This window comes from Colwellia sp. MB02u-6, from assembly GCF_014077095.1.
Classification (GTDB): domain Bacteria; phylum Pseudomonadota; class Gammaproteobacteria; order Enterobacterales; family Alteromonadaceae; genus Cognaticolwellia.
This window is the reverse complement of the sequence record NZ_JACGVG010000035.1, coordinates 346,028-461,370: the sequence shown is the minus strand read 5'-3', so window position 1 is coordinate 461,370 and position 115,343 is coordinate 346,028. Positions and strand designations below refer to the sequence as shown.

Genomic DNA, 115,343 nt, shown 5'->3' with positions numbered 1-115,343 from the left:
ATTGATCACGGCATTGGTCGCTACATGGGTTTACAAACCATTGAAAATAGTGGTATTACCACAGAGTTTTTAATGCTCAGTTATGCAAAGGAAGCCAAATTATATGTGCCCGTTGCCTCACTACATTTAATTAGTCGCTACTCAGGCGCCGATGCTGACCACGCACCGTTACATAAACTGGGTAACGATACTTGGAGTAAAGCCAAGCAAAAAGCGGCAGAAAAAGTACGTGACGTAGCCGCTGAACTGTTAGATATTTATGCCAAACGCGCCAGCAACCATGGTTATAGCTTTAAACGAAATAAAGATGATTATCGCGCTTTTGCAGACAGTTTTAGTTTTGAAGAAACCTTTGATCAAGCACAAGCCATTAATGCGGTAATTAGCGACATGTTATCGCCAAAAGCGATGGACAGATTAGTCTGTGGTGATGTCGGTTTTGGTAAAACCGAGGTTGCCATGCGCGCGGCATTTATTGCGGTGAACGACGGAAAACAAGTAGCGATATTAGTGCCAACTACCCTGCTTGCTCAACAACACCATGAAAGTTTTCGTGACCGTTTCGCCAATTGGCCTATTAACATTGAAGTTTTATCACGCTTTAAAACCGCTAAAGAACAAAACGCTATTGTCAAAGAGGTTGAGTCTGGCCAGATAGATATTTTAATTGGTACCCATAAGCTTTTACAAAACAGCATAAAATATAAAGATCTAGGGCTTTTAGTAGTTGATGAAGAGCATCGATTTGGCGTTAAACAAAAAGAAAAAATAAAACAGCTGCGGGCAAACGTAGACATTTTAACACTGACCGCAACCCCAATCCCACGAACCTTAAATATGGCCATGGGCGGGATGCGCGACTTATCAATAATAGCCACACCACCTGCAAAACGATTAGCGGTAAAAACCTTTGTAAGAGAGCGTGATGACGCCTTAATTCGCGAGTCAATCCTGCGGGAAGTATTACGTGGTGGTCAAGTCTACTTCTTACATAACAATGTCGACACCATAGATAAAACCGCTGCAGACATTCAAGTATTATTACCCGAAGCGAAAATTATTACCGCTCATGGACAAATGCGTGAGCGCGAACTTGAACGTGTGATGAACGACTTTTATCACCAACGTTATAATGTGCTGGTCTGTACCACCATTATTGAAACTGGCATCGATGTGCCCACGGCTAATACCATTATTATGGATCGAGCTGACCACCTAGGTTTAGCACAACTACACCAATTACGTGGCCGTGTCGGGCGCTCACATCATCAAGCTTATGCCTATTTATTAACCCCGCATGAAAAACGTATGACTAAAGATGCAAAAAAACGTCTTGAAGCCATCGCCTCATTAGAAGACTTAGGTGCTGGCTTTACTTTGGCGACTCACGATTTAGAAATTCGTGGCGCCGGTGAGCTATTAGGCGAAGATCAAAGTGGTTCAATGAGCCAAGTAGGTTATACCTTATACATGGAAATGCTTGATGCCGCCGTTACCGCCCTTAAAGAAGGTAAAGAATTATCGCTCGACCAAGTGACAAAAACTCAAACTGAAGTAGATTTACGCGTAGCGGCACTATTACCCGATGACTATATTTTCGATGTAAGTTTACGCTTAAGTTTGTATAAACGTATTGCCAGTTGTAAAAATAAACAAGCGCTCGACGACGTGCAAGTTGAGCTGATAGACCGTTTTGGCTTATTACCACAAGCAGCAAAAAATTTGGTGCATATCGCCAAGCTGAAACTTAAAGCACAAAAAATGGGTATTACCCGCATTGATGCAGGTCCTGCTGGCGGTTCATTTGAGTTTAACACCGAAACTAAGGTAGACCCTCTGTTTATCATCGGCTTAATTCAGCAACAACCAAAAATATATAAAATGGAAGGTGCTAATAAATTGAAATTTAAGCAAGTGACCGAAGATGCAAAATCTCGCTTTATTTTAATCGCTACCATGCTGAACGAATTGGCAAATCACGTGCGTGCTTAAACACCACAATGATCAAGACTTAAAGCCAGCCTAGTTATCTTTTATATTTAATAGATAACTGATTGATAACTGATTGACAATATAAGTATTGATCAACCTTTGCTATTATCACTGGGTAAAATAAACATTAATTGGATACTGAATGAAATTAACTCAACTATTTTTATGTTTTACCGTCTTAACATTTCCACTAACGTTAAATGCGACGACACAAGAAAATAATGACCGATGGTTTGATGTCGAAATTATTCTGTTTAGCCAATTGAGTGATAAAAGCCAGTTAAAAGAAAACTTTCAAAACAACAGTGAATTACCAAAACATCGACGTGTGGAAGATTTACTCAGCCGCTATTTAAAGCCTGACATTCGCACGTTAAAGCAACTATTACCCCAATGTGATTCACCACACTATGTCGGGGATTTAGCGAAAAAAAATGCCAAACTCCCTGCGCTTTTTAATGAAAAATCATTAGCGCAAATATCACAATTAGCGCCAGAGCTTTCGGTGTTGAACCAATCTACAGATATAGATATAGATAGCACCAATCGGCTTGACTCTAGCAACAGTGTGACACAGCTTTCAGCCGATAATGACACAGCTAATCGACATGTTTTTACCGACAATACCGGACTAAACAATGCATGGCTAAATAATACTGAGCTAAACAGTGAAATGGCTAGTGCCGATCCAGTGAATAATCCCGCTATAAGTGACGCGACTATCAATAATAGCAACACCGGCAACGCTGACATCAATGCAATAGCCTTATCAAACACCTTGTCTGATAACGAGCGGGAAAAAACTCAACGTTTAGTACTCGCGGCAGAAAAAGAATTTCAAAAACTTAAATTTAAATATCCTTCCAAGACTGAGCCAATATTATTATGCCGAATTGACCCAGCATACTTTGCCGACTATCAAGTCGAAAATCCTGACTTTGACTATCATGGTTTTGCTGTTGATAAAGTGCCATTATTGATTGATGGCCAAGAAGATATCGACAACAATAAAACACATTTGCTTAGCAAAAATTCATTACAGCTTAATGATATTATTCAAGACTTAAGGTATAGCAAAAACTTTCGCCCTATGTTGCATATGGGCTGGCGACAAGTTGCTCGGCCTGAAAAAAAATCTGTGCCCGTGAAAGTGTATGCCGGTGATAATTTTGCTATCCCTTACCAAAAACAATTAACTAAATTCAACGACCAAAAAAATCAGCAAACGACTCACTTGCTTAAAGATACTAGTAAGAAAAATCTGATGGAGTCTTTACCGGTAAAAAACCAAACTGAACAGCTACAACAAGCTAAACAAGCACGTCTCGAACAAATTATCACGCAAATAGCACAGGTAAACGAAAATACCGACGAACTATTAGCAGCACTTAACCAACAAGACTTATCGCTAAAACTTACGGATGAAATGTCCTTAGCAGCAACAGTAAATACGCCACCAATAGCGCCTATTCAACAGTGGTTTATTGAGGGTTTTTTCAATATTCATTTAAAACATTATTTATTTATTACTGCTGATTTTAATATTTTAGATAAAAGCTTAGCAGAACTGGCTACAGCAAGATTAGCTCCAAAGCTACCAACTAATGCTAATGTAAATCTAAATAGTGCAGCAAATGCGTCGACACCAATACAGGCCAAAGCTATTCGGTTTCAACAAAACCGACGCGTTATAAGTGGCGAAGTGCATTATTTTGACCACCCCTACATGGGCATGATAGTGCAAATTAGACCTTATACAAAGCCAGAGTCTGAGTCTGAGTCTGAGTCTAAAGAAAGCCTTTAGACTGATTAATGACTGCATTATATTTTTACCAACAACATTTTCGAGGATACTATGGATAAAGAAATTGAAATTCAAGCGGCGGTATTTCGTCGTTTACTCGCACATTTAGATAATCGTAAAGACGTACAAAATATCGAGTTAATGAACCTTGCCGGCTTTTGTCGTAACTGTTTTTCTAAATGGACAGTAGCTGAAGCTGAAAAATTGGGTGTTAATGTCGATATTGATACGGCACGCGAACAGGTTTATGGCATGCCTTATAATGAGTGGAAAGAAAAACATCAACTGCCGGCAACAGATGAACAGCTAGCGAAATTTAACCAGTTAAACGCAAAGAAATAATGTAAGCTCGATTTTTATAGACGATTAATACGCTCCTGTACCCTATACAAGAATGAAATCGGTCGAGCTGTATCTTGCAGTGCTTAGTTATTGTCAGTGGTATATAAAAGTATCAGCAAAATAGACGATATTAAGCTAAGTAGAAGCACTGCAGCCTGACCTTTAAGCAGATAAAAAATCACTGCTGGATACTTAGTGCTTGGTTTACGGTTCGGATTTAGGTTAAAGCCAAACCTCAAACCATAACGTTCAATGCTGTAGCTCTGAGATCATTTCGGTCACGTGATTCCAACCAACGCCTTCGTTTAATTCGTTGTTGACGCCGATCGCCGCCAGAACGGCGCTCATCTTTAGATAGCGCTTGTGAAGCTATTTTAATTTTCAGCTGCTCAGTCAGAGCATCAGGCATTTTTTTTCTCTGCTGCTGTTGTTTTTCACGGCTGTCTTTTTCCAAACGCTCTGCTTTTGTGGTCAAACTGGCCGGCAATAAACTTACAAAAACATCCATAACTCTTTTTAACTCCCTTATTAATAGTAGTTACAGTCCTGATTAATTAATCGGCAGTTAGTGCTAAAAGTTTAATCTTTTTTTAAGCAGCAATAGACCATTACTGAATTTTTTCAGCTTTAGTTTTAGTTTTAGTTTTAATTTTAATTTTAATTTTAATAGGAGTCAAGCATAGCAAGGCTAAAGAAGTCACCGCTACTCAAAAGTTATTGATAACACTTTGCTATTAGATTTTTATCAAAGTAGATGAGGAAAAGGCTATAAGAGTAAGGCGCTGATTAGCTAGTCACTAACTATTATGATTAAAACAGAAGCTATTATTGTCTTTTTTCTTAACCAACAGGGTAAGGAAAAGTTTGTGCAAATAACGAATAGCGATTATCTGCACTAACTAAAACTAAGTGTTTATAGAAAAGCACTGACTTCCTCGGTGTTTAAATAGCGCCACTCACCTAAGGGTAAATCAGCCAATTTTACTGGGCCTATTTGCTCGCGATGCAAACCAAGCACCTGATTACCAACCGCTGCAAACATGCGTTTAACTTGATGATATTTACCTTCGGTTATGGTCAATAAGACTTCTTTCTCAGTAACTTGCTCTAGCTTCGCAGGACGAGTTAAACCATCTTCACCTTGCAATTGCACGCCATGAGTAAACTTCTCTGCCGTAGTAGCCTTCAAAGGGTCACGTAGCCACACACGATAAATTTTTTCGCATTGTTTCTTAGGTGAAATAATATTATGCGACCAGTGACCATTGTCAGTAATTAGCACTAGCCCTGTAGTATCAGCATCTAGGCGGCCGGCAATGTGCATATCAAATGCTTTATCAACAGCAATTAAATGTAATAACGAGGGATAAATTTCATCAACATTAGAGCAAATGGTAGCAAGAGGTTTATGCAAAAGGATATAACGAAAACTACGCGCAGTGAGTGCTTCGTCTTCAATGCAAATATAATCATCTTCATGCACCTGTGTGGCGGAGTCTTTAATTACCACTTCATTGACCGTTACTTTGCTCATTTTGAGCAATTTTTTAGCTTCAGTGCGGGTAAGCTCAGTGCTTTTGCAAATAAATTTGTCGAGACGCATAGTCAGTAATATCGCTAAAGGTAATGAAATAAAGGCGCCGCTATTATCGCTATTTGAACATTTTTAGCAAGGCTAGCATGTAGCGGCATTACAAAAACATTCATTAGCACTAGCTTGGATTGAATTGTAGAGCATATAACAGAATAGAACGATGGCCAATAACTAACCTTGGTTAAGTTGATGTACAAAACGCCGATATATTGAGTACTCAACAATCAAACTGACTATGTTGTACCTAGCGCTATTTATATTTCAAATACAGCTAATCATTAACCATATATAAGCAATCTTTCACGGTTATTTTTTCAGGGTAGCAAGCAACAGTAAATCCACTTTTTTCATAGGTTTTAATTGCACTGCCATTATTTTGCACAACAAATAATGAAGATGAATTGGCGTTTAAATCAGCTTTTCCTCTAACACTTAATTGCTGAATTAAATGTGCGGCAATACCTTGACCACGAAAGATAGGGTTAATCACCAACCGGCAAAGATGGCACTTACCTAGTCTTAAATAATACTGCCCAAACCCTAACAACTCTGCTTGCGCAGAAAGTAAGGCAAATGACGGCAAAGACTCTAATTTCAAATCACTCTTAAAAGAATTAAAGTCAAATGGGAAACTAAAATTAGCTCCTGACCAAATACTTAGTGCTGCTTCGGTCGAAAACCACGACATCAGTTAAGTTAAGTTTTCATCCGATAGTTGAGATAAATACATATTTTCCTCATGACATACGACAGGGCAATTGCTTACCAGTAACTTAGTCTAGTCTGAATGAATTAACCATTAAGCCTTAATATAAAGCCAATATAAAATGAGCTTATATATAGATCAGCTTAAGTGTTAATAAATTTACCTGACAAGGCTAAACCGCTGCGATGATGCAAAACACTATGACATTGCGCCAAAATAGACAAGGCAATCGACTCGGGCAGCTCACCACCAATATCAAGGCCAACAGGGCCATTAACATGACGCATTAACCAAGATCTATCTTCAATATTAGCTAGTGTTTCAACATTACCTCTTCGTTCAGTCGGGCCTAATAAACCAATATATTTTGCAACATTATTTTCATGCAGCAAACTTAACCAAGCAGCGTCCAAATTCAAATTGTGTGTCATCAACACGGCGGCATCAAGTTGACGAAATTGCGCCATTTGAGAAAAGTCGTTTGGATGAATTCTAAAAATCTCTGAGGCCTGCTTAAAGCTGCTGCTGCGGGCATAGCTAGAGCGATGATCAACAACGGTTACCCGCCAGCCCATCTGCGCCGCCATTGACACTAAAGGAATAGCATCTGAGCCCCCACCAAAAACCCATAAATTAGTCGGTGCAGATATTTTGGTTATCGACCGTTGATCTTGGCCAATAGTAATATTGCTGTGCGCTGTTTCCTGTTTTATCATTTGCACTAGGGCATCATGCTTAACGTTTTCTTGCCCCTGAGCTGTTGTTGTTAATAACTGGCCAACATTATCAAATAAACTGATATTATTTAACGCCTGCGGTGTTGATTCATCAGTTAAAAATGTTTGCTGTAAATAGCTTGCCTGACCCTCTTGCATACGCTTAAAAAGCTTGGCAAATAATACTTGATGTGCAGCGGTGACATATTGTAATAATACGCCTATTTTACCTTTGCAGCCTACGCCTAGCTCTGCTGCATAGCCATCTTCTTCTAGCATGTCGTATACAACGTAATGAGCTTGCTTGCTATCAAATACTTTTTTTGCATGTAAAACAATATTGGCTTCTAAGCAGCCTCCACTGACTAACCCAAGCGATTGTCCCACGCTATTAACCAACATAATAGCACCAGGTGAGCGATAACTTGAGCCTGCTTTATTTACTATAGTGGCAATTACCCAGTCAAGTTTTTCGCAATGATTTAAGTAATGTTCAAGCAGGGAGTAATGAGAGTGATTATTAAGCAATGGTAAACCTTAAAGTTATTGGGAACTGGTCACGAGTCTTTAATTTATTATAACAAGTTAGGCAAACTTAAAAAACGTCGAATTAGTATCTGTTTACTCAGTGTATCGTTCAAAATCGTAGCTTTTAACATCGACTGACACGTAAATACATACGCCGTGCAGCTATATGTTTAGTTGAAAACATGCCATTAGAGTAATACTGGAACAGTTAACAAGCTGCTGAAAATCGGTAGTTTTCTGATCATATAGCGCTTTTTATATTAAAAAAAAGCCACTTTACAGTGGCTTTTTCATTAAAAGTAAAACTCACTAATAATTATTTAACTAATGCTTCAGTGGCTTTAGTTGCTTTAGCTGCTTTAGCGGGTTTATCTGTTTCAGCTGCTTCTGGTAGTTTATTTTTTGATAGTAGCGCTTCACGTAAACGTGTATCAATTTCTTTTGCTATTTTAGGATTATCTTTCAAGTATTTAGCTGCATTTGCTTTACCTTGACCAATTTTATCGCCTTTATAACTATACCAAGCGCCGGCTTTTTCAACCATTTCATTTTTAACGCCAAGGTCAACTAACTCACCTAAACTATTAATACCTTCACCATATAGAATTTGAAACTCAGCTTGCTTAAAAGGTGGCGCTATTTTATTTTTAACCACTTTAACACGTGTTTCGTTACCAATAATTTCGTCACCATTTTTAACGGCGCCAATACGGCGTATATCTAAACGCACAGAAGCATAAAATTTTAAGGCATTACCACCTGTTGTGGTTTCTGGAGAGCCAAACATTACACCAATTTTCATACGAATTTGGTTGATAAAAATAATCATGGTATTTGATTTTTTCAAATTACCCGTTAATTTACGCATGGCTTGCGATAACATACGAGCTTGCAAGCCCATGTGTGAATCACCCATATCGCCTTCAATCTCAGCTTTTGGTGTTAACGCAGCCACCGAGTCGACTACAATAATATCAATAGCACCTGAACGAGTTAACATGTCACAAATTTCAAGCGCTTGCTCACCCGTATCCGGTTGAGAAACCAATAGTTCGTTAATATCTACGCCCAATTTTGCCGCATAGACAGGGTCAAGTGCATGCTCAGCATCAACAAATGCACAAATTTTACCATTACGTTGTGCTTCAGCAATAACTTCAAGTGTCAGCGTTGTTTTACCACTTGACTCTGGACCATAAATCTCAACAACACGACCTAGAGGTAAGCCACCAGCACCTAAAGCAATATCTAATCCTAATGAACCGGTAGAAATTGTTTCAACGTCCATGGTGTTATTGTCACCTAACTTCATGATGGAACCTTTACCAAATTGACGTTCGATTTGGCTTAAGGCAGCTGATAATGCTTTTTCTTTGTTATCGTCCATTTACTACTCCACGAGGGGTTTAGGTGCTTAATTCGTTTTAATGAAACAAGTATACTGTATGGTCGTACAGTATCAAGGTTTTTATTAAATTATTTTTTTTACATACGAAAATAAAATAACTTATAGATATTAATCATTGATAAAAAAGAAGTTTATCCATAAAAGTAACTTTATTTATTTTTTATTTAAAAAGTTACTAATACAGTTATTAGTCGTTACAAAGTGGTTTTATGTGATTAACTTAACTGATGACTTTTCTCAAAAATAGAAAGATTTGATCGCCTGCATTATGGCAAAATCTATGCCTTTAATACCTTCATCAATTTTAGTTACGGCAGTTCAATGACAATAGTAACAAAAGACCTTTCCTATCACCCACTCATGCGTATTGATTGGGTCAGGGGTAAAGTGACATTTAAGTAAATGAGCTGCATATTTGTGCTCATCACCTAAACTTAGATAGTTATGCCGCTTCTTAGGTCTTATGGCCTTTATATTCAGTTTCTTCATCGACGTACGCGTTTTATGTACGACTATCACATGACCAAGTTTAATTAATTCTGCATGAACAAGACGTTTTTCATGGGTATTACCAGAATCAATTGAGATATGACTAATTAAGATCATGAGGTTTTTTTTCGCTACATTAGCCGTTATGAGATGGTAATAATAACAGCTTATGCTGACATCAAAGGCTTGACACAATTCATTCATTTTATATTGAGGATCTGCTTTCTTTATCTCTCTGATCAATTCAAATTTGAATTGTCGCGTATGAAGAAAGCCGCCGCTTTTTTTAATATTTTATTATCTCTTTGTGATTGTTTTAATTACTTCTCTAATAATTGGAATCGTTGTTGGTCAAGGGTGATCGCATTAGAATTTTGAGGAGTATGACCGGATAATTCAGCTAAGTATTGCCTTTTACAGCGAGCAATCGATGTGGCATGAATGCCTGTGATATCTTGTGTTTTTTGTTGAAATAGTTTTCCTCTACCATTAATTTAGCATCTTCTAGCTTTTGATTAGGACTGTCACTAATTTTTGTTTTTCTGGTCATTTGAATACCTTTAAGATTTTACTTATTTTAAGCTATAAATCCTTACAGTTTCATTAAACCATGACAAGTAACCAAAGACCTGAATGTGGAGGAGTATCAGCAAGCAATGAAGGTTTCTTTCCTGTTTCAGCATTGTATTTAAAACGCTTTGCCGCAAGTGCATTAATTGCTGTAGAATTAGTTTTAGCCATGGTTACCTCAAATAGCATTTGGTTAGGCTTTGAGGCGGTATAGGAACCTCACTAAAGTCATTTAAAATAATACCATACAAAAAATCATACTAGATCCACTTAATTCACAGATTTAGTTTGAGCTAAGCAAAAACAACAAAAGCACATAATAAAATAGCGAAGCCCATTATCTAAAGAGGCTTAAAGAAGATAAAGAGATTATGAACTAGTATGAATGCGACCTTAAAAGAAACAGACCTTTCCTCTCACACCCCTATGATGCGTCAGTACCTGACTATTAAAGCGGAATTTCCTAATATTTTAATTTTTTATCGTATGGGGGATTTTTATGAACTGTTTTTTGATGATGCTAAAAAGGCATCTGATTTGCTTGATATATCATTAACTGCACGTGGAAAAACTGGTGGTAATGCTATACCAATGGCTGGTGTGCCTTATCATGCGGTGGAAGGCTATTTAGCTAAGTTAGTCAAATTAGGTGAGTCAGTCGCTATTTGTGAACAAATTGGCGATCCGGCGACTAGCAAAGGCCCGGTAGAGCGAAAGGTGGTACGTGTGGTTACACCTGGCACAGTGAGTGATGAAGCGCTGCTTAGCGACCGACAAGACAATTTGATTGTTGCTGTTTATCAAACACTACAAGGTTTTGGCCTCGCTTATTTAGATATGACCAGTGGCCGTTTTGTGCTGGTTGAGCCTAAAACTGAAGAGCAAGTTCAAGCCGAGCTACAACGTTTATCACCAGCAGAATTGTTATATCCCGAATCATTAGTCGCCACGAGTATTATTGCTGGACGCAAAGGTTTACGTCGACGCCCTGATTGGGAGTTTGATTTAGACACCAGTAAAACCTTACTCAATAAACAATTTGGTACTCAGTCATTGTCGGGCTTCGGTGTTGAAGATAAACCACTAGGTATAGCTGCTGCCGGTTGTTTATTTCAATATGTTAAAGATAGTCAGCGGAGTGCACTACCGCATATTAGAGCTATCATTGGTGAAAGCTCATCGACTGCCGTTATTCTTGACGCCGCCACTCGCCGTAATTTGGAATTAACCCAAAACCTGCAAGGTGGTAATGAAAATACCCTAGCCGCAATTCTTGATAAAGCCGCGACCCCCATGGGTTCTAGATTACTAAAGCGTTGGCTACACTTTCCACTGCGCGAGCTAAATACGCTAAATAATCGTCAAAATGCGATTGAAGAAATATTACAGCAAGACTTACCGTTTGAACTCAACGCTAACTTAAAGCCATTTGGTGACATTGAACGTATTGTTTCCCGTATTGCTTTGCGATCAGCTCGCCCGCGCGACTTTGCACGTTTACGCAATGCCTTAATGCATTTACCTGATTTGCAAACACTTATGATTAGCTGTAGTCAACCACATTTAGCGGCATTGGTTGAACAGTGTCAGCCTATACCGGCAACACAAGCACTATTAGAAAGAGCTCTTGTGGAGAACCCACCGGTATTAATTCGAGACGGTGGCGTTATCGCCCCAGGTTATAACGACGAATTAGATGTACTGCGAGATTTAAGCGATGGTGCAACCGAGTTTTTAGCGCAACTTGAAGCGCGCGAAAAAGAACGTACCGGCATTCAATCACTCAAAGTTGGCTATAATAGGGTCCATGGTTTCTATATAGAAATGAGTCGCACCGCAGCCATTGATGTACCTGATGATTATATTCGCCGACAAACCTTAAAAAATAACGAACGCTTTATTACTAACGAATTAAAACAACATGAAGAGAAAGTGCTATCCGCGCAAAGTAAATTTCTTGCCCTTGAAAAACGCTTATATGAAGCGTTATTTGAGCAAATATTACCTGAGTTAGAAAAATTGCAGCTACTTGCGCAATCGCTATCTGAAATTGATGTGTTAAATACTTTTGCCGAACGGGCCGAAAGCTTAAATTATGTTAAGCCTATACTGCAAGAAGCCAGTGGTATTAATATTGAAGCTGGACGGCATGCTGTTGTAGAACAAATGACCGCTGAGCCCTTTATTGCTAACCCAGTAGTGCTAAACAGCAGCCGAGAAATGTTGATTATTACCGGCCCTAACATGGGCGGTAAATCTACATATATGCGCCAAACAGCGTTAATTGTACTACTGGCACATATAGGCTGTTATGTACCAGCAAGTGCCGCTCAAATAGGTATGGTAGATAGAATTTTCACCCGTATTGGCGCTTCTGATGACTTAGCCAGTGGTCGTTCAACTTTTATGGTGGAAATGACAGAAACCGCTAACATTTTGCATAATGCCACCAATAAAAGTTTAGTATTGTTAGACGAAATTGGTCGAGGCACTAGTACTTATGACGGCTTATCACTGGCTTGGGCCTGTGCTGAAATGCTAGCGATAAAAACGAAAGCTTTTACGCTTTTTGCTAGCCATTATTTTGAGTTAACCTTACTAGCTGAACAAATTGATACTTTAGCGAATGTTCATCTAGACGCTGTTGAACATGGCGACAGCATTGTCTTTATGCACACAGTGCAAGAAGGTGCTGCAAGTAAGAGTTTTGGTTTACAGGTGGCGCAACTCGCTGGCGTGCCAAAAAGTGTAATTGTGCGGGCAAAACAACGCTTAGCTGAACTGGAGAATATGCAAGCACCTTCGGTGATGAGTGCTGTTCCCCAAGCTTTTGAACAACTGTCTTTTATGGATAGCCAACATCCTATTGTTGAACAACTAAGTGCAATAGAGGTCAACGACTTGAGCCCTAAAATGGCCTTAGATCTATTATATAAATTAAAAAAATTAATTTAAAAAAGAAGGCTATTTACATTAGCATCCCTATGCAGCGAACACAGATTAAAGTGCAGGTCGACTTTATAATCTGTGCTCGCTGACAACATCAATACCGACCTAGCAGAACGGTCACTCAAACCTACAAAAAATATTTGCTGCCAATATTTGCTCGCTTATAAAGTTAATTGCTCGTTAAACGGTTAACAGACTAAAGTTCGACCTACAAAAAATCACCACTACAGATGGTAGTTTGGTCTTAAAATGAGCTCCTGATACAAATTTATAGGCAGGTACATTATCCATAAAATGTAAGCCTAAAAAAACCAGCAATCGCTGGTTTTTATTTATTCACTAAACTTGAGCCCATCGCACTATTCTTGAAATAGCGCTTCAATTGACAAGTCTTGTTGACTTAAAATATCACGCAGACGTTTTAATGCTTCAACTTGAATTTGACGCACACGTTCGCGTGTTAAGCCTATTTCGACACCTACATCTTCTAATGTAGCGGCTTCATAGCCTAGCAAGCCAAACCTTCTTGCTAGTACTTCTCGTTGTTTAGAGTTAAGTTCATTCAGCCAATCTACAATGCTATGTTTAATATCATTAGTTTGTAATTTTATTTCTGGACCTCCAGCTTTTTCATCTGGAATAACATCTAATAAAACTTTTTCACCTTCACCGCCAAATGGCGAGTCAACTGAAGCAATACGCTCGTTCAAGCGCAGCATTTTACTAACACTTTCCACAGGTACCTTAAGCTCAAAAGCAATGTCTTCAGCCGTTGGCTCATGGTCAAGCTTTTGCACTAACTCACGGGCTGTGCGTAAATAAATATTAAGTTCTTTAACCACATGAATAGGTAATCGAATAGTACGAGTTTGGTTCATAATGGCGCGTTCAATGGTTTGTCGAATCCACCAAGTCGCGTAGGTTGAAAATCTAAAACCACGTTCCGGATCAAATTTTTCAACAGCACGTATTAGGCCTAGGTTACCTTCTTCAATTAAATCTAATAAAGGTAAGCCACGATTGTTATAACGGCGAGCAATTTTTACCACTAAACGAAGATTACTTTCTATCATGCGTTTGCGAGAGCGTTCATCACCTTTTAGGGCAAGGCGAGAAAAGTAAACTTCTTCTTCGGCGGTTAATAATGGTGAAAATCCTATTTCACTTAAATATATTTGTGTTGCATCTAAATTAGACGGGCTCTCTTCAGGTACTTCTACCTCAGTACTTTTTGGCTTTTCTTTCACTGCAAGATCAGAACATTCTATTTGTTTTTTTATGCCCATGTTATATCTTCCTGTTTAGCATTAGCTAAATTTACTGACTAATTATTCACATTAACCTCGGGGTATTATTGGTAAATTTTTATTATTATTTCGGCAAATACTTCATAGGATTAACTGATTTCCCACGAAAGCGAACTTCAAAATGAAGCATGACTCTTTCAGCGTCAGTATCACCCATTTTGGCAATCACTTGACCGGCTTTTACAACTTGCTGTTCTTTGACTAGGATGTGATCGTTATGGGCATAAGCGCTGAGATAATCTTCGTTATGTTTAACGATGACTAACTTGCCGTATCCCTGTAGTGCATCACCGGCATAAACCACCTTTCCATCTGCAGTTGCTTTCACCGAATCACCGCGTCGTCCCGCAATGTCGATTCCTTTATTTCCTTGTTTTGCGGAGGAAAAATTATGAATAACTTTTCCTTTCGCAGGCCACCACCACTTTCTAATTTTTTGTGAAAACCCCGTGTGTGCCTGAACTTTTTTGCTGACTTTTTGATCAGCTACATTTTTACCATACTCCTGCTTTTTCTTCTGTGCAATAGGTTTTTTTATAACTTTTTGTTTTGATGTATTAACGCCCTTTCGTTCCTGGCCTCTTAAGTTAACATTATTGTTACCTTTTGTTAACATTAATTTTTGTTGTGGATAGATCTGGTATGGCGCTTTAATATTATTGATACTTGCTAAGGTACGAATATCAATATCTGCACGCCATGCTATTGAGTATAAGGTTTCACCTTTTTTCACTATATATTCAGTGCCACTAACGCTGCTCTTAAGTCTTTGACTAAGAGGAAGAGAGCCTTGTACGTCAACAACTGGTGCAGGTTTACTGCGGTTAGAACAGCCTACTAACGCTAATATCATTATTAGCGTTAGTAGGTTATTAGCGCTAAATGAGTTACCTTGCATCCATCTCGTCATAGCAAAAATAACGTCCTTATCGTGTAGCAATATAGGTAATAATAATAGCGCTAACAACTAGCCAACCTAAGACATCAACCCATTGTCTAATTTTTTGTTCCATCGGTGCCCCGCCCCAACGAATAACACCTGCGACCAGGAAAAATCGCATGCCGCGACCAATCGATGACGCTAATAAGAAGGGTAAAAATGCCATATTTAAAAAGCCAGCACTCACGGTAAATAACTTATAAGGGATAGGAGAAAAGCCAGCAATAAATACCACCCATACACCCCATTCACTAAACCATAACATGGCTTTATCAAAGCGCGCCTGATAACCAAACTCAGTAATTAAGGGTTGGATCCAAGGTTCAAACATCAAATAACCTAAGCCGTAACCTACCATTCCGCCGAGCACTGAAGCAACGGTAGTTATTGTGGCAAAACGCCAGGCTTTATCGCGCTGTGCCAGTACCATAGGAGCTAATAAAACGTCAGGTGGAATGGGGAAAAAAACCGACTCAGCAAAAGTCAGTATTGCTAAAATTCTAGGGGCAAACTTATGCTCAGCCCACTTAAGTGTCCATTCGTATAATGCAGAAAATATTTTCACAAATTATCCTAAAGCGCCAGGTACAAGAGGAACAAAACGAACAGCTTCAATTTGCTGCTCTTTGTATTCATCACCATGACGAGTAATTAATTTTAAAACTTGGTTTTGTTCACCAACAGGAATGATCAAGCGACCGCCATCAGCGAGCTGTGCTAATAATGCCACTGGCACCTCTTTGGGTGCAGCCGTAACTATAATGGCTTGAAACGGAGCTTTGCTGTGCCAACCTTGCCAACCGTCACCATGTTTCATTGCCACATTATGTAAATCCATCGTGCGTAATCTTCTTTTTGCTTGCCATTGCAACGACTTAATACGTTCAACAGTAAACACTTTGGCTGATAACTGCGCCAATATTGAGGTTTGATAGCCAGAGCCCGTGCCTATTTCTAGAATGCTGTCTGGCACGCCATCAGCAAGAAGCAGCTCTGACATTTTTGCCACAATATAGGGTTGTGATATGGTTTGCCCTTGGCCAATCGGTAAGGCCGTATTGTCATAGGCTTTATGCGCTAGAATTTCAGGTACAAAAATATGCCGAGGCGAACGGGCAATAGCCTGTAATACTTGTTGATTTTTGATGCCTTCAGCCAATAATTTTTGCGCCAATAATTCGCCACTTCGACTCGACTTGCCACCAATATTATTGCCTACTCTGGTATTGATATTAATTGGTCTCATAGTGAAAGTTCATTAATCCATTCGGTCATTTTTGCCAGACTTTTATAAGCAGTCATATCTATGGTTAACGGGGTAATTGATGCATAACCATTAGCTATGGCATGAAAATCAGTACCCACGCCAGCATCAAGTTCTTTTCCTAATGGGCCATACCAATAAATATCTCGTTGCCATGGGTCTTGCACCTTTTTCATAGTTTCCGCTTTATGGCGGTTACCTAAACGTGTGACTTGAATACCTTTTAATTGATCTAGCGGCACATCAGGCACATTAATATTAATAATTTGATCACTTGGCAGCGGGTGCAACTGCAAACGCTCAATAAACTTGGCGGTAACAATGGCGGCAGTTTGAAAATTTTTGGGATCTGAAGATACTAGCGATACCGCTATTGCAGGCATACCTAAATGACGCCCTTCTGTTGCTGCCGCTACCGTGCCAGAATAAATGGTATCGTCACCTAAATTAGCACCGTGATTAATACCCGCCACCACTAAATCAGGTTTTGGCTGCATTAATTGGGCTGCACCTAAATGCACGGCATCAGTAGGTGTACCATTGACAGAAATAAAGCCATTTTCTAACGATTGCGCTCGTAATGGATTCAATAGTGTTAACGAATTGCTTGCGCCACTGCAATTTCTGTCTGGCGCAACTACGGTTACATCAAATATTTTGGCTAATTCATCAAAAAGCACTTTAATGCCATCAGCATGAACACCGTCATCATTACTCAGTAATATTCTCATGTTAGCTTTTTAACTCCTTGTTGTTATCTACTGCGCTAGTCTGGGTGTTAGTTGCAGTGGCTGTGTGCCTGGCTGCACTAACATCAACCCGCTCGGTCATATCTTTATAGTCGATTAACTCACGCATAATGGTGGTGGCATAAGCACCTGATGGCAAGAAAAATGACAAGGTTACAACATCGTTCTCTACACTAATGTTAGTGTCTTTAATCGTTAAGCGAATACGTCGACGTTCTTGCTTCAATCCAAAACGCGGTAAACCTTCGCAAAATGCTAGCTGGCCATCGGCAATGCTTTGCTCAAATGCACGCGCATCGCCGGTGGTCATTAATTCGCCCGCTCCCCACATAGATGCAGTAATATCTAAGTCATGTTCAACTAATCGTGTTTGCAGACTTTCATCAATAACATCAGCGAGAAATACCGACTGTGTTCCCGCTAACATCAAGACGTCACCATTAATTAAGCTGTCGAATGTTTGTTGCTCGATACGTTGGCCAACCATTTGGTTAAAAATCAATGAGCGTGCAGCCGATAAATACATACCACGTTTTTTCTTGTCTTGAACTTTTTTACCAGAGAATAAACCTAAGGCTTTTTCAATATTACCGCCATTGATACCAAAACGTTGTTCACCAAAATAGTTTGGTACGCCAAAATTAGTCACTACCTGCCAACGTCTTATTAGCTCGTCAATTTCAGTCACGTCACGTAAGGTGATTTCAAAACGATTACCGTCTAAACCGCCAATACGTAATTTTTTGTTATGGCGTTTATAGGATAAAACTTCGACACCTTCGATGTTTACGTCACTTAAATCATAACTTTGCTTACCGGGAACATGCACACCAAACCATTGCTCAGTTACCGCAAAACGATCTTTTAAACCGGCATAGGAAACTAACGATTCTTTCACGGAAAAATATTGCGCTAATTGCTTGGCAACAAAAGCGGTATTGGCGCCAGTTTTTCGAATATGAATAAAAAGATGTTCGCCTTGACCACAAGGTTCAAAGGGTATTTTTTCAAAAACTTTAAAGTCTGATCTATGCCGACGCAACAAGCCGGTCGATTTTGGTTTACCATATAAATAGGAAAATTCAGGTAAGGGAGATTGGCTTGGCTTAGCTACTGGCTTATCGCTTTGAACGACTGACTTTAGTGCTTTTAATTCACTTTGAACAGCGGGCTTTAGTACTTTTATTTCGGCTTGCTTAATCGGCTCTGCAATTGTATTTAACTTACTGTTAGGTTCAGTTTTTATCAATAGTACAACGGCATGCACGCTAATACCTTCTTTGCGACCCACATAGCCTAACTTTTCAGTGGTGGTTGCTTTGACATTGACTTGTTCGATATCTGCTTGTAAATCTTGTGCTAAACATTCACGCATGGCTAAAAGGTGCGGTGCTATTTTTGGTGCTTGCGCACAAACAGTAATGTCGGCATTACCTAAGCCGTAGCCTTTTCCTTGCATTAAACCAACCACATGGCGCAATAAAATACGACTCGATATATTCTCGTATTGGTCATCCGTGTCAGGAAAATGGTTACCAATATCGGCTAAACATAATGCCCCTAAAATCGCATCACATAAGGCATGAATAGCCACATCACCATCAGAGTGAGCAATAAAACCAAATTCATAAGGAATAACAACACCCCCTAAAACTAATGGCCCTGCACCACCAAATTGATGAACATCAAACCCGTGACCTATTCGCATACTACCTCTGATTGTAAATTATTATTTTGTTGGTTAAGAATAAATTCAGCTAAAAACAAATCTTCTGGCTGGGTAATTTTTATATTGTCGTTGCTGCCATTGACTAAACCGCTTGCAAAACCCGATGCTTCCATCGCTGATGATTCATCGGTAATACTGATCCCTTTTGCTAAAGCCTCGGTAATAGCAGCGGTTAGTTCAAACGTTTTATACATTTGTGGCGTCAGCGCATGCCACATTTGACTACGATCCAAGGTGCTTACTACTAATTGCTCGATATTCGCTTGCTTCATGGTATCGCGAACAGGGCTTGCTAATAGGCCGCCATGATCGTTTTCAAGACAGTAGTTAATTAAGCGGGTTAAATCTTCATGGCGAACACAAGGTCTTGCGGCATCATGCACCAACACCCATTGTTCTTGACCAGCATGTAAATGTTTTAAACCGGCAAGTACCGAATCAACACGCTCTTTTCCACCAACAACACAGCTAATATTTTTATGATTAACTAAGCGGGTATTAGGAAAATATTCATCGTTTTCACCTAGGGCAATAATGACATGAGAAATTGCCTCGTGGCTGAGTAAACGCTGAACGGTATGTTCTAAAATAGTTATGTTTTCAATGGTTAAATATTGTTTTGGACAAGACGAACGCATGCGTTTTCCAACACCTGCAGCGGGCACTACAACCGTAAAATGCCCTAATAAGTTACTCATTATCTCAATCGTTCCTTCTTGTCGGCATCTTCATCATTAGGAATGACGCGGAAAAATGTCTCACCCTGTTTGATCAGACCTAATTCATGGCGAGCACGTTCCTCAATAGCTTCTGTACCAGATTTTAAATCGTCAGTATCAGCATAAAGTAATTTGTTACGTTGTTTTAGCTTGTTGTTATTGGCGAGCTGGCGAGTAACTTCTTCTTCTAGTACTAGATAATCAGGCACACTGTTTTTACCAAACCAAAGTCGGTATTGCAAAAGTACCAGAAAAAGTAGTAAAACTGCCGTGATCAGCCGCATAATGTATCTAAAGTCGATATCGAAAAGATAATATTGATACGCTATTATAAATACGTACCGTCTGCTGTAAACACCCAACAAGATTTAAAATCAATTGTCTGGCAAATTTACCCTAGGTTGTTTGAAATTGCGCCAATTAATGGTGCAAGATAATAACAATTCTCGCAATGAAGGCATAATTGGCTGCAATTTTTGACCATCTTTCCAACGATGCCCAGCGCACGCTGCGCTCATTACTTTTTTCGTTGGCTTAAGTAAATTCACTTTCTGACGAGTTACTTCGCTCTCTGACTCATTATCTGCTCTCCTCTCAGCTTCAATGTCTAACTCACTTGCTCTGTCACCCTCATTTTTTCGCCTGTTACCTGCACCGCTGACGGTTTCGTTATCTGTGAAATAAAACCAGCCATGAACGTTGGTTCGAAATCTCTGTTTTTCTAAATCAATTCGGTCGATACAATCGAGTACAATATAGCCATTTAACGCGATAGGCACCACTAAACCATGCACTAACTCTTGTCTCTTATACCAAGTAATAACAGTTTCATCATAAGCCGACAATTGGCTTATTTCAGGTGACGTAGCTACTTGCTTAGCTGACCAACTGGCATTTTGAATATCTAATGCCAGTGGTGTTTGTGCATTTAATAACGCGAATGCCGTGCGTTTAACATAATGAGGTAAGCTTTTAATTCTGCCTTGTAAACTTGCTAGCACTAAGCATTCATTGCGGGCTAAAGTAATTAACTCTCGTTCATAAAGGGCATTACACAGCTCAGCAAAGTCTGATGACTGCTGCTGTGATTGCCATAATAATGATTGAGTGACCATGAATTTAATGACTACTTTAATTAACGCTGATAATTTAAGCATACTTGATTGTTGTGTAAAGATAAAATAGCTAAAACTGATCTGCGCATTGTTTTACCTATAAAATAACTAGTAATAACAATTTATACTGGGCTATTATTTTTAACAGTGTTTTTTAACAATGTACACCGCAGTTAAAAAATATGCGCTAACATTACTTAAAATTTTAGCCCAAACGAGTATTTACCACTGGTTTGAGTATAATATAAAAAATAGTTTCCTAGCAATTTTTGGAGTAAATAATGAGCGTGATTGAAGTAAAGCATCCCCTAATTAAACACAAAATCGGCATAATGCGTGAAGCTGATATAAGTACCAAACGTTTTCGCGAACTTGCCTCGGAAGTTGGCTGTCTATTAACCTATGAAGCCACTAAGCACCTTGAAGTAGAAGCTAAAACCATCAATAGTTGGAATGGTGAAATTCAAGTAGAACAAATTAAAGGTAAAAAAGTCACCGTGGTCCCTATTCTGCGTGCGGGTTTAGGCATGATGGACGGCGTTTTAGAGCTTATTCCTAGCGCCCGAATCTCTGTTGTTGGTATGTATCGTAACGAAGAAACACTAGAGCCAGTGTTTTATTTTGAAAAATTAGCGGGGAAAATTGAAGAACGTCTGGCCCTAGTGATTGATCCCATGCTAGCTACAGGCGGTTCTATGATAGCCACAATCGACTTATTGAAAGAGCGTGGTTCAAACCATATCAAAGCCCTAGTTTTAGTAGCTGCGCCAGAAGGTATAGCCGCGTTAAAAAAAGCACACCCTGATGTTGAGCTTTATACCGCCGCTGTTGATGACTGCTTAGATAACGCAGGCTATATATTGCCGGGTTTAGGTGATGCTGGTGATAAGATTTTTGGCACTAAGTAGTTGCGATAACCCAGCGACTTAAAGCTGCTGGCTGCATCATATTAAGGGAGGTTAGCTCAACTTTTGTCGCGATAACAAACATTAAGCATAGTATTTAACACGCTGTGCGAAAAAAGCTCAAGTGTGCGCTTTGTAACCCTGTTAATTTGCTAACTATTGCATTGTGACCAGTTTATTAGCTATTTTTTTCATCGCTATCGCGGCATTATTATCCATACCTTTATTAATCAAAATAATAAGGGCGGATTTTTTCATAGTTTAGTCCTATGGCTTAAAATAAAATACACGCAAGATATAGTCCAATCGACGACTTATTCACAAGTATAATATTCAGTAAAGGCGCTATATTCGAACACTGTCAGTGGCGGCAAGGTAAGTCGTGCCATAATTAATTAGTCAGCTTAAGCTCTTATTATCACAAAAAAACCACTCGTATGAGTGGTTTTTATAATATTCAATAACGTTTAAATTAACTGCATGATATTACTACCATACGTAAGGTAAGCCAACTGATAAACGAAAGCCTAATGTCATCACACAAAAACTTATGATTATTGGCCTTTGACTTCAGACAAGCCATTAAAGATAGCTTTATCACCTAAAAACTCTTCAATGCGCAATAACTGATTGTACTTAGCAACACGGTCTGAGCGACATAAAGAACCCGTTTTGATTTGACCTGCGGCAGTGCCTACGGCTAAATCAGCAATAGTTGAATCTTCAGTCTCGCCTGAGCGATGTGAAATCACGGCGGTAAAGCCAGCGTCTTTTGCCATTCTAATCGCCGCTAAGGTTTCTGTTAATGTCCCAATTTGGTTGAATTTAATTAAGATAGAGTTACCAATACCTTGCTCAATACCACGGGCTAATATTTTAGTATTAGTAACAAATAAGTCATCACCAACAATTTGCACTTTATCGCCAAGTAAGTCGGTTTGGTATTTAAAGCCATCCCAGTCTGACTCGTCCAAGCCGTCTTCAATTGAAATGATCGGGTATTGCTCACAAAGGCTTGCTAAAAAATCAGAAAATTCGTTAGCCGTAAATTGCTTGCCTTCACCTTTTAGGTCATAAATGCCTTTTTCTGCATCATAAAACTCAGAAGCAGCACAATCCATCGCTAAAGTTACGTCTTCACCTAATTCGTAACCCGCCGCGGCAACCGCTTCTTTAATGACCGCTAATGCATCAGCATTTGAGGCTAAATCAGGGGCAAAACCACCTTCATCACCCACCGCGGTATTTAAACCTTTTGCAGACAATACTTTTTTCAAAGCATGGAAAATTTCAGCGCCCATACGTAGCGCTTCTTTAAAGCTTTTCGCGCCAACTGGCTGTACCATGAACTCTTGGATATCAACGTTATTGTCAGCATGTTCGCCACCATTGATAATGTTCATCATAGGTAAAGGTAGTGAGTATTGACCTGGCGTACCGTTAAGATCGGCAATGTGCTCAAATAATTGTACTTTCTTTTCCATTGCGGCGGCTTTTGCGTTCGCTAAAGAAACGGCAAGAATGGCATTAGCACCGAAGGTTTCTTTATTCTCTGTGCCGTCTAAATCAATCATAATTTGATCTATGTTTGCTTGCTCTAAAGCACTTTTGCCTTTCAATGCCTTAGCGATCTGATTGTTAACAGCAGCAACAGCTTTTAATACACCTTTACCTAAGTAACGTGATTTGTCGCCGTCACGTAATTCAAGTGCTTCGCGAGAGCCGGTTGATGCGCCAGAAGGAGCAGCAGCTCGACCCCAAGCACCCGACGCTAAATAAACGTCAGCTTCAACTGTTGGGTTACCACGAGAATCCATGATTTCGCGTGCGATAATTTTACTAATATTAGACATTATGTTCCCTATTCCTTACTAGCTAAGCTAGGCCGGTTATAAACGTTAAATTAAAGGTTAAAATTGCTTAAAAAAAACCGCAGCAATAAGCTACGGTTTTCATCAGTTTGGTTTAACTTGATTGCTGCTTTTGATGTTCAAAAGCGGCGGCAATAAAGCCAGCAAAAAGCGGGTGACCATCACGAGGAGTTGAATTAAACTCAGGATGAAATTGCCCAGCAATAAACCAAGGATGATTAGGATTTTCAATCACCTCAACTAATGTTTTATCCGCAGATAATCCCGAGAACACTAAACCTGCTTGGCTTAATTGTTCACGGTAGTTATTATTTACCTCAAAACGATGACGGTGTCTCTCATAAATTGTTTCACTACCATATACGTCATATGCCTTGGTACCTTTCATAATGTGACACAATTGTGAGCCTAAGCGCATAGTTCCGCCTAAGTCAGATTCAGCATTACGGTATTCAACTTTACCTTCTTCATCTAACCATTCGTTGATTAAGCCAACGACTGGGTAAGGTGTTTTGGTATTAAATTCGGTACTGTGTGCGTCAGTTAAACCAGCAACATTACGGGCATATTCAATCAATGCCACTTGCATACCTAAACAAATACCTAAATAAGGTATTTTATTTTCACGCGCATATTGTGCGGTTAAAATTTTACCTTCAACACCACGCTCTCCAAAGCCACCAGGGACTAGAATGGCGTCCAAACCTTTAAAAATCTCAACCCCTTTAGACTCAACATCTTGTGAGTCAATATATTGAATTTTAACTTTTACTTGGTTTTTAATGCCGGCATGCTTTAGCGCTTCATTAACTGATTTATATGCATCAGGTAATTCAGTATATTTACCGACCATACCAACAACGACTTCACCTGATGGGTTAGCTTCTTTGTAAAGTACTTGCTCCCAATCAGATAAATCAGCTTCGGGAACATCAAGACCAAAACGCTTAACCACTAACTCGTCAGCACCTTGCGCTTTAAGTAAGGCAGGTACTTTATAAATAGAGTCAACATCGCGCAATGAAATAACCGCTTTTGCTTCAACATTAGTAAATAGTGAAATTTTAGCGCGTTCATTAGCGGGAATCGCACGCTCACTTCGACAAACTAAAATGTCTGGAAAAATACCGATTGAACGTAATTCTTTCACAGAATGCTGGGTAGGTTTAGTCTTTATTTCACCGGCTGTAGCAATATAAGGCACTAAGGTTAAGTGCATAAACATCGCACGTTCTCGGCCTAATTCTACCCCTAACTGACGGATAGCTTCTAAGAAGGGTTGTGATTCAATGTCACCCACAGTGCCACCAATTTCAACCATCGCAATATCGTAACCTTCAGCACCTTCAATCACTCGACGTTTAATGTCGTTAGTAATATGAGGAATAACTTGAATAGTGGCACCTAAAAACTCACCTTTACGCTCGCGCGCTAGAATATCTTGATAGATACGACCAGTAGTGAAGTTATTACGCTTAGTCATTTTGGTTCGAATGAAACGTTCGTAGTGACCTAAATCTAAATCAGTTTCTGCTCCGTCTTCGGTAACAAAAACCTCACCATGCTGAATGGGGCTCATAGTACCCGGATCAACATTAATATAAGGGTCAAGCTTAAGCATGGTAACTTTTAAACCACGTGCTTCGAGAATTGCTGCTAGTGATGCTGCAGCAATACCTTTACCAAGAGACGATACAACGCCGCCAGTAACAAAAATATATCTAGTTGTCATGCGATACTCAGAGTCAGGAAAAACAGGAATTTTGCACTAAATTTATTTAATGTTTGGTTAAAAAAATAAATTTAGTAGGACGGGAAAACATTATACTGAAAAGCTGTGTACACAACAATATGATCAAGGCATCTAGTTGCACAAAATTTCATTTAAATGCTCAATATTTGTCTTAAAGCATGATTGTATATATTAAAAAACGGGGTAAACTGGTGTTTTCCTTTGCAAAAAATAAAAATTAATCATTATGACTCAACTACAAAAAGTATTAGATGCTATCGACACTATAAATAAAGCCGATACCAACACCACGATTGTTGATGGCATTAGCCAACCTAAAGAGCTTTTGTACGGTCAATACATGACAACTTGTCTTGAGAAGCATTGGCCAGATGCAAGTGAAAATTTACAGGTTGCGGTTCGTGCACAGCACGTAAAACGCTGGCATTTAAAACGTGTCAACTTCGCAATTGGCAAAAAAGGTTATTTAACCTGGCGTAAAGAATTAGGCATTTTTCATGCGGCTACCGCTAAAGCCCTAATGCTTGAGCATGGCTATAGTGAAGACGCCGCTGAAACTAGCGCGGCGATTATTCGTAAAGAAAACTTAAAATCAAACAGTGAAAGCCAAACCTTAGAAGACGTAGCCTGCTTAGTGTTTTTACAATACTACTTTGATGCCTTAGCCGCTAAACATAAAGAAGAAAAAATCATTCGTATTTTACAGCTGACTTGGCGAAAAATGTCAACGCAAGGCCAAGAAATTGCCTTAAGCTTAACCTTACCGCCCCATTTAGCCCAGTTGGTGGTTAAAGCACTGGCCTAGTGCTTTAACCTACAATATTCAATATTTACTTTCCCCCTGAGCTCTTGGTTACTTTTTCAGGACTAGATTTTTCAGGCGATTTACCTACTGGTCTATGGTTTGTTAATGGCATTTGCTGATGGCTATTAGAAATAGGTAAACGCCAAAGAAAAACAAATGGCCAAACAACCAAGGCAACCACTAACACCTTTAACCAAACCGTAGGCAAAATATAACCCGACCACAAAACAGCAACAACCATTGAACTTAAAGCTAGCATTTTTGCGCGTTTGGGAATGCAACGAGATTGCTGCCAATGATAAATCATTGGCCCAAACACTTTATTGGCTAATAGCATGTTATACAATCGCGGCGACGACTTAGCAAAACAGGCCGCGGCAACTAATAAAAAAGGTGTGGTGGGCAATAAAGGTAAAAAAGCACCAATAAAGGCTAATGCCACAAAAAATATTCCCACTATCTTTAACAACATAACGTTATAGTACCCTCAGTCTTGCGTTAAAATCGGCCGTTAACCTTCAATTAACTAGCGCACAGTATTCCAGCTAAATAAATAAGCCCCCTAAGGTTAAAAGGACCGCGTTCATTAGCATCAAAATGGCTACATGATAACGGATATTCGCTAATGTTGCCGCTTCGGTGATCATTTTACGCACGCCAGCCACTAAATAGAGTTATGGTTTCTTTAATCGTAACAAAGTCTTGTAAGGGGGGATGCTGAAATTGAATGCCAATTTTTTGCGATATTGACTCATCAATGGGCTTAGCATAATAAAAAACTAGCCATTGCTCACTTTGATAATGCCTCGCATGATTTCTATGGCCGTAGTCTTGCCAACACCCTTAGGGCCGAGCAAGCCAAAACAATGACCTTTTTGCATCGCAAAGTTTATATTGTTTACCGCAACAGCATCTTTATAACGCTTGGTTAAGTTCTCAACGCGAATAACTTATTGCCTGGCATACCTCAAATAAAACCTCGCTTGTATTTTAATGGCTCACTTAAAATAATAATACCAGCACAGAGACACCCCTCAAATGATAATAATTATCATTTGTATTTGATTGTGTTTTCAATTATTGTTTTTAACAAACCTGTTTTATCAAAAATAATAAGGATGAATAATGGGATCAAGACAAATAAATGAAGGCTGTAGAGGTAAAGTCAAAGTTGAAATTTCAGCTTTATTGTTAGCAAAATTAATTAGCTCAGGCGCGTTAACAGGCCATAACTGTAGATGCCTAAACAACAATGCCCGTAGTACCTTATGGCAGTCTTTGCTGAACTTAAGTATTCATTCAACAACTCATTTAACGACTGACTTAAAAAGCGCTGGAGAAATACAATGACCACAGAATCACCTATTGTTGATATTTACTGTTTAGAAGCCTGGATAGAAACCTGTGTTTGTGGCTGCAAGCCATCAGCGAACAAACAGTCACTGGCAAAGATATGTGTTGCGATCAATGCAATTATGCAACATGACGACTTTGATCAAATAGCTGATAATCATTGCAGCTATCATAAGATGAAAAATTATTGGCAATGGCGTTACGATCTTGCTGAATACCCAGTTGATTAACCAACTGGGTATAGCGCTGACTATTTACAACTTATGGCTAGCACTTGATGAGCCCTAATAAAGTTGATTAGGTGTTGGTTTAAGGCTTTTTTACCGGTAAAACCATACTGTTGGCAAACTTTTTCAATACTATTTTTTTGTAAAATACGCGCAAGCAAAGGTAATACTTCAGGATTAAACTGTTCAGTACAATGCCTTAATAGCCAGTGGTGTAGCGCATAAACACAGCTGCTAAATTGACGTTGGCCAGAAGTAAAGTCGTTAACACTTTGCAAAATATCACGCGTTAGTACTGATGTTTTTAACGTCGTATTGCCCTTGAGTAACTGCCAGACTAATTTGGCTGGCAGTTGGGTAAACTCATCAGTTAGCCAATAATCAAATTGTTGGTAAAACTGCTCAACAATCACTTGCTGTAAATGGCTGGCATTAGGCGTTAAGGCTTTAGTCACCAAACAAGAATGCTCACCGCTGGCTTTGTCTTTACTAAACCCTACTCGGGCAACGGCGAAGCCAGCTTGCTGCCAAAACTTGAGCAGAGTGGCGTTGCCCGCAAAACTAGCGCCAATAAAATCTATGCCTTGGCGTGTAATATGGCGTTCAATAGCACTTAAAAAGTGTCTACCTAAGCCTTGACCCTGAAATTGAGGATGTATCGCAATACGCATTACACGTTGATAACTATAATTAAAACTTTCCTTAATGCCACAATGCATCAATAATGATTGTGGTAAAAATTGATCGCGTAACCGACGCTGATTTTCACGAATTAGCTCAACCAGTGTTTCATCTGCGTGCCCTTCTCGCATAAGCATAACAACACCTAAAATATCGTTTTCATGTTTAAGTACAAACAATGATATAGCGCTATTGTTTAGCAGTAACTTTAGATCACTGGGTGATGTTTGATAGTGAGCTGTTACTAATACTGCAAAAACTTGCTGTAAGAGTGTTTCGTTTTGCAGTAATTGTATGGGGGTAACAAGCTCGGTCACTAGCTTATATTGCGAAAGTACAGCACTTTGCGCTTGCGCATTATTAGCCTCACTTTTGCTCTCAGGGATAGCATTATTTATGGGTAATAAAGTGTTAGAGTAATTGGGCAATTTAGCGTTTAGCAAACAACTAGCAAAAACGAATTGCTCGAGTGGGTCATCACTTGCCCAGCGAATAGCTTCATTAATGTGTATTTTGCGCCAATTCGGCGTCAAACGCTGTAAAACCAGACCAAACTTCAGACTAAAGCCGCGACCTGCGCCTTCATAACCATGAATAGTCGTGGCGAATATTAAGCGATGATAATGACTAAGTAATTGCTGCAAAAGATAGACTGGCAAGGCGGCAGCTTCATCAACCATGACTATACTAGCTTCAGGTTGCTCTTTTAACAGCACATCGATAGCATAAAAAATAATACTGCCATTGGCATGTTCTACACTATTTACGCCAACCTTGACATCAGACAAGTGTGTTTCAACTTGCTGAAAAAACACCTTAAGCGCTGGTTTACTTGCCGCCGTGATCATGATTTTTAGTGGCTGTTTAGCATTAGCCAACATTTGACATGCCGCAAGTGCTAAAGCTGAAGACTTACCCCGACCACGATCAGCGGTTAGTACCAAAGGCCTATCTCTATGACCCGACAATACCTTGAGCATAGCCTCAACCGCTAACACTTGTTCTTGAGTGAAACAGCCGTATGGCAGATTTTTTACTTGTTGAGTGGTACTTAATTTCCCATCATTAGCACGATTGTCTAGCGCTGTTTTATTCAAAGACAATAACGCTGGAAATTCGGGTTTATCTTGTCTAATGAAATAACAATGTTCAGCGGATAATTGCAGCATAAAACGCTGAAGAAAATAGTCTTGCGATTGCGCTTTGTTAACCTGCTCGACTTGCGACGGCTTTAATAAAAGTAAAAATACGCCACCAGCCACTAAAGTGCCCGAAAGCGCAGCAAAGGCATCAACGTCAAAATCACTTTCGATATGGCGGGCATCATTATCACCCTTACTTTCTACCGCAAATACAATAACGTCTTGCTCAGTACCTAAGTACTGAGCATAATTTTTTCGATTGACTGAAATTAACTGATTAGCGCGACTAGTATGGGCAAGTTCGCCATAAAAAAGACCTTGTTTATCGATCTTCTCATTTGACTCTTGGGCGGGTAAAAATAAAGTTAAACTTGTCTCAAGCTGTTCAGTAGTCCAGGCAGCATCACCCACTAAAACCACCAAACTACGCCAACGCTTAGCCTGAGTTTGTTGCTGTAGCTGCAAACACCAGTGAGAAAAACTTTCTTTCGACATACTATTTAACCTTAAAAAGTATCTTGGCTAACACCAAGAGATATATAGCCAATTCATTGCGAGGTGCAGCTTAGCAGAGCTGCAATCTAAGCACTAATCAAAGCTAAATAACTGCACGGTAGAGAATGTCACTTAGCATTTTTAGTACAGCATTTTTTAGAATAAAAGTAATTAGTTGAAAATCTGCCATTAGTTGCCTATGTTCAAATTGTCTATCTTTGTTAAATTTACAATAATGACAATAAATAGGATTAAATTTACCCCTTAGCTAGCATTAACAGGTTTAAGCCACTATTTATTGTAATTACAGAAAATACTGTAAAAGCCATAGGTATAAAAAATGTGCGACGACTTCACAGATGACGCTAGCCTAGACTTCAAACAGGACAGTTATGACAAAGACTTACCTAAAGGCAAGCAGGCCGGCCATAACAGCGAAGTCAGAAAACGTATTGAAGACTTATTAGCAAAAAAACGCCTCAAAGCATTACTCGATGACATAGATAATTGGGATATCTAATCCATGATGTGGAAAAAAGTTGAGTTTTACCACTCAGTTAGAAGCCCGCAGTAAATATTATCGATAATATTTTATCAGTAACGATTTGTTTATGACATAAAGCTGATATTATTAGTCTAATATCTTCGCTACTTAATGATCCTACATTATGACTTTATTTGAAAAATTGCGCTGCTTATTTACCTTTGGTCAAGGCGTTGCCTTACCATTGCCACCCATTAATGAAAATGCCGATCCTTTTTCATTATTTAAACTTTGGTTTGATGATGCCAATAAATCGGGTGTTTTATTGCCCGAGGCAATGTCTGTCAGTAGTGTAAACCAAGACGGGCAACCAAGCTGTCGTATGGTGTTATTAAAAGAGTTTAACCAAGATGGCTTTATCTTCTATACCAATTACAGCAGTAGAAAGAGCCAAGAGTTAAATAAAAATGACAAAATTGCACTGCTATTTCACTGGAATGTATTGCAACGTCAAATTCGCATTGAAGGCAATGTGGAAAAAGTCAGTGCTGAGCAGTCAGCAAAATATTTTCATAGCCGTGATCGTGGCAGCCAAATTGGCGCTTGGGCATCAAAACAAAGTAGCGAAATTCAAACTGAAACTGAACTGGCTGATAGCGTTGCTTATTACACGAAAAAATTTGCTGGTAACTCAGTACCTTTACCTGAGTTTTGGGGTGGCTGGCGCATTAAACCAAACTATATAGAGTTTTGGCAAGGCCGAGCGAGCCGTTTGCATGACAGGGTTTGTTTTAAACAACATAACAATCAATGGAAAAATTTCAAACTGCAGCCTTAAACACCATAACCTTAAACACAGTAACAATTTAATACTGCTAACGTATACCATCAAGAAAAAAAGGAGCACATGGCTCCTTTTTTAATATTGTCTCTGTTGTAAAGTTATCCGACTAAAGCTAACAATATGCCGGCAGCAACCGCTGAACCTAACACACCAGCAACGTTTGGCCCCATCGCATGCATAAGTAAGAAGTTATGCGGATTAGCCTCTAAACCGACCTTGTTAGCGACGCGAGCAGCCATTGGCACTGCCGATACACCCGCGGCACCAATGAGTGGATTAACTTTTTCTTTAGCAAATTTATTCATTAGCTTCGCCATTAACACACCCGTAGCAGTACCAATAGAAAACGCTACTGCGCCTAACGCGAGTATGCCTAAAGTTTTAGCATTTAAGAAATGCTCAGCGCTTAACTTAGAACCAACACCTAGTCCTAAGAAGATAGTGACAATATTAATTAACTCATTTTGTGCTGTCGAACTTAGGCGGTCTACCACGCCACACTCGCGCATTAAGTTACCCAAACAAAACATCCCCACTAACGGCGTTGCTGCCGGTAAAAAGAAAATTGTCATCATTAAAACGCCCAGTGGGAAAATAATCTTCTCAACTTTGGTAACATGACGTAATTGCGCCATCTCAATTTTACGTTCATCTTCTGTGGTTAATGCTCGCATAATAGGCGGTTGAATAATCGGTACTAACGCCATATATGAATAGGCTGCAACAGCAATCGCGCCCAGTAAGTCAGGGGCAAGTTTTGAAGCTAAAAATATCGCAGTTGGACCATCTGCTCCGCCAATGATAGCGATAGCTGAGGCATCTTTCATAGAGAAGTCTAGACCAACAAAGTTCAACGCTATGGCACCAAACAAAGTGGCGAATATGCCAAATTGCGCAGCAGCACCTAGTAGCAATGTTTTAGGATTGGCAATCAACGCGCCAAAATCTGTCATGGCACCAACGCCCATAAAGATCAGTAACGGGAATATGCCAGTATCAATTCCAGCGTAGTAAATGTAATGCAACAAGCCACCTACTTCAGAAAAGCCAGCAGCAGGAATATTAGTTAAAATAGCACCAAAACCCATCGGCACTAATAATAGCGGTTCAAAGTTACGCGCAATAGCAAGATAAAGTAAACCACAACCTACTAGCATCATGATCACTTGGCCTAATTCAAAGTTTGCTAGGCCTGTAGACATCCACAATAATTTTAAAGAATCCATGGGTTATCCTATACCAAGTTTAACAAGATATCACCAACGGCAACTGAGTCACCTTCTTTGGTGTGAATAGCTGATATTTCACCGGCTGTTATTACCCGGATTTCAGTTTCCATTTTCATCGCTTCCATGATGATAACCACTTCGCCTGCTTCGACTTCGTCACCTTCATTTACCAGCACTTTAAAAATATTACCCGCTAAAGGCGCTTTTAAAGGTTCACCATCGCTTGCACTTGCTTTGGGTGCTTTGCTCGCTGGCGCAATCGTATCTATTGAACCACCAGGGGCAACAACAACGTCAAAGACTTTACCGTCAACACTTACCGCGTAACTTTCAGGGCCAGCGTTAGCTGAACTGGTTGTTGGAGCTGCAGCCGTACTTTTAGCGGCTGCCTTAGTCGGTGCTGGTTCAAAAGCATCTGGGTTATGGCGATTGGTTAAAAATTTCAAACCAATTTGTGGAAATAATGCATAAGTTAGCACATCATCGATAGTATCTTCAGCTAGTGTAATATTTTTCTCTTCGGCAACTTGTTGCAATTCAACCGATAATTTATCCATTTCTGGATCAAGTAAGTCTGCTGGGCGACAAGTAATTGCGGCATTTCCATCGAGTACTCTTGCTTGTAATTCAGCATCAACTGGCGCGGCAGTCTTACCGTACTCGCCTTTTAGTACACCGGCCGTTTCTTTGGTAATTGACTTGTAGCGCTCACCGGTAAGGACATTTAATACCGCTTGAGTACCAACAATTTGTGAGGTCGGTGTCACCAAAGGAATATAACCAAGGTCTTTACGCACTTTTGGAATTTCTGTTAGCACTTCATCAAGCTTATCAGCTGCGCCTTGCTCTTTTAATTGACTTTCCATATTGGTTAGCATGCCACCAGGTACTTGTGCGACTAAGATACGCGCATCAATACCCCTCAAGCTACCTTCAAACTGGGCATATTTTTCGCGAACGTCACGAAAATAAGTGGCTACTTCTGCTAATTTAAGCATATCTAAGCCAGTATCACGTGCTGTACCTTCAACAATAGAGACAATAGTTTCTGTTGGTGAATGGCCGTAAGTCATACTCATTGATGAAATAGCCGTGTCGATCACATCAATATCTGCATCAATGGCTTTCATGTGTGTCGCAACACTCAAGCCTGTTGTGGCATGACAATGTAGTGCAATAGGTAAAGCAACAGTTTCTTTTAAACGGCTAATCAGCTCAGCGGCATCGTAGGGTTTTAAAAGGCCAGCCATATCTTTGATACACAAAGAATGTGCGCCCATATCTTCTAGCTGCTTAGCCATGGTTAGCCAGCCTTCAAGGGTATGCACAGGACTCTCAGTGTAGCTTAAAGTTCCTTGGGCATGCGCGCCAACCTTTACCGCGGCTTTAATCGATGTTTGTAAGTTACGTACATCATTCATCGCATCAAAAATCCTAAAAACATCAATGCCATTAACGTGAGCGCGCTCAACAAATTTTTCTACCACATCGTCAGCATAATGACGGTAACCTAGAATATTTTGACCACGAAACAACATTTGTTGTTTGGTTTTTGGCATCGCTTTTTTTAGCGCTCGAAGACGCTCCCAAGGATCTTCACCTAAATAACGAATACAAGAATCAAATGTTGCGCCACCCCAAGATTCAATTGACCAATAACCAATTTCATCCATTTTAGCAGCAATGGGTAACATATCTTCCAAACGTAATCGTGTGGCGAGCAATGATTGATGGCCGTCGCGTAATACGACTTCAGTTATTCCTAAGGGCTTAGTCATGGTCATTTCCTATTTCTGTGCAGAATGTTGTTGACGATATTGGGTAACAGCACAAGAGATTGCTGCGACGACTGCCGGTGATACAGCGTTGCCATCTTGTTTTTTATTGTTTTTTTTACTTGAGGCTCTACTTTCAACAATGGCATCAGGAAATTTTGTTGCCAACTTAACCAGCACAACCTTAATAAAAACAATCAGCAAACCTAAAAAGGTAAATACAAAGACCATACCGGCTAACATTAAAGTACCTGCTTCAATAAATAACTGTTGAAGATTTTCCATTTTTTTACTCTCAAGTAATTTTATATAATTAGAATAATCACTCCAATGTGTAAAAAGCAAACAAATTATTACAAATTGGTAAAAAAAAATAATGTCAAGCTAAAATAGTTCAAAAAAACAACTAAATTTAATGATATTTCGTCATTATTTTATACAAAATTGTATATCAAGTAAATTGTATACAATATCAAATCCATGAATAGCGGTTATTAGAAAAAGAAAAACAAAGATATTATACAATATACAACAGTAAAATCTGACACTAACTAACGCCCTTAGTTTGTTCAAAAAACCTACACTATTGACAAAAAAATATTATTTTATTGTCAATAAAATCTAAAAAAAGCATATACCGATTAGACTAAATAATGACTCATTTTGACAGCATTGAAATAGTAGTAAATAATATTTTAGTTTCAGATAAGTGTTGTTGAAAATAAGAATGTCGATCAAAGAGTCTTTAAACTTACCTTTGGCTAACTTAGAGGCAAACTAATCACTATAAAAATACTCAAGCAAATGAGTGTCTAAATTGCACTGACTCAAAAAACATAACCGATAGGCACGATATTTCACAAACTTTGCTTATGCAAAATTTAATATTTACTGTACTTAGCTCACTAATACCCGCTTGACTAATTAAGTGCTCTACTTTTTCATCCAGAAAATGGCTAAATACAAGGCATAAAATTTAATCAGTCGTTACTTACCTAATAAATTTTATGATGCAGCAATCTTCATTTAATCATTAAAAATAAACATGTAATTCATCAAGTTGCGATGATTCTAGTGGGGAAAAAGCTTATTGGGAAAGTTATCGCAGATAAGTGGTTGGCAAAAAATTCAGGCGAAAAAAAACCAGTCATCAGACTGGTTTTTTTAATGTGGCGGACGCGGCAGGAGTCGAACCTGCGACCGCCTGGTTCGTAGCCAGGTACTCTATCCAGCTGAGCTACGCGTCCGCAATAAACTGTTTTTTTATATCTCATGTTTAGGAGATGACCAACTTACACAATATTTATTTTTTAACTAGCGTTAATATTTGCTAATCTTTATTATTTAGCCACTTAAAGAAAAGTGGCGGACGCGGCAGGAGTCGAACCTGCGACCGCCTGGTTCGTAGCCAGGTACTCTATCCAGCTGAGCTACGCGTCCTCAATAAACTGTTTTTTTATATCTCATGTTCAGGAGATAACGAACTTTGCGCATAATAAGTATTCGTAGCCATTAACATTAGATAACCTATCCAACTGAGCTACGCACCCTCAAATCAAACCTGTTATTTATATCTCTAGCTTAAGAGATAGTGCACGTTACTCATAATGAGCACATTGCTGCTGCCCCACAAAAATAAAAACAAAATGTCGGGGCGAAAAAAAACCAGTCATCAGACTGGTTTTTTCAATGTGGCGGACGCGGCAGGAGTCGAACCTGCGACCGCCTGGTTCGTAGCCAGGTACTCTATCCAGCTGAGCTACGCGTCCGCAATAAACTGTTTTTTTATATCTCATGTTTAGGAGATGACCAATTTATATAATATTTATTTTTTAACTAGCGTTAATATTTGCTAGTCTTTATTATTTAGCCACTTAAAGAAAAGTGGCGGACGCGGCAGGAGTCGAACCTGCGACCGCCTGGTTCGTAGCCAGGTACTCTATCCAGCTGAGCTACGCGTCCTCAAATCAAACCTGTTATTTATATCTCTAGTTCAAGAGATAGCGAGCTAAACAATATTTCCTTAGGTAGACAACCTAGTAAATATTATAACTACTCGCAATGAACTATTTAACTATCGTTGTTCCTACGATTCCAATCTAAAAAATTGGCGGAGAGGGAGGGATTCGAACCCTCGATCCGGCTACAAACCGGATACTCCCTTAGCAGGGGAGCGCCTTCGGCCACTCGGCCACCTCTCCAATGGGGCGAATCATAAGGGATTATAAAAATAAGTCAAACTTTTTCCCGCATTTATTCCTATTTATTGACTGTTTGGTGACAATTCAAACAACACGGTCATTTTTCAAACGTTAACTAACGAAAAATGCGCTAAAATGGGCTACCTAATTTTATTGCTGGATCAAAAAAGCCGACTGATGTCGGCTTTAATTATGAGAAAGTAATTAGATTTCATTACCTGAGGCTTCACCCTCACCTTTTTCAGATTGTATTCTCATATATATTTCTTCACGATGAACCGACACTTCCTTTGGGGCGTTAACACCAATACGTACTTGGTTACCTTTAACACCCAACACTGTCACTGTGACATCGTCTCCGATCATCAACGTTTCACCAACTCGGCGAGTTAATATTAACATCTTAATTTCCTTTATGTTTAAAAACGAGATCCACTAAATATATATAAGCTAGTAACAAATTAAATTTAGTCTACTATTTGCAAAAGTGCACTAATGTTCACAATAAGCATCTAGAGTACTTATCAAACATTGACGATTCTATTAACCATATCGAATTTTCAATATTTAACAAAAAACTTGCAGAACAATAGCAGAATGCAATTGCAGCAATTACTGTTCATATTAACAACCTTCATGAAACAATAAACACTTTATAAGTAAGTTTTTGTAATTTATCATCAAAAAAATATTAATAACAACATGATAATCACACCCTGTTAACAAAAGACCTTAAAGGCGGATAAAAAATTCGAGCTGATTGTAAATTATTATTTATACCAAGTGCATTAAGTTAGTTCAGTGGCAAAAAATATTGCCATGGTTTTGATTGATGTTCCTGTCACAAAAGCTCCTGTGCATCGACATACTAAGATATATTAGTGCCCTTGAGCAATTTATGGCTAGGAATGGTTATACCCTCTAAATATAACGTACATGCTATTTATACGCTATTGTGAATCTATGTACTCCTGATAGATAAAAAAAGGGGCTAAAAGCCCCTTAAATTAATTTATCTACTTACCTACCTAGATATTAGCTCAACTTATCCTTTAACCAGCTTTGTGCTACTTTTAAGGCTGCTTCAATATTCTCTGGTTGGCTACCTCCGGCTTGAGCCATATCAGGACGTCCGCCACCTTTACCACCGACTTCTTGCGCGGCAATATTAACGAGTTCGCCAGATTTTACTTGGCCAACAAGATCTTTGGTGACACCAGCAATTAAGCTCACTTTATCGTCACTGGTTGTACCTAGTAAAATAATGCCTGAGCCCATTTTATTTTTCAGGTCATCAACCATGCCACGCAATGATTTAGCCTCGACGCCTGCTAAATTAGCAACGAGGGTTTTCACGCCATTAACGTCAATAGCTTGGCTGACTAAATCAGCACCGGCTTGACTGGCAAGTTTTTGCTTAAATTGTGCTACTTCTTTTTCAAGCTCTTTGTTACGTAATATCACTTGCTCAACTTTACTGGCCACATTCACTGGGTCAGTTTTAACCAAGGCAGCAATAGTACTTAACGTTTGTTCTTGTGCGGCAAAGTAGTTTAACGCGGCCTCACCTGTTAGCGCTTCTATTCGACGAACACCGGCAGCAATGCCTGATTCAGAGACAATTTTAAATAAGCCAATATCACCAGTTCGGTCAACATGCACACCGCCACAAAGTTCAGTAGAAAAGCCACCTAAGGTGACCACTCGCACTTCATCGTCGTACTTTTCGCCAAATAATGCCATCGCGCCTTTTTCTTTCGCTTGGTCAATTTGCATTAAATTGGTTTCGCGCGCTAAATTACTTCTAATTTGCTCATTCACCATACGTTCAATAGTTGTTAGCTCTTCACGGGTTAATGCGTCAAAATGAGAAAAATCAAAACGGAGTTTTTCTGCATCACATAATGAGCCTTTTTGTGTAACGTGATCGCCTAATACGGTGCGAAGACTGGCGTGTAATATATGTGTAGCTGTGTGGTTTTTAACAATAGCGGCTCGACGTTCGCTATTAATTTGCGCTTTAACACGACTGTTTAAACCAATAGTGTCACGGGCAATACCTTTGTGTGCAAAGGCATGGCCTAATTTAAAGGTATCAGAAACTTCAAATATGCCATTATCAAACTGTAATATGCCGCTATCACCAACCTGTCCACCTGACTCAGCATAAAAAGGAGTTTTATCAAGCACTACAATACCGGCTTCACCCGCACTTAATTCGGCAACTGAGGCTTCATTGTTAAAGAGTTCAACCACAGTAGAAGACATTTCATGGCGGGTATAACCTTTAAAATCAGTCCGATGTTCTGACTTAAGGGTGTCGTTGTAGTCTGTGCCAAATTGGCTAGCTTTTTGAGCGCGAGCACGTTGTTCAGCCATGGCGATGTTAAAACCGTCAAGATCAATGTTTAAGTTTCGTTCTCGGGCAATATCAGCCGTTAAATCAGCAGGAAAACCATAGGTGTCGTAGAGTTTAAAAACGTCATCGCCAGCGATAGTGTCGCCTTTAAGTGCTGATAACGTATCTTCTAACAGCGCCATGCCTCGGTCTAACGTGCGACCAAATTGCTCTTCTTCTCTGAGTAAAATTTTCTCAATAATGGCCTGTTGCTGTACAAGTTCAGGATAAGCTTCGCCCATTTGCTCAGCAAGTGAGGCGACTATTTTATGGAAGAAAAACGATTTAGCTTCTAACTTGTGGCCATGGCGAATAGCCCGGCGAATTATACGACGTAATACATAGCCACGGCCCTCATTTGACGGCATAACACCATCAGTGATTAAGAAGCTACATGAACGAATATGATCGGCAATCACACGTAGTGATTTATGTGCTAAATCATTACATTCAAGTAATGTAGCGGTATCACGAATTAAGCCTTGGAAAATATCGATTTCATAATTGCTATGCACACCTTGCATTATCGCTGAAATACGCTCTAAACCCATACCAGTATCTATTGACGGTTTAGGCAAATTACCCATGGTACCGTCGGCTTGACGGTTGTATTGCATGAAAACTAAATTCCAAATTTCGATAAAGCGATCGCCATCTTCATCTGCAGAACCTGGAGGACCACCAAAAATATCTTCTCCGTGATCATAAAAAATTTCTGAACAAGGCCCACATGGGCCGGTATCACCCATAGACCAAAAATTGTCTGACTCATAGGGTTTATCAACTGATTTATCACCAATACGAATAATTTTCTCTGCTGGCACACCAATAACTGTTAACCAATAGTCGTATGCTTCAACATCACTTTCATAAACAGTTACCAGCAATTTTTCTTTTGGTAATCCTAATACTCTGGTTAAAAATTCCCAAGAATAATTTATCGCTTCTTCTTTGAAGTAATCACCAAAGCTAAAGTTACCCATCATTTCAAAAAAAGTATGATGACGTGCGGTGTAACCAACATTTTCTAGATCATTATGCTTGCCACCAGCACGAACACAGCGCTGTGCTGACGTGGCTCGAGTATAACTGCGAATATCATCGCCAAGAAATACATCTTTAAATGGCACCATGCCAGCATTAGTGAATAATAAAGTCGCATCGTTACCAGGAATAAGCGAGCTACTCGCAATAATTTGATGTTGCTTAGATGCATAAAAATCTAAAAATGCCTGACGCAACTGGGCACTAGTTTCAATCATTTAAATTTCCTAATTTTCGAAGAATATATCTGTTTAAGCGTTTAATAGTGTCATGGTTTAATCTGTTGAGAAACCACCTTGTTGCATAAAGCGCACTCTTTTGGCTTTATCTTTTTGATCTGTTATTAGGGACGCACCAATGGGCTTATTATACGCAAGCTCTGCTTGAAGATACCAATCTATTTAATCATTACTTGGTGATTTATCTACAAATTGACCATTAACATCTTTTTTCCAAGTCACGTTTATGTGGCGCTAACTTTAGCCTTAAGCTACTTATACAGCTAAAAAAAGCACCGAAGCAACCTTTACTTAGATAAGAATCTGTAATTAACTAATTTAAAAATAGCGTTATTTCAGCAAAATTATACGTTAAAAAGTTGATTTTTTGCTGTAACTATTTCATTGAATTTTTATCTGCGCTTTTTCTGTAAGACAGCAGATCAGTGGCTGTCTTTCAAAGGAATGATTTAAGCCAATTTTTTATTGGCAAATACTTCACTGAGAATAAACAGACAAACAGACAAACAGATAAACAGATAAACAGATAAAGAATACTGCTTATACCCTAGTTAAGTCAGTAAAAAGTAAAAATCATCAATGATGACTAACCTACACAACACCAATTAAATTCACATTATATTAATAAATTTTACATCCTGTTAATAATAAAGCAAAATAAACGTGCAGCAATTTACATAATGAATGAGCCAAAATTGAGTGACATTCAGTCACAAATAAGAGCTAAGTGCTAGCGATCAATAAAAATAAGGACATGTATGAAGGGACAAATAAAAAACATGCGTTTAATAGTAATTATTTTATTTAGCTTACTATTTTTACAGGCATGTGGTGGTGCAAATGATACAACACCAACATTCAACATTAGCGCATCAGTTTCATCGGTCGCATTTACCCATGAATTTTTACAAGCACAAAACCATACCATTGCCCTTGATGTTAGCTTTGATGGTGATGGCTTATTACTCGGCTTCGCTCCTACCGCAGTGCCTGTAGCCTGGTTAAATTATCGCATTGCCAATCTAACCGCTACCTCTGCTACTATTCATATTGATGTGGTTAGCGCTGATATAATCCCAGCAAACCTTTACGCTACAACCCTAAGATTATCCAGTGGCGATACGGCAACAACAAATTTAGCCCATGCCGATATTAATATTTCATTACTAATTTGGCAGGCCCTTACCTACGATGATACTTACGGTGTTAACGCTATTGCCTCGAAAAAAATTGCACTGAGCTCAAGCGCAGATAATTTAACCTTAGCCAGTTCAGTGCCTTGGCTTAGCCTTGAAAAAAGTTTTCTTGATGGTGTAACAACCATTACCGCCACCCCTGATGTGAGTCACTTTAGTACTGCAGGGTTTTATCCCGCAACCATAGGTATAACCAGCCCGCTAGGCACAACAGAGTATCCCGTTGAATTGAGCTTAGACAACATTCATTTATTTGCTGACAGAGCAACAGTGGCCCTAGCAAAAACCGCTAATATTAGTAACAGCCAAACTACGCTTAACATTAATTCAAATAGTATTTTGCCTTGGGGCTGGCAAGCAACGACTGACGCGGCGTGGTTAACCCTAACGCCTAACGCCGACACTAATGAATTAACACTGGTTGCCGACAGCACGGCCTTAACGAATAACGCAACCACGATCGCTGAGATCACCCTGAGTGGCAATGAACAAACCACAGCGACGGCAGAAACTATTCAAGTGAGTTTTTATAAATCTGACTTACTCAGTGAAAATAACTCACTCAATATTGTCGCTAATACTGACGGTGTAGTGACTAATCCTTTACTGCCACAGTATTATGTTGCCACCAACAATGAGCTACGCAGCTATCACCTTTATACTAATGAAATATTATCCACAACCGTTATAGCGCCAGCAGATACTTTATTAGAACAGCTAATTATTCATCCTGACGCTAGCATGATGTTAGCAAAAGCGGTCGAAACTAACGTCATTGATGAAAACACCAGTGTAACCAGCATACATAGATATCAAATCAATCTCAGTGACATGAGCGTTGTTGAGTTAACCGATGTTGATATTACCAACGAACCGGTAAAATTTATTCGTCTTAATGGTCGCTATTTTGTGGCAACCACACTTTTAGAATTTGCCGACCAAAGCCTAATGCGTGTTGGCTTCGACAGCCCTAACGCCTTTTTTGCCAGAGCTTTTAACGTTGCCGAACAAAATCAAACCCTATTCGCCTTAGACGTAAGCACCAGCGATGATTTAATGTCGATAAAGCGCTTAAATGTCAACGTGAATGATTTTGGCCGCAACCCCATCACCACAGAAATAAGCCACAGTTATCGACCTGAACTATTAGGTGAAAACCAGCAAATTAACGATTTCTATGTTACCGCCGATGAGCAAAACATTTACGCGATTAGCCCAACAAGTGAATGGATAAGTTTTGATGGTACAACCTTTATCGACAATGGCCTGTTAAATACCAATGAAGCTATTACTAATTTAGCGCTTGCGCATAGTGCTAATGATCGCCCTTACTATGTTAGATTTGACTCGGAGGTTGGTTTTAAAATCGATATTTATAACGAGCAACAAACCCTTGCTAACAGTATTGAACTAGGTGAAAATCAACCAGCCAAAATGTTAATTGCCAATGGTGATAGCCGTGCCGTGTTGACATCAAGCAGTGCTGACAGCATAAATGTTATCACTTTAAGCCAAATTTCAAGCTCGGCTGAAACACTCGCCTTTAGTACAACTTTTGGCGACAGCGCCATAGCAACACAAACACTGACACTGTCAACTATTTCTGCGAATTGGCAAGCAACAGCCACTGCACCTTGGCTGATACTAACACCGCAGAGTGATGACAATGGCGAGAGAATATTAATTGATATCGATACTAGTTTAATTACCGGTTGGGGCTTAATGACCGCCAGTATCTCGATATACGACCCCGCTAGTGGCACCAAAAAAGTGATTACGGTTGATCTGGCTACTGATGCCATAAGGTTAAGTAGTAACTACCCGGCACTGGCTTTTAATAGTTTAGCCACCGAACAAACACTAGTACATACCCTTGATATTTTAACCAACAGCGAAACTAATATCGCTTGGCAAGCCACTACTGACGTTAGCTGGTTATCGTTATCAACTGACGGTACCAACAACACACTGACTATCACGGGCACACCCGCCAACATAGCCACTGACGGTGTTCATAGTGCGGTAATAACTTTATCACCAACTACCGCAGACACCGCGTTATTTGGGCGCATTAACGTCACCTTCAATAAAGGTGTCAATGATGCCAATGACCTTGATATTAGTAATATCAGCTTTAATACCTCAGGCCTGGTACTAGACCCAATGCGGCCTTATATTTATATTGCTCAAGACGATAAACTCAGTACTTATCACGTTATTTCTGGCGCGTTAATTAACACCACAAGGTCACCATTAGTCGATGTCGATTTAACCCACTTAGTCATCCATCCTGACGGCTCAATGTTGTTAGCATCAAATAGCGAAACTTATTTAGATGAAAACGAGCTTGAACAAACGCGGATTAATCATTATCAATTTGACTTAAACAGTTATCAGTTTAGCCAAATAAATAGTGACAAGATCACCATAGAATACCGCCCTGTGATGATAAAGATAATCGCTGGAATACCCCTTGTTATCACACAAACACTGGAGTACGCCGACCTAGATTTAACGCGCCAATATTGGCTTCAAGACAATGCCTATTTCGTTTCAACCATTGCCCACGCCAATAGTGCAGATATATTTATGGCCTACAAGCAAGCAAGTACCTCACTTGAACGCTTTGCGCTAAGTTATAACGCCTATGCCAATAAAACAATATCAGTGATAAATCAGCCCGCCTACATCAATGCAGCCTTTACGAACTTATCCAGCTTTGCCATGAGTCATAACGGTGAGACGATTTATAGCGCTAATAGCACCAGCGAATGGGCAAGTTTTGACGGCACTACCTACACTGACAACGGCCGACTTCAAGGCATGGCTAATGTGCAAACTTTTAACAGCACCACAGATAGCGGTAACAACAGTTACTTTTATCGTTTTGATCCAACCTTAGGTATTACTTATAGTAAATATAACCCAGCTCAAATAGAACTTTGGTCAGAGGTTATAGCGGACGCTAGCGCTGAAAGTTACTTATTGCCAGCTTACCAACGTGTGCTGATTTATGATGCAGAGACATCAACCTTAAAGTTACGCTCTCACCCTTAGTTGAAAAATAAAATAGAGTATTTGCCTTTACCGACCATATAAGTTAATAAGCCATCAACAAATAAAAAACCGCATTTATGCGGTTTTTTTATACTTTAGAAAATTGAGCTTAAAAAAACTTTTTCTTCGTTTGTTAACTCAATACAAACATTAATATCACTATCACTTTTGTCTTTTAAGTTAATTTCATCCACCAGTATTTTTATTATGGTAATGCAAGGTTCTAAAGTCATTAAATGATTAGTATTATTTCTTTCAAATAAATGATCTCTTCTGAGTAAATTTTTGATTAATAACACATTGAGTTCAAGGTTATTATTTTTTTTCTGTGGTGTTATTAAGACCAACTCATTCATAACCCTTTCTATTGCTGCATTATTCATAGGCAAAATGTTTAATAGTTGGGAACAAATAGCCTTGCATTTTTATCTGACTAAATTGGGAAAGAAAACTGGCTTGTTCTTCTGACTCCACCCCCTCGACTACCACTTGGTGGTTTTTACTTAGAAAAATGAGTAAGCTTTTTAAAAATAAAACATCTGATGCCATTAGTCCCCAAAAAAGTTCTTTTGACACTTTAATGGTACTGAAAGCAATTTTTTTAGACAGGAGAATATCAAAATTTGATTGATTTTTTCCAAAGTCATCAAGCCATAAGCTGACATTTGGACGCTTATTTATCTTATCAAGCATCACTAACTCTAAGTGACCCAATTGTTGTATGTCGTGTTCTAGTATCTCAATAGCAACATATTGTTCTTTATTATTATCCAAAATAGGAAGGCATTCATCAAAGTTTTTTATCACCTGTATCGGTGTATTTAAACTAATGGTGTAGCTCCTATATTTTGGATCACTCATTAAATTAGTTAGAATTACTTTAAATAATTTTAACTGCTCAGCCTCAGTTAAATATCGGAAAAACACATCAGCGGGAATATTATTAGCCTGACTTGTGATACTACAGAGCCACTCGGCATGGTTGCAGTGTTCTAATGTCGTCATAATTAATTCTGTACGGGGCTGAATAATCACTTTCCCCCAGACACAAGAATCGAACGTAATTAATTGAGGCTTATCCATAAGCTGAAACCCTGACATCCTCACCTTCATGAACAACTGAGCTTAATAAATAGCCAAAGCCTCTAATATTCTCGATTGTTAAGTTAGTGTGTCTAAGGTTGATTCTCATTTCAGAGATGGTCACCGCTAAGTTATTTTTAACCACTAATTGATCAGGCCAGCCATAGTCATGTAAAAATTTGACACTGAGTGGAATATCTTTAAACCTTATAAAAGCACAAAGTAATCTAAATGCTCTCTTTGAAAGCTTAGCTCTTTCACCTTTAAAACTAACTATCTGATTATTGTAATCGAATGAAAATTCAGGCGAAAAGCTTGATAAGTTCGGACATTTACATTTTGAGCAATAATCACTACATGCATTATCTGCATTATCTGCATTATAAAAATTTGTTAATTCCATTAATTCCTCTAGCGTATTTTCAAATACTAATTACTAAATTAAATCATCATTGATTTAAAGGATTTGTTCTAATTCTGTGGCTATGCTATTCGCCGCTATGCGATAACCCAGTAAATATAATAGGTTCAATTTTCAACCTATTGAAAAATAGATAAGCAGTACCTTTTATCTTTATATCTTTATATCTATATATCTATATATCTATAACTTTAATGATGCAAAGATATAGACATAAACAGTTTTATGGTGCGATTTAATTGACGCCATATTCCGCTATTATTTAAATCAAGATAAAATTCAGGCAAAAAAAATGGTCTTCATAAAGAAGACCATTGGTAAAAAAGCTCGAGTGGACAGGAAGTGTTGATTCACTTCTGGCAACTGGCTACCATTTTACAGGCCCTTTAGCTTTGCGTCCCAAGATTTCTCTGGGTTTGCGATAAAATCACATAAAACTGTGTAATACTATTGTGTCACATTTGCCGACTTGAATGTAAGTCAAAGATAATTATAAAATTTATAATTATCTTTGACTCTAAGTTGCCCATAAATTTAGTAAAAGGTATTTTTACCTCTTTTTAACTTAATTACTCAGCCGCTGGTGTATTTTTCTAACGTTAGCTTCGCCAGGCTATCAATTGGTATTACTTAAAATAATTTCAGGATGAACGCTTATTTTTCTGATCTGACACTTTTTGTCTTGATCTTTTTTCTTGCCTATTTTATCAGTTGACCAGCACTAACGGTTCGATAACGACGCTATAAACTGAGCTTGTACAATACAAATGTTTAAACTGCCTGAATATCATTAATGATTAGCTAGCGTTAACTTACCCCCCCATTACTCGGAACTGATTACTACCACCAAACAAATACGGCGGATAGATATTATTATAAATTTTATAATAATATCTATCCGCCGTATTTGTGATATCGTGCGTCACAAATATAGCAAAGCTTAATTAAAGCTTAACTATTGAACAGTACAAAAGAATTAACACAAGTCATTATCAGATAATCGCTTTCTACTAGGGTTATATAATTTCGTTGTAATATTTATAAAATGAATAAATCGCAAACCTAGGGAAACTTAGGGACGCAAAGCTAAAGGGCCTGTAAAATGGTAGCCAGTTGCCGAGAGTGAATAAACACTTTTGTTTCCTGAGCTATTTTTTTACCTATGGTCTTCTTTATGAAGGCCATTTTTTTTGCCTGAATTTTGTAAAATTCGTTAAAGATAAAAATGTAGCAGGAATTATTTGATTCATATGAAAAATTACTTACCAGGGATTATTGCACTACTACTTTGCACTTATTCCATTAGCAGCTTTAGTGCCTTTACGGTCACCCAAACAAGTTTTGGGGTAGATCTGGACCAACCGGTCACGCAAGACACTACCCTAATCAATCAAAGCAACAAGCCTGTTCGAGTTAGGGTCGACTTTGAAAAGCCGCCATGGGCTAAAGCCAAGTATTACTTGGGCGATCAATTGGTCGCTTATCCCAAAATAGTATTGATACCACCTAAAGGTCAGATCCAAGTAAGGATAGCGCCCAGAATAAAAGCAGACTTAGCTGACGGAGAATATGTTGCGCTACTGGTATTTAAAGAGCTGCCACCACGAAAAAATGCTGGTCAAGTTACCATGTTGATGAACATAGGAGTCCCCTACTATGCCAGAAAAGGTGAGCTTAACACTGGCATGGATTTTAAAAATGTACGGATGATAAAAGCTGATCAAGGTTATCAATTACAAGGCGAGCTTAAAAATGAGGGTAATTATTCTTATCCTCTTAATATTGCTGTGAAATTTTACCAAAATAAAACCTTGATCAAAGAAGAAAATTTTAAAAAAGGTTTCTATCGCGAGCACCTGGTTAAGCTCAATCAATCGATAGCGATGAAGACAGATACTGATTATGTAGAAATTGTTTTTGCCAATGACAAAATTGATTTTTCTAAAGCATTTAGCTTTGTTCTTTAACTGCGCTAAAAGTGCGTAAACTCGCTGTAATATTATTACTTTTTTCAAGCTACTTGGCCGCTGAAGAAGGGTCTTTTTATATCAATGGTGAGGCGGTTAAAAAAATATCGCTTTCGCTTGCTGTCACAAGTATTGATTTTGGCGATGTGTACCGTGATAGCGAGGTGGACAGTGTAGTGGTTGATTTTACGGTAAATGCCGAGAGTGGCTATGACTATAGCGTCAAAATAAGTAATGACGACAACAGTAATGTTTTACAAGTGTCGCGTACGGCCAACACCGGCTATACAACAAATACCATGACTTATGTAGCAACAGCAAACGGGGCTGACCAAGCCCATGAATTTTATGTAGACCTGAGTACCCGTGATATGAGCAGCGATTTGTCTGCAACAATTAGGGTATTGGTGGCCTACAACGACATCCCCGAATAGGCTGCCTTTAAGAAAAAAGGCCGTTTATTCATCATCAAAGCAACACAAGTGAGATAAAAATGAAAAAATTATTATTAGCAACATCAATACTAGCCTTCTCTTCAACAGCAATGGCTGCGAATACTTCTGATACCTTAGATGGTAAAGAAAGCGATACATTATCTGTTATTGCTCATTATGTAACACCCATTTCAGTCGCGTTAGATACAACAACAATCGACTTTGGCGATGTTTTCACTGACTCAGAGATTTCAACTGAAGCGGTTGTTGCTACAGTCGTCGGTGAAGCTGATGAAACATTTACTTACTCAGTTACAAGTGATGGTGACTTGGCTCTTTTAACTGGTGATACGACCGGTTCAACAGTAACTTTTGGCGATACAGGTACATCGAAAGCTCTTACTTTTAATGTTGGCCTAGATACTGGTAAGGTGACCGATGCTGATGTTAGTGAAGTTATTACCATTGCAGTAAATTATGATGCTATCGCAGATACAACTGTGACTAAAGCTTAATCATAAACTTAATCATTATTCAGGCAACTTAATAGTTGCCTTTTTTAACTTGGTTACCAAGCAATGAACAAGTTTTTATTTTTATTAGTGCTTATCTATACACCTTCGGTTTTTTCACTAGAGATTGTCGGCGTAAAAAATGCCCAATTGCAAGACCTCTATCTTTATAAAGGCAGCAGACTGAAGGTTTATCCTGAAGAGGGTGTACTTATCAGCGTTGAAGGCAAAGCCAATAAACAGGTGAAATTGCAGATCAAAACCAATGGGGTCGTGTATCTTACCCCAGGTGTCAGGATTGAAAACCTGCAGCCTAAACAAAAAATCATTACTTTAAATAAATATGGCGAAGGCGAATTTACAATTGGTTTTTCACTGCTGGGAGAAAAAAATATCAGCGGTAAACATAGCAAAAGAATTAAATACCAAGTTAACTATCTTGATGATGATTAAGTCTTTTAAATTCACTAAAAGCACTGAATATATTAGCCTAGCGAGACTCCAAGTAACCGTTGTTTAAATCAAAGCATTTTTTTTAATAACCTATAAGCGATCTTCCTTGCAAAAGTCACTCTACGACGCTAGCGCTTTTAATTACTACATTTTATGCCTTTTAACACCTGCGCTTTTGCAGCTTACATACCTTTTAGCGGCCTAAAAATGTTGCTTAAATTGCCTGATAGCCTAGTCATGTTTTTTTCGGCGATTCAAAAAGTGCCCACAGGCTTAATCAGTCCAGTTTTCCTCATGCTATACAGCTTGCTTTTTATTCATCCCACTTTCGCCAATACACAGGATGAGTATTTTGACGATATGATCACCCTCAAAGTTGGTCGCTACCTAAAGCAAGAGTTCTACGAGGTCAAAAGTGATTATGATGGCGGCATTTATATTGCAATCAAGGATTTTATAGCCTTTAGTGAATTGCGCGAATATAGCAAATTGTCCATTGAAGGTGAAAACATAAAACTCTTTATGGCAGCTAGTCTCTTTCCAGATAGCAAAGCAAGGTATATAACAAAAAAGCTTACTAATCTAAACACCATCATCATAGATGGCCAGATCTATTTGGACCCTCAGGGGATCAGTGAGCTGCTGCCTATTAAGGCGGTTCAGTGGCGGGCAAAAAGTTACACTTTAGTAATATCACCCGATTTTAGCCTACCCCTAGACTACCGGATTGCGGCACAAAGAAGAAAGCGAGGTATAGAAGAAGAGAAAAACAGTCAGTCTGCCACACCAGAAAAAGACTTCTTTATGCAAGAGGACAGAAAGCTCATCGATTTTGGTATGCTTAAGCTGCGCTATGACATTAATGATATAAGTAGCTACTTCAAAAATGGGGCAGAGCAAAACAAGGGAAATGTTGACCTTGAGTATAGTGCACAGCTGCTTTATGGTGATTTTAATATCAGGCATAGCCTTTATCCCAATAAAAATCTCGCTAATATTAGCCTAAAATATCCTTATATTTTACAGGATAAAACGCTCATTATTGGAGACAATTATATCCGTGGCAATAACCTGCTGGGCTACAATAGCAACATTCGTGGCTTATCCATTAGTGACAACGATTATACCGTGACGCGTTCCGGACAAAACGTCACCATTAGAGGAAGAGCAGCCACCAACGCCATGGTTGAAATTTATCAAAATGGTAAGGTCGCTGACTATCAGCGTATCGAGGGAGTCGAGTATGAATTTACCCTAGAAATGAGAAGTAAAAACGATGCCTTTACAATAAAGATATTCGACCGAAATGGTGTCTTACTAACAGAAGAAATTGTCAATATAATGCAGGGTAATGACTTTTTAAGCGCGGGAGAGTGGGACTACAACTTTTTCTATGGGCAAAATCCACAAGCAGAAAATAAGGCTTGGGATGATCGAACCTATGGGATTGCCTACGGTGTAAGCAATAACCTCAGTTATTACTTTGACTATTATAATACCCGCAATGAAGACACGCTCTATCAATATGCTAAGCATAAACTAGCATACCGTTTTTCAACTTTATTTGTCCCCTTAGTGGCTAACCTGTCTTATTATGACTCACTTGCAGACCCAAGTCAGGGCTATATTGGCGAATTGAGCAGTGAAATTTTTTCCCATAAATTATTCTATAGCTATGAGCGTTTTAGTCACCTATTGGCGCAAGATGAAAACAAAGACCGTTATCAACAAGTCGAGATTAGTGGCAATTATGGCCGAAGTGATTATTTTTTTAGGTTTTCAAATAAAACATATCAAGACCGTAGCGAAAGTATATATAACACCGGCGTAAGTTATGATGTTAACAAAGCACTGCGCATTAAAGCAGATCTGGGCAAAACGGTACAAAAACAGAGCGAGCAACAACATAACCACACAGTCAAAATAGGATTTGATTATAATGAAGGAGATTTTACCTATAATGTTGATGCTAACTATAACCAGCGCCGTGAGGCTAAATGGCAATATATCGCTAGGCTAAGGAAAAGACTAAATCAGCAGACAAACTTTGCCTATAGTGTTGAGGTAAATTATAACAAAAGTGATCATTTTACCCTCGGCATAACTTTTGAATATAAATTTAACGATTTTTTCAAGATAGACACGGGTTATGATAGTAACAGAGCTCAGCCGCACAAGGTCAGAGCGAGTTATGAAACCGTGATCAATATGAAAAAACCCTTTCTAACCAATCACGCCAAATATCCAGATAATGGTTATCTCGAAGGCAGCATTTTTGTTGATAAAAATGCCAATGGGGAAAAAGATATCGATGAAGAGCCGGTTGTGGGTGTCGGTGTTGCCATAGGTAAAAATAAAGTAAAAACCGACCACGCGGGCAGTTTTTATCTCAGCAACATATCACCCTATCGCAGTAACAAGCTGCATTATGATTATTCTGGTATTATGGTTGATCCAACACTAAGAGCGGATAGTGCTGAAGTTATCGAGCTGATCCCCGCATCTGGTAAAAAACTATCTGTCGGACTTGTCCCCTTATCCTTGGTTATGGGATCTATTTATTTACCAGAAATAGCCGCTAGCATAAGTAAAAAATTTTTTAGTTATGTTGAGATAGTTGTGGAAAAAAATGGTAATTACTATAGTAGCGTAAGCCCTGAGTATGACGGTTTTTTTGTTTTACAGGACTTAAAGCCAGGAAAATATAACCTAACAATAAATTACTTAGGCAGTGAAGAAATTACGCTTGCTAAAGATGTTCTGAGCATTAACGTGCTGCCTGGAGATACCGGAGATTTCTATGAAGGAATTGATTTTAAGGTCACAGCAATTAAAGCTAAAAAATAGACACACGCTTAGCCTAGAGCAAACAACACCAACCTAACCTAACCTAACCTAACCTAAAAAAACACTTTAAATCAATGCTTTAGTTAATTAACTATTTAATTATTACCTTTAAATAGACCTGATATAAGGCAAATATTAGCACTGGACAACCTAGTATTAAAACGTTAAATATTTACCATTATGCATAGGATAGAATCAATATTACTGCTGCATAGGAGTTAACTGAATAACGCGCTTAGCCAGCAAACGCCCGTCACAGAACTAGATAATTAACAGCCCCTTTTGCACTTGTTGGACTTGTTGGACTTACCTGCGAAGCCAATAGCTAGCAATACATAAAGCGCATAAAACCCAAAGTATAATTTTACTCTTTATGTTGAGAAATTTATCTCACGCTTAAGACTGCGTTAAGGTTTGTTATAGATACTTGCTTTAATCAAATCCTAATGGATTCATTAAAAAGGAAGTATTATGCAAAAGCTGTTTCAAGTATTACGCTCGCGCGCTGATTTTTTTCCTCATCAAACGGCTTTAGTTACCGATGTGGGTGATCATCAAGACCTCATTTCTAATCAGCAATTATGGCAAAAAATAGCGAGTGTAGCCGCGGCTTTTACCCAAGCAAAAGTGCAGTGCCTTGGGCTGTATATGGATAACTGCTCAGAGTGGATTATCTGTGATTTGGCTGCCGCTAGCTTAGGCATTACCTTGGTGCCCATTCCACTATTTTTTACGCCAGCCCAAGTTGGACATTTAGCGAAAAGTGCACAACTAGACGCCATTATAACCAAGCAAGCTTTAACACTGGCACTTAGCACTAACGAGCACTTAGGTTTTACTGCTGCGAATAACGCCGCAGCTAAGCTTTTACCACTTACTGACACCCTGCTATTGCCTCTATCGGGCGATTACCGCTTTGATGGTGAAACTCAGGCGATTAACGATATCAATGCCGTGACTAAAATTACTTATACCTCAGGCTCTACCGGAGCGCCTAAAGGGGTTTGTTTATCCAGTGCGAACATTGCGGCTGTGTGTGAAGGCATTGAAGCCTCAATGGTTCAACTGCCCGTATCAGATCATTTATGCGTTATGCCGTTAGCGACATTATTAGAGAATATTGCTGGGGTATATATGTGCCTACTTCGAGGTGGCGCGGTAATAACAGCGCCATTAGCCACGCTAGGTTTTGTCTCTAATGTTGAATTCGATATAGAAAAATTAGTCAACAAAATTGCTTTGCATCAGGTTGGCAGCGTTATTTTATTACCACAAATATTAAAATACTTAGTGCATGCAGCAAATACAGAAGTTTTAGCTCAATGCGCCAGCTTACAGTTTATCGCGCTTGGTGGAGGAAAAACATCGCCAATTATTTTGCAACAAGCCATAGCTCTTGGGCTACCTGTTTATGAAGGCTATGGTTTATCAGAGTGTTGTTCGGTGGTCAGCCTTAATTTACTCCAACAAAATAAAATAGGTAGTGTTGGTAAAGCACTACCTCATGTACAGGTCAGTATTGCTGCCGATGGCGAGATCATTATTGATGGTCAGGCAATGCTAGGGTATTTAGGTGAATTAAAGCCAGTACCTGAACAAATTCATACCGGTGATTTAGGCTATATCGATGCTGATGGTTTCATCTATGTGTCAGGTAGAAAAAAGAACACTATTGTCAGTAGTTTTGGTCGTAACATTGCTCCTGAATGGGTGGAGGCTAGCTTAACCTCGTCGTCGACTATTGCGCAAGTAGCGGTTTTTGGCGAAGCGCGTCCTACTTTGTCAGCGGTAGTGGTTGCCAGTAATAAAAATATGCTCGCGATACAAAACGCTATTGATGAGTGTAATAAAAGCTTACCCGATTATGCGAAAATTCATCATTGGTTGCTAGCTGATGTCCCTTTTAGTACTCAGTCCAATACGCTTACCAGTAACGGACGTATAAAAAGAGAAAATATTGCATTGGTCTATGAAGACAAACTTGCTGCACTTTATTCATGATTTAACCGTATTTATTATTAGGACATCAGTATGAAAAATATTATTTCGGCTACCACCAACACAGCGCTAAATGAACTTGAAGTGGTTAACCAAGCTAAACAAAAGTTAAATGATAACGGCTGGGTATTACTGCGTGGGTTTGATGCTAGCTTGCCAAAATTTAGTGAATTATTAAAACAGTTTTGTCATGAGCTAACCTTTGATCCCGCACGTGAATTTGCTGATAAATCTAGCCAAAAAGTTAATGCGGGTATAGCTGCTGTAGGTTTACATATAGAAAATGGTAATACGCCTTTCCCACCTAACTTGGTAGCTTTTTATAGTGAAAAAAGCGCTAAACAGGGTTCTCAAACGACCTTGTGCGACGGCGCTGAACTTTTTCAAAATATGTCGGCACAGTTACAACAAGCATGGCAGCAAACGGTAACTGTTTCACGACGTTTACCTTCCCACCTTTGGCGCCAGTATGTGGTTAATCAACACCCAAAAGTTAACTGTCTGGCTGAGGTGACTGAAAAACATTTAGCTGATTTTATCGCAATTAATCAACATCAAAGCGGGAAAATAAACCCTGATGATAGTTTAGATTACGCATTAGATATTCAGCCTTGTTTACCCATTAAGCGCCTTGCTAACCAAGAAGTGGGCAAAGCAGTGTTCAAAATAAAAAGCCAAACTGAGCAATTCGCCTTTGCCAACGCACTGTTAGGGCCGTCTTTTAATTATGAAAAACCCAATTATAGCTTTGCTAATGGTCAGCCAGTGAGTGAAGAGTTAATGAAAAAAACCGCTGAGCTTGCTGAAAAATATACTCAAGAAATTCAGTGGCAAGATGGCGATATAGTTCTTATTAACAATAAACGCGTATTGCATGGTCGCAGAGCTATTACTGGCAACTTAAGCGACAGAGCACTTTTTATTGGCATGGGTTACTAAGCCTTAATTTTTTACAAAACACGTTAAATAATATTTTTAGCTCATGTTATAAACCGCATGACCAGAGGCTCTGCAAATGACCAATAAATTCAGCAACACCATGACCAATAATAATATTTTACTTACTGGCGCAACCGGAGGCATTGGGCAAGCGTTTAGCCGACTATTGTTTAGCTCTGGCGCTAATTTGGTGTTAGTCGGTCGCAATCAAGCGAAACTAGCGCAATTAAAAGCCGAATTATTGGCTGCCAATCCAGAGGTCAAAAACTCAGTGGTTACCTTTGTAGTAGACATTTTACAGCCAGCACAACGTGCTCACTTAATTGCACAATTAGCTTTATTGCCATTTGAAGTTAATGTATTGATCAACAATGCTGGGGTAAGTCAATTTAAGTTATTTGAACAAGCTAGCGAAAGTGACATAAGTGATATTATTACCACTAACACTATCGCCCCCATGCAATTAACCCAAGGGTTATTACCCTTACTTAAACAGTGTAAAAAAGCACAAATAATCAATATTGGCTCTACTTATGGCAGCATAGGTTTTCCTGGCTATACGGCTTATTGTGCCAGTAAATTTGCTTTAAGAGGCTTTAGCCAAACCTTATCAAGAGAACTAGCTGATAGTAATATCCGAGTTAAATATCTTGCACCACGCGCCACTCAAACGAGTTTAAATAGTAGTGAGGTAGAGAAATTAAATGCTGAACTAAATAGCGCTGTCGATTCAGCCGAAACTGTGGCTAAAGCATTACTCACCTTGATCATGCAATCAAGTGAAGAGCGCTACATAGGTTGGCCAGAAAAGCTTTTTGTTCGCATCAACCAATTATTTCCCTCACTTGTTAGTCAATCAATTATAAAACAATTACCTATTATAAAAAAATATGCCAATAGTAGTTCAGTGTGATTTTTCTCTAACTTTAGCCTTAATGTAGTAGTCGAAGAAAGTGGGAAACCTCTACATGAAGATGAAAACACTAAATAAGAAAAATCAACTAACATTGGCAGCTGACCATGCTATGCGCTAAGTACAAGCCAGCTATTGGTCGCTCTTTAGGTCAACTGAACGCTAAAATTAAACCTTAGATTTAATGTATTTAATGATTAGCTGTATTAGAGTTAATCATTACTTTCTGTGTTTTATAGTGGCCTCTAGCCACTCGTTAATTCTAACGTCTGCTTCATGGCTTAAAGCTGCCTATTCGAACCCATCTGAGAACACTAGCGATGCCACCAAATTGAGCGTTTTGATAAAGCTATATTATTAAATATTGTAAGGTCTACTACTGACTAATCTTCTACAAAAATACTTGTTACTAAGTTGATCGCAGTTAAATTCTTGTGATTTATTTACCTTTTCCTACTAGATAAATATTGAGCAATAGATTTAACTCACTAACTCCACTGCTTAAAAAATAGTCTATAATATTTAACTATTAGCCTTGTTTGAGCCTAGGCACTAATAACACACTATTATCTGATAACAGTTAAGGACAAAATCATGGAAGGTTGGGTTGCCATTATTATTTCATTAACAAGCTTGATTATTTCTATTTTCTTTGCGGTTAAGAGCATGAAGAGTAGTGCTAAATCTAATGATCTTAGCGAAAGTCAAAAAACTGCGGCGCTGATTTCTATCCTAGCGCCCGCCTGCAAAGAGCCTGAACAATGGAAATTATTCATTGAATATCTTGCCAAGAATAATCGCTTGCCAAATTTCACGCCCGAAGATGAGTTTTTCCTGTCGAATATCCTTAATCGGCTGCAAATTAAAGCTGATATTTACGAGGGTAAGTTAAGGGTGGATGTATGACAACAACTAACATAAGCACAACCAAAGTAGTTAGTGCCTGAAAAAATCTCCTCGGGAAGTTTGTAGTCTGTGGACTAATTAACAGTAAAGGGAGTTTTAAAATGGATACCACATCTAAAGTAAAGCATGACTGTAGTGATGAGCATAAAGCTCTGAACTGTTCACTTCCAGAAGTTCAAGACCGCGATCTTAGCCATATAACCGATGGTAATCGAGCCCGACTGATATCCCTGATGTCTAATATGTGGGTAAATGGAACAGAATTAACTTACTTCTTCTTCAAAGAGCCTGCGCAGTGGCGCGGCGGTAGTACTCAGGAACAGGCTGTAAAAGAAGCTTTTGATACATGGAAAAAACTCGGCATGGGTTTAAATTTCCGAGAAGTAAACTCCGCGGATAATGCCACGATAAAAATAGGTTTCGATCAATCTGACGGATCATGGTCATATGTTGGCAGAGACTGTATTAAATATGCGGATGACCCTAGTAAGCGCACCGTTAATTTTGGCTGGGATTTAACTACCACCTATGGCAGAGATACCGCCTTACATGAACTAGGTCATGTACTCGGTTTCCCTCACGAACATCAGAACCCTCGCGCGGGGATTGTTTGGGATGAAGAAAAAGTCTATGCCAGCCTTAGCGCGCCGCCAAATAATTGGTCAAGAGAGCAAACTCACTGGAATATCATCCGTAAAATACCAGCCAATACAGTTGATGGTTCGGATTGGGATAAAAATTCCATCATGCATTATCAATTTGCCGCTGGTCTTATCAAAGAACCCACCGAATATAAAGATAAGGCTCTTATTCCAGAAAGTGGCCTTTCAGACCTTGATATAAAAACTATTCGGTTGTTATACCCACCACAAGAAAAGCAATTCCCTGAACTTCGTGCCTTTGAATCTCAACGCTTCACCATTGTTGCTGGAGAACAAGTAGATTTCATTATTAAGCCAACAATTAGCAGAAAGCATACCCTCCAGACATTTGGGCAAATGGATACCGTCATGGTGCTATTCGAAATAAGAGATGGGGTACAGGAATACATGGAAGGGGATGATGATAGCGGCTACGACTATAACGCAAAGATCAGGGTTCGCTTACATAAAGGCCGCGAGTATATCGTTCGGACACGATTATATTTTGCTGAATCTCAAGGCCATGGCTCCATCATGATTTACTAAGAGCGTACCGATTAGAAGTATCCGATATGATCCTGGACGACTTGCCGCAAAAGGTTAATGTAGTGGCTCAGTAAATATGGCAACTTATTTAGGGTTAAATGAGCAATACTTTATAAAGCGACTTGTGTGTGCCCCCACAGTGAGATGGAGCTAACCGTCATTATTGCCACCAAAAGAACCTTGGCAGCGGAACATCATCATCTTGGTTAAGGTAATCACCTAAGGATCACTCATGCCACAAAGCCGTCTTAATTCGTCAGTTAAAATCATACTGTCTAATGAGCGCTTTGATACGATAGCTAACCTTAGCTCATATTGATCTAACGGCGATTGCTCCGACAAAGCGGGCATTATCAATATTCGTTTAGATTATAAGTGTTTTAATAAACAGTCGACTAATAATATTATTTTCAGTGAGAGATCCTTATTGCAAATTAGTAATCAAAGCCTCCGGGGTCATACGTTAAGAACTTCGTGATAAAAAAGTTTCATGTTGAGCTGTTTTTATAACGCTTGTGTAAAAAGTAGGGAGAACAAGTCACCGCACCTCCTCAGTAATTACGTTCATCTCCTTTTCGGATACCTTCACCAATAAAATAATTTAAATTTAGACTGAAAAAAGGAATATTGTTACTGTCTTCTTTAGTGTTTTTGTGAACGATTATTGGGATGATTTTTAAGTCAAAGTTTTAGTCCACTTTGTGTTAAAAGTTTCGTTACACACGATAAAATTGATCTTAGCTATTAGCGTTTAAAAGTCATAGTGTTGAACCAATAGATAATGGCACTTTGCAGTCATGCCTATAAAATCACCTGAATAACCGCTTGGGTGCTGGAGTTCAAGTGGCAAAGCAGACCTATTTATTAAGATAAGTTCAGGTCTAAATGAAGTTGGCGTTGTGGTATTAGTGATCGTTAAAACCATTAGACTGATGACCGTTGTGTCAGATTAGTTGCCGGTCGATAAACAAGAACTAACGTCAGCTTTTATATTAAAACGTTCTATGCTCAAGTCGATTTTACGACTAGAAAAGGGTCTGTTGTGTGATAGCGAAGCTCGTCTAAATGCCGGTAAACGGCTATATATTTTATGAAATATATTACTGAAATATTGTTGCCAGTTTCCAACTATAGTTAACTTCGAAAAATATACTAGGGCGAGCTAATTAATCACGATGATAGATCATTGACTATTTCGTTTCCCACTTTGTTTATAAAAGCCTACTTAAGCTTAACGGCATAAATAGGCTACATTGAAAAATGTGTTTCTAGCTTTATTTGGCTTCTACACTTAATACAAACTAGCATTTCGCGATACGTCAACAGTTCATTGACTCATAAGCTGGTAAGCCATTACTTTGCAACATATTATCTCCTTGTTCCTCGCCCTGAAGGTCCATCGCAGCACTTATGTTGTACAGGCATATTTTACATGGCTGTTAGTTATTCGGGTAATGCTGGAGCAACTTATGAGACGCTGAAGCGTCGCCATGGCATTAGCGCCTCTCACTTATCTTGCATAAAAAAAAGCTTGAAAGCATTGTTTTTCAAGCGGTTAAAATCATGTTTAGCGATTAGAATTAATGTTTTGCTATACTTTCATTCACTTTGGCAAGTAAAACTAACACTTCTTGCTGTCTAAATTTATCAGCACTGGCTCGGTTAACGCGCTGTGGAGCCGCTTGTGCTAATAATAAGTGCTCTTTTGCTTTTTCATACTGGTCTTGTTCAAGATAAAATTCAGCTAAAAAATAGTTAATATCAATCCCCGTAGGATTCATTTTTACAGCGGCTTTAAGATGTTGTTCAGATTTGTCGTTATCACCAAAACTAAGTGGCCAGCCAGGTACTTTAAGGTAAAGAATACCTAAACTGGTGTGAGCAGAGCCTTGTAAGGCGGTTTCATCCAGAGATAAAGCCTTTTCAAAAGCACTTTTAGCATCATCGGCTAAAGAAAGTGCTCCCAAGCCACCTTTTGCCCCCGCAAAACTAGATTGTACAATACCATGCCAAATCCAAGCTTCGGCATGGTTAGGGAATTCAACCGTTAGTTTTTTTGATGCTTGTTGTAACTCGGTAAAATCGTTTTTTTGTGCCTTTTGAGTTTTAACATAATTAGCTTCTACCCACTGTTGCTGTAAAGTGAGTAGTGCGTCATCAAAATTAAGCTCACTGATATTATTGGCGTAAACGTTACTTACAAGACAATAAAGGAGTGTCAATAATGTGAATTTTTTCATGGTAATACCTTTTTATTAATCATATAAATTAAAAGTTTTTAACTTAGTTGCTGACATGTTTGAGCAATTTGTTTATCAAGTGACTTAAACATTGCTTGATACCTTGGCAGTCGGCCTATCAAAGCGATAACATTGGATAACGACACAGCAATAACCTTTGGATTAGTGGCATAATAACTGCCCCAATTATCAGTCGATGTTTGAATTTTATTCTGGTAAGCATCACCAAGGTGAGTGCAATGCACACCTGATTTAGCCATTAAATCAACCACCTTTTCTGTACCTGAAAACACCATGTATTTATAGTTTAAATAAAACAAAGAAACGGCTGTGATCATAAATAACGGCAGAGTGAACCCTTGATTGTTACTAAAAAGATGTCCTATTTCGACAATATCTTTTCTGTTGATATTATTTTTTACAAACACGGGTTGCTGCTCAATGGCACCAAAAAGGTATTGCTCAATAAATAAATTGTCCTGACCACTTCGGATGCCTAAAGCCGCTTTATAAGTACCATTACACAGTGCCAACAAATGAGGCATAGTCACTGAAACTTTCGCCTGATAGCTCTTGAAAAAACCTTGTTTGATAAATTGCTCAATCTCGCTTCTTTGCTTACTGCCCAATGCAGCAACTTGAATATCAAAATTAAACTTTTGCTTAACAAGTGAATTATTACTTGTTAAGTGGGCACTTGCTGAATGGGTACTTGGTGAGTATGGCTTTGGCGTAGTCTTATTTGACAACGGCTCAGGCGATGTCAAATCAACTGAATAATCTTGATATTTTTCAGTTGAAGTTATCTCGTGTACTTGATGGCTTGAAATTGTGTTTAACATTATAACTATCTCCTGAAAAGTTCATAATGTCATTCTATTACTCAAATCTTAAAGCAAGCTTAAGTAACCTAAATTTATTTTAAGAAATCATCTTATTTTTTACTTTCATGTTTGAGCAACTTCAGCACAAAAGTTAAGTTCGATAAGGCGTTAGATGCAAAGATAATGATCATTGAGTAATGGCTATGTAACCGCAACATGCCCTATATTCTGTAAATTCTAGGCATAAAAAAAGGGCTACTAAAAAGCCCTTTATAGGTAAACTATCTATAGTCGGTTGGCTGAGTTTTGTTTTGTTGGACTTAGTCTTCACACAGCCAACGATTATGACTCACCTCTTACTTTGAACTTTGACTCAGCAAACTATTACTTTAAGTCAGCAACTAAGGTTTTCAGCCACTTCTCTTCAGTAATAAATGCCCAAGACAAATGCTGATATTTTTCACCCATACCTTCGTTAAGTATTTGCTGTTCAGATTTTCCTACAGCAAGTGCCGCAGACACTTTATTAATACTAAACTCCATCATTGTCGCAAAGGCTAGCATATCGCTCTTGTCGGTTAACTTGCCATGGCCTGGAATGATCACCACATCGTCAGGTGTGTTTTTAAGCATGTACTTAACATTGGCTAAATAGCCTTTAACACTACCACCACTTTCTAAGTCGATATAAGGAAAGCCAATTTCAAAAAATAAGTCACCGGTATGTAATACGTTCGCTTTTTTAAAGTAAACATAGGTATCGCCGTCAGTATGGCCGCTCGGTAAATGTGTTAGCTGAATTTCTTCGTCAGCTAAATAAATAGTAATACCATCTTTGTAGGTTACCACCGGTAAACTTTCTACTGCATGGTCGGTTTTGCTGCTCAACCGGCTGCGAACATTTTCATGGGCAAAAATTGGCGCTTTATGTGAGAAAAACTGATTACTGCCAGTATGGTCGCCGTGATAATGCGTATTGATGATATATTTAAGTGCTTTATCCTCAATGCCTTTCATTGCAGCTTCAATTTTTTCAGCTAATGGGGCAAATTTATCATCAACTAATAGCAAACCTTGTTCTGTGGCTAACACGCCAATATTACCCCCTGGGCCTTGCAACATATAAACACCACCTGCAGCGGATTGCACAGTTATATCGGCATCGGCCATTTCTTGCGCGTGCATTGAAGCACTCAATAATGTACTCACGACTGCACTCACTAAAACGCTAAAAATTGTAGTAGGTACCACTAAAAGTTTTTTTAACATAATTTTCTGCCATTTTTAATATGATTAAGACTTGAGAATTCAAAGCATAGGTTAAATCCTATTAATAGCTTTAAACTTCTGCCATTCAATTGCCGTTAGTATTAGTTGGTATGGATTATTTTACTCTATTTGACACTACATAGATCACTTCCCCCTAGCATGATACTGTTTAAACGCAACAAAGAGTACAACAATAAATTAACAAAAAAAACACTTCTTAGTGTGCAATTTTGTATTTTGGATTGTCTGTTATTGTGATTAATTCAGAACAAAAAAGTGAGTTGCTGCATATCATTATTTTCTAAAATATCAACATCGCTCAGACCCATGTGTATACCAACTAGTCTGACTTTTTTCCCGTCCCCCCTCGCAACTGCTTCTGACAATAGTTGCAAAAAAATATCGTTATCAAAGCTAGTATGAGAAAAATCTCTTGTCGTTTGATGAAAATCAGCAAATTTAACTTTAACTCCAATTGTGCTGATATTTCTTGTTTGCAGATGTTTGTCAGATCGTCTTTTTAATTCGGGGATTAGTTTATCAATCACAATAGCTGTAAGTATTTCAATGCTATCAATGTCATCAGAAAAAGTACGCTCTACACCAACCGATTTTCTTATCCGCATGGTTTCAATATCTCTATCATCTATGCCAGCACATCGTTGGTATAGTGTATGACCGAACTTGCCAAAATTTTCAATGAGCATGGATTTATCAACTGCCTGTATATCTCGCCCATATTCCAAGTTGAAAGTTTTTAGTTTCTCAAAAGTAACTTTGCCAACACCTGATATTTTTTTTAGTGGCAGCGAATAAATGAAATCGTTGACTTGAGACGGTGTAATCACAAACTGACCATCGGGTTTATTTTCGTCACTGGCTATTTTGGCTAAGAATTTCAGTGGCGCAATTCCTGCCGATGCTGTTAGCTGAAGCTCATTAAATATAGTCTTTCGGATATCTTTAGCTATTAATGTAGCTGAACCCTCAAATAATTCACAATTCGTCACATCGAGATATGCTTCATCTAATGATAGTGGCTCAATAATGTCAGTATATCTTGCGAATATCTGCCTTAAATGGTCACTAACAGATTTATAAACATCCATTCGTCCATTAACGATGACTAAATCAGGGCATTTACGCATAGCGACACTTGTAGCCATAGCCGAATGAATACCAAACTTTCTAGCTATGTAATTACAAGTAGATAGCACACCTCTGCCAGTTGCGCTTCCACCGACAGCGACTGGTTTATCAGCGAGTAATGGATTATCTCTAATTTCGACAGAAACGAAGAATGCATCCATATCTATGTGTATTATTTTTCTCACCATCAAATAGCACTCATCAGACACTGTGTATAAAAAAGGGCTATCCACTTAGCCCAACCGACCACTACATTTTGTGTTTACTAGATTTAACCTCTTCGATCACTCATGCCACATACAAAAAATTTACTTTTAAAAATACTAACACTTCCGATTAGGTTTTTTATCGATAACCTTCTCAGTAACTGGCGCACCTTAGTGCGTTAGGGTTGATTGGCGGTTAGGCCTCACTTTTGCAACCATTTTTGTACGGCGACGCGGATATCCTGCTCCCAATTAGACCAAGAGATTTTGGAGCGGTCATTCGCCGGTGATTCCGGCCAACTTATCGCTTGGGCTTTAGTGAGCAATTCAAGCCATGCTGTTTTTGAATTAAGTTGATGACTTGGGCGCCCAAAAATGACAACTGAAAGGTCCTCAAGGATTGCGACTGGCTGAATTGGACGATGTAAACATAGCCAAGCCGCCTGACTGTCTCGATAATTCGAAGGCATAAACCAAAGTTCTAACGATTCCTTTGCGAGAGTTGTTGATATTGTCTCTCCCGAGAGAGACGTCCATACAACTTGAACCGGCTCTGGCCCAATAACTATGAGTTTTGTACCTTTCGGCCCCCTATAGTCGTCGCAGAAGTGATGGCCATACGGGACGGCATCCAATTGCCGCTCTATGACCCTCCAGCCTTGAGGAAGAGCTTTTTCGAATCCATAAATTGCTTGATCCACCGCGACACGATCTGTTTGAGCCGCTGCTATAGAGCTGACGGTCACAAGGACAATCAATAGGATGATTTGTAAGCGATATGTGACCACTGAGTAAATCCTAACGCCCGATTAAGAGGCTTTTAATTGTTGGTTATAATGTGAAGCCAAGCGGAACCTAACCAACTGTTAAAAGTCCTGCTTGAATGGCTTATATTTCGACCAAGCCACTTAATTTCATAAAGTAATTTATTAGTAGATTAGGTGGAACATGCTTTTGTTGGTTATGAATATTGAATGGCAAACATCCAATATGTCTAACAAGACGTTCGAGCCAACAGAACAACTCATTTCAAAACGCATGCTCAGGAATTGCCTACCACGACTATCTATAAGACCTGCGAGAAAAAAGATTTCAGCACATTCCATCTGTAACTTTACTAGCAGGGGCCGCAAAATGAAAGCATATAACATTAATGATTTTGCTGCCTTAATTGGTATTGATTGGTATTGATTGGTATTGATTGGGCAGATAAAAAACATGATGTCTGTGAACATTAAGTTCATACCAAAAAATACCACTACTCTATTATTAAGAGCAGCCAAGAAGCATTACACGACTGGGCAATGAGCCTTAAAAAACGCTATCTCAACCAGAAAATCGCGGTTGCCTGTGAACTTAAAAAAGGCCCCCTTATTCATGCACTCACTAAATACAATCATCTGGTCTTGTTTATAAACCGCCCCTCAGCCGTCGCTAATTTCCGTAAAGCCTTCACGCCAAGTGGTGCTAAAGATGACCCCACAGATGCATTTTTACAAGTTGAAATACTCACCCTGCATATCGATGAATTATCCATCATTGAGCCTGAATCAGCGGCTATATGCTCGCTAGCACAGCTGGTTGAATATCGCCGGATCTTGGTACAGGACAGTGGAGACTTATCGAATAAAATAACGGTTACATTACAAAACTATTACCTGCAAGCACATGAATGGTTTAAAGCAAAAGACACATATATCTTTTGCGACTTCATCTGTAAATGGCCATCTCTTGCTAAAGTTAAAAGAGTAAAAAAACAAACCCTCTTAGACTTTTTAACCGCCATAACTCACATTACATTCATGTTAATGATGCGCGTATTTCCGGTATAAAAGTGCTATGCCATTAACTGAAGATTCAGGTGTAATAGCCAAATCAAATGTTGATAGAAGTGCTCATTAAACAGTTTAAAGTGTTATTAAAAGGTATTGAGATACTAGATAAAGCTATAAAACTGGCCTATAAAGCACAACATGGCAAAGTTATTTTTGATAGTTGACCAGGAGAAGATCCCCAACTTTCACCACGCTTACTCGTTGCGTTTGTTAGCAGTAGAGATCGTTATGACGATGCGTCAGATTTACAAAAATACGCAGGAATTGCGCCGGTTATTGAAAGTAGTGGTAAAAAGACATCGACACATTGGCGATACAGTTACCCAACCTTTTTAAGACAAACCTTCGTTGAATGGGCAGGATTTTCGATACATTATTAATTTTGGGCAAAGGCTTATTATCAACAACAAAAAAGCAAAGGAAAACCATATAACAGTATTATCAGGTCGCTCGCTTTTAAGTGGATTAGGAGCGTATTTAGGTGCTGGAAAAGCCATACACCATACGATGAATCAACATACGTAGTGGTATTGAAAAGAAGAGGTTCACCGCTGTTAAAATTTGCAATAAATAGCTAAACTTTACTAGTTGTCAACCTCAGGGCATGTTGTTAGCAGTACATTATAGAGTATAACCGCAAGCAATATGAAAAAACCAACACCAGACATAAGGCGAAAAAAAACAGCATCTTTTGTATTTCCTGCTTGGTTATCTGCCCACTTTAAATTGCATCTTTCAAAGGTTTTCCAAACAGTGACGAAGCAGTAAAAGCTAGGCCAAGTGAGATAACTATAGAAAAATTAAATTAAAACCGAAGTCCTAAATTGCTATGATGCAACCAACAACTAGAGCTAATTTACTTACCAAATTCTTCGTCAGATCGTCCATGCTTACCTTTACTGCTACCCCCCAATTAACAGGCAAAAAAATGTTGGCTAAAATGTTGAGGAACAAAAATAGCCAACTGTTTTTTATCCCTGTTTAATTACTTGTTAGGCATACTTAGCTCAAGACTTTAATTTGATTTAATGAAGCAACTCTTACATGTGTTTGAAAATAATATTTTTTAGTGATTTTTCCATTTGAAAAGATGGAAATTTTCATGCGCTTTGCCTCACCTGTTACCTCAATAGTTTTGTTTATGAAGTATGAATCAGGAGATTCACCATATTTCTTCGTAAACGCATCAATTAATTTTGGATGAATCGCTACCGTAACATTTCTTCTATCTCGGTAATCTGTTTCAGTATTTAAGTAAATAATACCTCTTTGATTACCTGAAGCTTTAATTGGAAGCTGAAAAGTACCTTTGATTCCATCAGGTGCCTTATGTTCAGTTAAAGCTATCAAATTCATGATACTTGCTATATCTGTATTTGAGGTGACTTTAGATGTAGAGCTACACCCGCTTAGAACTAATATGGATATTAAAATTAAATATTTCAATTTACGACTTCCTTGTTGGTATGCCTAACAGCTTATTATGTATACGTCTCAGTACACACGCACCATAAAAAAATTTAATTAGCATTAATATCCCATACTTTTAAGGCATTAAAAACTAGTAATGCTAAATCATATGTATATCAGGGTATATTACTGAGACCTCTCAGTAATATACCCTGAATAAAAAATAAATAAAAAACATTAAATTCAGATGGTTAAATAGCTTTATTTAGTGTTTATTATAATAAATGCTCTGTTACTAAGACATCTTAATAACACACCTCGAAAAATCCTACTGACGTCCATATAAAAAGGCATTACATCGTTTACGCTAGTAGTTAATTCGTTAGAAAATATATCGCAAGGCTTTTAACTAGAATGTCAGCAATACGCACACAGCAGACGTAAGTCCACAATCATTTCATAATGTTTTTTGAATGATTTCCTAAGGTTCACTTAGGCCATACTGCGCTGACATTAACAATAGTAAATTATAGGATGATTATTTGGTCGCTTTGAGCCAATAAGGAAACTAAGACTAAAAATTTCCATCCAAATACTAATACTCAAGTTTACATATAACTACCAAAAAAAATATTCCATCTTCTGCTTTGGTAAAGGTTGTTTAAAACATTCCGTTGGACTAATACGAAGAGCTCTTGCTGTGAAATTTTGAAATTGAGGACTGTATCTGAATGTATCACCATGTTCGCGTTGCAATTTAAACTCAAGTATAAAAGTGTTGTATAATGTTGTTTCTAATTCGCCTAAAACATCTAGTCGTATACCTGCCTTCGATAGCAAAGAAAACCTTTCTGATATGCTAGTTGTTGTGATGCCTACTTTATAAAAACTTTGTTTTTTATAGCTGAACTTAATGTAATAAAGCTTAGCATTGTAGTTCTTTCTTTCTGGAAATCGTTCAAAATATTTTTGTGTATACCGACCTTGCAAACTTTCATCAACACACTTTCGACAGCCAGATGAAAAATGACTATCAGGTTTTTATAAATAAAAACTATAAATAGGACAGATTATTGCAATGTGATCTTTTGCGCTAATGTATTTCGAATGGGTTATGTTTGTCAATTAATAAGCGCTAGCTATCACTATAGAAGAGGTAAGTCCTGATATATATATTTAAAAGTATACCCTTCATTTTAAAATCACTGTTAATTTTATAAAAGATACGATAGCTTAGCGCTATTTTTTATCACCATAAAGGTTTTTATTTTGCATACGCAAACACTTTATATTTTTATTATTTTATTTACGACAGCATTTTTTGCATGCGCTAGCTCTGCCCATAGTGATGATATTAATAAGGCGACGTTATCGTTAGATAACAATAAACATTATCAGCTTGTCGTTACGGTGGACTTGCTGCATTTATTAAAAAAACATCTAGAAATCTCAGGTGATGACACTAAGGTGATTGGCTTACTCAATCAGCACTCCTTTGTTGAACAAAAAAAACTACTCGAACACCTGCAAGTTATTTTGAGCCAGCAAACTAGTCTGCATTTTACTGATATAAATACGCATAAAAATATTGAAGGGAGCATTGACGGCAACATAGAACAAAACCTAAAACACAATATCGCCCCCTTTAAAGGCTTACAATTACAGCATTTAAAGCGAATATTATCTCAACAAGCCGGCTTAACAGAATATAAAGCGCAATTAAACGTAACTGGAAATATTCCTCAAGGGGCAGATGACGTTGCAGTGCGATTTTCGCCATTATTGGGTGATATTGTACTGAAAGTGATTCGACCACAGCAACAAATAATCCGTTCTGCACCCCTAAGTAACCGTTATAAAATCAGTTTAGCCAACACCAACTCAGTGGCAAGTAACGCTATAGTGCCTACAAAAATAATACTTGCCGCTGATTATATTTATCAGGTGTTTTGTTCATATACTGCCACGGGGCTTAGATCATATTCTTTTTGTTTTAGCCCTTTTACTTTTTGCTAAACGTCGATCAACTTTACTATGGTAAATCTCTGCATTTACCCTAGCGCATACCATTACCCTTGCCTTAGGTATTTACGGTGTTATAACCTTGTCTAGCGCTATTATAGAGCCGCTCATTGCATTATCTATTGTCTAAGTAGGCGTTGAAAATATTTATCAAGCAAAAAAACATACTACTGGTCATACACGCATACCGATAATATTTACTTTCGGTTTGTTACATGGTTTAGGTTTTGCTTCGGTATTAGGCGATCTGGGATTAGCGCAGAGTCAATATACCTTGAGTTTAATCTCATTTAACATTGGCGTTGAACTAGGACAACTGACGGTTATTGCCCTCGCTTTTATGTGTTTATATCCCTTGAGGAGTAAAGTTTGGTATCAAAAAAGATTAGTGCTATCGCTTAATATTACGATTGCCATTATCGCTACCTATTGGCTAATTGAACGACTTATTTAAGCGTTTTAGTTAAGTTATTAGAATGGTTAATGATAAGAGTTAATGGCACATAGTTAATGTTGCCTCTAACATTTTTAACCGTTAACTAAGCATCACGTGCCTTGATATCGAGCTACAAAGGTCTACTAATACCAAAGAACCTTCGATGGCTAAAAACAACCATAGCTTTAGTCGTACTACCCAATCTAAACAGAAAAAGGTGAGCTAAACTCACCTTTTTTTTAAAATAATCTTATGTAAGCTGAATATTTACTAACACAGTGCGCTAAAGACTTTACTTACGCCAACAGCCTAGATATTTTTCACACTGATGTCACCAATGGTTAATGCCGCTACACGATCACGTTCTTGGCGCTTTTCACAAGGATCATCACAGTTGCATGACTTATCAATACCAACGTTCGCTAAACCACCACAACTACCGGCAAGCGTTTTGTTCTGAAATATATAACCTACTGCCATTGCCATAACAATAACAAGAAAAAAACATAAGGTGATTAAAAAAATAACCATAATGAGTGCCTACCTATTTGATAAAACTTTTACTAAGTTGATTATAAAAATAACTTTTGCATAACAAGAATAACGTCAGTAACTTAAATAAAACCCTGCAAACCTATTTAAGGTACTGCATGAATTTTACCGTGCTTTGCTCGACAAAGCCATGATCAGTTTTCTCAATAAGGTAAACCGCAAGGTCATTAGCCTCTGCAAACGCCAGCGCTTTTTCTTCACCCATCACCATCATTGCCGTAGATAAACCGTCTGCAGTCATTGATGATGGATGAATTACCGTCACAGAAACCAGTTTATGATTAATCGGCTTGCCCGTCTTTGGGTCTATGATATGCGAAAATCGTTGGCCATCAGCTTCAAAATAAATGCGGTAGTCACCTGAAGTAGCAACCGCGTTATCTTTTGGCACTATGATTTGATGAACAGCACGCTCAGTGCTTAAAGGCTTTTCAATCGCTACATGCCAAAGTTCACCGGTATGTTTAAAACCTTTAAGGCGCATCTCTCCGCCAATTTCAATGAGGTAGTTATTGATGCCATTCGCCTCGACAAACTCAGCGACTAAATCAACGCCATAACCTTTACCAATGGTTGACAAATCAACATAAAGTTCGGGAATACTTTTACTTAACATGCCGTTTTTAAATACTAACTTATCTAAACCCACTCGTGCTTTGGTTGCCGCTAATAATTCATTATTTGGTATGGTTTTAGGACGATATTCTGGCCCAAAACCCCATAAGTTCACTAATGGCCCTAACGTTACATCAAGCGCACCATTACTTAGCTTTCCTAAGCGAATAGCTTCTTTAATTACCCGAGCTAAGCCTGTCGAGACATTAACTGGCGTAAGTGACCTTGATTGATTAAATGTTGATAATTCAGAATCTGTAATATAAGTCGACATTTCCTGATTGAGTTGTTTTAACTGTTTATCAATGCCTTGCTGCATTTTAACAGCGTCGATGTTCTGACCCACCAGTTTAATATTATAGGTGGTGCCCATTGTATTGCCTTGCAACAAATATTCTTGACGCGCAAAATCATTACTCGGTGAACAGCCGCCTAGCACAACTAAAATGCTTGTTATAACCCATATCTTAGCGGCTAATTTGTGTTTGGTTAGGTTAAAACTATATGGCATCAGAATATCCTCAATAAAAGTTTATTTAGCTAAAGCAATCTGCGTCATTAATGAAAAACACCGCTTGTTTTAGCTAAATAAATTCAGTGATAAAATTAACAGATAGTAGGTATTAAAAAGGCGACCTAGGCCGCCTTTTCACTTAATGAATTCGCGAGCTTAATTAGCCACCGAAATCATCTAACATAATGTTTTCATCTTCAACACCCAGATCTTTCAACATATGAATAACTGCAGCGTTCATCATTGGAGGACCACACATGTAGTACTCACAATCTTCTGGCGCTTCATGGTCTTTCAAGTAGTTTTCATGTAATACGTTATGAATAAAACCTGTCATGCCATCCCAGTTATCTTCTGGTTGTGGATCGGATAACGCAACGTGCCAATTGAAGTTGTCATTTTCAGCTGCAAGGCCGTTATAATCATCTTCATAAAACATTTCACGCTTAGAACGAGCACCATACCAAAATGATATTTTACGTTTAGTGTGCAAACGTTTAAGTTGATCGAAGATATGAGAACGCATAGGCGCCATACCTGCACCACCGCCAATAAAGACCATTTCACTTTCGCCTTCTTTGGCAAAGAACTCACCAAATGGACCTGAAATAGTCACTTTATCGCCCGCTTTTAAGCTGAAGATATAAGATGACATTTTACCTGCTGGCAAATGTAAACGCCCAGGAGGTGGCGTAGCTATACGCACGTTCAGCATAATAATGCCTTCTTCTTCTGGATAGTTAGCCATTGAATAAGCACGTAATGTAGGCTCATCAACTTTTGATTCTACATCAAAAAAGCCAAAATGATTCCAGTCACCTTTGTATTGTTCATCGATATCAAAATCGCTGTATTTTACGTGGTGAACAGGTGCTTCAATTTGAATATAACCACCAGCGCGGAAAGGTACAGACTCACCATTTGGAATTTGTAACTTAAGTTCTTTAATAAAAGTTGCTTGGTTATCGTTAGAGATAACTTCACATTCCCATTGCTGAACACCAAAGATTTCATCTTCAAGCACAATATCCATATCTTGCTTAACAGCCACTTGACAGGCTAAACGACAACCTTCTTTTGCTTCACGCTTATTAATATGGCCTGATTCAGTGGGTAGCAGATCACCACCACCTGAATGTATTTCTACACGACACTGGCCACAAGTACCACCGCCACCACAAGCTGAAGGTATAAAAATACCTTGGTCAGCAAGTGCGCCTAAAAGCTTACCACCAGCCGGTGTTACTACCGACTTTTCTGGGTCACCATTAATGCTAATCGTAACGTCACCTGAAGAAACTAACTTAGATTTGGCAAGTAAAATCACCACAACTAAGGCTAGCACTATCACAGTAAACATCGATACGCCGAGAATAATAATTTCCATCGACTTTCCTTTAATTTTCTCTAAGGGTTTTAGCTAAGTCATTTACTCGCAAGTAAGTGTTCGCTAAAACCAACATAAACCTAAAGTGAAATACCACCGAAAGAAAGAAAGCCAAAGGCCATCAATCCTGCAGAAATAAACGTAATACCTAGACCTTTTAAGCCATCAGGTACGTCCGAGTATTTCATCTTTTCACGAATACCCGCCATTAATACTATTGCTAACATCCAACCAACACCTGAGCCAATGCCGTAAACAACACTTTCACCTAAGGTTAAGTTTTTTGCTACCATAAACGACACACCACCAAAGATGGCACAGTTAACAGTAATCAAGGGTAAGAAAACACCCAGCGCTTGGTATAGCGCAGGAAAGTATTTATCTAATACCATTTCAAGAATTTGTACTAAGGCCGCAATCACACCAATAAAGGTGATAAAAGACAAAAAGCTTAAATCTATAGAGTCTTTCGCCTCGGTAATACCCATGACGCTATCTAACGCACCTGGCGCTAAAATCGCTTGATAAATGATTTGGTTAACCGGTACCGCAATGCCTAATACAACAACCACTGCAACACCCAGACCTATCGCCGTGCTAACTTTCTTAGAAACAGCTAAGAATGTACACATACCTAGGAAGAAGGTTAATGCCATATTTTCAATAAATATAGCCTTAACAAATATACTTAAATAATGTTCCATAATGACTTAGTCCTTCTCTACTTGTTCTGGCCTGAACTGGCGAATTGCCCAGATAATTAAACCAATGATGAAGAATGAACTAAATGGTAAAACTAATAAGCCATTACCTTGGTACCAACCGTCATTTTGCACCAAAGTAAACACTTCAAAACCAAACAAGGTACCAAAACCAAATAGTTCACGGAAAAAAGCAACAACCATCAACACAGCACCGTAACCTAAACCATTACCTATACCATCTAAAAAGCTAACCCCTGGCTTTTCTTTCATCGCAAAAGCTTCAGCACGGCCCATCACAATACAGTTAGTAATGATTAGTCCGATAAATACCGACAACTCTTTTGATAGCTGATAAGAAAACGCTTTTAACACTTGGTCGACCAAGATAACCAACGATGCAATAATCACCATCTGTACTATGATACGAACACTTGATGGTATTTGATTACGAATAAGTGAAATAAATAAATTTGAAAAGCCTGTTACTAGCATTACAGCAAGCGTCATAACCAACGCATTCGCTAATGAGCTTGTAACTGCCAGTGCAGAACAAACACCCAACACTTGTAATGCGATAGGGTTATTATCAACAACAGGTCCAAATAATACTTTTTTAGTATCAGTAGCCATTAGTTCAATCCTCCAGCGCGGTAGTTAGTAATAAATGGGCCATAGCCCTCTTCGCCTAGCCAGAAATGCAATGTATTTTCAACACCATTACTGGTCAAGGTTGCACCAGAAAGAGCGTCTACGCCGTAAACATTACCAGCTTTGGCACCACCTTTAACAATTTGAATCGCTATATTGCCTTGCTCGTCAAACATTTTTTTACCTGGCCACAAAGCTTTCCACTTAGGGTTAAGCACTTCAGCACCTAAGCCCGGCGTTTCTTTTAAATCAGAATAAATAACGCTTTTCACGGTATTTAAATCAGACTCTAAACCAACAAAGCCGTACATTAGATCCCATAAACCAGAGCCAACAATAGGCAATACTATCGTTGATACCTTACCTTGCTCATCGTTAATCAAATAAACCACGGCGTTATCAGCTTGACGATTTATACCAGCGATATCATCTTCAGGCTTTGAGCTTTTGTTGACGTCACGCGCATCAGCACGCTCATCAAAGCTTTTAACATTACCTTCAATAACTTTACCTGTTGCTAAGCTAATCATTTTGGCATCAACATACTTTTCATACGTATCAACGATACTTTTAGATTCACCACCCAAAGCTTTAATATTTTCCGCTTTAAGCGCTATCGCTAATAAACCAGATGCTTCAAGAATTTTAGTTTGCTTATCAAGCAATTTATTGGCGGTTTGTAAGGGCTTTAAACCAACCGCCGCAATTGATACTAAGGCAGCACAAACTAAGCAAATTATAAATACGAAACCAACAGTTCCGCGGAAAGTTTCTTTCTTTTTAGTCTCAGACATTGCGAGCAAGCCTCCGTTTGATATTTCCTTGAGCCACAAAGTAATCAAGTAGTGGAGCAAACAAGTTAGCAAATAAAATAGCTAACATAATACCTTCTGGAAATGCAGGGTTAACCACACGTATCAGTACCACCATCAAACCAATCATTGCACCGTACCAATATTTACCTTTATTGGTGAATGCTGCAGTTACTGGGTCTGTTGCCATAAACATCATGCCAAAGGCGAAACCACCACTGACTAGGTGCCAATACCAAGGCATAGCAAACATAGCATTGCTATCACTACCAATAGCATTAAATAGCATTGACGTTAACACCATACCGGTGAACACACCCAACACAATCCGCCATGAGGCAATACCTTTATAAAGTATATAAGCACCACCAAGCAGAACCATTAACGTAGAAACCTCGCCAACAGAGCCTGGGATATAGCCTAAGAAAGCATTCCACCAATCAGTACCAATGGTGTAGTCGTTTAGGCCTTGGCTTGCTGCACTTAGCGTTGTTGCACTCGAGTAACCATCAACAGCAACCCACACAGAGCCACCAGAGATATCAGTCGGATAAGCAAAGTATAAGAACGCACGACCCGCTAATGCTGGGTTTAAGAAGTTTTTACCTGTACCACCAAATATTTCTTTGGCGATAACAATACCAAAGGTAATACCGATAGCAGCTTGCCATAACGGAATAGTTGCCGGTAATATCAACGAGAAAAGCACTGAACTAACAAAGAAACCTTCGTTAACTTCATGCTTGCGGACTGAGGCAAACAACACTTCCCAAAAACCACCAACAACAAATACTGTTACATAGATAGGTAAGAAGAACACAGCGCCGTAACACATCTTGCTGAACCAACCAGATTCTGCAGATAAACTACCACCAAACATTTCAAACAGACCGACTTGCCAATTATCAGGTAAAGCGTAACCGGCCGCTAATGCGTCAGTCGCTTGAAAACCAATATTATACATACCCCAGAACATGGCAGGGAAAACCGCTAGCCATACTGTGATCATAATACGTTTAAGATCAATGCTGTCACGAATGTGAGTTTGACCTTTGTTCACTTGGCCAGGTGTAAATAGCCCTGTTGCAACCGCTTCGTAAAGCGCATACCAAGTTTCAAATTTACCGCCTTTTTCAAATTGCGGTTCAATATCTTCAATAAACTTTTTCAAGCCCATGACTAACCTTCCTTCTCAATTATGGTTAGGCAATCACGAAGGATCACACCGTAATCTGTTTTGCCTGGGCAAACAAACGTACACAAGGCTAAATCTTCTTCATCAAGCTCTAAAGCACCAAGCTGTTGCGCTCTGTCGGTATCACCGGCACATAAATCACGCAATAACAATGTGGGTAAGATGTCTAACGGCATAACACGTTCGAAATTACCAATAGGCACCATAGCTCGAGAACTGCCATTAGTTGTAGTTGTCATGTTAAACAACTTCTTAGGAAAGAAGTGTGACATGTACGCACGCGTTACTGAGAATTTATTGGGGCCCGGGTACATATAACCAATAAAATCTTTTTCTCTACCTTCAAGGATCAGACAGATTTGCGTATGATAGCGACCTAAGTAACCTTTAACGCCTGAAGCTATTGCGCCTAATAGTAATGAGCCCGAAACGACACGTAACTCGCCATCACGCTTTTCATCAGCAATAATTTCTGCAATATTTGCACCTAATACTGTACGAACCAAGCGAGGATTCTTTGCAGCAGGGCCGGCTAGAGAAATAATACGACTACTGTCGAGCTCACCAGAAGTAAATAAGTTACCCATCGCGATTACATCTTGATAGCCCACATGCCATGCAACTTTATCAGCACTAACAGGCTTCAAAAAATGCATATGTGTGCCAACCAGACCCGCAGGATGTTTTCCAGCAAATTCATTGACAATGGCAGATGAATTAACCGCAATATCACTACCTGGGGCTTTGCTGACAAAAACTTCACCGTCAGTTAAGCGCGCAAGCACAGTTAAACCGTTAGTAAATGCTGCACTTTGCTCGGCAATAATTAGTGCTGGGTTTGCTGCCAATGGATTAGTATCCATAGCGCTAACAAATATGGCAACAGGCTTGGCATCTACCGCAGGAACTTTACTAAATGGACGTGTACGTAATGCCGTCCACAAACCTGAGTTAACTAGGTTTGCAACAACATCTTCACGCGCAATAGAGTTGAGTTCGTTAGCTGCATAACAAGTAAACGTTTCTTGCTCACTGCCACCAATTTCGATGACAACTGATTGCAATACGCGCTTTTCGCCACGATTAATTTCTTTAACAACACCTGAAGTTTGAGCTGTGAATTTAACGCCAGGATTCTTTTTATCTTCAAAAAGTGCCTGACCTTTTTTAACGCTTTCTCCAACCTTAACAAACATGGTTGGGCGCATACCCACGAACTCTTCACCTAATGTTGCAACAGTTTTGATGGACGGACCATCATGGATTACCTGCTGGGGGGCACCTACTACAGGAACATCCAGACCTTTTTTTATTGTAATCATAAACACTTGCACTACTTTTGATGGGAGTAATCAAAATCAATTTTTGAGCTATTTAACCGCACTTTCTGTTGCAAAACATCACAACAATGAGCGCAGGTAATTAACAAAACGACTGATTTCAGTGTATTTCAGCAAAGTCTTAATTTATTTTTGATAAATCAAGGTTCACTGGCTCTAGTTAAAATTTCTGGCGCGATTCTAGCACAAAACCACATTTTGATTCTATCTTAAGCAGCACAAAAAATAACAATTTAGTTGAATAATCTCTAATTCGCCTAATATTAGAACGAAATATCCTTTTTCAGTAGAAATTTACTACGATGCAGCATCAATTCCAGTTAAAAATTGACTCATTATTCTCAGTAATAAAGTTGTAAATAAACAAAATTATAAAGCATAAATAACGCCTAATCGACATAAAAAAACCGACGAATTGTCGGTTTTTTTATCATAACGATTAAGTCACTAATTTATCATGTACTTAGACTGTATGAATTTCAGTGTTAAATTTCATGTGATTTGAAACAAGTTACAACAAATTATTGATCGCCAATTCTGGATTAATATCTGCATCATAATCGACGTCAGCTAAGTCAAAACCAAATAATTTCAAAAACTCTTGATGATAACCAAGGTAATCGGTTAACTCATCAATGGTGTCGCTATCAACCGTATTCCAAATATCAGTAACACGTTTTTGTACGCTGTCTTCAAGTTCTTTGTTATTTTGACGCAAACGCCCAGCTTCATCAATAATAGGGTTTTTGCCGTATATATTTTCTCTAAACAATCCTTGAATTTGCTCAATACAACCTTCATAAGTACCATCAGCTTTCATCACTTTAAACATTGCTGAAATATATAATGGCATAATAGGAATTGCCGAACTGGCTTGTGTTACCACTGCATTAAGTGACGTAACATAAGCTTCGCCCTTGATATTAGCTGTTGTCGCTTTTATTGCTGTTGACGCGCGATCTAAATCTTCTTTTGCACGACCAATAGTGGCATGTCCGTATATCGGCCAAGTTAATTCTTTACCAATATAAGTATAAGCAACGGTTTTAAAACCATTAGCTAGTACGCCCGCATCGCCAAGTGCTTTAATCCAAAGCTCCCAATCAGCGCCACCCATAACATCGATAGTGCCTTGAATTTCTGCTTCTGTAGCCTCATCAACTGACATTGTATCAATCGTACGTTTAGAGGTATTTAAGTTTTTCGTCGTAACACTTTGACCAATAGGTTTAAGTGCTGATGAATAGACTTCACCCGTATCCGGATCTGTACGACGTGGCGATGCTAAGCTGTATACAATCAGGTCAATTTCACCTAATTCTGCTTTTATAGCCGCAATAGCTTTTGCTTTAATTTCATGAGAAAAAGCATCGCCATTGATATTTTTTGACCAGAGGCCTGCTTTGTCAGCCGCCGCTTGAAAAGCAGCCGTGTTATACCAGCCCGCTGATGCGGTTTTTCTTTCTGTTGGTGGCTTTTCAAAGAAAATACCTAATGTTTTAGCGTCATTACCAAAAGCCGCTGTGATCCGAGATGACAAGCCGTAACCTGTTGATGCACCAATAATTAATACATTCTTAGGTTTATCATCGGCTTGAGGCTGACTTTTTACATAAGCAATTTGCTCGTTAACATGCGCTGCACAGCCGGCAGGATGAGCATTAGTACAAATAAAACCACGAATTTTTGGCTTAATAACCATAACTATACCTTCTTAGTGTAACTTCAAAATCCCAATAAAATACAACACAAAGTAGTATCCTCGTACGGGGTTATTCAAAGCAACAATTTGAGTTTGAAAAATACTTAATTAAAATTAACTAAGCTTAATTTACTGTTTACAAGTAATTTGCCGACTAGTCTACTCTGGCTTGACCTCTTAAGAGGTGCGACCAGTGGTGATATTCAGTAATATTCGACAACATTTTACAATACTAGATAGTGCTGGACGATATTATTAAAAAATCAGTAATTTTGGTCATAAGTTTGCAAGGTTAATTTATTATATGCTCGCATAGACGCTAAAAATTCACTGTATGACTGCCATACGCGGGCAAAATATTTATCTGCTTTAGCCTGTTCTTTAATCTAGGCATCCTTATACTATTTTAATGCTAACATAACTTCAGCCGGCAGTTGACGTAATTACACATTATGCGCTTTAATCAGAATTTTTAATGCCGTATTGTTACAAGCATTATATTCTGCCAAAGTTGATTCATTCAGCGCATTGACTGCCACTTCAATAACACATGGAAAATCAAGAGGTAAAGCAGAAAAAGCTTATTGGTTAACTAAAAACGCTAAGCCAGTGCCTGGCTCATGCCATACCTATGAGTAATAGTAGTTTGCCAGCTATAAAATTCGACAGCTAACTCATTGTATAGCTTACGCATCAAGGATCTTTTATATCGGCGATCATGGCTCTACTAATACCGTGGAGCCATATTTTTACATAGCTATAGCCACTCAATAGAGCGATTACCTAGATGGCTAGGAACTGCCATATGACCGCTGCATAGCCTAAATCCTGTACATCGCTGCTCTTTCACATCCATGTGAACGCTGCATAACGTAAATCCTGTACATAAAAAAACCGCTAATATGACATTAACGGTGCAGAATATAATAGTAAGTTATTTATCAGGGATAGCCGGATAATTTATCCTGTTTTTTTGCTACCACCTAAGCATTTAGGTGATAAGGGTGTATTCTCAGCATAATAGTTTTTCCACTCTTTTTCAGTGTAAGTATGTAGAGCTAGTGCATGTATTTTATCTGCAAGCTCTGTCGCTAATAATGTGTTGATGGCGCGATGGCGCTTAATCAAACGTTCGCCTTCAAATTCATCTGAAACAATAATCACTTTAAAGTGCGACTCGCTACCCGGTGCAACATTATGCATATGACTTTCATTAATTACATCGAGATGAAGTGGTGAAAAAGCAGCAAGTAGTTTTTCTTCAATAATAGCTTCGATTATCATAATATTTTTCCTAAGGTTGATCAGCTAATGGATCAGTTTTAATTTTAGTCGTTACTGATAATTATGCCATCTATCTGGACGACTGACAGCGTTATTTTAAATATTACTCTTACTATTTAAGTCTTTTGAAAATTGCAAAAATAAACCTTAGAGGCATATTTTTCGAAAGGTCAGGTTGATACGTGGCGCTATTTCCTTAGTTCTTTTAGGTAGGCAGTGTTGCCAATATTGCTGTGTATTTCCTCGCATAATCAGTAAGCTACCCGGAGTAAGCACAATGTTTATTTTTTCTTTAGTAATAATATGTTTAAGTTGAAATTCACGTTCTGCACCAAAAGATAACGAGGCGATAGTTGGCATTAGACCTAATTCAGGCTCATCATCACTATGCCAGCCGACACTGTCATGTTGATTACGGTATAGATTTGCTAATACCGCATTAAATTCATGGTCACAATAGTCGCTAACTTTCGCTTTTAGTGCTCGTAAACTTTCTGTCCAAGGTTGGGCTATTAGGGTCATATTTGAATAACGATAACTAAGATTATTATCACCATACCAAGCTTGTAATCTTGGTATTTTCATCACTTTGCCAAACATTTTAATATCATCATGGCGCCAAGCTAACTTTTGTTCCAATTGGTGAAAAAACAGTTGTGCTTTATCTGGAGCATAAAAGTTTTCGATATAATCTATATCAGCGTCTGGAGATAGTATTTTCAAACCAATAGCTTCCTTATGATGTTTTAAAGATGACATTGTCTTATTTAACGCTATTATCTCGATAAAATCCGCAATTAACTAGCTCGTAGTGATAAATTTTGTCACAATATCAGTAACGCCAACTAAGTATTTATCACTATGATCAGCCCTTTTATTCTCAATGACAAAAACCTATTTCTCGATCGTTTTCCAACCGGCCAAGTCAATCGAAGCTTGCAAGCATGGGACGCCGCTGATGAATATATCATTAGTTATGTAGAGCAACAGCTATTAACTAGCTCAAAACAAAACATTCTTATTTTTAATGATAGTTTTGGTGCTATAAGCTGCAACTTAACTGAGCAGAAGTTGTATTGTGTTAGTGACTCATTTTTAAGTCATCAAGGTATTGAACTTAACCTAGAGCAAAATGGTTTATCAGAAGAAAATATTACCCTGCTGAGCAGCCTAGATGATTTACCTAGCGATATTGATATCGTGCTTTATAAAATTCCAAAAAGCAAAGGCCTACTTTGCCAACAACTGAGCAAAATAAAACAACAGCTCAGTAAAGATGTTATTTTTATCGCCTGCGATCGCGCTAAGGAAATTCACAGTTCGACACTTAAATTGTTTGAAAATTACTTAGGCACAACGACAACATCATTAGCGGTAAAAAAAGCCCGACTAGTTTTTAGTCAACTCGATAATGACAAGGCATTATCGGCGGTATTTCCAACTTCATGGCCATTAGAAAATACTGATTTTACCCTGCATAATCACGCTAACGTTTATGCTCGAGAAAAACTCGATATTGGCGCGCGTTATTTTATGGAAAACTTACCCAATGTTGCTGCAAACACTGAGGTTATCGACCTAGGTTGTGGCAATGGTGTTATTGGCTTACAGGTATTATCAAAGCAGCCTGCAGCGCAAGTGCACTTTATCGATGAGTCTTACATGGCGATCGCATCAGCAAAATTAAATATGACTGAAAACTTACCCAAAGCTATTGAACAGTGCCATTTTCAAGTCAACGATTGTTTAACCAGTGTTGAGGGCGGCAGTGTTGATCTTGTATTATGTAACCCGCCATTTCATCAACAAACCGCCACCACAGATCATATCGCGTGGCAGATGTTTAAAGACAGTCACCGAGTATTGAAAAAAGGGGGTGAATTGCGCATTATTGGCAATCGTCAACTGGGTTATCATATAAAATTACAACGTATTTTTGGCAATGAAAAATTGATTGCCAGTAACGAAAAGTTTGTCACTATTTCAGCAATAAAGCGTTAATTTTTTAGCTTTAACGCTAAAGGATATAAGATGAAACCAAGTATAATAAAGTTGCTACTTTTAAGCGCTACTACCTTGTTATTTGCCTGTAGTTCGCCAATAAAGCAGGTTATTGTCAGCCCTGAAATCAATCTAGGTAGCAGTGATGCATTTCAACAAAAGCAAGTGCAATTACGCTTTAGTGATTTGCGCCGCTCAAACCATGTCGTGCAAATTTTACGTGCCGGCGAAGCCACACAGTTGTATTCACCTCAACAGCGCATAGTGGATATTGTATCTACAGCACTTACCCCCGCATTAATAGCTAATGGTCTGCAAATAAAGCCGCTAGCCGTTAATCAAGTGGATGTTATTATCGACAATGCCTTGGTCAGTGTGCAACAACAACTGTTAAAATACAGTGCCAGTAATCAAATGAGCTTTCGTGTGGTTATCAATAATGGTAAAAACACCTTAACAAAAACATTTAAAATTACCGGTACCAGCAATGGCCCTCTAAAAGCAGACCTTGCGGTATTAGAGCGCGACTTTAACCAACAACTGACAAAGTTATTAAGGCAAATAGTGCAAAGCGAAGAGTTACAGCAGTTTATTCAATAGCACAATAACTTAATATCGAGAGAGCCATAATGAAAAATTTTTCAGTGATATTATTATTACTTTCATTCACCTGTAGTGCCAAAAATTTAGCCATTGATCCTGATAATTTATTCCCACAGGTTAAATTAGAAACCTCAATGGGCACCATTATTGTAGAGCTTGATAGAATACGCGCTCCCATTACTGTCGATAATTTTTTAACCTATGTAGTTAGAGGCGAATACAACAACACTATTTTTCATCGTATTGTGCCTGAGTTTATTGTCCAAGGCGGAGGCTATAGCCAAAACTTTGAACTTAAAAAGGTCGATAACACCATCATAAATGAGTCAGGCAATGGTTTAAAAAATGTCATAGGCACGATTGCCATGGCAAAAGAAAACCGTCCTCATACCGCTAATAGACAATTTTTTTTCAACGTTGCAGATAATAGCAGTTTAGACCCCGGCAGACATTGGGGTTATGCGGTTTTTGGTGCCATCGTGGAAGGTCAAGCAGTCGTAGATGCCATGGCCTTAGTGAAAACAGATTATAATGGCGAAATGGGCTGGGAAGATGTGCCTATTGAACCTATCATGTTAATCAAGGCTATTTTATTGCCTGCCCTCTAAAGCACTTATCTGAAGTTGATTCATTATATACTGGGCTTATTGGTTTTTATAAGCCCCCTTCTTATATAATAAAATAGATGATAAATAACATTAACTTGCTATAAAACACACTTTTCAAATAGTTTTTTGGATACTAAATCGCCTTTTAACACCCCCCATAAGTCACAATTGAACAACAGGTCAACGTTGACAATTTTAGTTTTATCTACGATAACTAAAACAGCATCAAAAAATATTACAAGGTGAGCAACCCCCTTATATACCAGAATTATATATCAGAGCTAAGCCACTTTATTAGCTACATTTCGAAAAAAGGAACATCATGATAATTGAGCAGTTTATCAATGAAAAAATCACACAAATCAGGGCCTATATTACCGCGGTTATTAATCATTCTCTGCACTACACTGAGCTTGATAAATTTGTCGAAAACACCATGGCAGAATGGACTTTACTTCAGGTCTGTGACGAAACGCCCAATAATGCTAGAGAACGTGTATTTTGGCATATAATGCATGAATTTAGTTTGCACAGTGCTAATGACCTTGAACGTGATTTATACTTTAAAAGTGAGATATCCACCTGTTTAGAGTTTTTCTCTGGAACCGGCAGTTATCCTATCGATTGCATAGGTTGGCGCCCAATACCTTAATATTATAAGCTTAAAACCAAAACCCACAGGTAATCGGTAATAACTAATTGCCTGTTTCAAGATATTACACTTCTGTTTACTAATACATTTTGATAGCCTTACAACATTATATTCTCGCATTCATTAGGCTTTGAGCAATGCAATCCCCGACCTTTAAACAAGCAATACTCAATCGCCGCATGCTAATTTGTATATTCACTGGCTTTAGCTCCGGACTGCCTTTGTTTATTCTTTATCAACTGGTCCCGGGTTGGTTACGCTCAGAGGGTGTTAGTCTTACTGAAATTGGTTTGTTTTCCTTGATCGGCATTCCCTACGTATGGAAATTCATTTGGTCTCCGTTAATGGACCGATATTCATTACCGGTACTAGGACGCCGCCGCAGTTGGATGTTACTCACCCAGGTATTATTGCTGTTCTCTATTGCAGGTTTTGGTTTTGTTGACCCCGTAATGAATATCTGGAATGTTGCCTACCTAGCAGCCGCAGTGGCCTTTTTTAGTGCTAGTCAAGATATTGTACTAGATGCCTATCGTCGAGAGTTACTGCCTGAGCATGAACTTGGCCTAGGTAACTCTATTCACGTACAAGCTTACCGGCTTTCTGGTTTAGTGCCGGGTTCGTTGGCCTTTATTCTTTCTGACCATATCAGTTGGCAAGCGGTGTTTATTATTGTCGCCGCGTTTATGCTAATAGGCGTTATCTTGAGTCTTTCAATTAAAGAGCTTAATAACACAGCCCAAGCACCAAAAACATTACAGCAAGCCGTTGTTTTACCGTTTAAAGACTTTATTAATAGAGAAGGTACAAAGTCTGCGCTACAAATTCTCGCTTTTTTGTTTTTATATAAACTCGGCGATAGTATGGCAACCGCTTTACAAACACCATTTTTTATCGACTTAGGCTTTACTAAAACTGAGATAGGTGTGGTGGCTAAAACAGCGTCATTGATTGCTATGACTATAGGTTTGGCTGTTGGTGGTATCGTAATGATTAAATTAAGTATTAATCGTGCACTTTGGTTGTTTGGTTTTGTTCAAATAATAAGTATACTAGGTTTTGCAGCCCTCGCAGAAATTGGCCACAACACCTACGCTTTAGCTGTCGCTATGGGCTTTGAGTATTTGGGTGTTGGTCTTGGCACAGCAGCCTTCACCGCTTTTATTGCCAGAGCCACTAACCCAGCATTTGCAGCAACACAATTTGCATTATTTACCGCATTAACAGCACTGCCAAGAACATTTGCCAATGCCACCACGGGTGTTATTGTTGAGCAAATAGGTTGGACTAACTTTTACTTTATATGCACGGCATTAGCAATACCCGGTATGTTAATGCTATTAAAAGTGGCACCATGGCGCGAGCCATCAAAAACAGTAACGCAGGAGATAGCGTAAACATGATTCAACTATTTTTTCTCATCCCTATACTCATGAGCGCTATTTGGTATTGGTATTTAAGCAGTAATAATTACACTATTAAACAGGGCTTAAAAGGCTTTGGTTATATCTTTGCTTTTAACGCTACTATTATCGCTTTTTTCATTTTAATGCTATTTATTACGCATTAATTCATCTAGCTGTCTTGAAAATTGAAAAAGCCACTTACTGTGGCTTTTTCAGACCTTGAGTTCAATAAAGTAAACTGGCCCGTTTTCAATTAAAACACTGAACGAAAGCCTGAACGAGAACTACTGCGACCTGAACGGCGATTTCTCATTCTACTGTGCAACTCTTTTCGTTTAGCTTCTAACCACTCATCTCGAGTAATAGTATCGTCGCTATGACGACCTTCTTCACGCTTTCGGTAGTGACAAAACTCTAAGAAAGCCTCGATGTTATCTTTAAGTTCTTCGACAACTAGCTCAATCATGATGGCATCATCTAAGAAACCTAAAACCGGAATATGATCAGGTACTAAATCCTCAGGATCACTAAAATAGGCCAAAGCACTTAATACATCAGCCCGCTCTTGGTCAGGTATTTTCCACTCCGAATCTTCAATCATCGCGACTAAGATTGCTAATTTTTTAATTCTTTCACTGACAAATAGCGGCACATCAACTTGAATGTCTTTACTCAGGCTTTTTGCATTAGCTAAGATTTCTGCTTCAGTTAAATTTTTTGCTTCTGATTTGGATTCTCGCATCACATCACGAAAATACTCTAAATCTGACTCTTTTAATTCAAAGGTAACTTCAAATGCCATTTTAATTCTCCTAATATTTGGCTTATTTTGATCGGTATCCCTTTAAATTTAACAGAACATTGTCAATACACCACTAATGCAGACAAATATAAACTATTCATTTAGATAACCCTTGTGCTATTTACAACTTAATTTTGACCACTATATTATGTCAATCTAAGTTGATAAACAAAGCGATTAAAATTATATTGCTACCCAAAAAAGCCTAATAAAAAATTAAGCATATGTTTATGTTATTAAAAATCACATTTCTTATATTGTAAATACCCTAGCTTATAAATACTAAGTGGGAATAACCATTAGCTAAACTGAACGTACTGTGCAGCCATTATTTTTACAGGGAGAGTCGTTATTGAGCAGTACAGGAATAATGACAGATATGCACTAATACCTTAAAAGACAGAACGCCTGAAGATAAAAAAGCACCCTTAGGTGCTTTTTTCATTATGCGTTCAACTCAGCTTATTCAGCTAGTATCGCCAAGTAGGCATTACTCAGCAATTGGACGCATATGCGGGAACAAAATAACGTCTTTAATAGTAGGTGAATCGGTGAATAGCATGACTAATCGATCAATACCAATGCCTTCACCGGCTGTTGGTGGTAAACCGTATTCAAGGGCTTGAATATAGTCAGCGTCAAAGTGCATGGCTTCGTCATCACCGGCATCTTTACCTGCAACTTGATTTCTAAAACGTGCGGCTTGGTCTTCAGCATCATTAAGCTCTGAGAAACCGTTGGCTAGTTCACGACCACCAACGAAAAACTCAAAACGGTCAGTGATAAATGCGTTGTCATCATTTCTACGAGCTAATGGCGAGACTTCCCACGGGTATTCTGTGATAAAGGTCGGTTGATCCAGCATATGCTCTGCAACTTCTTCAAAAATCTCACAAACATACTTACCAGCACCCCAGACTTTAGATGCTTCAGTTTCCTTAACACCCACTTGTTTTGCCATCGCTTTTAAAGCATCAAAATTAGCTTCTGGGTCACGTAAAACCGCTTCATCAAGGTCAGTACCATATTGTAAAATAGCATCAACCATAGACAAACGAGTAAATGACTGACCAAAATCATAGAACTTCTCTTCTACGACTTCACCGTCAGAGTTTTTAACAGTATTACGAATAATCGCTGAGCCCATGACGTCTTCAGCTAGGGTACGTAACATTTCTTCAGTCAGGTTCATTAGGTCATGATAATCAGCATAAGCTTGGTAGAATTCAATCATGGTAAATTCTGGATTATGACGTGATGATAAGCCTTCATTACGGAAGTTACGGTTAATTTCAAAAACTTTCTCAAAACCACCGACAACCAAGCGCTTCAAGTAAAGCTCTGGCGCAATACGCATATACATTTGAATGTCTAGGGCATTGTGGAATGTTTCAAAAGGTTTCGCCGTTGCACCACCTGGAATCGTTTGTAGCATAGGTGTTTCAACTTCCATAAAATCACGGTCAGTTAAAAACTTGCGAATACCATCAACAATTTTTGAACGAATTTTAAAGGTGTTACGCGTCTCTTCATTGATGATCAAATCAACGTAACGTTGGCGATATTTTGTTTCAACATCTGATAAGCCATGAAACTTTTCTGGTAATGGACGCAGTGACTTTGTTAACAGCTCGTATTTATCCATATTGACGTATAAGTCGCCTTTACCCGACATATGCATAGTACCGGTAACACCAATAATATCGCCAATGTCTAAAGTGCCCCAACGCTCTTTAATATCTTTTTGCACCGTTTTATGGGCATAAGCCTGAATACGGCCCGTCATATCTTGTAATACTAAAAATGGACCACGTTTTGCCATTACTCGACCAGCAATGCTGTAAAGACCGGTTTCAGCTTCAAGCGTTTCTTTATCTTTTTCACCGTGTTCAGCTTGCAAATCAGCAGCATAATGTTTTCGGTCAAACTTGTTAGGGTGGCCATTAGCCGGACAGTTTTCTCGAATTTTTGCTAATTTGCCACGACGCTCGGCAATCAATTTATTTTCGTCTTGGTGTGCTTGATCAGTCATTTTATTTCTCGTGTGTTAACGTAACATGGAATTCAAGCTAAGTTATTTAGCGCTCAAATAATGCTATTACAGGTATATTCTATTAAAAATAGTTTAAATTAATTAAGTACTTATAAGCCAGATTTCAAACTAGCTTTTAAAAATTTGTTTAAATCACCATCTAATACTGCTTGAGTATTGCGATTTTCTATGCCGGTACGTAAGTCTTTGATACGGCTGTCATCTAAAACATAAGAGCGTATTTGACTGCCCCAGCCAATATCTGACTTGCCGTCTTCTAATTCTTGTTTACCTTCATTTTGCTTTTGCATTTCCATTTCATACAATTTAGCTTTTAGCAATTTCATCGCGGTGGCGCGGTTTTTATGCTGTGAACGATCAGCCTGACAAGCTACTACTGCACCGGTTGGCTCATGGGTAATACGTATGGCAGAATCAGTTTTATTAACATGTTGACCACCCGCACCAGAGGCACGAAAGGTGTCTATGCGTAAATCTGCTGGGTTAATATCAATTTCAATATTGTCGTCTATTTCTGGGTAAATAAACGCAGAAGCAAACGAGGTATGACGACGACCACTTGAATCAAAGGGTGACTTACGTACTAAACGATGCACACCGGTTTCTGTGCGTAACCAACCAAAAGCATACTCACCTGTGTATTTAATGGTACAACCTTTAATACCAGCGACATCACCGCCAGTAACTTCGATGGCTTCTGTTTTGTAACCATTGGCTTCACCCCAGCGTAAATACATGCGCATAAGCATTTCTGCCCAATCTTGTGCTTCTGTACCACCAGATCCTGATTGAATATCTAAATAGCAATTATTGGCGTCGTGATCACCAGAAAACATTCGACGAAATTCTAGTTTTTCAAGGCTAACTTCTAAGGTTTTTGTTTCAGCTTCGGCATCATTAAAGGTTTCTTCGTCGTCGGCTTCAACGGCAAGTTCAACCAAGCCTTCAATGTCTTCACAACCTGAGTCCATTTGTAGAATGGTTTCAACCACAGCTTCTAATCCCGCACGTTCACGACCTAGTGCTTGTGCGCGCTCAGGGTTATTCCACACATCGGCAGATTCTAATTCTCGCGTAACTTCAACCAAGCGTTCTGACTTTTGGTCGTAGTCAAAGATACCCCCGAAGCAGATTGGTGCGTTCACGAATTTCTTTAATTTTATTGAGTACTGGATTAACTTCTAGCATATTTTTTAACTGTCACGCCGTAATTGATGAATAAAGGGAAAAACAAAAAAAATAGTCGCGCATTATAGCCTAATTATGCGATTAAATAAACGCTTGCTTGGGTAATGCAATGCCGTTTTTATAATATTTTTTTCAGCCCTTAAGGTGATAATGGTATTGATAACCTTCAGTCTAATTGTTCAACCATTAATTGTACTGACTGTTTACCACGAAACTCATTAATGTCCAGACGATAGGCTAACTTCACCTGCTTGGTCTGGTTGTCTGGCCAACGCTTAATATCAACATTAAAGGCGATGGCATCAAATACTTTCTGGTCTTTTTCTACCACAAGTTTTAAGTGTTTTTCGCCAACAATACGTTGCTGTACAAGCGTGAAAACGTCATCAAACAACGGTTCTGGAAAATTTTGTCCCCACGGTCCGGCCTCACGTAAGACTTGTGCAAAAGCCAGTGTCATATCATTAGTTAATAGCTCACCATCTGAGGCCAGTACACCCGTTAAAGCTTCTTTGCTTAACCACTGCTCGGCATATTGCTCAAATAGCGCTGAAAACTGTTCGAATTTATTTGCCGGTATTGATAAACCTGCCGCCATGGCATGACCACCAAACTTTATAATAATACCCGGGTGTTGGCTGTCAATATACTCGAGTAAATCACGAATATGTAAACCTGGAATAGAGCGTGCTGAGCCTTTTATTTCATTGCTATTAATATCAATACTGTCAGCGTCACTATTATTAATACCACTAGCATCGTCATCATTACCTTTGGCAAAAACAATACTCGGACGATGATACTTTTCTTTTAAGCGTCCAGCGACAATGCCGATGACGCCTTGATGCCAGTCGCCATGAAACAAACTAATACCATGGGGTAAATTGCTCTCACTGAACTGTAAACTGGCCAGTACTTGCTCGGCCTCAATTTGCATACCCTGTTCTATTTCCCGGCGCGCTTTATTTAAGTCATCCAAATCGGCGGCCATTACTCTAGCGCTTGATAAATCTTTTGCTAGTAAACAGTTAATACCAAATGCCATATCGTCTAATCGACCTGCTGCATTGATACGTGGGCCTAAAGCAAAGCCAAAATCACTGGCCACTAATTTTTGCTGATTTTTACCGGCAATTTCTATTAAGGCTTGAATACCCGGGCGCGTCGCTCCTGCTCGAATGCGCTTGAGTCCTTGTTCGACTAAAATTCGATTATTCGCATCTAGTGACACCACATCAGCAACCGTACCTAAGGCAACTAAATCAAGTAACTGTGCAATATTAGGCTCTTTAATCTTCTGCTGTTCAAACCATTGCTGTTCACGTAGATATTTTCTTAACGCCAACATAAAGTAAAATGCGACACCAACACCAGCCAACGACTTGCTGGCAAAATTACAACCCACTTGATTTGGATTAACAATGGCATCGGCAGGTGGTGTATGCGCGCCAGGTAAATGATGGTCAGTAACTACCACTTGCAACCCTAACTCCTTCGCCCTTTTAACACCAGCAATGCAGCTAATGCCATTATCAACCGTCACTAATACTTGTGCGCCTTGTGAGTTGGCGATATCAACAATTTCAGGGGTTAAGCCATAGCCGTACTTAAATCGGTTAGGGACTAAAAAATGATGATTGGTTGAACCTAGCATGTACAATGCTTCCATCATTAAAGCTGTACTTGTGGCTCCATCAGCATCAAAGTCACCAATTACCGTGATGTTTTTTTTTCCTTGCAGGGCCTGATATAACAGTTCACATGCTTCAGGTAAGCCTTTTAACGTATCAACAGCACATAAATGAGACGCGGTTAATTCAAGTTGTTCTTTGTTGGTAACACCGCGTCGTGCATATATTTGTCGAACAAGTGGATGTAATGTATCGGGTAAATGCTCATCGCTAACTTGCTCTCGACGAATGATCTCTTTATGCATGAATGCACCTTATACTTGAAACGCTAGAGACAAAAATGGCAAGTGAATGACTTGCCATTTTATCAAAAAATTAAGTGATACCCATCAAAAAAATTTATCAATTGGTTTGATATTAGCCACCTTGTTGAGAGGTTTCTAATAACGTAAATAATTTACTTGGGTCTTGATAACCTGGCACCATCATGCCATTGGCCAATATAATGGCTGGTGTTCCAGAAACGCCCACTTGACGACCAAAGTCAAATTCATCTTCGATAGGCATATCACAAATACGTGCCGCCACTGAAGAGCCACTTTTTGCTTTTGTTAACGCCGACTGAGGATCTTCATGACACCATATTGAGCGTAAATCTTTAAAACCTTGTGAATAACTGCCAGTTTGATCTTTTACGCCGGCACGTGGATACGCTAAATAACGCACTGTGATGCCTTTATCGTTGTAAGCGCTCATTTGTTCGTGCATTTTACGACAATAACCGCAGGTAATGTCAGTAAAAACGGTCACTACATGCTTTTCGTTTTTAGCCGGATAAACAATCATAGCATCAGAGAATTTAACCATACCGTTAACACGCACTTGCGCTAAACTTTCTTCAGTTAAATTACTGACATTTTCGCCTAGTCCATACATTTTACCATGCAATAAAAAGTTGCCATCGGCGCTAGCATAAAATAAGCCCTGATCGGTAAGCACTTCAACGACACCTGCCATGGGAGATGGCTTGATACTAGCAACATTAAACCCTAACGTTTGTGACAACTTTGCTTTTACCACTTGCAACTGAGTAACAGGTAACATCACGCTGTTATTTGCTAGCTCAGCATACGCTACAACATTGTGGGTCAAACTTAACAAGCCAAATGCAGCAGCTAATAAAAATTTCTTAGACATAAATCAATACCATACCTTAACTCTATGAGCGGAAAATAAGCGGAAAATTACTTTTGTAATTTTAGATAAATACAAAGACCGCTTTAAGCACCCTAAAATTACAGTGAAAAAGGCATAATTGCAATAACACTAAGCCGCCAAATAGCGAACTGATCTGATAAAATATGACTTTCAGTGGCACAGCAAAGCATCTTATTGGCGAGAAATTTGCTAAAATCCCACCACTCGCTCACCGACCACCTAACGTGGTTCGTTAAACCTCGGTAATTTATCAATGAACATCGCATTATTTTACGGCTCAACTACTTGTTATACCGAAATAGCAGCAGAAAAAATTCAAGCTGAACTTGGCCAAGATAACGTCACCTTATTTAATATCAAAGATACGCCACTGACGGAAATGGTAAACCACGACATCTTAATTTTAGGTATTTCTACTTGGGACTATGGTGAAATTCAGGAAGATTGGGAGTCACATTGGCCAGAAATCGCCAACATTGATCTTGAAGGAAAAATTGTTGCCCTTTATGGCATGGGGGATCAAATTGGTTACACTGATTGGTTTCAAGATGCCCTTGGCATGTTACATGACCAAGTGCTGGCACAAGGCGGCTATGTTATCGGTTATTGGCCTAATGAAGGTTATGACTTTGCGGAGTCAAAAGCACTAACAGAGGATGAGCAAAATTTTGTTGGTTTAGCCCTTGATGAAGACAATCAATACGATGCTAGCGAAGCACGGATTAGACAGTGGTGCCAAAAAATTAGCGATGAAATCACAGATATCCTAGTAGATTAAGTTAAATATCATAATAAATAGACAAATTTGGCAAGATCTTTAGGATAAATCGTATTTTGCCATTATAATCCTCTTCATTAATCCCCAAAGAAAATTATTACATGTTTGAGCAGTTTGACCTAGATTCCGCATTATTGGGCGGCATTGAAAATGCAGGCTATAAAAAGCCAACGTCTATCCAAGAGTTAGTACTTCCTGTGGCTATGACAGGCAAAGACGTATTAGCTTCAGCCCCAACAGGAACGGGAAAAACAGCAGCATTTATTTTACCTGCTGCTCAACACTTGCTCGACTACCCTCGCCCCCAGCAAGGTTTTCCACGTGTACTCATTTTATCGCCAACACGTGAGCTTGCCATACAAACTTATGAGCAATGTAAAAAGTTAACCGCGCTAACCAACATTAAATCTGCGGTTATTACTGGTGGTGTTAATTACGGCAGCCATAAAGAAGTACTTACAGGTAACACCGATATTTTGGTTGCTACACCTGGCCGATTAATGGAATACATTGAAAGCGAGCAATTTGATAGCCGTGAAATTGAAATCCTTATTTTAGATGAAGCTGACCGTATGCTCACTATGGGTTTTGCTGAAACTATTAATCGCATTGTTGGAGAAGCACGTTGGCGTAAACAAACCATGCTCTTTTCCGCCACACTGGAAGGCGCTGCCGTAGTACGTTTTTCTCGCGAACTGTTGAACGATCCGGTATTTTTGGAAGCGAACCCTTCTCGAAAAGAAAAAGCGAAAATTCACCAGTGGATGCACTTAGCAGATAACAAAGATCATAAATTCACCTTATTACTAAACTTATTGCAACAAGAAGAAGTAGGACGTGCCCTGGTTTTTGCCAATAAACGTGAGACCGTGCAATACCTATCAGGTAAACTTTATGCTGATAACGTGCCTTGTGTCTGGCTTGAAGGTAAAATGCAACAAGACAAACGCAACACTTCAGTCGAACGTTTGCGCAATGGTACGGTTAATGTTTTGGTTGCTACCGATATCGCTGAACGTGGCCTTGATATTGACGATATCACCCATGTTATCAATTTTGATATGCCACGCACCGCCGATATTTATTTACATCGCATCGGGCGAACAGGTCGAGCGGGCAATAAAGGCACCGCTATCTCACTAGTTGAAGCGCATGACATGCTGGTTATTGGTAAAATTGAACGTTATATTGAAGAACGTTTACCACGCCGTGTGATTGAAACGTTAAGACCGCAGTACAAAGAAGCACGAGTTGCTGTTAAAAAAACCAAAGTAAAAAGAACCGTTGCTCAAAAGAAAGCTAAAGCGAAGAAAATCGCGAAACGTGGTAAAGCTTCTAGTTAAACTAAACACGGCCAGTGCTAAGCTGTCAGTTAAAAGTTACCCAATATTAGTTAGCTAGAAATTAATAACTGTCAATTTAAACTAAAAAACCTAAACCTCACTGTTTAGGTTTTTTTGTTTGTAGCTTACTATTTAATCTGGTTTAATTTTTTAATTTAACTTTTCAATTTAATTTAATTCTCAATAAAGCGATGAGCCATACACTCCGCTAAAGTAGACAATTATTTGTCTTACGTTTAGAAGTACGTGGCTGGTATTAGGATAAATGGCCGTAACATGCTCAGGTGTTTTCTTAATAGCGGTATTGTAGTTTGGTAATAGTTTAATCAAAGCGCCATTTTTGAGATGCTCAGCAATAAGCCAATCAAGAAAAAGCACAATACCCATGCCTTTAAGCGCGGACAATATATGGTACACCCTATATTGTCATTATGGTGATTGCTGTTCAACATATAGGACCACATTAGCAAGGCTTGCGGTTATCTTTAGTTAGCTCACCATAAGTGTTTGAACTACAATTTTGACTGGTTGGGTAATGAGGCCATTACAATGTCACATAACCGAATTGAGGCTTTAGTTTGTTTAGCAATTTTACAGTATTTTATTCATTCGAGTGGTAAAGCTAAAATAAAAGAGGCCCATAGTTAATATTGTTATAGTTAAACTAGCATAACTTTTATAACTATATTCTGTAATTGCTTTAAAAGTGTTGGACTGTTGATTTATATTTTGTACTTGAAGATCATCTGGGTCATTTAGTCGTTTAAAAAACAATACCCACAGGTTAAATTTACTGTTTAAAAATATCAGATCAGATATAAATTACGTCGTATTAAACATGGTAGACGTCGTGTTATTAAACGCTCAGGAAGTTGGCACTATAATCGCTATCAATTGTATATCTTTTAAATTTATAGCGATTATAGTCAAGTAAATTAAATCCGCTTAATCTAGCTCTTTACGGGTAAATACCCAGTCATTAGCTTTACTTAGTTCACTGGAATATTGATAACCTGCCACGTCAAAGTCTTTTAGCTTTTCAAGATCTGTGATTTGGTGCTCAATAATATAACGTGCCATTAAACCTCGGGCTTTTTTGGCAAAAAAACTGATCATTTTAAATTGACCATTTTTCCAATCTTTAAATGCTGGGGTTATTATTTCGGCTTTTAATACTTTTTTATTAACCGCTTTAAAGTATTCATTTGACGCTAAATTAATTAACACATTATCGCCTTGGGCAGCAATAGCGATATTTAAATGCTCGGTGATAATATCGCCCCAAAATTGATATAAATTACTACCGCGATCATTATCTAATTTTTTACCCATTTCTAGTCGATATGCTTGCATCAAATCTAGTGGTTTTAATAGGCCATATAACCCTGATAATATCCGCATATGCTGCTGAGCGAAAGTAAAGTCATCCTCGCTAAACGATTTAGCATCTAAGCCAGTGTATACGTCGCCATTAAAAGCGAGTACAGCTTGTCGAGCATTGTCTGGCGTAAAAGGCGTTGCCCATTCACCAAAACGTGCCGCATTTAAGCCAGCTAATTTATCGCTGATAGCCATTAATGAACTAATATCCGCAGGCGTTAGTGTTTTACACTTTTTCATTAGCACTTTACTGTCTGCTAATAGTTCAGGCTGTGAATATAACTCGGTAGCAACGGGGGATTCATAATCTAAGTTCTTCGCCGGAGAAACAACAAGTAACATTATTTATCTACTCTATCTTAAAGTTTTTGTCACTATAACACAGGAAAAAACGAATATAATTATCTTCATTATCAATTGCACACTTAACCATTAGCGTACACACAGGCAATAAAATGTTTTATCTACATTATTTCACCATCACACTTGCTAAATTATGATAATTTGATACAAATAGAACCGAATAAGATAAAAATTTCACTATTTTCAATCAAAACACTTGTAAATGTTGTAATATTTCACCAAAATTTACTCAATAAAACCACCTGGTTACATTATCAACGTCAAGGGACATGTTATGACCGATCAACTTTCTCAACTTTCTCAACTAAAAGCAATGACCACGGTTGTTGCTGATACCGGCGATATTGAAGCTATTGCTAAGTTTCAACCACAAGACGCCACCACTAACCCGTCTTTACTATTAAAGGCAGCCTCTTTAGCTAATTATCAGCAATTACTTGCTAGCGCAGTAGCGTGGGCAAAAACTCAATCATCAAACACTGAACAGCAAGTCATCGACGCTGCAGATAAGTTTTCAGTACTCATTGGCTTAGAAATATTAAAGACAGTCCCAGGTAGAATTTCAACAGAAGTTGATGCGCGCTTATCTTTTGATACGGCAGCATCAATTGCTAAAGCATATAAACTTATCGCTATGTACAACGAGGCTGGCATTAGTAATGATCGTATATTGATCAAAGTAGCCTCAACATGGGAAGGTATTAAAGCTGCAGAGCAATTAGAAGCCGAAGGCATTAACTGCAATTTAACTTTGTTGTTTAACTTTGCTCAAGCACAGGCCTGTGCTGAAGCCAATATTTACTTAATTTCACCTTTTGTTGGTCGCATTTTAGATTGGTATAAAAAAGACACTGGCCGCAGTGAATACTCAGCCAGCGAAGATCCAGGCGTAGTATCAGTAACCAGTATTTATAATTATTACAAAGCTAAAGGTTACAAAACCGTAGTGATGGGTGCTAGTTTCCGAAATATTGGTGAGATACTTGAACTCGCTGGCTGTGACCGATTAACGATTAGCCCAAACCTGATGGACGAATTAGCTAATTCAACGGCGACAGTATCGCAAAAACTTTTCAGTGATCATGTAGCATTAGCCGATGAACCTGCACTTAATGAAGTACAGTTTAGATGGCAAATGAACCAAGATGCCATGGCAACAGAGAAGTTAGCAGAGGGCATTCGAAACTTTGCCATCGACCAAGTTAAACTTGAGCAACAATTACAAGCAATGCTTTAAATCTTTAAGTTATGAAACTTGTTAAACCCATACGCTTGTAATTAAAATAAAAATAATGTTTCCAAATTGTTAACAGATGTGGTAAAAAATACTGCAGTTGTAGAAATAAGGAGCATACCATGGGAAATTTTCAACAAGTATTGGGCTCTTTAGGCAAACAGCCTAAATCGAGTACAAGTAAAAATAAAAAAAGAAAGTGGCGTGAAATTGAACAACTGAAAGAAAAATTTCAACTGGAAAAAGAATTAAAAGCGTTTGATGATTCTTTGGAAAATATGTTGAAAGAGTTTTAATTAAGCTTAGTATTGCTAATATAAACAATTAAAAGCCCGGATTGTACCGGGTTTTTTATTGGATTTTTATTAGGAAAAATAACACCAATTTCACTAAATTTGTTATCCATTCTACTAATTATTAAATAAACGTCTTATATTTGGCCACTTTTTCTACGTAAATAATGGGTGACCTAACGAATAAAATGGGTAAAAATGCAAGATAAAGCTGTTGGTTTAGGTACTCTTGACGCCAATATTATTTTCTATATAAGAAACTGCCCTCCATTAGCACACTATCAAAGCCTGACTAATGTTAAAGCGTTAGTAGTGGATGAAATTGCCCATATTGCTCGTGAAACTGGTAACCATTGGCGAAAAATTTTTAATGTCTACGCTAAGTTGTTATTTGAAATATCACCAGAACAATTTACTAGCTGGCAAAACTTAAGAGACAGCGTGCTATTACAGGCAGAAAGTGATCATTGCTTACTTTTTTCAGTACCTGATTTATCAAAGGCTGACTTTTTAGGGGCTGATTTACTCAGCGCTAAGCCCATTCAAAAAATACACATAATATTAGGCAAAGGTTACGCTGAACAACTAGGGTTTTGTGATAGCTGCATATGGCTGAGTCATGATTTCGCCATTAATATCGATTTAGGCATTATTATTTGTCCTTATTTTGATTATCGGCAATTATCAAATAAAAAAATCACGCAACTTTCGACGCTAATTCAACAAGTAACCGCACACCAAGTACAATCTAAGGTGGATGGCTAGGAACAGCCACAAGTTCGTAGTATTGCCAACATAGATGTAGGTACTTAGTTTTTGTCAGGTAAAAAACTGATCACTCGTCCTGAGCATCACTGCTATTTCACATCCATGTGATCGCAGCATACCGCTCGTCGTGAACATAAAAAAGCCCTAAGACATTTAATCTTAAGGCTTTTTTTTGTGCTAAATCACAAGTGTTAACTTTCTGAGATTTCAGGCTCTATATCTGAGCTTTGTTGCTCTATAACGATATGATCAACTCGTTGTAAACCTCTAGGTAGCTTATTACCTCGACGGCCACGTTCACCTTTATAATGTTCAATGTCACTCACTTTTAACGTTAACTTGCGCTTACCAGCATGCAAGGTAATGGCACTATTGGGTGGTAACACTTCGAGCAAGGTTACATATTCATCACGTGTTTTGGCTCTTGCAGTAGGGATATTAATTATTTTATTACCCTTACCTTTGCTCAAAATAGGTAAATCTTTGATTGGAAAAACCAGCATGCGTCCTTCTGAGGTAATTGAAAGCACTAATTCTGTCTCTAAACTACTAATAACTTGTGGCGTCATTACTTTCGCCGCCACAGACAAAGTTAATAATGCTTTACCATTTTTATTACGACTGACCATATCGGCAAAGCTAGCCACAAAACCGTAACCGGCATCACTACTGAGTAAGTAACGACATTGGTCATCAGCCATCAATACTTTTTCAAAATTTTCACCACTCGTCAGATTAAAGCGTCCGGTTAGTGGCTCTCCTTGGCTACGTGCTGAGGGTAGACTATGAGCATCAGTGGCGTAAGCCCTACCTGCGGAATCAAAAAACACCACAGGACGATTACTACGCCCTTTTGCTAAGCATAAGTATTCATCACCTGACTTGTAACTTAATGCTTGTCCATCAATGTCGTGCCCTTTTGCACAACGTGCCCAACCTTTTTGCGAAACCACAACAGTCACGGGCTCACTCGGCATAAGATCTTTTTCAGATAGGGCTTTTGCCTCTTGTCGCTCAACAATAACAGAGCGGCGATCATCACCGTATGTTTCAGCTGCTTCTAGAATTTCTTTCTTCATCAAGGTGTTCATGCGAACTTTGGAACTAAGTATTTTTTCAAGGTATTCGCGTTCTATGTTCAACTCATCTTGTTCGGCACGAATCCTAATTTCTTCAAGCTTAGCCAGTTGGCGAAGTTTAATTTCTAATATCGATTCGGCTTGGCGTTCTGACAGTTCAAAGCGTGACATTAGCTCTGCTTTAGGCTTGTCAAAACCTCTTATAATTTCAATAACTTCATCAATATTAAGATATGCGATTAATAAGCCATCTAACAAATGCAAACGCGCTAATACTTTATCTAATCTATATTGCAAACGACGACGCACAGTTTCACGTCGATATTCTAACCACTCGCTTAATATGGTTCTAATATCTTTAACCGCGGGTTTGTTGTTCAAACCAATCATGTTTAAATTTACACGAAAGTTTTTTTCTAAATCTGTGGTAGCAAATAAGTGCTGCATCAGCTGTTCAATATCGACACGATTTGAACGGGGGACAATCACTAAACGGATCGGGTTCTCATGATCTGATTCATCACGTAAATCAACCACCATTGGTAGTTTTTTTGCCTGCATTTGATTAGCAATTTGTTCTAATATTTTTCCACCAGAAGCCTGATGTGGTAATGCGGTAATAACCACATCACCATGTAACTGCTCATAGACAGCACGCATTTTAATGCTACCACGACCGGTTTGATAAATTTTTTCAATATCAGCTTTAGGCGTAATGATTTCAGCATCAGTTGGATAATCTGGCCCATGAATAATATCGAGTAGATCGGCTAATTCAGCTTTCGGTTGCTCAATTAAATGGATACAGGCGTTCGCTACTTCCCTAGCATTGTGCGGGGGAATGTCTGTTGCCATACCGACAGCAATGCCGGTAATACCGTTGAGTAAAATATGTGGTAGACGTGCAGGTAAGGTTTTAGGCTCTTGCATGGTGCCATCAAAATTAGGCGACCAATCAACAGTACCTTGGCCCAATTCGGCCAGTAAAACTTCACTAAAGCGTGATAAACGAGCTTCAGTATAACGCATGGCGGCAAATGACTTTGGATCGTCAGGAGCGCCCCAATTTCCTTGTCCGTCAACTAATGGGTAACGGTATGAAAATGGCTGTGCCATTAACACCATAGCTTCGTAACAGGCAGAATCGCCATGGGGATGAAATTTACCTAGTACATCACCGACAGTACGAGCAGATTTTTTATATTTTGCTGATGCAGATAAACCAAGTTCTGACATGGCATAAACAATACGTCGTTGCACCGGTTTTAAGCCATCACCAATATGAGGTAATGCACGATCCATAATGACATACATCGAGTAATTTAAATAAGCTTCTTCAGTGAATTGTCTTAGAGGGCGTTGTTCAATACCATCTAAACTAAAGTCGAGAACATCTGACATTAAAATATTTTCCTAAAAAGCTCACTTAATGCCGAATTATTAAGCGTTACTTTTATTATGGTTGTTCTGGGGTAGCTTAGCTGATTATACTAGTGGAAAGAACACTTTTAGACGATAAATATCGTTCAACAGTGATTAATCTTAATTTTCTTTGCTTTCTTTTCTTTCTTTTCTTTCTATAGAATAGCTACAAACTTGATTGTGACCATTAGCCTTTGCTTGATACATAGCTAAATCAGCCGCATGTAAAAAACTATCAAAACTTTCTCTCACATCAGCGATGCTGGCAATACCTATACTGACAGTAACCTGAATACTATTGTTTTTATTTTTACTGATATTAGCTTGAATTTTCTCACGTATGTGCTCTGCAATCGCACGCGCTTGTGCAATTGTAGCTTCTGGTAAAATAGCGGCAAACTCTTCACCACCAATACGTGCCAGAAAGTCTCGAGAACGCATAGTTTCACCGGCTAATTCACCAACATGAGCAATAACGCTGTCGCCGGCTTCATAACCAAAGTTGTCGTTTATATTTTTTAAATTATCTATATCTAAGATTAAAATACTGAGTGTTTTATTAGCGGTTAATGCTTGGGTCATCAAACTAGCACCGTGACTGAAGAATGAACGACGATTAGGCAATCGCGTTAAACTATCAGTTTTTGCCAGTAACTTTAAGGCTTGACGGATTTTAAATTGTCGTAAAAGTAGTAAAATGAAAAGACTTCCTACGGCAATAAAAATGGCAATATTACGATGCTGTTGACTACGTTCAGATTCAGCACGAGCCAGCGCAAAATACTGTATTTGACTGTTTTGTGTCAGTAGCTCATTTTCTTCATGCTTTTTTTCAACATGGTATTTTTCATTTAAACGTTTAACACGGTATTCTTTCTGCTGTTTCAAATGGGAAAAATACTTTTTCATATACTGTTTTTTACTATCAAAGGCTTGCTTATCTTCACCTTGGCTTGCATAAATGTTTGCAAGGGTCAGGTAAACACTGGAGAATAAAGGTGAGTCGAGTTGTTTTTCAGCCAATAAAGGCTCAAGTTTAAGTGCTTTATTGAGCCAATTAATAACTTTATATTCTTGTCCTGCAACATCAACAATATTGGCACGCACAACATACAATAAATATTGCTCAGCGACATTTAATGGTAGAGAAAATTTTTCCCAAGCTAATAATTTAACTTGGGCTGCCACTTTGTCATGCACACTCAAGCTGTTAAGCGATAATATTTCGCTATTAACCGCTAAAAAAACAACGGCTCTTTGCTGTTTAGCATAGAGGCTATTAAGTTGATTAAATACCTCTTGCTGTCCAATAATTTCATCAGCATTCGCAGCCGTACTGATGAAGATCATCAACAAATATAAAGCAAGGCCTGTTAGCCACGAATATTTATTCATAGTAACTCACTGTATTACTGCCAGATTGTTTGACTTTTAACAATTCTTCGTCAGCTACTTTTAACAAAGCCGAAAAGTTAGCCACGAATATTTATTCATAGTAACTCACTGTATTACTGCCAGATTGTTTGACTTTTAACAATTCTTCGTCAGCTACTTTTAACAAAGCCGAAAAGTTGGCATAATTACCTTGCTCAAATGTCGCTACACCAATACTTACCGTTAATTGTTTGATTTGCTGAGTTTGCCATTTTGCTTGTTCAATATTTTCTTGAAGTCGCTGTGCGACTTCCAATGCTTCATCATTTCCAGTATTTGGCAATAATGCAATAAATTCTTCACCGTCAAAGCGGCCAAAAACATCACTCGATCGCATTAGATTTTGACCTTGAATAGCAATTTCTTTTAGTGCTTTGTCACCAATAACATGACCAAATTGGTCATTGATTTTTTTGAATAAATCGATATCAATCATATAAACACTAAAGGCTTGTTGTTGGTTTTGAGCAGTTATAAAGTATTCTTCACCTAACTCAAGTAATCTACCTCGGTTAACGACACCCGTTAAACTATCAGTTCGAGTGGCGTTAATTAAGTTCCTTTGCTCTTTGATAACGTAATATAAGCACCAAGCTAATAACAAAGTACAAAGTGCTAATATGCCAACGTATGCCTTACGGCTATTGACGTCAAGTGTCATTTTCTGAAGTTGTAAGTGCTGTATGCGCTGTTTTTTCTCTAAAATATTATTATGTCGTTGAGCCGTTTCACTTTCATATTGCAACATTAACTCATCGACTTCAGTCGTTTCCCGTGCCTGCTCGCCGGTTATAGACCGAGTAAAATATTGAGTTTGAATTTCATATGCTTGATTGTAATGGCCTAAAGCATAATGCAATTTAGCGCTTAAAAAGAGGATTTTTAGCTCACTAGTGTCATAAATATTGCTAGTTTTACGCTCAAGCAATATTTTAGCTCGCTCAAGGCTGACTAATGCTTCTTGATAACGCGCCATTTTTTCTAAAATATAAGCTTTATTTATAAGGTATTGAAGTTTGACTAAATGTTGTTCTACATCTTCAATATATTCACCCGCAAGGAGAATATATTGATAAGCACTTTCGGTCTCAGCATCTTTCTTGTTGAGTAACGCCCAAGCTAACTCTCTATAAACATTAGCGATAAACTGATGACTGCTATTGGGCTCAATTTCGCTTTCTAACACGCGATAAACTTTAATAGCTTGCTCAAAATTCTTTTGGTTAGTGTGGTTATTAGCCACATTATGCAAACTTTTAAGAGCATAGTTATGTTTATCTGCAGTTTTATAATATTGATACGCCTGTTGAAAATAGTCATGGGCTTGATTTTTTTCACCTAAATGACCATATAAAAGACCCAGTTCATTGTTAATTTCACCTAAAAGTGCATCATCGCCAATAGCATTTGCCAGTGCTAAGGCTTGATTAAGCGTAATTAATGACTGTTTGTAATCTTGCTGTAAATACAAGATCGCACCAGTGTTAATCAGACCGCGCGCAATTAATTTCTGATTATTCATCGAGCGTGCAACGTCTAAGCCGTTTTGATAAAGTAAAAAAGCCCCTCCCAGATCACCCAAGTTTTCGATCGCAAAACCTTTAGTGTAAGCGAGATCTGCAATAAATATGCTAGGGTTATTCATTTGTTTGGCAAGTTTTAAGCCCTGCTCTGACGATGCCTCACTTAGACTGTACAACGCTTGATCGGTATATGCTGCGGATTGAATGCGATAGTAATTTACTTGGTTGGTGATAGGTTGGGTGTTTAGCTCGGTTTTATGTCTATTTAATAGAACTAATGCAGCTTTAGGATCACTGTTATTAAGCTGTTCAGCATGTAACAAAAGCGTATTAAAATCGCTCTCAGTTAAAGGTTGTAAAGCATTTAATTTACAAGATATCGATAAAAGAACAAAGAAAATTAGGCCACTATTTTGAATAGTCAACTTTACCAAACGTCTCAACAGATCTGTGCTCCAACAATCCATGTGATAATATACAATTAATAGTATAAAACGAATTTAGATAAATCATAAGCTATTATTTATTATGCTAAAAAAAACAAGCCATATATCACTAAGGTTATTTTCAAGCTATTTTCAGTCACTTGCCATTTCCCAGTCACTTTCTGCTATTTCATTGCCATCTAGGTCATCAATAAGGTAACCATATCATTATCTTACATCAAACTCGTTGTTGTAACCTTAACTTAAGGCTATAGCACATTGGTAACCGTTATCGGGTAGCTGATTACTTAACGCAAAAAATCTACTGTGTTCGCCTATGTTGCCAACCTTAAGGATAACCCTTAGCTTACGGCAAAGGGTATTTATTAATATCGTAAATTAATCAACTCAACTTTTTTGATTAATCCGTTGGGAAATCAATCTAATTCAACCAGATCACCTTTAGATTGTAACCAAACTTTGCGATCACCGGCCCGCTTTTTAGAGAGCAACATGTCCATCAATTCCATGGTTTCACTATGATCATCAACGGTTAACTGTACTAAGCGGCGCGTATTGGGGTCCATGGTGGTTTCACGTAATTGTAACGGATTCATTTCACCTAGACCTTTGAATCGCTGTACATTAACTTTACCACGTTTTTTCTCTGCTTCAATTCGATCCAAAATACCATCTTTTTCTGCTTCATCCAAAGCGTAAAACACTTCTTTACCAACATCAACACGATATAACGGAGGCATAGCTACATAAACATGACCAGCTTGAACCAAAGGTAAAAAATGTTGTGTAAATAACGCACAAAGCAAAGTAGCGATATGTAAACCATCAGAGTCGGCATCGGCAAGAATACAAATTTTACCGTAGCGCAATCCTGATAAATCATCGCTATCAGGGTCAATACCTAAAGCCACAGAAATGTTATGCACTTCTTCCGAGGCTAAGATTTGTCCTGAGTCAACTTCCCAGGTATTTAAAATTTTACCACGTAGCGGCATGATAGCTTGAACTTCACGGTCTCTGGCTTGTTTTGCACTACCTCCAGCTGAGTCGCCCTCGACCAGAAATAGCTCTGTACGCAAAATATCTTGGCTACCACAGTCGGTTAACTTACCCGGTAAAGCCGGCCCTTGAGTGACTTTTTTCCGAATGATTTTTTTGCCAGCACGTAAACGACGTTGAGCATTAAAAATACAAAATTCAGCTAATGTTTCCGCAATACTAGTATGCTCGTTTAACCATAAACTAAACGAATCTTTTACTACGCCAGTAACAAATGCAGCACATTGGCGTGAAGAGAGTCGCTCTTTAGTTTGTCCGGCAAATTGTGGGTCTTCCATTTTCACCGACAGGATATAACAACACTTGTCCCAAATATCATCTGGCGTTAACTTAACACCACGTGGCAGTAGGCTTCTAAATTCACAAAACTCACGCATTGACTCTAATAAGCCTTGGCGCATACCATTAACATGCGTACCACCTTGCACCGTAGGAATTAAGTTAACATAGCTTTCGCCAATTGACTCACCACCTTCTGGTAACCAGGTTATCGCCCATTCCGCGGTTTCATGTTGTGAGGTGAAACTGCCAACAAAAGGCTCTTCTGGTAAGCTTGGGTAACCTTTAACTGACTCTTTTAAGTAGTCAACTAAACCGTCTTCATAACACCATTGATATTTATTATCTTCATTTTTATCATGAAATTTTATGATCAATCCGGGACAAAGTACGGCTTTAGCTTTTAATAAATGTACTAACCTACGTGCTGAAAACTTGGCAGAATCAAAATAACTGGCGTCAGGCCAAAATTTCACTCGGGTGCCTGTATTACGACGACCCACGGTGCCAGTTTCTCTTAACTCTTCGACTTTATAGCCACTTTCAAAAGCCATTTCGTAGACTTTACCATCACGCCTAACCGACACGTCTACACGGGTAGATAAGGCGTTGACAACGGAGATACCCACACCATGTAAACCACCAGAAAACTGATAGTTTTTATTAGAAAATTTACCACCGGCATGTAGCTTACAAAAAATAAGTTCTACCCCTGACACACCTTCTTCTGGATGAATATCAATCGGCATACCTCGACCGTCATCAATCACTTCTAATGATTGGTCTTTATCAAGAATGACGGTAATATTTTGTGCATGCTTAGCTAATGCTTCATCGACAGAGTTATCGATAACTTCTTGGCCTAAATGATTAGGACGAGTAGTGTCGGTATACATGCCAGGACGATGGCGCACCGGGTCAAGGCCACTTAGGACCTCAATGGAGTCGGAATTATATTGTTCGCTCATTTATAGGTTCTGATAATTAGGCTAATATTAGGGGTAAGTTGAAAAATAACGCTATGTTAGGCAAGGTATTTTCATAATCAATAAAACTATGATCTCCCCCTTGCACTATTGCCAGTTGGCATTGGCAGTATTTTTCAACAGCTTGTTGGTAATTTAACACTTCATCACCGGTTTGTACCATGACCAAGTAATTATTGTTAGAAATATTTTCCTGTTCAAGCGCTTTCAATTCAACGATATGTTGCTCTTTAACTTGATAGCACTCGTGCGTGTAAGGATTTACCTGCTCACCTAGATAAGCTTTCATTAATTCAAATGGCTTAACCGCAGGGTTAATTAGTACCGCTTTCATTTGATATTTTTCAGCTAAATAAGTGGCAAAATAACCACCTAAAGACGAGCCTATTAATAACCAAGTCGAACGAGGTTCAAGGGCAACAATAGCCTCAAGTTGTGCCATAGCGGTATCGGGTGAAGAGGCTATTTGTGGACAGTGAAAGTTTATTTCCGGGTAGTTTTTAGCAAAAAAATCCCGCGTGATCTGAGCTTTCATTGACTGAGGTGATGAGTTAAAACCATGAATGTATAACATATTAATCATAATAATTTGTTTCCTCTCATTAAGTTAAACAAAATGTACTGTACTGGTAAATTCACCATGACTAGCCAAGGTAAATAGTCGATAGCCTGGCGGTTGGCCATTTGATTTAGCTGTCACTGAATTAATGTCAAATTGAATCGATGTTGCCGGACAACTATATAAATTGACTGTGCTTTGTTCCAACACCATAGACAAGGTTAATGCTTGATGAATATGGCCACAACCTACGGCTTTTATCGAAGGGTAGTCAGTTAAAAACTGTTGAAAGTCTGCTTGGTTTATTAAGCCATGTTTATCAATAAAATAACCAACATCAACTGGATGATGATGCATTAATAACAATTGAGCTTTAGTCGGATCAATAACGCCACCCACACTATCAAACTGTGCTTTGCTGATCTCGCCAGCAGGTGTTGCACTTTTAGTTTCCAACAATAGCACTTGCCAATCATCATTTTCAATTATACTGTTTTGACAAAAAGGGGCGTGTGACAAATAACGTGATAACAACCTTGGCTCGTCATGATTACCGGCAATATAATAAACTGGGGTGATAATTTCACATGCTTCAAATGCGCTGACAAAGAGCTGATAAGACCCTAATGTGTGATCTTGTGTTAAATCACCCGTAAATATAATTGCATCAATTGAGGGCTGATTTTTGATGGCCAACAGTACATTGGTTAAGTTCTGGTAAACATTAGCCTGGTGATGCAGGCCTGTGCGATCAGCAAATAAGTGGCTATCACTAATTTGCGCTAAGGTCAGTTTTTTTAACCTTAAGCTGTTGGACATTGTTTTATCTGACATTAAGCGCTTTCACTTTACTTTCTCTAACATTAATTTAGGAATTTTTTAGGATATTGAGATTGATCTGCACTTGGCCTAATTGCAAACACAACTGTAACCATTCTTTTAAGAAATAGTTAGTTTGCTGTTTTTCATCAGGTAAATGCATGTTGTTATTAGGGTAATCATAACGTGGCTTAATTTGCTGTACATCTTGATTACTGATCACCTCAGCCATGCGAGCGTCATGATATAAGCGAATCACCATTTTCGGGCGAAATAACGCGGTTAAATTATAACCGTGAATATTGGCTTCTTGATTAATCGTCAGTAACGTTGTGTATTTGGTGACTTCGTCAACTCTTACCCGGTAACTCAAAAAATCAGAGATAAAAAAACAGCGTTGTTCGCCTACCTGTTCTTTATCAGCAAGTACGCGCAGCAATAACATGTAATTAACTTCAAACAAGGTCATTAATGTGGGTAAATGAGGGCGATACTTTTTTACAACAACTGACATTTATTTCCAGCTAGCTTTGAGCTTATCAAGATTTAGAGCTAGCCATTGTAACGCAATAATAGTCGCAGCATTAGCTATCTTTCCCTCTGCAAGTAACTTTTCAGCGTCTTGGCGCGTAACAACATGCACTAAAATATCTTCACCTTCTGTCTCTAAACCATGAACACCTGAAATATGCTCACTATCAACACCGGCACAATAAAGATGAATGCACTCGCTCATACCGCCTGAGCTTGAAAGGTAATCCATCACTTTAATCACTTTTTCAGGCTCCACATCCAAGTTAGCTTCTTCTTTTGCTTCTCGTATCGCAACGTCTAATGCCACTTCATTCTCTGAAAACATACCTGCAATAAGTTCTAATTGCCAAGGTCCTGTTTTACTGCGTAATGCCCCTGGGCGAAATTGTTCAATTAATACTATGCAATCAGTTATCGGATCATAGGGTAATAAAGCAACCGCATCACCGCGCTCAAAAACCTCTCTTGTTAATACTTTACTATAGCCGCCAGCATACATTTTATGGCGAAGTTGATACTCATCAAGCGCAAAAAAACCTTGGTATTTTCTTGATTTTTTAATCACCTCTACGTCGGTTAAATTAAAGCGTAATAAAGCATCTTTAGTTATACTCATCGTTAGTTTTCTCTTCTGCTGTGCGGCAATTTCCCGATACCCTAGCACTTAACATTTTGTTACACTAGAATACTTTCCTAAACACTTATTTTATTTAGCTAATTCTTTATTCGCGATAACATAGTTATAGTTATAGTTGTAGTTATAAAAATAATAACCAGTTCATTATTATAGGAACCTCTTCAAGATGAAAAAAACAATAACCGCATTATTTATTGGCCTTGCCTGCGCTACAAGTAGCTCTTTAGCTAGTGCCGAAGATTTACTGTCAGTATACCAACAAGCCCAAGCTAGTGACCCGGTTGTTCTTCGAGCCCACGCGCAATATTTAGCAACAGAAGAAGGTATTGAACAAGCTCGCTCAGTCTTATTGCCACAGGTGTACGGTTCAGCAAGCTATACAGAAAGCGAGAATGAGTTTATTCCTACCTCTGATACTGGACAATCTTCAGGTGTGCTCCTGACTAATAAAAGTGACACTACGAGTTATGGTATTAACTTAGATATGGAGTTATATAATCATAGTACTTGGTTAAAACTTGATAATGCCAAGAAAGTTGCGCACCAAAGTGATGTGTCATACCAGTTAGCGAAACAAGATTTAATTGTGCGCGTAACACAAGCCTACTTTCAGGTGCTGAGTTCAAAAGATGATTTGGAATTCTCAAAAGCAGAAAAAGCCGCGATTGAACGTCAGCTAGAACAAACAAAACAAAGATTTTCTGTTGGCTTAACCGCTATTACTGATGTTCATGAAGCTCAGGCTCAGTATGACAACGCCGTAACCAGCGAAATTAGAGCAGAAAACCAAGTGTTTAATGCCGAAGAAGCATTACGTGTTATTACCAATGTTTATCCCCGTGATTTGAACATTTTAAATACTAAACGCTTTAGTACTTCTCGCCCATACCCAGACAGCGCCAACGAATGGCAGCAAACTGCAGAAGCGAAAAACTTAGAACTGATTGCAGAAAGAATAAATATTGATATTGCTAAAGAAAATATCAACATCGCAAAATCAGGACATTACCCAAGGTTAAGCTTAAATGGCAGTTATGGTAGCCGCGAACAAGATAATGAAGTCAATAGTCTCAACTTTAATAACCCCGCACTAGACAGCCACTCAATTGGTGTGTCTTTATATGTGCCCATTTATTCAGGTGGCGCAATATCAAGCAGTGTTCGTCAAGCGCAAAGCAATTATGTTGCGGCAAGCCAGAATATGGAACAAACGCATCGTAACGTAGTGCGTAACACCCGTAATGCCTATAATACCGTTATTACTGCAGTATCAGCTATTAAGTCATTAGAGCAAGCCGTGGTGAGTGCACAAAGTGCATTAAAAGCGACTGAAGCAGGTTTTGAAGTAGGGACGCGTACAATTGTTGATGTCTTAAACAGTACGAGGAACTTATATAACGCCAAGCGTAATTTATCGTCAACGCGATATAATTACATTCAAAATGTATTAGCCTTAAAGCGGGCTGGCGGAACCATTACCGAGCAAGATTTAGCCGACATCAACCAAGGTTTAATCGCCGCTCAATAAAACCCTTAGCTTAAGAGTTGAAAAAAAATAAATTAATGCTGCTTTTTTATGTTCAGGACAAACAGTCATTTTTTTGTCCTGAACATAAAAACTAAGTACTTGTATCTAAGTCAGTAATGTCGTGTTCACTTGGCCGTTCTTAGCCATTTATGGCTTCAGGACATTAGTACATTTATCTATATCGATGTGAAAGAACCACGATGCAACAAGAAAATTCACCTGACTAATTTTCTTGTTTTATTGCGTTAATAATTTTAGTTGTCGAAATACCATCTTCAAAATTAAGTACTTTCACTTCGCCACCCGCCGCAATAACTTCCTTGCCCCCAGCAATATCGGCAACTTTATAATCGCCACCTTTAACTAAGGTGTTAGGTAATATATTGGCAATTAAGCGTTGCGGGGTATCTTCACTAAAGGGGACTACCCAATCAACCGCGCCTAGACCTGCTAATACCGCCATTCGGCGATCCACCGGATTAACAGGACGACCTGGGCCTTTTAGTCGCGTCACAGAAGCGTCATCATTTACCGCAACAATTAGGCGGCTACCTAGGGTGTTGGCCGTGGTCAAATAAGAAACATGACCGGCATGAAGAATGTCAAAACAACCATTGGTCATCACAATACTTTCGCCACGTGCTTGCGCTAATTCAACAGCAATTTTTAACTGTTCTTCAGACATCACACCAAAACCACTTTCTTGACCCGATGATAATTCTGCACTTAATTCAGCTTCGCTTACGGTCGAGGTACCTAGTTTACCCACAACAATGCCGGCCGCAATATTCGCTAAAGCACTGGCTTGGGTAAATTCAGCTTTGGCGGCTATCGCAAGGGCAAGTGTTGCAATAACGGTATCTCCCGCACCAGTTACGTCATAAACTTCTTTCGCTTGCGTGGGTAAATGAAATTCTTCTTGATTATGCCGTAACAAGGTCATACCTTGCTCACTTCGAGTGACTAGCATGGCTGTTAAATCTAATGCTTTAAGTAATGCTTGGCCTTTACTGACGATATCGGCCTCACTTTTACAGTGTCCAACTACCGCTTCAAATTCTGCAAGATTAGGTGTAATTAACGTAGCACCGCGATAGCGTGAAAAATCACTGCCTTTTGGGTCAACTAACACCGGAATGTTTTGTGCTTTCGCCACTTTGATCAGAGCTTGAACTTCTGACAAGGTGCCTTTGTTATAATCTGACAACAGCAAAAGATCATGCTGAGCAATTAAGGCTTGGGTTTGCTCAATTAGCGGCTGTTTATCAAGTTCAGCAAATGATTCTTCAAAATCTAAGCGTAATAATTGTTGATTACGACTTAAAATACGCAATTTGGTGATCGTTGGGTGAGCTTGCGATTGAATAAGTTGACAATTTATATTCATTGCTGACAACTGAGTTTGCAATGTCGTCGACGCTTCATCTTGGCCGGTAATACCCAGTAAAGTAACCTGGCCATTTAGTGACGCAATATTCAAAGCGACGTTGGCTGCGCCTCCTGGGCGATCTTCGTCTTGAAGTATTTTAACAATCGGCACAGGTGCCTCGGGTGAAATACGTTGTGTTGGACCAGACCAATAGCGATCTAACATGATATCACCAACGACTAAAACACGTGCTTTTTCAAAAGCGGGAATATCTACTTTCATCCTGTACCCTATAACAGATATAATAAGCGATATTGTAACACAAGCAATTCAATGAGTTGAAATCATCCTGTGAGTAAAAACAAAGTTTTACAACCAAATTTTAAAATATCTTTTCTGTTACCTAAATATTGGCCAACTTGGATTGGGGTATTTATTCTTTACACTATCTCTTGGTTACCTTATCGGTTTCAGCTTTTTCTCGGAAAAATGATTGGCCGCTTACTATACAAAATAGGCTCAAGCCGCAAAAAAGTTGCCTTACGAAATTTAGAGCTTTGTTTTCCTAAGATGTCAGATGACGAACGCCAAATTATGCTCAAACGTAATTTTGAAAATACAGGTATTGCGCTATTGGAGACTGGTATGGGTTGGTGGTGGCCAAATTGGCGGGTAAAACGTCACACAAAAATTATTGGCCTTGAGCATATTAAAGCGGCACAAAAGCAAGGTAAAGGTATACTATTACTCACCATGCATTATTTAAGTGTTGAAATAAATTGTCGTGGCATTGGTTCAGGTCATCCTATGGTGGTATTTTACCGGCCACACAACAATCAGCTAATGGAATACTTCCAATTTCGTGGTCGTGGTCGTTCAAACAAATATATGCTGGGCAAACGTGATGTAAAAGGCTTACTTCGAGCACTAAAAGAGGGCGAAGCCTGTATTTACTTGCCTGATCAAGATTATGGTCGCAGTCGCAGTGTTTTTGTGCCCTTTTTCGCGGTACCAGAAGCCGCCTCAACCACAGGTACATTAATATTTGCTCGGCAAAAAAATTGCCAAACACATGTGTTAATCCCAACTCGTAATGATGACGGTAGTGGTTACACCTTAGAGATAAAGCCTATGCTGGAGAATTTCCCTACCGGTGATGACACAGCAGATGTATTAAGAATAAATCAAGAGTTAGAAAAAGCAATCATGGTGAAACCTGAACAATATATGTGGTTGCACCGCCGCTTTAAAACTCGCCCGAATGAAGATGATCCGTCATTGTATAAATAGCTAAAATTAGCTATTGTGTCAGGAAAATATGAATTTAATTTTAAGTAATTTATGAAATTTTGGTTACGAAGTATTATTTTAGGTTTGATCCTAATTGGCTTAGCATCAGCATTATTGCTCAACAAAGAGCCCTTGTTTTCCGCTAGCCAAGAGCCAGCTGATGAAGCTGTCGCCACAACGGTTGACACTGATCAAGCAGAACAAGCTGAGTCCTTAGCACAAGAAGAAACCCTTGATGCTGAACAAAGTACCAATGCTGCTGCTGATGGGCTTTCTAACTATTATGCTAGCATACGTGGTGACATGACTGGAGATGGTCCGCAAATTCGTAATAACATTGTCTATTTACCAGAGCCAAAAGGTGATTTAGAGAAAATATTAACCGCACGAGGCTTAATCACTCGACCCTTACCAAAAAATTGGATCGGCGAAACTGATAACCATCCATTTCGTCTTGGCGAAACCTTATTTGGCAAATTATCAGAGTATGCTGGAGATAATAATCTACAAGTAATTTGGTGGCTTAATCGTGACTTTGTCGTTAAAAATGCCTTTAGAATTAATAAAGATATTGTCACTACCTCCTATAAAGTCGGCAAAGCTATTCAAGGCCACTTTGAAAGTGGCCTTGCAATTTACTTTTGTTATCAGCAACGTACCATTGTTGTAATCGAGTATGGCACGGCTTACTTGGAGAAAGAATGCCTGCTGTTACCGAACAGGCGTAACTAATATCACAAAGCTATTTTCATTGGCTACTGCAATAACTGTTCAACCAGTCTCATAACTTGACTATACTCAGCGGTAAATTCAGTAGCGGGGATCATAGCTGCGCTGTTTTGTAGGGTTGCATGGTGGCTGATGTCACGTAACTTGCAGTAATTATCCACTAATGCCTGCTGTTGTTGTTTTGTTATAACGCCTATGTTCGCTAAATACTCAAGTAGATTAATGTTGTCTGAATAATCGCTCAAATTGGGATGCTGAGCACTGTGTGCTAAAACCAAATATTGTACAAGAAATTCAATATCGACTAAACCACCTCGCCCCTGCTTAATATCGACTTCAGTTTTTGATGACTTATCCAAGTGCTGGCGCATTTTATTACGCATTTTTATCACATCTTCACGTAGCACTTTTTTATCACGAGTCCTCATTAAAATATTGCGTTTAATCTCTTTAAACCTGTCGGCTAATCTAGCGTGACCATAAATGACTCTGGTGCGGACTAACGCTTGATGCTCCCAAGTCCAAGCGTCACTGGACTGGTAATGAGCAAAGGTATCAATGTGCACCATTAAAAGACCGGCATTGCCCGAAGGCCTTAGTCGCATGTCGAGTTCATATAAAATACCGTTTGCCATACGAGTATTAAATAAGTGCATCATACGTTGAGCAAGCTTTAAGTAAAATTGTCCAGCAGAAATCGATTTTTCTCCTGAGGTCATTTCTGCTAAATCAGCATCATGGACAAACACTAAATCTAAATCAGAGCTATAACCGAGTTCAATCCCGCCTAACTTTCCATAACCAATAACAGCAAAACCTTTGTCTTGGCCATCTAATTTACTGGTTGGCACACCAAAACGCAGCGCCATTTGTTGCCATGCTAAGTTGGCTACTTCTTCGACTAG

General features: G+C 38.7%; 99 protein-coding genes, 5 tRNA genes, 3 pseudogenes and 2 riboswitches (2 of these 109 running past the window's edge). Of the genes and pseudogenes, 39 read left to right on the top strand and 68 right to left on the bottom strand.

Annotation, left to right across the window (positions count from 1 at the left end; translation table 11 throughout):
* From mfd to H4J46_RS11570, 3 genes are all read left to right on the top strand, one after another.
* Window positions 1–1,992 carry the 3' portion of a transcription-repair coupling factor gene (gene mfd, locus H4J46_RS11580; protein WP_182233631.1) on the top strand. It extends 1,518 nt beyond the left edge of the window, so only the last 1,992 of its 3,510 coding nucleotides appear in the window; its start codon lies beyond the left edge, outside the window; its stop codon occupies window positions 1,990–1,992.
* A 142-nt stretch (window positions 1,993–2,134) separates the two neighbouring features.
* On the top strand, window positions 2,135–3,796 hold the full coding sequence (locus H4J46_RS11575; RefSeq protein ID WP_182233630.1) for a CsiV family protein: 1,662 nt from the start codon (window positions 2,135–2,137) through the stop codon (window positions 3,794–3,796).
* Between the two features lie 51 nt (window positions 3,797–3,847).
* Window positions 3,848–4,138, top strand: coding sequence for a DUF1244 domain-containing protein (locus tag H4J46_RS11570; RefSeq protein ID WP_182233629.1), 291 nt, complete (start codon window positions 3,848–3,850; stop codon window positions 4,136–4,138).
* A 235-nt stretch (window positions 4,139–4,373) separates the two neighbouring features.
* Here H4J46_RS11570 and H4J46_RS11565 read toward each other — a convergent pair whose 3' ends face one another.
* The 6 genes from H4J46_RS11565 to H4J46_RS11540 form a co-directional block, all read right to left on the bottom strand.
* The gene (locus H4J46_RS11565; RefSeq protein WP_182233628.1) at window positions 4,374–4,646 is read right to left on the bottom strand and encodes a hypothetical protein; all 273 of its coding nucleotides are present in this window, start codon (window positions 4,644–4,646) and stop codon (window positions 4,374–4,376) included.
* Between the two features lie 405 nt (window positions 4,647–5,051).
* Window positions 5,052–5,741: a pseudouridine synthase gene (locus tag H4J46_RS11560; protein ID WP_182233627.1), complete on the bottom strand. Its 690-nt coding sequence runs from the start codon at window positions 5,739–5,741 to the stop codon at window positions 5,052–5,054.
* A gap of 262 nt (window positions 5,742–6,003) precedes the next feature.
* The gene (locus tag H4J46_RS11555) at window positions 6,004–6,330 is read right to left on the bottom strand and encodes a GNAT family N-acetyltransferase (RefSeq protein ID WP_259365807.1); all 327 of its coding nucleotides are present in this window, start codon (window positions 6,328–6,330) and stop codon (window positions 6,004–6,006) included.
* Window positions 6,331–6,581: 251 nt separating this feature from the next.
* On the bottom strand, window positions 6,582–7,682 hold the full coding sequence (locus H4J46_RS11550; RefSeq protein ID WP_182233626.1) for an XdhC family protein: 1,101 nt from the start codon (window positions 7,680–7,682) through the stop codon (window positions 6,582–6,584).
* A 316-nt stretch (window positions 7,683–7,998) separates the two neighbouring features.
* On the bottom strand, window positions 7,999–9,069 hold the full coding sequence (recA, locus tag H4J46_RS11545; protein WP_182233625.1) for a recombinase RecA: 1,071 nt from the start codon (window positions 9,067–9,069) through the stop codon (window positions 7,999–8,001).
* A 910-nt stretch (window positions 9,070–9,979) separates the two neighbouring features.
* Window positions 9,980–10,129, bottom strand: coding sequence for a hypothetical protein (locus H4J46_RS11540; RefSeq protein WP_182233624.1), 150 nt, complete (start codon window positions 10,127–10,129; stop codon window positions 9,980–9,982).
* A 60-nt stretch (window positions 10,130–10,189) separates the two neighbouring features.
* Here H4J46_RS11540 and H4J46_RS11535 point away from each other — a divergent pair, with 60 nt between their 5' ends.
* On the top strand, window positions 10,190–10,363 hold the full coding sequence (locus H4J46_RS11535; RefSeq protein WP_182233623.1) for a hypothetical protein: 174 nt from the start codon (window positions 10,190–10,192) through the stop codon (window positions 10,361–10,363).
* Between the two features lie 167 nt (window positions 10,364–10,530).
* Window positions 10,531–13,104 carry a DNA mismatch repair protein MutS gene (gene mutS / locus H4J46_RS11530; protein ID WP_182233622.1) on the top strand — a complete coding sequence of 858 codons (2,574 nt, stop codon included), beginning with the start codon at window positions 10,531–10,533 and terminating at the stop codon, window positions 13,102–13,104.
* Window positions 13,105–13,457: 353 nt separating this feature from the next.
* Here the strand turns inward: mutS and rpoS are convergent, their stop codons facing one another.
* From rpoS to H4J46_RS11480, 10 genes and pseudogenes are all read right to left on the bottom strand, one after another.
* Complete coding sequence (gene rpoS / locus H4J46_RS11525; protein WP_182233621.1) at window positions 13,458–14,384, bottom strand: RNA polymerase sigma factor RpoS; 927 nt, start codon at window positions 14,382–14,384, stop codon at window positions 13,458–13,460.
* 85 nt (window positions 14,385–14,469) lie between these two features.
* Window positions 14,470–15,315: a peptidoglycan DD-metalloendopeptidase family protein gene (locus H4J46_RS11520; RefSeq protein WP_259365806.1), complete on the bottom strand. Its 846-nt coding sequence runs from the start codon at window positions 15,313–15,315 to the stop codon at window positions 14,470–14,472.
* Between the two features lie 16 nt (window positions 15,316–15,331).
* On the bottom strand, window positions 15,332–15,910 hold the full coding sequence (locus H4J46_RS11515) for a YqaA family protein (RefSeq protein ID WP_182233620.1): 579 nt from the start codon (window positions 15,908–15,910) through the stop codon (window positions 15,332–15,334).
* 3 nt (window positions 15,911–15,913) lie between these two features.
* Window positions 15,914–16,591 (bottom strand): protein-L-isoaspartate(D-aspartate) O-methyltransferase, encoded by a 678-nt coding sequence (locus tag H4J46_RS11510; protein WP_182233619.1) that lies wholly within the window; start codon window positions 16,589–16,591, stop codon window positions 15,914–15,916.
* A complete protein-coding gene (surE, locus tag H4J46_RS11505; protein ID WP_182233618.1) occupies window positions 16,588–17,340 on the bottom strand; it encodes a 5'/3'-nucleotidase SurE in 753 nt (250 codons plus the stop codon). The genes H4J46_RS11510 and surE overlap by 4 nt, the downstream gene beginning before the upstream one ends.
* Before the next feature lies 1 nt (window position 17,341).
* On the bottom strand, window positions 17,342–18,607 hold the full coding sequence (gene truD / locus H4J46_RS11500) for a tRNA pseudouridine(13) synthase TruD (protein WP_220463017.1): 1,266 nt from the start codon (window positions 18,605–18,607) through the stop codon (window positions 17,342–17,344).
* Window positions 18,593–19,066: pseudogene (gene ispF, locus H4J46_RS11495) on the bottom strand (2-C-methyl-D-erythritol 2,4-cyclodiphosphate synthase); the annotation flags it as partial. The pseudogene ispF and the gene truD, both read right to left, overlap by 15 nt.
* Complete coding sequence (ispD, locus tag H4J46_RS11490) at window positions 19,057–19,785, bottom strand: 2-C-methyl-D-erythritol 4-phosphate cytidylyltransferase (RefSeq protein WP_182233617.1); 729 nt, start codon at window positions 19,783–19,785, stop codon at window positions 19,057–19,059. The pseudogene ispF and the gene ispD, both read right to left, overlap by 10 nt.
* Entirely contained in the window at window positions 19,785–20,090 is a 306-nt protein-coding gene (gene ftsB, locus H4J46_RS11485) for a cell division protein FtsB (protein WP_182233616.1), read from the bottom strand. The genes ispD and ftsB overlap by 1 nt, the downstream gene beginning before the upstream one ends.
* A gap of 90 nt (window positions 20,091–20,180) precedes the next feature.
* Window positions 20,181–20,963, bottom strand: a complete 783-nt coding sequence (locus tag H4J46_RS11480; protein ID WP_259365805.1) for a hypothetical protein — start codon at window positions 20,961–20,963, stop codon at window positions 20,181–20,183.
* 239 nt (window positions 20,964–21,202) lie between these two features.
* Here H4J46_RS11480 and upp point away from each other — a divergent pair, with 239 nt between their 5' ends.
* Window positions 21,203–21,829 (top strand): uracil phosphoribosyltransferase, encoded by a 627-nt coding sequence (gene upp / locus H4J46_RS11475; protein WP_182233615.1) that lies wholly within the window; start codon window positions 21,203–21,205, stop codon window positions 21,827–21,829.
* Between the two features lie 551 nt (window positions 21,830–22,380).
* Here the strand turns inward: upp and eno are convergent.
* Together eno and H4J46_RS11465 are read right to left on the bottom strand one after the other, a co-directional pair.
* The gene (gene eno / locus H4J46_RS11470) at window positions 22,381–23,679 is read right to left on the bottom strand and encodes a phosphopyruvate hydratase (RefSeq protein ID WP_182233614.1); all 1,299 of its coding nucleotides are present in this window, start codon (window positions 23,677–23,679) and stop codon (window positions 22,381–22,383) included.
* 112 nt (window positions 23,680–23,791) lie between these two features.
* The gene (locus tag H4J46_RS11465) at window positions 23,792–25,429 is read right to left on the bottom strand and encodes a CTP synthase (protein WP_182233613.1); all 1,638 of its coding nucleotides are present in this window, start codon (window positions 25,427–25,429) and stop codon (window positions 23,792–23,794) included.
* A gap of 247 nt (window positions 25,430–25,676) precedes the next feature.
* Between H4J46_RS11465 and H4J46_RS11460 the strand changes: the two genes are divergently transcribed.
* On the top strand, window positions 25,677–26,255 hold the full coding sequence (locus H4J46_RS11460; protein ID WP_182233612.1) for a DUF4202 domain-containing protein: 579 nt from the start codon (window positions 25,677–25,679) through the stop codon (window positions 26,253–26,255).
* Between the two features lie 25 nt (window positions 26,256–26,280).
* Here the strand turns inward: H4J46_RS11460 and H4J46_RS11455 are convergent, their stop codons facing one another.
* Entirely contained in the window at window positions 26,281–26,727 is a 447-nt protein-coding gene (locus tag H4J46_RS11455; protein WP_182233611.1) for a YbaN family protein, read from the bottom strand.
* Between the two features lie 307 nt (window positions 26,728–27,034).
* Window positions 27,035–27,148 (bottom strand): ATP-binding cassette domain-containing protein, encoded by a 114-nt coding sequence (locus H4J46_RS17690; protein ID WP_404851789.1) that lies wholly within the window; start codon window positions 27,146–27,148, stop codon window positions 27,035–27,037.
* A gap of 232 nt (window positions 27,149–27,380) precedes the next feature.
* Between H4J46_RS17690 and H4J46_RS11445 the strand changes: the two genes are divergently transcribed.
* Both H4J46_RS11445 and H4J46_RS11440 read left to right on the top strand, forming a co-directional pair.
* Entirely contained in the window at window positions 27,381–27,605 is a 225-nt protein-coding gene (locus tag H4J46_RS11445; RefSeq protein WP_182233609.1) for a hypothetical protein, read from the top strand.
* Window positions 27,602–27,838, top strand: a complete 237-nt coding sequence (locus H4J46_RS11440) for a hypothetical protein (protein WP_182233608.1) — start codon at window positions 27,602–27,604, stop codon at window positions 27,836–27,838. The genes H4J46_RS11445 and H4J46_RS11440 overlap by 4 nt, the downstream gene beginning before the upstream one ends.
* 20 nt (window positions 27,839–27,858) lie before the next feature.
* On the opposite strand, the gene H4J46_RS11435 is transcribed toward H4J46_RS11440, so the two are convergent.
* Window positions 27,859–30,153 carry a tRNA(Met) cytidine acetyltransferase TmcA gene (locus H4J46_RS11435; protein WP_182233607.1) on the bottom strand — a complete coding sequence of 765 codons (2,295 nt, stop codon included), beginning with the start codon at window positions 30,151–30,153 and terminating at the stop codon, window positions 27,859–27,861.
* Between the two features lie 340 nt (window positions 30,154–30,493).
* On the opposite strand from H4J46_RS11435, the gene H4J46_RS11430 reads away from it, so the two are divergent.
* Window positions 30,494–30,673 carry a PA3496 family putative envelope integrity protein gene (locus H4J46_RS11430; RefSeq protein WP_182233606.1) on the top strand — a complete coding sequence of 60 codons (180 nt, stop codon included), beginning with the start codon at window positions 30,494–30,496 and terminating at the stop codon, window positions 30,671–30,673.
* Window positions 30,674–30,821: 148 nt separating this feature from the next.
* Entirely contained in the window at window positions 30,822–31,475 is a 654-nt protein-coding gene (gene pdxH, locus H4J46_RS11425; RefSeq protein ID WP_182233605.1) for a pyridoxamine 5'-phosphate oxidase, read from the top strand.
* A 104-nt stretch (window positions 31,476–31,579) separates the two neighbouring features.
* On the opposite strand, the gene H4J46_RS11420 is transcribed toward pdxH, so the two are convergent.
* The 10 genes from H4J46_RS11420 to alaS form a co-directional block, all read right to left on the bottom strand.
* Entirely contained in the window at window positions 31,580–32,707 is a 1,128-nt protein-coding gene (locus tag H4J46_RS11420) for a sodium ion-translocating decarboxylase subunit beta (RefSeq protein WP_182233604.1), read from the bottom strand.
* An 8-nt stretch (window positions 32,708–32,715) separates the two neighbouring features.
* The gene (oadA, locus tag H4J46_RS11415; protein WP_182233603.1) at window positions 32,716–34,488 is read right to left on the bottom strand and encodes a sodium-extruding oxaloacetate decarboxylase subunit alpha; all 1,773 of its coding nucleotides are present in this window, start codon (window positions 34,486–34,488) and stop codon (window positions 32,716–32,718) included.
* Window positions 34,489–34,497: 9 nt separating this feature from the next.
* Complete coding sequence (locus H4J46_RS11410; protein ID WP_182233602.1) at window positions 34,498–34,770, bottom strand: OadG family transporter subunit; 273 nt, start codon at window positions 34,768–34,770, stop codon at window positions 34,498–34,500.
* 885 nt (window positions 34,771–35,655) lie between these two features.
* Window positions 35,656–35,732: transfer RNA gene (locus H4J46_RS11405), tRNA-Arg, on the bottom strand.
* Window positions 35,733–35,848: 116 nt separating this feature from the next.
* A tRNA-Arg gene (locus H4J46_RS11400) sits at window positions 35,849–35,925 on the bottom strand.
* Between the two features lie 252 nt (window positions 35,926–36,177).
* Window positions 36,178–36,254, bottom strand: a tRNA-Arg gene (locus H4J46_RS11395).
* A gap of 116 nt (window positions 36,255–36,370) precedes the next feature.
* Window positions 36,371–36,447, bottom strand: a tRNA-Arg gene (locus H4J46_RS11390).
* 146 nt (window positions 36,448–36,593) lie between these two features.
* Window positions 36,594–36,686 (bottom strand) — tRNA-Ser (locus tag H4J46_RS11385).
* A gap of 204 nt (window positions 36,687–36,890) precedes the next feature.
* On the bottom strand, window positions 36,891–37,088 hold the full coding sequence (gene csrA, locus H4J46_RS11380; RefSeq protein ID WP_085304221.1) for a carbon storage regulator CsrA: 198 nt from the start codon (window positions 37,086–37,088) through the stop codon (window positions 36,891–36,893).
* 633 nt (window positions 37,089–37,721) lie between these two features.
* A complete protein-coding gene (gene alaS / locus H4J46_RS11375; RefSeq protein WP_182233601.1) occupies window positions 37,722–40,346 on the bottom strand; it encodes an alanine--tRNA ligase in 2,625 nt (874 codons plus the stop codon).
* 779 nt (window positions 40,347–41,125) lie between these two features.
* On the opposite strand from alaS, the gene H4J46_RS11370 reads away from it, so the two are divergent.
* Complete coding sequence (locus H4J46_RS11370; protein ID WP_182233600.1) at window positions 41,126–44,620, top strand: hypothetical protein; 3,495 nt, start codon at window positions 41,126–41,128, stop codon at window positions 44,618–44,620.
* A 95-nt stretch (window positions 44,621–44,715) separates the two neighbouring features.
* Here the strand turns inward: H4J46_RS11370 and H4J46_RS11365 are convergent, their stop codons facing one another.
* Genes H4J46_RS11365 through H4J46_RS11355 form a run of 3 tightly spaced genes read right to left on the bottom strand, consistent with a single transcriptional unit; the run spans window position 44,716 to window position 46,106 of the window.
* Entirely contained in the window at window positions 44,716–45,003 is a 288-nt protein-coding gene (locus H4J46_RS11365; protein ID WP_182233599.1) for a hypothetical protein, read from the bottom strand.
* Window positions 44,996–45,703, bottom strand: coding sequence for an EAL domain-containing protein (locus H4J46_RS11360; RefSeq protein ID WP_182233598.1), 708 nt, complete (start codon window positions 45,701–45,703; stop codon window positions 44,996–44,998). The genes H4J46_RS11365 and H4J46_RS11360 overlap by 8 nt, the downstream gene beginning before the upstream one ends.
* Window positions 45,696–46,106 carry a helix-turn-helix domain-containing protein gene (locus H4J46_RS11355; protein ID WP_182233597.1) on the bottom strand — a complete coding sequence of 137 codons (411 nt, stop codon included), beginning with the start codon at window positions 46,104–46,106 and terminating at the stop codon, window positions 45,696–45,698. The genes H4J46_RS11360 and H4J46_RS11355 overlap by 8 nt, the downstream gene beginning before the upstream one ends.
* A 373-nt stretch (window positions 46,107–46,479) precedes the next feature.
* A riboswitch (cyclic di-GMP riboswitch) is annotated at window positions 46,480–46,555 on the bottom strand.
* Between the two features lie 614 nt (window positions 46,556–47,169).
* Window positions 47,170–47,245, top strand: a riboswitch (cyclic di-GMP riboswitch).
* Window positions 47,246–47,374: 129 nt separating this feature from the next.
* On the opposite strand from H4J46_RS11355, the gene H4J46_RS11350 reads away from it, so the two are divergent.
* From H4J46_RS11350 to H4J46_RS11305, 10 genes are all read left to right on the top strand, one after another.
* Window positions 47,375–48,091 (top strand): fimbria/pilus periplasmic chaperone, encoded by a 717-nt coding sequence (locus H4J46_RS11350; RefSeq protein ID WP_182233596.1) that lies wholly within the window; start codon window positions 47,375–47,377, stop codon window positions 48,089–48,091.
* Window positions 48,092–48,102: 11 nt separating this feature from the next.
* Window positions 48,103–48,525 carry a hypothetical protein gene (locus H4J46_RS11345; RefSeq protein WP_182233595.1) on the top strand — a complete coding sequence of 141 codons (423 nt, stop codon included), beginning with the start codon at window positions 48,103–48,105 and terminating at the stop codon, window positions 48,523–48,525.
* A gap of 59 nt (window positions 48,526–48,584) precedes the next feature.
* Complete coding sequence (locus H4J46_RS11340; RefSeq protein ID WP_182233594.1) at window positions 48,585–49,040, top strand: hypothetical protein; 456 nt, start codon at window positions 48,585–48,587, stop codon at window positions 49,038–49,040.
* Between the two features lie 63 nt (window positions 49,041–49,103).
* Window positions 49,104–49,490 carry a hypothetical protein gene (locus H4J46_RS11335; RefSeq protein ID WP_182233593.1) on the top strand — a complete coding sequence of 129 codons (387 nt, stop codon included), beginning with the start codon at window positions 49,104–49,106 and terminating at the stop codon, window positions 49,488–49,490.
* A gap of 207 nt (window positions 49,491–49,697) precedes the next feature.
* Window positions 49,698–52,337 (top strand): hypothetical protein, encoded by a 2,640-nt coding sequence (locus H4J46_RS11330; protein WP_259365802.1) that lies wholly within the window; start codon window positions 49,698–49,700, stop codon window positions 52,335–52,337.
* Between the two features lie 471 nt (window positions 52,338–52,808).
* Window positions 52,809–54,338, top strand: coding sequence for an AMP-binding protein (locus H4J46_RS11325; RefSeq protein ID WP_182233592.1), 1,530 nt, complete (start codon window positions 52,809–52,811; stop codon window positions 54,336–54,338).
* Window positions 54,339–54,368: 30 nt separating this feature from the next.
* Window positions 54,369–55,274: a TauD/TfdA family dioxygenase gene (locus H4J46_RS11320; RefSeq protein ID WP_182233591.1), complete on the top strand. Its 906-nt coding sequence runs from the start codon at window positions 54,369–54,371 to the stop codon at window positions 55,272–55,274.
* Between the two features lie 76 nt (window positions 55,275–55,350).
* Window positions 55,351–56,187, top strand: a complete 837-nt coding sequence (locus H4J46_RS11315; protein ID WP_220463003.1) for an SDR family oxidoreductase — start codon at window positions 55,351–55,353, stop codon at window positions 56,185–56,187.
* Between the two features lie 594 nt (window positions 56,188–56,781).
* On the top strand, window positions 56,782–57,093 hold the full coding sequence (locus H4J46_RS11310; protein WP_182233590.1) for a hypothetical protein: 312 nt from the start codon (window positions 56,782–56,784) through the stop codon (window positions 57,091–57,093).
* Window positions 57,094–57,194: 101 nt separating this feature from the next.
* Window positions 57,195–58,280, top strand: coding sequence for a M12 family metallopeptidase (locus tag H4J46_RS11305; RefSeq protein WP_182233589.1), 1,086 nt, complete (start codon window positions 57,195–57,197; stop codon window positions 58,278–58,280).
* 1,580 nt (window positions 58,281–59,860) lie between these two features.
* Here H4J46_RS11305 and H4J46_RS11300 read toward each other — a convergent pair.
* The 5 genes from H4J46_RS11300 to H4J46_RS11280 form a co-directional block, all read right to left on the bottom strand.
* Window positions 59,861–60,520 (bottom strand): tetratricopeptide repeat protein, encoded by a 660-nt coding sequence (locus H4J46_RS11300; RefSeq protein ID WP_182233588.1) that lies wholly within the window; start codon window positions 60,518–60,520, stop codon window positions 59,861–59,863.
* 38 nt (window positions 60,521–60,558) lie between these two features.
* Entirely contained in the window at window positions 60,559–61,362 is an 804-nt protein-coding gene (locus tag H4J46_RS11295; protein ID WP_182233587.1) for a thermostable hemolysin, read from the bottom strand.
* A gap of 366 nt (window positions 61,363–61,728) precedes the next feature.
* Complete coding sequence (locus H4J46_RS11290; RefSeq protein WP_182233586.1) at window positions 61,729–62,613, bottom strand: MBL fold metallo-hydrolase; 885 nt, start codon at window positions 62,611–62,613, stop codon at window positions 61,729–61,731.
* A gap of 263 nt (window positions 62,614–62,876) precedes the next feature.
* Entirely contained in the window at window positions 62,877–63,947 is a 1,071-nt protein-coding gene (gene dinB / locus H4J46_RS11285; RefSeq protein WP_404851788.1) for a DNA polymerase IV, read from the bottom strand.
* Between the two features lie 224 nt (window positions 63,948–64,171).
* Window positions 64,172–64,438, bottom strand: coding sequence for a hypothetical protein (locus H4J46_RS11280; RefSeq protein WP_182233585.1), 267 nt, complete (start codon window positions 64,436–64,438; stop codon window positions 64,172–64,174).
* Window positions 64,439–65,272: 834 nt separating this feature from the next.
* On the opposite strand from H4J46_RS11280, the gene H4J46_RS17265 reads away from it, so the two are divergent.
* Both H4J46_RS17265 and H4J46_RS17260 read left to right on the top strand, forming a co-directional pair.
* The gene (locus tag H4J46_RS17265) at window positions 65,273–65,800 is read left to right on the top strand and encodes an IS110 family transposase (protein ID WP_259365801.1); all 528 of its coding nucleotides are present in this window, start codon (window positions 65,273–65,275) and stop codon (window positions 65,798–65,800) included.
* 227 nt (window positions 65,801–66,027) lie between these two features.
* Window positions 66,028–66,183: pseudogene (locus H4J46_RS17260) on the top strand (transposase); the annotation flags it as partial.
* A 622-nt stretch (window positions 66,184–66,805) separates the two neighbouring features.
* Here the strand turns inward: H4J46_RS17260 and H4J46_RS11270 are convergent.
* A complete protein-coding gene (locus H4J46_RS11270) occupies window positions 66,806–67,249 on the bottom strand; it encodes a hypothetical protein (RefSeq protein WP_182233584.1) in 444 nt (147 codons plus the stop codon).
* 1,233 nt (window positions 67,250–68,482) lie between these two features.
* On the opposite strand from H4J46_RS11270, the gene H4J46_RS11265 reads away from it, so the two are divergent.
* Together H4J46_RS11265 and H4J46_RS16930 are read left to right on the top strand one after the other, a co-directional pair.
* Window positions 68,483–69,229 carry a hypothetical protein gene (locus H4J46_RS11265; RefSeq protein ID WP_182233583.1) on the top strand — a complete coding sequence of 249 codons (747 nt, stop codon included), beginning with the start codon at window positions 68,483–68,485 and terminating at the stop codon, window positions 69,227–69,229.
* Window positions 69,230–69,254: 25 nt separating this feature from the next.
* A pseudogene (locus H4J46_RS16930) lies at window positions 69,255–69,689 on the top strand (HupE/UreJ family protein).
* 291 nt (window positions 69,690–69,980) lie between these two features.
* On the opposite strand, the gene nqrM reads toward H4J46_RS16930, so the two are convergent.
* The 11 genes from nqrM to H4J46_RS11205 form a co-directional block, all read right to left on the bottom strand.
* Window positions 69,981–70,202, bottom strand: coding sequence for a (Na+)-NQR maturation NqrM (gene nqrM / locus H4J46_RS11255; protein WP_182135079.1), 222 nt, complete (start codon window positions 70,200–70,202; stop codon window positions 69,981–69,983).
* A 103-nt stretch (window positions 70,203–70,305) separates the two neighbouring features.
* Window positions 70,306–71,349 (bottom strand): FAD:protein FMN transferase, encoded by a 1,044-nt coding sequence (locus tag H4J46_RS11250; RefSeq protein WP_182233582.1) that lies wholly within the window; start codon window positions 71,347–71,349, stop codon window positions 70,306–70,308.
* Between the two features lie 163 nt (window positions 71,350–71,512).
* Window positions 71,513–72,739 (bottom strand): NADH:ubiquinone reductase (Na(+)-transporting) subunit F, encoded by a 1,227-nt coding sequence (gene nqrF / locus H4J46_RS11245; protein ID WP_182233581.1) that lies wholly within the window; start codon window positions 72,737–72,739, stop codon window positions 71,513–71,515.
* Window positions 72,740–72,819: 80 nt separating this feature from the next.
* Complete coding sequence (gene nqrE, locus H4J46_RS11240) at window positions 72,820–73,443, bottom strand: NADH:ubiquinone reductase (Na(+)-transporting) subunit E (RefSeq protein ID WP_182233580.1); 624 nt, start codon at window positions 73,441–73,443, stop codon at window positions 72,820–72,822.
* A 6-nt stretch (window positions 73,444–73,449) separates the two neighbouring features.
* Window positions 73,450–74,073 carry an NADH:ubiquinone reductase (Na(+)-transporting) subunit D gene (locus H4J46_RS11235; RefSeq protein ID WP_182233579.1) on the bottom strand — a complete coding sequence of 208 codons (624 nt, stop codon included), beginning with the start codon at window positions 74,071–74,073 and terminating at the stop codon, window positions 73,450–73,452.
* Window positions 74,073–74,885 (bottom strand): Na(+)-translocating NADH-quinone reductase subunit C, encoded by an 813-nt coding sequence (locus H4J46_RS11230; RefSeq protein WP_182233578.1) that lies wholly within the window; start codon window positions 74,883–74,885, stop codon window positions 74,073–74,075. Before H4J46_RS11230 ends, H4J46_RS11235 begins: the two co-directional genes overlap by 1 nt.
* A complete protein-coding gene (locus tag H4J46_RS11225) occupies window positions 74,878–76,080 on the bottom strand; it encodes an NADH:ubiquinone reductase (Na(+)-transporting) subunit B (RefSeq protein WP_182233577.1) in 1,203 nt (400 codons plus the stop codon). Before H4J46_RS11225 ends, H4J46_RS11230 begins: the two co-directional genes overlap by 8 nt.
* Window positions 76,081–76,082: 2 nt before the next feature.
* Window positions 76,083–77,420 (bottom strand): Na(+)-translocating NADH-quinone reductase subunit A, encoded by a 1,338-nt coding sequence (locus H4J46_RS11220; protein ID WP_182233576.1) that lies wholly within the window; start codon window positions 77,418–77,420, stop codon window positions 76,083–76,085.
* 529 nt (window positions 77,421–77,949) lie between these two features.
* The gene (fabV, locus tag H4J46_RS11215) at window positions 77,950–79,140 is read right to left on the bottom strand and encodes an enoyl-ACP reductase FabV (protein ID WP_182233575.1); all 1,191 of its coding nucleotides are present in this window, start codon (window positions 79,138–79,140) and stop codon (window positions 77,950–77,952) included.
* Window positions 79,141–80,100: 960 nt separating this feature from the next.
* Entirely contained in the window at window positions 80,101–80,424 is a 324-nt protein-coding gene (gene bolA / locus H4J46_RS11210) for a transcriptional regulator BolA (protein ID WP_182233574.1), read from the bottom strand.
* Window positions 80,425–80,571: 147 nt separating this feature from the next.
* The gene (locus H4J46_RS11205) at window positions 80,572–81,147 is read right to left on the bottom strand and encodes an alpha-ketoglutarate-dependent dioxygenase AlkB (RefSeq protein WP_259365800.1); all 576 of its coding nucleotides are present in this window, start codon (window positions 81,145–81,147) and stop codon (window positions 80,572–80,574) included.
* Between the two features lie 138 nt (window positions 81,148–81,285).
* Here H4J46_RS11205 and H4J46_RS11200 point away from each other — a divergent pair, with 138 nt between their 5' ends.
* From H4J46_RS11200 to H4J46_RS11180, 5 genes are all read left to right on the top strand, one after another.
* A complete protein-coding gene (locus H4J46_RS11200) occupies window positions 81,286–82,425 on the top strand; it encodes a methyltransferase (protein WP_182233572.1) in 1,140 nt (379 codons plus the stop codon).
* A 30-nt stretch (window positions 82,426–82,455) separates the two neighbouring features.
* Window positions 82,456–83,025: a YajG family lipoprotein gene (locus H4J46_RS11195; protein WP_182233571.1), complete on the top strand. Its 570-nt coding sequence runs from the start codon at window positions 82,456–82,458 to the stop codon at window positions 83,023–83,025.
* A 29-nt stretch (window positions 83,026–83,054) separates the two neighbouring features.
* The gene (locus H4J46_RS11190) at window positions 83,055–83,636 is read left to right on the top strand and encodes a peptidylprolyl isomerase (protein WP_182233570.1); all 582 of its coding nucleotides are present in this window, start codon (window positions 83,055–83,057) and stop codon (window positions 83,634–83,636) included.
* 322 nt (window positions 83,637–83,958) lie between these two features.
* The gene (locus H4J46_RS11185) at window positions 83,959–84,288 is read left to right on the top strand and encodes a hypothetical protein (RefSeq protein WP_182233569.1); all 330 of its coding nucleotides are present in this window, start codon (window positions 83,959–83,961) and stop codon (window positions 84,286–84,288) included.
* A gap of 137 nt (window positions 84,289–84,425) precedes the next feature.
* Window positions 84,426–85,685 carry an AmpG family muropeptide MFS transporter gene (locus tag H4J46_RS11180; protein WP_182233568.1) on the top strand — a complete coding sequence of 420 codons (1,260 nt, stop codon included), beginning with the start codon at window positions 84,426–84,428 and terminating at the stop codon, window positions 85,683–85,685.
* Between the two features lie 262 nt (window positions 85,686–85,947).
* Here the strand turns inward: H4J46_RS11180 and H4J46_RS11175 are convergent, their stop codons facing one another.
* From H4J46_RS11175 to dsbC, 5 genes are all read right to left on the bottom strand, one after another.
* Complete coding sequence (locus H4J46_RS11175; RefSeq protein WP_182233567.1) at window positions 85,948–86,496, bottom strand: YkvA family protein; 549 nt, start codon at window positions 86,494–86,496, stop codon at window positions 85,948–85,950.
* A 490-nt stretch (window positions 86,497–86,986) separates the two neighbouring features.
* Complete coding sequence (lysS, locus tag H4J46_RS11170; RefSeq protein ID WP_182233566.1) at window positions 86,987–88,528, bottom strand: lysine--tRNA ligase; 1,542 nt, start codon at window positions 88,526–88,528, stop codon at window positions 86,987–86,989.
* A gap of 110 nt (window positions 88,529–88,638) precedes the next feature.
* Window positions 88,639–89,737 (bottom strand): peptide chain release factor 2 gene (prfB, locus tag H4J46_RS11165; RefSeq protein ID WP_182233565.1). Its coding sequence is split into 2 segments (ribosomal slippage): window positions 88,639–89,661 and window positions 89,663–89,737, totalling 1,098 coding nucleotides; the frame shifts between segments, so codons are not numbered across the junction.
* A gap of 166 nt (window positions 89,738–89,903) precedes the next feature.
* On the bottom strand, window positions 89,904–91,673 hold the full coding sequence (gene recJ, locus H4J46_RS11160) for a single-stranded-DNA-specific exonuclease RecJ (protein WP_182233564.1): 1,770 nt from the start codon (window positions 91,671–91,673) through the stop codon (window positions 89,904–89,906).
* Between the two features lie 112 nt (window positions 91,674–91,785).
* On the bottom strand, window positions 91,786–92,565 hold the full coding sequence (dsbC, locus tag H4J46_RS11155; protein ID WP_182233563.1) for a bifunctional protein-disulfide isomerase/oxidoreductase DsbC: 780 nt from the start codon (window positions 92,563–92,565) through the stop codon (window positions 91,786–91,788).
* A gap of 274 nt (window positions 92,566–92,839) precedes the next feature.
* Here dsbC and fldB point away from each other — a divergent pair, with 274 nt between their 5' ends.
* Both fldB and srmB read left to right on the top strand, forming a co-directional pair.
* Entirely contained in the window at window positions 92,840–93,364 is a 525-nt protein-coding gene (fldB, locus tag H4J46_RS11150; protein WP_182233562.1) for a flavodoxin FldB, read from the top strand.
* Between the two features lie 101 nt (window positions 93,365–93,465).
* Entirely contained in the window at window positions 93,466–94,707 is a 1,242-nt protein-coding gene (srmB, locus tag H4J46_RS11145; protein WP_182233561.1) for an ATP-dependent RNA helicase SrmB, read from the top strand.
* 180 nt (window positions 94,708–94,887) lie between these two features.
* Here the strand turns inward: srmB and H4J46_RS11140 are convergent, their stop codons facing one another.
* Together H4J46_RS11140 and yaaA are read right to left on the bottom strand one after the other, a co-directional pair.
* Window positions 94,888–95,112, bottom strand: coding sequence for a hypothetical protein (locus tag H4J46_RS11140; protein WP_182233560.1), 225 nt, complete (start codon window positions 95,110–95,112; stop codon window positions 94,888–94,890).
* 540 nt (window positions 95,113–95,652) lie between these two features.
* The gene (gene yaaA / locus H4J46_RS11135) at window positions 95,653–96,429 is read right to left on the bottom strand and encodes a peroxide stress protein YaaA (RefSeq protein ID WP_182233559.1); all 777 of its coding nucleotides are present in this window, start codon (window positions 96,427–96,429) and stop codon (window positions 95,653–95,655) included.
* A 295-nt stretch (window positions 96,430–96,724) separates the two neighbouring features.
* On the opposite strand from yaaA, the gene tal reads away from it, so the two are divergent.
* The 3 genes from tal (at window position 96,725) to H4J46_RS11120 (ending at window position 98,742) form a co-directional block, all read left to right on the top strand.
* Entirely contained in the window at window positions 96,725–97,687 is a 963-nt protein-coding gene (gene tal / locus H4J46_RS11130) for a transaldolase (protein WP_182233558.1), read from the top strand.
* Window positions 97,688–97,806: 119 nt separating this feature from the next.
* Window positions 97,807–97,980: a DUF3545 family protein gene (locus tag H4J46_RS11125; protein ID WP_182233557.1), complete on the top strand. Its 174-nt coding sequence runs from the start codon at window positions 97,807–97,809 to the stop codon at window positions 97,978–97,980.
* Window positions 97,981–98,175: 195 nt separating this feature from the next.
* The gene (locus H4J46_RS11120) at window positions 98,176–98,742 is read left to right on the top strand and encodes a DUF6942 family protein (protein ID WP_182233556.1); all 567 of its coding nucleotides are present in this window, start codon (window positions 98,176–98,178) and stop codon (window positions 98,740–98,742) included.
* A gap of 194 nt (window positions 98,743–98,936) precedes the next feature.
* On the opposite strand, the gene parC is transcribed toward H4J46_RS11120, so the two are convergent.
* The 8 genes from parC to H4J46_RS11080 form a co-directional block, all read right to left on the bottom strand.
* Window positions 98,937–101,225: a DNA topoisomerase IV subunit A gene (gene parC, locus H4J46_RS11115; RefSeq protein WP_182233555.1), complete on the bottom strand. Its 2,289-nt coding sequence runs from the start codon at window positions 101,223–101,225 to the stop codon at window positions 98,937–98,939.
* Window positions 101,226–101,366: 141 nt separating this feature from the next.
* Window positions 101,367–102,641 carry a GGDEF domain-containing protein gene (locus H4J46_RS11110; RefSeq protein WP_182233554.1) on the bottom strand — a complete coding sequence of 425 codons (1,275 nt, stop codon included), beginning with the start codon at window positions 102,639–102,641 and terminating at the stop codon, window positions 101,367–101,369.
* A gap of 91 nt (window positions 102,642–102,732) precedes the next feature.
* Window positions 102,733–104,646, bottom strand: a complete 1,914-nt coding sequence (locus H4J46_RS11105) for a tetratricopeptide repeat-containing diguanylate cyclase (RefSeq protein WP_182233553.1) — start codon at window positions 104,644–104,646, stop codon at window positions 102,733–102,735.
* Window positions 104,647–105,065: 419 nt separating this feature from the next.
* Window positions 105,066–106,955, bottom strand: coding sequence for a DNA topoisomerase IV subunit B (parE, locus tag H4J46_RS11100; protein WP_182233552.1), 1,890 nt, complete (start codon window positions 106,953–106,955; stop codon window positions 105,066–105,068).
* Window positions 106,956–106,971: 16 nt separating this feature from the next.
* The gene (locus H4J46_RS11095) at window positions 106,972–107,556 is read right to left on the bottom strand and encodes a YqiA/YcfP family alpha/beta fold hydrolase (RefSeq protein ID WP_182233551.1); all 585 of its coding nucleotides are present in this window, start codon (window positions 107,554–107,556) and stop codon (window positions 106,972–106,974) included.
* A gap of 24 nt (window positions 107,557–107,580) precedes the next feature.
* On the bottom strand, window positions 107,581–108,366 hold the full coding sequence (locus tag H4J46_RS11090; RefSeq protein WP_182233550.1) for a metallophosphoesterase: 786 nt from the start codon (window positions 108,364–108,366) through the stop codon (window positions 107,581–107,583).
* A 34-nt stretch (window positions 108,367–108,400) separates the two neighbouring features.
* Window positions 108,401–108,865, bottom strand: a complete 465-nt coding sequence (locus H4J46_RS11085) for a DUF1249 domain-containing protein (protein ID WP_182233549.1) — start codon at window positions 108,863–108,865, stop codon at window positions 108,401–108,403.
* Window positions 108,866–109,501 carry an NUDIX domain-containing protein gene (locus H4J46_RS11080; RefSeq protein ID WP_182233548.1) on the bottom strand — a complete coding sequence of 212 codons (636 nt, stop codon included), beginning with the start codon at window positions 109,499–109,501 and terminating at the stop codon, window positions 108,866–108,868.
* Window positions 109,502–109,688: 187 nt separating this feature from the next.
* On the opposite strand from H4J46_RS11080, the gene tolC reads away from it, so the two are divergent.
* Window positions 109,689–111,050: an outer membrane channel protein TolC gene (gene tolC, locus H4J46_RS11075; RefSeq protein ID WP_182233547.1), complete on the top strand. Its 1,362-nt coding sequence runs from the start codon at window positions 109,689–109,691 to the stop codon at window positions 111,048–111,050.
* Window positions 111,051–111,273: 223 nt separating this feature from the next.
* Here the strand turns inward: tolC and hldE are convergent, their stop codons facing one another.
* Window positions 111,274–112,701: a bifunctional D-glycero-beta-D-manno-heptose-7-phosphate kinase/D-glycero-beta-D-manno-heptose 1-phosphate adenylyltransferase HldE gene (gene hldE / locus H4J46_RS11070; RefSeq protein WP_182233546.1), complete on the bottom strand. Its 1,428-nt coding sequence runs from the start codon at window positions 112,699–112,701 to the stop codon at window positions 111,274–111,276.
* Window positions 112,702–112,770: 69 nt separating this feature from the next.
* Here hldE and lpxL point away from each other — a divergent pair, with 69 nt between their 5' ends.
* Both lpxL and H4J46_RS11060 read left to right on the top strand, forming a co-directional pair.
* A complete protein-coding gene (lpxL, locus tag H4J46_RS11065) occupies window positions 112,771–113,709 on the top strand; it encodes an LpxL/LpxP family Kdo(2)-lipid IV(A) lauroyl/palmitoleoyl acyltransferase (RefSeq protein ID WP_182233545.1) in 939 nt (312 codons plus the stop codon).
* 51 nt (window positions 113,710–113,760) lie between these two features.
* A complete protein-coding gene (locus H4J46_RS11060; RefSeq protein ID WP_182233544.1) occupies window positions 113,761–114,441 on the top strand; it encodes a TcpQ domain-containing protein in 681 nt (226 codons plus the stop codon).
* A 23-nt stretch (window positions 114,442–114,464) separates the two neighbouring features.
* Here H4J46_RS11060 and glnE read toward each other — a convergent pair whose 3' ends face one another.
* Window positions 114,465–115,343 carry the 3' portion of a bifunctional [glutamate--ammonia ligase]-adenylyl-L-tyrosine phosphorylase/[glutamate--ammonia-ligase] adenylyltransferase gene (glnE, locus tag H4J46_RS11055; RefSeq protein ID WP_182233543.1) on the bottom strand. The gene runs 2,019 nt beyond the window's last position, so 879 of the gene's 2,898 nt are visible here — the last part of the coding sequence; the start codon falls outside the window, past its right edge; it ends in the stop codon at window positions 114,465–114,467.

Bases quoted from the DNA above. Each gene is read 5' to 3' on its own strand.
- csrA (WP_085304221.1), bottom strand. From the start codon at position 37,088: ATGTTAATATTAACTCGCCGAGTTGGTGAAACGTTGATGATCGGAGAC.
- H4J46_RS11445 (WP_182233609.1), top strand. From the start codon at position 27,381: ATGGGATCAAGACAAATAAATGAAGGCTGTAGAGGTAAAGTCAAAGTT.
- srmB (WP_182233561.1), top strand. From the start codon at position 93,466: ATGTTTGAGCAGTTTGACCTAGATTCCGCATTATTGGGCGGCATTGAA.
- oadA (WP_182233603.1), bottom strand. From the start codon at position 34,488: ATGACTAAGCCCTTAGGAATAACTGAAGTCGTATTACGCGACGGCCAT.
- H4J46_RS11340 (WP_182233594.1), top strand. From the start codon at position 48,585: ATGAAAAAATTATTATTAGCAACATCAATACTAGCCTTCTCTTCAACA.
- H4J46_RS11305 (WP_182233589.1), top strand. From the start codon at position 57,195: ATGGATACCACATCTAAAGTAAAGCATGACTGTAGTGATGAGCATAAA.
- dsbC (WP_182233563.1), bottom strand. From the start codon at position 92,565: ATGTCTAAGAAATTTTTATTAGCTGCTGCATTTGGCTTGTTAAGTTTG.
- H4J46_RS11465 (WP_182233613.1), bottom strand. From the start codon at position 25,429: ATGACAACTAGATATATTTTTGTTACTGGCGGCGTTGTATCGTCTCTT.
- rpoS (WP_182233621.1), bottom strand. From the start codon at position 14,384: ATGGGCATAAAAAAACAAATAGAATGTTCTGATCTTGCAGTGAAAGAA.
- H4J46_RS11060 (WP_182233544.1), top strand. From the start codon at position 113,761: ATGAAATTTTGGTTACGAAGTATTATTTTAGGTTTGATCCTAATTGGC.
- pdxH (WP_182233605.1), top strand. From the start codon at position 30,822: ATGACTTTATTTGAAAAATTGCGCTGCTTATTTACCTTTGGTCAAGGC.
- H4J46_RS11295 (WP_182233587.1), bottom strand. From the start codon at position 61,362: ATGTTAAACACAATTTCAAGCCATCAAGTACACGAGATAACTTCAACT.
- H4J46_RS11085 (WP_182233549.1), bottom strand. From the start codon at position 108,865: ATGTCAGTTGTTGTAAAAAAGTATCGCCCTCATTTACCCACATTAATG.
- parC (WP_182233555.1), bottom strand. From the start codon at position 101,225: ATGTCAGATGTTCTCGACTTTAGTTTAGATGGTATTGAACAACGCCCT.
- H4J46_RS11185 (WP_182233569.1), top strand. From the start codon at position 83,959: ATGATAATTGAGCAGTTTATCAATGAAAAAATCACACAAATCAGGGCC.
- recA (WP_182233625.1), bottom strand. From the start codon at position 9,069: ATGGACGATAACAAAGAAAAAGCATTATCAGCTGCCTTAAGCCAAATC.
- surE (WP_182233618.1), bottom strand. From the start codon at position 17,340: ATGAGAATATTACTGAGTAATGATGACGGTGTTCATGCTGATGGCATT.
- fabV (WP_182233575.1), bottom strand. From the start codon at position 79,140: ATGGTTATTAAGCCAAAAATTCGTGGTTTTATTTGTACTAATGCTCAT.
- H4J46_RS11365 (WP_182233599.1), bottom strand. From the start codon at position 45,003: ATGAATAATGCAGCAATAGAAAGGGTTATGAATGAGTTGGTCTTAATA.
- lysS (WP_182233566.1), bottom strand. From the start codon at position 88,528: ATGACTGATCAAGCACACCAAGACGAAAATAAATTGATTGCCGAGCGT.
- H4J46_RS11435 (WP_182233607.1), bottom strand. From the start codon at position 30,153: ATGTCGAAAGAAAGTTTTTCTCACTGGTGTTTGCAGCTACAGCAACAA.
- H4J46_RS11325 (WP_182233592.1), top strand. From the start codon at position 52,809: ATGCAAAAGCTGTTTCAAGTATTACGCTCGCGCGCTGATTTTTTTCCT.
- H4J46_RS11300 (WP_182233588.1), bottom strand. From the start codon at position 60,520: ATGAAAAAATTCACATTATTGACACTCCTTTATTGTCTTGTAAGTAAC.
- ispD (WP_182233617.1), bottom strand. From the start codon at position 19,785: ATGAGTAACTTATTAGGGCATTTTACGGTTGTAGTGCCCGCTGCAGGT.
- mutS (WP_182233622.1), top strand. From the start codon at position 10,531: ATGAATGCGACCTTAAAAGAAACAGACCTTTCCTCTCACACCCCTATG.
- H4J46_RS11455 (WP_182233611.1), bottom strand. From the start codon at position 26,727: ATGTTGTTAAAGATAGTGGGAATATTTTTTGTGGCATTAGCCTTTATT.
- hldE (WP_182233546.1), bottom strand. From the start codon at position 112,701: ATGAAAGTAGATATTCCCGCTTTTGAAAAAGCACGTGTTTTAGTCGTT.
- H4J46_RS11235 (WP_182233579.1), bottom strand. From the start codon at position 74,073: ATGGCTACTGATACTAAAAAAGTATTATTTGGACCTGTTGTTGATAAT.
- H4J46_RS11195 (WP_182233571.1), top strand. From the start codon at position 82,456: ATGAAACCAAGTATAATAAAGTTGCTACTTTTAAGCGCTACTACCTTG.
- H4J46_RS11460 (WP_182233612.1), top strand. From the start codon at position 25,677: ATGACTCAACTACAAAAAGTATTAGATGCTATCGACACTATAAATAAA.
- H4J46_RS11565 (WP_182233628.1), bottom strand. From the start codon at position 4,646: ATGGATGTTTTTGTAAGTTTATTGCCGGCCAGTTTGACCACAAAAGCA.
- H4J46_RS11440 (WP_182233608.1), top strand. From the start codon at position 27,602: ATGACCACAGAATCACCTATTGTTGATATTTACTGTTTAGAAGCCTGG.
- H4J46_RS11175 (WP_182233567.1), bottom strand. From the start codon at position 86,496: ATGGCATTTGAAGTTACCTTTGAATTAAAAGAGTCAGATTTAGAGTAT.
- H4J46_RS11510 (WP_182233619.1), bottom strand. From the start codon at position 16,591: ATGAGACCAATTAATATCAATACCAGAGTAGGCAATAATATTGGTGGC.
- H4J46_RS17265 (WP_259365801.1), top strand. From the start codon at position 65,273: ATGAGCCTTAAAAAACGCTATCTCAACCAGAAAATCGCGGTTGCCTGT.
- H4J46_RS11225 (WP_182233577.1), bottom strand. From the start codon at position 76,080: ATGGGCTTGAAAAAGTTTATTGAAGATATTGAACCGCAATTTGAAAAA.
- H4J46_RS11220 (WP_182233576.1), bottom strand. From the start codon at position 77,420: ATGATTACAATAAAAAAAGGTCTGGATGTTCCTGTAGTAGGTGCCCCC.
- H4J46_RS11360 (WP_182233598.1), bottom strand. From the start codon at position 45,703: ATGGATAAGCCTCAATTAATTACGTTCGATTCTTGTGTCTGGGGGAAA.
- H4J46_RS11355 (WP_182233597.1), bottom strand. From the start codon at position 46,106: ATGGAATTAACAAATTTTTATAATGCAGATAATGCAGATAATGCATGT.
- H4J46_RS11430 (WP_182233606.1), top strand. From the start codon at position 30,494: ATGTGCGACGACTTCACAGATGACGCTAGCCTAGACTTCAAACAGGAC.
- H4J46_RS11125 (WP_182233557.1), top strand. From the start codon at position 97,807: ATGGGAAATTTTCAACAAGTATTGGGCTCTTTAGGCAAACAGCCTAAA.
- yaaA (WP_182233559.1), bottom strand. From the start codon at position 96,429: ATGTTACTTGTTGTTTCTCCGGCGAAGAACTTAGATTATGAATCCCCC.
- alaS (WP_182233601.1), bottom strand. From the start codon at position 40,346: ATGATTGAAACTAGTGCCCAGTTGCGTCAGGCATTTTTAGATTTTTAT.
- H4J46_RS11110 (WP_182233554.1), bottom strand. From the start codon at position 102,641: ATGAATAAATATTCGTGGCTAACAGGCCTTGCTTTATATTTGTTGATG.
- H4J46_RS11230 (WP_182233578.1), bottom strand. From the start codon at position 74,885: ATGTCTGAGACTAAAAAGAAAGAAACTTTCCGCGGAACTGTTGGTTTC.
- H4J46_RS11420 (WP_182233604.1), bottom strand. From the start codon at position 32,707: ATGGATTCTTTAAAATTATTGTGGATGTCTACAGGCCTAGCAAACTTT.
- upp (WP_182233615.1), top strand. From the start codon at position 21,203: ATGAGCGTGATTGAAGTAAAGCATCCCCTAATTAAACACAAAATCGGC.
- H4J46_RS11250 (WP_182233582.1), bottom strand. From the start codon at position 71,349: ATGCCATATAGTTTTAACCTAACCAAACACAAATTAGCCGCTAAGATA.
- H4J46_RS11120 (WP_182233556.1), top strand. From the start codon at position 98,176: ATGCAAGATAAAGCTGTTGGTTTAGGTACTCTTGACGCCAATATTATT.
- H4J46_RS11570 (WP_182233629.1), top strand. From the start codon at position 3,848: ATGGATAAAGAAATTGAAATTCAAGCGGCGGTATTTCGTCGTTTACTC.
- H4J46_RS11315 (WP_220463003.1), top strand. From the start codon at position 55,351: ATGACCAATAAATTCAGCAACACCATGACCAATAATAATATTTTACTT.
- nqrM (WP_182135079.1), bottom strand. From the start codon at position 70,202: ATGGTTATTTTTTTAATCACCTTATGTTTTTTTCTTGTTATTGTTATG.
- H4J46_RS11080 (WP_182233548.1), bottom strand. From the start codon at position 109,501: ATGAGTATAACTAAAGATGCTTTATTACGCTTTAATTTAACCGACGTA.
- H4J46_RS11575 (WP_182233630.1), top strand. From the start codon at position 2,135: ATGAAATTAACTCAACTATTTTTATGTTTTACCGTCTTAACATTTCCA.
- H4J46_RS11190 (WP_182233570.1), top strand. From the start codon at position 83,055: ATGAAAAATTTTTCAGTGATATTATTATTACTTTCATTCACCTGTAGT.
- H4J46_RS11480 (WP_259365805.1), bottom strand. From the start codon at position 20,963: ATGCTTAAATTATCAGCGTTAATTAAAGTAGTCATTAAATTCATGGTC.
- H4J46_RS11540 (WP_182233624.1), bottom strand. From the start codon at position 10,129: ATGACCAGAAAAACAAAAATTAGTGACAGTCCTAATCAAAAGCTAGAA.
- fldB (WP_182233562.1), top strand. From the start codon at position 92,840: ATGAACATCGCATTATTTTACGGCTCAACTACTTGTTATACCGAAATA.
- eno (WP_182233614.1), bottom strand. From the start codon at position 23,679: ATGTCTAATATTAGTAAAATTATCGCACGCGAAATCATGGATTCTCGT.
- H4J46_RS11095 (WP_182233551.1), bottom strand. From the start codon at position 107,556: ATGATTAATATGTTATACATTCATGGTTTTAACTCATCACCTCAGTCA.
- H4J46_RS11350 (WP_182233596.1), top strand. From the start codon at position 47,375: ATGAAAAATTACTTACCAGGGATTATTGCACTACTACTTTGCACTTAT.
- H4J46_RS11410 (WP_182233602.1), bottom strand. From the start codon at position 34,770: ATGGAAAATCTTCAACAGTTATTTATTGAAGCAGGTACTTTAATGTTA.
- H4J46_RS11180 (WP_182233568.1), top strand. From the start codon at position 84,426: ATGCAATCCCCGACCTTTAAACAAGCAATACTCAATCGCCGCATGCTA.
- H4J46_RS11200 (WP_182233572.1), top strand. From the start codon at position 81,286: ATGATCAGCCCTTTTATTCTCAATGACAAAAACCTATTTCTCGATCGT.
- parE (WP_182233552.1), bottom strand. From the start codon at position 106,955: ATGAGCGAACAATATAATTCCGACTCCATTGAGGTCCTAAGTGGCCTT.
- H4J46_RS11335 (WP_182233593.1), top strand. From the start codon at position 49,104: ATGAACAAGTTTTTATTTTTATTAGTGCTTATCTATACACCTTCGGTT.
- nqrF (WP_182233581.1), bottom strand. From the start codon at position 72,739: ATGGAAATTATTATTCTCGGCGTATCGATGTTTACTGTGATAGTGCTA.
- H4J46_RS11090 (WP_182233550.1), bottom strand. From the start codon at position 108,366: ATGTCAGATAAAACAATGTCCAACAGCTTAAGGTTAAAAAAACTGACC.
- H4J46_RS11320 (WP_182233591.1), top strand. From the start codon at position 54,369: ATGAAAAATATTATTTCGGCTACCACCAACACAGCGCTAAATGAACTT.
- H4J46_RS11290 (WP_182233586.1), bottom strand. From the start codon at position 62,613: ATGTTAAAAAAACTTTTAGTGGTACCTACTACAATTTTTAGCGTTTTA.
- H4J46_RS11330 (WP_259365802.1), top strand. From the start codon at position 49,698: ATGTTGCTTAAATTGCCTGATAGCCTAGTCATGTTTTTTTCGGCGATT.
- H4J46_RS11520 (WP_259365806.1), bottom strand. From the start codon at position 15,315: ATGACGAGATGGATGCAAGGTAACTCATTTAGCGCTAATAACCTACTA.
- tal (WP_182233558.1), top strand. From the start codon at position 96,725: ATGACCGATCAACTTTCTCAACTTTCTCAACTAAAAGCAATGACCACG.
- H4J46_RS11560 (WP_182233627.1), bottom strand. From the start codon at position 5,741: ATGCGTCTCGACAAATTTATTTGCAAAAGCACTGAGCTTACCCGCACT.
- H4J46_RS11310 (WP_182233590.1), top strand. From the start codon at position 56,782: ATGGAAGGTTGGGTTGCCATTATTATTTCATTAACAAGCTTGATTATT.
- H4J46_RS11280 (WP_182233585.1), bottom strand. From the start codon at position 64,438: ATGCCTTCGAATTATCGAGACAGTCAGGCGGCTTGGCTATGTTTACAT.
- ftsB (WP_182233616.1), bottom strand. From the start codon at position 20,090: ATGCGGCTGATCACGGCAGTTTTACTACTTTTTCTGGTACTTTTGCAA.
- H4J46_RS11535 (WP_182233623.1), top strand. From the start codon at position 10,190: ATGACAAGTAACCAAAGACCTGAATGTGGAGGAGTATCAGCAAGCAAT.
- bolA (WP_182233574.1), bottom strand. From the start codon at position 80,424: ATGATAATCGAAGCTATTATTGAAGAAAAACTACTTGCTGCTTTTTCA.
- nqrE (WP_182233580.1), bottom strand. From the start codon at position 73,443: ATGGAACATTATTTAAGTATATTTGTTAAGGCTATATTTATTGAAAAT.
- recJ (WP_182233564.1), bottom strand. From the start codon at position 91,673: ATGCATAAAGAGATCATTCGTCGAGAGCAAGTTAGCGATGAGCATTTA.
- tolC (WP_182233547.1), top strand. From the start codon at position 109,689: ATGAAAAAAACAATAACCGCATTATTTATTGGCCTTGCCTGCGCTACA.
- H4J46_RS11370 (WP_182233600.1), top strand. From the start codon at position 41,126: ATGAAGGGACAAATAAAAAACATGCGTTTAATAGTAATTATTTTATTT.